Genomic DNA, 113,640 nt, shown 5'->3' with positions numbered 1-113,640 from the left:
GACTTCAGGAGATCGCACGCAGTTCAGGAGTATCTGCTTCGAACCATCCTGAATGGCGTGCGATTTCCTGAATCGGAGGGGCTGGCGGATGTCTCAGGGTGCGCGGATGCCCCGGGGTGCGCGGATGCCCCGGGGTGCGCGGATGCCCCGGGGTGCGCGGATGCCTCGGGGCGACCCCGCTCGTGGGTGGGTCAGAGCGCGCTGCGCAGCCACTGCTCGACACCGCTCACGTGGACGACCGTGAGCGCGTGCGCGAGGTCGGCGTCGCCCGCGGCGATCGCGTCGAGGATCTGGTGGTGTTCGGCGAGCGTGCGGTCGACGGCGACCTCTTGCGTGATGCCGCGCCAGATGCGCGCGCGCACGGTGTGGCTCGAGAGCGAATCGATGAGGCTCGCGAGGTACGCGTTGCCGGTCGATTCGGCGATGCCGCGGTGGAACTCGAGGTCGTGGGCGACGAGGCTCTCGACATCGGCGGCGCGGTCGACGCTCTCGACGACCTCGCGGAGATGTTCGAGGTCGTCGGGGCCGGCGTGACGGGCTGCGAGGGCGGAGGCGTGCGCCTCGAGGACGCGTCGCACGGCGAGGATCTCGAGCACGGATTGGTCGTCGTGCAGATCGACGACGAACGACATCGCCTCGAGGAGGAGTCTCGGTTCGAGGCTTGTGACATAGGTGCCGTCGCCGCGGCGCACGTCGAGCACGCGGATGACCTCGAGCGCCTTGACGGCTTCGCGGAGCGACGAACGCGAGAGGCCGAGTCGTTCGCTCAGCTCTTTCTCGGGCGGGAGTCGATCGCCGGGCGCGAGGGCGCCCTGGATGATCATCTCTTTGATCTTGAGGATCGCCTCGTCGGTGACGGCCATGGGTGCATCGTACTCCCGATCGGCCGAGACATCAGATGTCTTCCACAGGGGAACCCGGCGGATTCTCGGTCGTCTTCTCGGGCGCTCCGTCGGCGGCGGCGCGCCACAGGTGCATGGACGCATAGCTGCGCCACGGCGCCCATGCGGCACCCTCGCGCTCGAGCGCTCGAGCATCGGACGGAAGCCCGAGCGCTTCGGCGCCGTTGCGGAGCGCGAGATCGCTCACGAGCAGCACATCGGGCGCCCGTGTGATGCGCATTGCGAGGTAGCCGGCCGTCCACGGTCCGATGCCCGGGACGGCGAGCAGGTCGGTCTGGAGCTCGCGACGCTCGCGCTCGGGGGCGACCACGAGGGCGCCCGACACGAGACGTTCTGCGACGTCGACGATCGTGCGGATGCGGGCAGCAGGGCCGCGAAGCACGCGAGCACCGTCGGCGGCGATCGCGGCGGCGGTCGGGAAGAGGAGCGATGGCGACGGCGGAGAGGCGGATGCCCCGGAACCGGTCGAATCGACGGCACCCGTCTCGGCAGCCGCCGCGAACTCGACCCGCTCGCCGAGCTCGGCGGCGAGCCGCGTGAGCGCCGTGCGCGCCGAGGCGACCGAGATCTGCTGCCCGATGAGCGCCCGGAACACGAGTTCGTGCGCGTCGAGTGCGCCCGGCATGCGCATCCCGCGCACGGCCGCCACCGAAGGGGCGAGTCGCGGGTCGGACGCGAGCGCCTCGTCGATCGCGACGGCATCGGCGTCGAGGTCGAACAGGCGCCGTACGCGGGCGACGAGCGGCGGCAGGTCGGCGAGTGACGCGAGCCGTGCTTCGATGTCGATCGCGGCGTCGCCCGGGATGTGCTCGAACGAGACGAGGCCGGCACCGGAGGGGAGGCGCAGCGTGCGGGTGTACCGCTCGACGCCCGCCTCGGCGACCTCGACTCCGTCGAGCGCACGCGCAGCGAGCCAGGCGAACACCCCCGCCGCGTCGAACGGCTCCCGCGCGGGGAGGCGGAGCCGTACGACGCCAGGGTGGCCGGCGCCCGCGCCGATCTCGGCGGTCGAGCCGTCGCCGGGTCGCCGTTCGCCGGGGTCGCCGAATTCGACGACGACGCCCGCAGGCCCGCGCAGCGAGGCATCCGGAATGCTGCGCTCCGACTCCGAACCCGAACCCGCCCCCGCTCGCCCGCCGCGCACGCGCGCCGCCGCGCGCACCTCGAGCGGGCTCCGCTCGTAGACCGCGCGGATGGTGTCGTTGAACTGCCGCACGCTGCCGAACCCCGACGCGAACGCGACGTCGGACGCGGGGAGGTCGGTGGATGTCAGCAGGCTGCGCGCGACCTGCGCGCGGTGCGCGCGCGCGAGCGCGAGCGGGCCGGCGCCGAGTTCGGCGGTGAGCACGCGCGTGAGGTGGCGGGGCGTGTAGCCGAGGCGGGCGGCGAGCCCCGGCACTCCCTCGCGCTCGACGACGCCGTCGCCGATGAGCCGCATGGCGCGCGCGGCGAGGTCGTCGCGGAGATCCCACTCGGGGGAGCCGGGAACGGCGTCGGGCAGGCACCGCTTGCACGCGCGGAGCCCCGCCTCGTGGGCGGCGGCGGCAGTGAGGTAGAACGAGACGTTCTCGGGCTTCGGCGACACCGCGGGGCAGCTCGGGCGGCAGTAGATGCCCGTCGAGTGCACGCCCGTGATGAACTGCCCGTCGAACCGCGCGTCGCGCGCCTGCATGGCGCGATACCGCTCGGCGAACACGTGGTCGGCGAGCGGGCCCGGCCCCGAGGCATCCGTCTTCATGCCTCCACCCTCGCACGGGCCGCCGACATCCGATGGCGGAAATCGGACATCACTCGGCGAACTAGGCTGGACGCATGCCCTACGACGTGCTCGGCCGGCTCCGCGAGGAGCTCGGCGACCAGCTGACGACCGACCCCGCGGCCCTCGACGCGACGCGCGACGACCGCTCCGGCCTCCGCAGCCCCGCGACTCCGCTCGCGCTCGTGCGCGCGCGCTCGGTCGAGGCCGTGCAGGCGACCCTCCGCATCGCGACCGCGACGGGCACCCCCGTCGTGCCGCGCGGCGCGGGCACGGGGCTCGCGGGCGGCGCCGTCGCGAGCGAGGGCGCGATCGTCCTGGATGTCTCGGGCATGCGCCGCATCCTCGAGATCGACGAGGCGAACGAACTGGCCGTCGTCGAGCCCGGTGTGATCAACGCCGACCTCGACGATGCGCTCGCCCCGCTCGGACTCTGGTACTCGCCCGACCCCGCGAGCCGCGCGATCTCCTCGATCGGCGGCAACATCGCGACGAACGCCGGCGGCCTCCTGTGCGCGAAGTACGGCGTCACCCGCGAGGCCGTGCTGGGGCTCGCGGTCGTCCTCGCCGACGGGCGGCTCGTCCGCACCGGCCATCGCACCGTCAAGGGCGTCACGGGCTACGACCTCACAGCGCTCCTCACGGGCAGCGAGGGCACGCTCGGCGTCATCGTCGAGGCGACCGTGCGCGTCCGCCCGCGCCGCACCGGCGACCCCGTGACCGTCGCTGCCGCCTTCCCCGACGTCGAGGCCGCGGCCGTCGCGTGCGCGGGCGTCACGGCGGCACGCATCCGGCCGGCGCTCCTCGAGCTCGTCGACCCGCTCGGTCTCGCGCGCGTCGCCGAGTTCCTCGGCGCCGACGCGCTCACGGGCACGCCCCTCGAGACCGTCGCCCCGGGCGAGACCTTCCTCATCGCGCAGGCCGACGGGAGCGATGCCGTCGCCGAGGGCCTCGCGATCGCCGAAGTGTTCGCGTCGGCGGGCGGCCGGGTCACGACGTCGACGGATGCCGCGACGGGGGAGCGCCTCCTCGAGATCCGCCGGGCGATGCATCCGGCCCTCGCGTCGCGCGGTCAGGTGCTCATCGAAGACGTCGCGGTGCCGCGTTCGCGGCTTCCCGAGATGTTCCGGGCGATCGAAGAGATCGGTCGCAGGCGCGGCGTCGAGATCCCGACCCTCGCGCACGCGGGCGACGGCAACCTGCACCCGAACTTCGTGTTCGAGGGCGACGAGGTGCCCGCCGAGGTGTGGGCCGCGGCCGACGACCTCTTCCGGGCCGCGGTCGCGCTCGGCGGCACGCTCACGGGCGAGCACGGGGTCGGCATCCTCAAGCGCCGCTGGCTCCGAGACGAGCTCGGCGACGATCAGTTCGAGCTGCAGCGGGCGATCAAGGCCGTCTTCGATCCCGCCGGCATCTTGAACCCCGGGGTCATGTTCGAGCAGCTGTCCACACCAGCCGCTGAGAACGCCCAGGCGGCGTCCGCTCCCCGCTAGGCTCACGCGCGTGACCTACCTGAGCGCGCCCCCGCAGAACCCCTACCCGGCTCTCCGGCCGGTCCCGCTGCCGCCCGCCAAGCCGCGCAGCGGCGGGGCGATCGGGGCGATCGTCGGCATCTGCATCGCGGGCGTCGTCGGTCTCGTCGTCATCGCGTACCTCGTGTTCGTCCTCGGCGCGCCGAGCACGCTCGTCGCGACGGTGCTCGCGCTCATCCCGCTCACGCTCGTGCTGCTGGCGGTGCGATGGGTCGACCGCTGGGAGCCCGAGCCGCGCTGGGCGCTCTGGTTCGCGTTCCTGTGGGGCGCCGCCGTGTCGATCGCGATCGCGCTGCTCGTCGACCTCGGCGTGCAGATCGCGGCCGCGGTCCTCCACCCCGAGAGCGGCACCGACGAGGTCATCCAGGCCGTCGTGCAGGCCCCCATCGTCGAAGAGTTCGCGAAGGGCGTCGGCGTCCTCCTCATCTATGCGTTCGCCCGATCGCACTTCGACGGCCCCGTCGACGGTCTGGTCTACGCGGCGACCGTCGCAGCCGGCTTCGCGTTCACCGAGAACGCACAGTACTTCGGCATCGCGCTCCTCGAGGGCGGTGCCGAACATCTCGGCATGGTCTTCGTCATGCGCGGCATCTTCTCGCCGTTCGCCCACGTCATCTTCACGGCATGCACGGGCATCGCCCTCGGGCTCGGCGCGCGGCGCGGCGCCGGCGCGAGCATCATCCTGTGGTTCTTCGCGGGCCTCGTGCCGGCGATCCTCCTGCATGCCCTGTGGAACGGGTCGCTCGCGTTCGGCGACACCGCGATCCTGCTGTACTTCGTCGTGCAGGTGCCCATCTTCGCCGGCGTCATCGGTCTCACCGTCTACTTCCGACGGCAGGAGGCGAAGCTCACGCGTGCGCGGCTCGGCGAGTACGCGGCGGCCGGGTGGCTCACGCCCGGCGAGGTCGACGCGCTCGCGACGTCCGCGGGCAGGCGCCAGGCGATCAGGTGGGCGCGCTCGACGCATCCGCCGCGCGTCGCCGAGGTCAAGGCGCTCATCGCGGATGCCACGACGCTCGCCTTCAACCGGCAGATGATCGTCGCCCGCCGCGGCGACGTACGGCGCGTGCAAGACGAGCGCGAACTGCTCGACCGCGTCTCGCGGCGGCGGGCGGCACTGCTCACGCGGGTCTGAGCGCAACGTCGCGACGAGAGATGAGCGGCCCCGGCATGAAGAAACTCGTCGCCCCGGGGTGTGGCAGTGCCGACAGCCCTCCGGGGGCGACGAGTCTCTTCAGGCCTCCAGGGTGCATCGTGTTCGCGGTCAGCGCAAGACCCCCGCGGACATCCGTCCGCGATTGCGGCGACCCCGAGCCATCCGTTTGGATGGACTCATGACCGACACGAACAGCAAGCCCGAGATCGACGCGCCTGAAGGTCCCGCGCCCGAAGACCTCGTCATCGAAGACCTCGTCATCGGCGACGGGGCCGAGGCCACGCCCGGCTCCACGGTCGACGTGCACTACCTCGGCGTCGAGTACGACTCCGGCGAAGAGTTCGACTCGTCCTGGAGCCGCGGGCAGTCCATCAACTTCCCGCTGCAGGCGCTCATCGCCGGCTGGCAGGAGGGTATCCCCGGCATGAAGGTCGGCGGGCGCCGCAAGCTCACCGTCCCGCCGCACAAGGCCTACGGGCCTGCGGGCGGCGGCCACCGTCTGAGCGGCCAGACGCTCATCTTCGTCATCGACCTGCTCGGCGTGAGCTGACCCGATCGAGACGATCCGACGTGCGAACGTCGAACGGGCCGCCGGATTGATCCGGCGGCCCGTTCGACGTTCCGGGTCAGAGACCGGTGAGCGGAAGCGCCATCTCGAGGCGGCGCCCCTCGTCGGCGATGACCGCCTTCGACGGACCGTCGGTCGCCAGGATGAGGCGCGAGTTCACGGGCACCCGCGGGTCGCGGTAGCGGGCGCAGCGCGCGCGGACGTCGGCGGCGATCGCCGCGAGGCGGTCGAATGCGTCGGCGAGGCCCGTCGCGCGGAACGCACCCCTTCGGTAGAAGAGGATCCAGTCCTCGACGATCTCGACGTCGATGCCCGCAGCCTCGTCGATCAGGCGCGCCATGACGTCGGGGGTCAGCACATAGCGTGCGTCGGTGTCGTAGCCGATCGGCGCATAGAGGCGGAAGTGCTTGCGGAAGTCTCCCTCGAGGGTCAGCCGCTGATCTTTCAGCGGAACGGAAGGCAGATTGGACCGGAAGAACCCGTTGCCGGCCCTCGCGTCGAGCACGAGGTGGGGCAGCGGGGCGTCGAGACGGAACGCGGCGAACGCCCACGTCGCGGTCGGTACGAAGTCGTCGGGGTCGGCAGCGGGAGTCGAGAACAGCTCGCTCGCGCGCTGCGCAAGGTACGAGGGCGAGTCGTCCGACGACGGAGCATCGGCGGGCGCCCGTACCGTGTAGGCGTAGGTGCCCGCGTAGGCTTCGCGCTCGCTCGCGGGGAGCGGCACGAGCTCGAAACGACCGCGATCGCCTGCGCCGAGCACGATTCCGGGGAGTCGGAGGCGCTCCGCCCGGACGGTGCCCCGATTCGGCGGGCGGCGCGTCGGCTCGGGTGCGGTGCTGGTGACGGGTTCGACCGGCGAAGGGAGTTCGGGCACGGCCGAAAGTCTCTCACGCGGTAGCATCGACCCACTCGCGCCATCCCCAGCCGAGGCTCCCTGCAGCCGCACCCGACGACGAAAGGCCACGACGACGTGACCGACCGCCCTGCTCGCCAGATCCTTCCCGCGTTCGTGCCGTTCCTGGCGGCGAGCGCCGTCCACCTCGTGCTCCTCCACACCGGGCCCGGGTGGGCGATCACGGCGACGAAGGCGCTCCTCATGCCGGCACTCGCGGGCGCGGTGCTGGTCGCGACGCGGCGTCCGGGCGAGAAGGAGGAGTCCGGCGCGACGGATGTCTCGGGCTCGACACGCACGGATGCCCCGGCCGATGCGCGACGGGCGCATGCGCTCGACGGCATGGACGTCTCGGCCGACGATCGCGACCCGGATGCCGCAGGCGGTGAGGTCGAGGCATCCGCAGCCCTGCAGGGCAGTCGTGGGGCGCGACCGCCGCGACCGCAGCGACTTCCTCGACTTCCTCGACTTCCTCGACGGATGCTCGGCCTGCTCATCGCGGCCCTCGCTGCGTCGTGGGTCGGCGACGTGCTCCTGAGCTTCCCGGGTTGGTTCATTCCGGGCCTTCTCGCATTCCTTCTCGCGCATGTCTTCTACGTCGTGCTGTTCTGGCGCTGGTCGCGCGGCGAGCCGCTCGCGCGCCGTGTGCCCTTACGGGCGCTCGGTTACGCGGCCTGGTACGTCGGATTCGTCGTGCTCCTCGCCCCGCACCTCGGATCGCTCCTGCCGCCCGTCGCCGTCTACGGGTTCGTGCTCGGCCTCATGGCGGTGCTCGCAGCGGGCCGCGGACGGCTCGTCGCGGTCGGCGGCGCGCTCTTCGTCGTCTCCGACTCGGTGCTCGCGCTCGGGCGGTTCCTGCCCGACTACGGGTTCGCGCTCCACGACCTCACCGTCATGTCGACCTACCTCGCGGCCCAGGGGCTCATCGCGGCCGGCGTCGTGGTCGCGCTGCGCGAGCGGCCCGAACGGCCAGACGCGCACGAAAGGTCAGAGCGGCACGACCGGTCCCGCCCGCACGCAAGTGAGTCCTCCGCCGCCGAAGGGATTTGACGAATCCGGGCGGGGGAGACTACGGTCGCCGCATGGTTATCCGCTGGTATGCGTATGAGGTCGGCTCTGGAGGGGCCGCCTTCGCGCGCTGACGCCAGCACCCTTCCAGAGCCAACCGGGCAGACCAAGATGGTCTGCCTTTCGTCTTTCTCAGACGGCGGTCGGCCACCAGGGGTCTTCCGCCGGGAAACGGAACCCCATCATGACCACGACCCGCAACCAGCGCGTGACCGCGTTCACGACGCTGCCGTCGCCCGCCTCGCTCCGCGAGGAGTTCCCGCTCAGCGAGGCGAACGAAGACCTCGTGACGCGCTCGCGCGCCGAGGTCGAGCACATCCTGAGCGGCGAGGACGACCGCCTTCTCGTCGTCGTCGGCCCGTGCTCGGTGCACGACCCCGAGGCCGCCCTCGACTACGCCCGTCGCCTGGCGCCCGTCGCGCGGGAACTCGCCGACGACCTTCTCGTCGTCATGCGCGTGTACTTCGAGAAGCCGCGCTCGAACGGCGGCTGGAAAGGGCTCATCAACGACCCGGGCCTCGACGGCACGCACGACGTCGTCCGCGGCCTCCGCACCGCACGGCGCCTCCTCACCGACGTCCTCGACCTCGGCCTGCCGATCGCGTGCGAGTTCCTCGAGCCCGTGAGCCCGCAGTACATCGCGGACGCCGTGTCGTGGGGCGCGATCGGCGCCCGCACGACCGAGAGCCAGGTGCACCGTCAGCTCGCGTCGGGGCTCTCGATGCCGATCGGCTTCAAGAACGGCCCCGACGGCGACCTGCAGAGCGCCGTCGACGGCTGCATCGTCGCCCGCCGCGGCCAGGTGTTCTTCGGCGCCGACGACGAAGGGCAGGCCGCGGTCGTCGCGACGACGGGAAACCCCGCCGCCCACATCGTGCTCCGCGGCGGGCGCGGCGGCCCCAACTACGCCCCCGAGCACATCGCGGGAGCGTCGGCGAAGGCCGCGACGGCCGGCGTCGTCTCGCGCATCGTCGTCGACGCCAGCCACGCCAACAGCGACAAGGACCACGTACGTCAGGCGATCGTCGCCCACGAGATCGCAGAGGAGCTCCCCGCGACGCCCGCACTCGCCGGGGTCATGCTCGAGAGCTTCCTCGTGCCCGGCCGCCAGGACCTCACCGACGAGACGCGTTCCTCGCTCGTCTACGGTCAGTCCGTGACCGACGCGTGCCTCGGCTGGGGCGAGACCGACCGCGTGCTGCGCGAGCTCGCCGAGGCATCCGGGGCCCGCCGCGCGGGCGTGCGCGAACTCGCGGATGCGGCGGCGGCGCGCTGACCCGACACCGTTGCAGCTGCGGATGTCTCAGGGCAGACGCCCTGCGCCCGGCGCACCCCGGCCGGGCGCGGGGCGCCGTGGCGTCGAGCCTCCGGGCGAGCGACCCGGCGACGGCTCGGCGGTCTCGCGCACACGGTCGACGAGTTCGCGCCACGGGCCCGTGAGTTCGCCTTCGGGCACGGTCGCCTCGCGCTGGGGAGCACCGCGCCGCGGCCGGGCTCGCAGCGGATGCGGTAGACGAACCGGTCGGCGCCGGGGGAGGGCCTCGGCGGTCGACTCCACGGCACGCGCTCGATGAGCAGCAGCCAGTCGTCGGCGTCGGGCTGTTCGTCGACGTCGACCTGCCAGGTCAGCCGCAGGCCCGCGAGGCCCCCGCTTCGGGAGACGATGACCTCCATGCGGCCGATGCTACCCCTGCCGGCTCACCGCTCGGCAGGGTCGGCGACCGTGGGGTCGGGCTCGACGCCCACGGCCTCCCATCCTTCGACGATCGCGGATGCCTCGGCAGAACCCTGCCCGAACCGCTCGCGCGCCGCGCGGACCGTCTCGCCCGCGAACGCGGCGAAGTCGGCATCGACGTCGAGACGCCCCGACGTGAGCGCGTCGTACCAGACGCGCCCGACGTGCTCCCACGCGAACCCGCCGAGGCGGGTCGCGGCGAGCGCGAACGCGCGGTTGGGGATGCCCGAGTTGAGGTGCACGCCGCCGTTGTCGTCGCGCGTGCGGATGTAGTCGCGCATGTGGGCGGGCTGCGGGTCGCGGCCGAGCACGTCGTCGTCGTAGGCCGTGCCGGGCTCGAGCATCGACCGGAGCGCCCGACCTTGGACCTCGGGCGTGAAGACGCCTTCGCCGATGAGCCACGTCGCGGCACCGCTGTCTTGGCCGCGCGCGTACTGCTCGACGAGGGCGCCGAACACGTCGGAGACATGCTCGTTGAGGGCGCCCGACTGCCCCTGGTAGCGGAGACCGGCCGAACGCTCGGTGACGCCGTGCGCGAGTTCGTGGCCGATGACGCTCAGCGAGTCGGTGAACCCCGTGAAGACCTCGCCGTCGCCGTCGCCGAAGACCATGCGCTCGCCGTCCCAGAAGGCGTTGTCGTAGCGGTCGCCGTAATGCACGGTCGCTTCGAGCGGCATGCCCGCGCCGTCGATCGAGTCGCGGCCGAAGACGCGGTCGAAGAGCCGGTGGGTGTCGCCGAGGCCGTCGTACGCCTCGTCGACGGCGTCGTCGCCCGAGGCCGGCTGGCCTTCGCGCCGGACGAGCCGGCCCGGGAGCCGTTCTTCGCCCTGGGCGTCGGAGATGCGGCGGTCGGGCTGCGAGGGCGCGTCGGGCAGGATCGACGGCAGCCGGTCGGACGGGGACCGGTCGGCGCGATCGGATGTCTCGGACTCGCGCGCGAACGGCGGCAGCTCGCCGCTCTCGCGCCACTCGCGCACGGGCGCGTCGCGGATGAGCGAGCGGCGGGCGGCGTCGGCCGCGACGGGGTAGCGGTCGTCGGCGGCTTCGGCGATGCGCGCGAGCAGGTAGGGCGGGACGATCGCGTGCCGGTTCGGGGTCATGGGTCGATCGTGCCAGCACCCGGCGACACCGAGGCATCCGACGTGCCGTGCATCCGACGTGCCGAGCCGACGACTTGCCGCCCGCCGCCGGCCGTTGCGATGCTGGTCGCGTGTCCGCCGTCGCCGCCGTGCCGCCCGGGCGTCCGCTCGCGCCGCCGCCCGCCGTGCGCACCCACCCGGTCGCGCTCGTGCCTGCCGTGCTCGTGTGCGGCGCTGCCGTGCTGCTGTTCGGCTTCATGCTGCCGCTCGCGGGCTACGCGATGCTCGTCGGGGGCCTCGCGGCTGCGTGGTGGTGCGACCGCTCGGGCCGCACCGAGCGGCTACTCGCCGATCTCGCGCTCGTCGCGGTCGGGCAGGCGATCATCTCGACGATGCCGCTCGCGGCCGACATCTCCTACCCCGCGATGGCGCGGTTCGCGATCGTGCTGGGGTCGGCCGTCGCCGTGCCGTACCTCGTGTCGAGGTTCGTGTACCGCGACCGGGTCATCCGGTTCCCCTGGCGGACCGGCAAGCGCTGGAACCGCACGCAGTGGCTCTACCTCGTCTTCGTGACGCTCGCGGGCTGGCTCATCCTGCCGTTCTACTTCATCTCGTCGGGCGTCTATCTGAACTGGCCGACCGTGACCGAGCCGAGCGAGATCCTGCGGCTCTTCGCAGGCGTCAACGCCGTCGGCACATGGGACGAGCTGTTCTTCGTGTGCACGGTGTTCGCGCTCCTCCGGCGCCACTTCCCGGTCTGGCAGGCGAACCTCCTGCAGGCGGTCGTCTTCGTGTCGTTCCTGTGGGAGTTGGGCTACCAGTCGTGGGGGCCGCTGCTCACAATCCCGTTCGCGCTCGTCCAGGGGTGGACGTTCACGCTCACGAAGTCGCTCACGTACGTGCTCGTCGTGCATCTGCTCTTCGACGCGGTCGTCTTCAGCGTCATCGTCTACGCGCACAACGGCTGGCCGGCGATCTTCCTCCTGTCGCCATAGCGCGCGGATTGTAGGAATCCTCATGTGAATGCACCGAAAGTGTGCTGCAAATGAGGTCAGACCACAGACTTTCCGACAGAAACCGAGAGAGACTCTAATTTGGACAGCACGGAAGGCCGAAGGGCCTACGAAGCCGTTCGACCTCCGTCTTGACCGCCATTCCGGCGGGCGGGGGGACCCCACAAGGAGAACGACGGCACCATGAGCACCACCCACCAGGCCACGCGCACCACCACCGACCACGACGACGCGGACCGCACGCCCCAGGCGTGGCACTGCTTCGAGCCGGGGCCCTGGCAGGACGGCATCGACGTCCGCGACTTCATCCAGCGCAACTACACGCCGTACCTCGGCGACGGCTCGTTCCTCGAAGGCGCGACCGAGCGCACCACCCGCATGTGGGAGAAGCTCACGGCGATGTTCCCCGCCGAGCGCGAGCGCGGCGTCTACGACATCGACCCTGCGACGCCCGCAGGCATCACGGCCCACGAGCCCGGCTACATCGACCGCGAGAACGAACTCATCGTCGGCCTCCAGACCGACGCCCCGCTCAAGCGCGCCATCATGCCGAACGGCGGCTGGCGCATGGTCGAGGGCGCCCTCGAGACGTACGGCTACCCCGTCGACGAGACCCTCAAGACCTTCTACACCGAGCACCGGAAGACCCACAACCAGGGCGTGTTCGACGCCTACCCGCCCGCGGTGCGCGCGGCGCGCTCGTCCCACGTCATCACGGGCCTCCCCGACGCGTACGGCCGCGGCCGCATCATCGGCGACTACCGGCGCGTCGCCCTCTACGGCGTCGACGCGCTCATCGCGCAGAAGAAGCTCGACAAACTGACCTTCGACACCCAGCCCTTCAGCGAGGACGTCGTCCGCAACCGCGAAGAGCACGCCGAGCAGCTCCGCGCCCTCCAGGAGCTCGCGAAGATGGCGGCCTCGTACGGCTACGACATCCGTCGACCCGCCGAGACCGCGCGCGAAGCCGTGCAATGGCTCTACTTCGGCTACCTCGCCGCGGTGAAGGAGCAGAACGGCGCCGCGATGTCGCTCGGCCGCACGACGACCTTCCTCGACGTGTACATCGAGCGCGACCTGTTCGCCGGCATCCTCACCGAGCGCGAGGCGCAGGAGATCATGGACGACTTCGTCGTGAAGCTGCGCATCGTGCGATTCCTCCGCACCCCCGAGTACGACGAGCTGTTCTCGGGCGACCCGACGTGGGTCACCGAGACGATCGGCGGCATGGGCGAAGACGGGCGCACGCTCGTCACGCGGAACTCGTTCCGGATGCTCCAGACCCTCCGCAACCTCGGCCCGGCCCCCGAGCCGAACCTCACCGTCCTCTGGAGCGATCGCCTCCCGCAGGGGTTCAAGGACTTCTGCGCCGAGCTGTCGATCGAGACGAGCGCCGTGCAGTACGAGTCCGACGAGCACATCCGAAGCTCGTGGGGCGACGACGCCGCGATCGCGTGCTGCGTGTCGCCCATGGCCGTGGGCAAGCAGATGCAGTTCTTCGGCGCGAGGGTGAACCTCGCCAAGACGCTGCTCTACGCGATCAACGGCGGACGCGACGAGATGAGCGGCAAGCAGGTCTCGCCGGCGTTCCCGTCCGTCGAGGCGGGCCGTCCGCTCGACTTCGACGACGTGCGCGCACGGTTCGACCGCACGATGGACTGGCTCGCCGCGACCTATGTCGAGGCGCTCAACGTCATCCACTACATGCACGACAAGTACTCGTACGAGCGTCTCGAGATGGCCCTTCACGACAAGGAGGTGCTGCGCACCATGGCGTGCGGCATCGCGGGCCTCTCGGTCGCGGCCGACTCGCTGTCGGCGATCAAGCACGCGACCGTGATGCCGGTGTTCGACGAGCGCGGCGTCGTCGTCGACTACGAGATCGACGGCGAGTACCCCGCCTTCGGCAACGACGACGACCGGGTCGACGACCTCGCGGTCGAGCTCGTCGAGGCGTTCATGGCGAAGATCCGCACCCACAAGACCTACCGCGACGCGGTGCCGACGCAGTCGGTGCTGACGATCACGTCGAACGTCGTGTACGGCAAGAAGACGGGCTCGACGCCCGACGGCCGCCGCGGCGGCGAGCCGTTCTCGCCGGGCGCGAACCCCATGAACGGCCGCGACACGCACGGGATGCTCGCCTCGGCGCTGTCGGTCGCGAAGCTCCCGTACCGCGACGCGCAGGACGGCATCTCGCTCACCAACACGGTCGTGCCGGCCGGTCTCGGCCGCACGCTCGACGAGCAGACCGCGAACCTCGCCGGGCTCCTCGACGCGTACTTCGGCGAAGACGGCTACCACATGAACGTCAATGTGCTGAACCGCGAGACCCTCGAGGACGCCATGGCGCACCCCGAGAACTACCCGCAGCTCACGATCCGCGTCTCGGGCTACGCCGTCAACTTCGTGCGCCTCACGCGCGAGCAGCAGCTCGACGTGCTCGCCCGCACGTTCCACCAGGGCTGACCGAGGCATCCGTCATGACCATCGCGCAACTGCCCTCGACGGGCGCGCGACCGGATGTCTCGGAGCCGGCCCCGTTCGCCGCGCCGCGCCCGGCCGCCGACCCGCTGCGTGAGGCCCGCCTCGCGGGCCTCCGCTCGGGCGAGCTCGGCTCGGTGCACTCGTGGGAGCTCGTGACCGCGGTCGACGGCCCCGGCACGCGCATGACGCTCTTCCTCGCGGGGTGCCCCCTGCGGTGCGTCTACTGCCACAACCCCGACACGTGGTTCGCGCGCGACGGCCGCATCACGACCGTCGACGAGATCGCGAAGAAGCTCGACCGGTACCGCCGCGTGTTCGACGCGACGGGCGGCGGCCTCACGATCTCGGGCGGCGAGGCGCTCATGCAGCCCGCGTTCGTCGCGCGCCTCCTCGAGGAGTGCCGGGCGCGGGACATCCACACGACGCTCGACACGTCGGGATTCCTCGGAACCGCAGCGACCGACGAGATGCTCGATGCGACCGACCTCGTGCTCCTCGACGTCAAGTCGGGCCTGCCCGACACCTACCGCGCCGTCACGGGCGCCGAGCTCCAGCCGACGATCGACTTCGGCGACCGGCTGTCGGCGCGCGGCACGAAGATGTGGGTGAGGTTCGTGCTGGTGCCCGGCGTCACCGACGCGTTCGACAACGTCGAGGCCGTCGCCGACATCGTCGCCCGCTGGTCGACGGTCGAGCGCGTCGAGGTGCTGCCCTTCCACCAGATGGGCGCCTCCAAGTGGGAGCAGCTCGGGCGCGAGTACACGCTCGAAGACGTCCGCGCGCCCGACGACGCGCTCGTCGAGCGCGTGCGCGGGCAGTTCCGCGCGCGGGGGTTCGAGGTCTACTGAGGCCCGGCGCGGCGGGCGGATGTCTCGTCAGCCTCGCGTCTCGACGGATGCCCCGTGCTCGGCGAGCCAGTCGAGCAGCACCGTCACGTGGTTGACGCGCTCGTCGCGCGCGCCGTACACGAGCGTCACGCGGTCGTGCTCGCGCCCGAGCGAGACGAGGGCCTCGGCTGCGGGGTTGCCGTCGAGTTCGGCCCGATACGCCGCGGCGAAGCCGTCGAACCCGTCGTCGGTCGCCATCCGGTCGCGGTGCCACTCGGTGCGGAGCGCCGCCGAGGGCGCGACGTCCTTGTTCCACACGTCGAGCTCGGCGCGCTGTTTCGAGACGCCGCGCGGCCACAACCGGTCGACGAGGACGCGGTATCCGTCCGACGATTCGGCGGGATCGTAGACGCGCTTGAGGGTGAACGACACGGCTTCAAGTGTGGCGTGTGCTCGCCGGCGCCGCACGGTTCACAAGGGTGCCCGGCCGGACTGCCGAGCTCCGGCGGTCGAGCGGGCGGCGAAGACGATCGCGGCGGCGCTGCCGAGCCATCCGAAGACTCCGAGTGCGAACGCCGCGACGACCTGCGGCGACACCGCTCCCCGGTACAGCCACGTGATGACGACCGCGATCCCGACGACGAGGTATGCGCCGATCGCCCATTTGGTGGCCCCGGTCAGGGCCCCCGCGACCGTGCCCTGCGGGCTGGGCGTGCCGTCGGGCGCTTCTCTGCTCGTCGCGGCGAAGCCGAGCACCGACGCCGTCCGAGTCGCGAGCAGCGTTGTGATCGCGCCGGCCGCCGAGGTGAGACCGCTGCTGACGGCGACCTGGTCTTCACCCGTGGCCGGTTCGGTCAGCAGGGTCTGGAGAATCACGAACGCCCAGATCACGACGAACGCCGCGATGATCGCGAACGCGATGAACGCGAACACGCTCTCGCGCGGGTCACGTCGATCCGTCACTTCGACCCCCTCCCGCCTTCGAAGACGATCCCGGCGGCACCGACGAACCAGCCCACGATCGAGAGGGCGAACGTGGTGACGATGTCGGGACTGTCTTCCGTCCAGTCGAGGACGAGCCAGACGACGAGCACGGCGAGGCCCACCAGGACGTAGAACACGATCGCCACGATCACGCGCCAGTTGAGGTTGTGAGCGACCTCGGTGAGACTCACCGTCGGCGACGACGGCGAGACCAGTGCGGCGAGTTCGTGCTCGGCCTGATGCGCCTGATCGGCCGCCCGCTGTTGCCGCGCGGCCGCGTCGGTTCCCGTGGGAGCCGCTTGGCCGTCCACGCTCCGGACTTCCGCCATCGCCTGATCGTGTCGGGTCACGATCGCGCGCACCTGCTCCATCGCCGCTGCACCGTCGACGAGGTCGGGATCGGACTGGTCGTTCTTCACGTCGGCGATCTTCGAGCCGATCGCAGCCGAGGTGATGCTCGCGAGCAACGTGCTCACGGCGCCCGCGGCGACGACGAATTCGCCCGTGATCTCTTGTCGGTTCGCGGCGAGGATCAGGATCCAGATCCAGATCGCCACGAAGAGCCCGACGGTGACGATGGCGATGAATCCGAGCACACTGTCTCGTTCGTCGTTCACGTCGGCTGTTGCTCCACGCTGCGCGGCGGCCACGTTGCCTCCTCCTCAACCGAAAAACTGAGGGATGCTCGGAATATATCGCGCGCGTGGAATCGGAGGATTTCCCCCATTCGGGGGTCGCGCGCCGGGTCGAGGTTCCTCGCTCAGGCGTTGGATCAGGCGTTTGATCAGGCCGCGAGCGCAGCCGCCCGTTCTGCGACGATCTGCCGCACCGCCTGCCTGCCTGCGCGGTTCGCTCCCACCGTCGACTGGCTCGGCCCGTACCCGATCAGGAACAGCCGCGGATCGTCGGTCGAGCGGGTGTCGGCGACGCGGAAGCCGCCCGCGGGCGTGCGGAGCTTGAGCGGCGCGAGATGGTCGAGCGCGGGCCGGAACCCCGTCGCCCACAGGATGACGTCGGCGGGCTCGAACGAGCCGTCGGGCATCCGCAGCCCGGTCTCCTCGGCACGGGCGAACATCGGATGCCGCACGAGCACGCCGCGCGCCTCGGCGGCCCGCGCCCACGGCGTCCAGTGCATGCCCGTCACACGGATCACGCTTCCGGGCGGGAGCCCCTCGCGCACGCGCGCCTCGACGCCCGCGATCGCGGCGGTCCTCGCGGGGATGTCGAAGTCCTCCTCGACCCACACGGGCTCGCTCCGAGTCATCCACAGCGTGTCGGCGACGTGCGAGATCTCGTCGAGGAGCTGCACCGCCGAGACCCCCGCGCCCACGATGGCGACGCGCTTTCCGCGGAACTCCTCTGCCGACACGTACTCGGCGGTATGCAACTGGCGGCCCGCGAACCGGTCGAGACCGGGGTAGTAGGGGCGGAAGGGGCGCGTCCACGTGCCGGTCGCGTTGATGACGTACCGCGCCGCCCAGGTGCGCGGGCCCGACGGCGCCTCGGTCTCGACGAGCAGCCGCCCGTTCGGGTCGTCGTCCTCGCGGCGCACCGCGCGCACGCGCACCGGTCGTTGCACGTCAAGCGCGAAGCGCTCCTCGTACTCGGCGAAATACGGCGGCAGGATGTCTCGGCTCGACGCCTGCGGATCGGCGGGCGGCACGGGGAAGCCCGGCAGTTCGTGGATGTTGTTGACCGTGCCCATCTTGAGCGACTCCCAGCGGTGCTGCCACGCGCCGCCCGGGGCGTCGTTCGCGTCGAGCACGACGAAGGTGCCCGCTGCCGCGACCACCGCGCTCGCCGCAGGCGTGGCGCCCGAGGCATCCGGTGCCTGCGAAGCATCCGCCTCGCTCACCGGCACGAACCCTGACCGACGCAAGTGATACGCGGCCGACAAGCCGGCCTGGCCGGCGCCGATCACCGCCACATCCACCGGGGTCGCACTCACACCCCTCGGAACACTCCTGACGGGGCGCCTATTCCGGCGCCCGGCCGCAGCTCAGCGCGCGTCGACCTCGAAGCCGAACTGCACGCGGAACTCGACCTCGTTGTTGCCGAAGTCGATCGAGTGCGCCCAGCGATACCGCCCGCCGAATCGCTGGACCCGGGTCAGGATGTCGCCGACCGTCATGGTGAACTCGTGGTCGGCGGTGTCGTTCGGCGAGAGGGAGTCGTGCTCGCTCGTGTGCACGGTGAAACGCACTACCGTCGCCGGATCCGCACCGAGATCGAGCGACTTCACCTCGTCGGAGCGGAACGTCTTCGACCACCCCGGGCGAACCTCCAAGGCGCTCTGGAAGAAGCCGGCGCTCCAATCCGCCACCTTCCACGTCGGTCCGCCGCCGACCTGTACCGCGAGCCGGAGCTCGACGACCTCGGCACGGTCCTCGGAGCGGTTGTCCTTCCATTCGTTCGGTCCGCTCGCGGACTCGTCCGAGAAGAGGCACGTGAAGGTCGTCGTTGCGATTCGCATCTTCGCGGACCTCTTCACGCGCTGCGTCGTCTTCTCGACATCGTCGGGGGAGTACCAGACCGTCTCGCTCGCGACGGAGCCGTTCTCCATCGCGAAGCCCTCCGAGAGCGCGAGCGTCCCGTCGGTCCCGAGGATGAGACGCTCGATGCGTGCAGACGTCGATCCGTCGATCCGCTTCGCGGTGAAGAGCCGCTCCTCGAGCTCGCCGCCCGTGTGTGGGAACCCACTTCGGATCGCGAACTCCTGAGGGGTCACGCTGAGGAAGAGACGCTTGCCGGGAACCTGGCGACCCCACAGCACCTCGCGCGTGCGGCGGTTGCGGAGCGCGATCTCATCGCCCGCAGCCGTCACGACGATCTCCCCAGACGGCTCGATCCAGGTCTCCTCGTGCACGTCGACCGGCGTGAAGAGGTGGGCCGCCACCGGTGCGCTCGCGTCGAAGAACTCGCCCCATTCGACGAGTCCTGACGCAACGGTCGACTTCATGAGGGACTCCGAGCGATTGAACACGTCGTCTCGTCGACGGGTGAACTTCGGCGGGACGCCGAACGCCGACTTGTCGGAGGTCTCGTTCGTGTCGGGCTTCTCGGCATCGGTGTAGGTGTAGATCACCCCTTTCAGTGCGCCCTTCTTGTGCTGCAGGGCGAAGGACGTGAACGACTCGTCGACGTCGGTGATCGTGATCTGCGACATCCGCCACGCCACACTGGCGGCGGGCATGTGCTTGGCGTAGAGCCCGTAGGTGCGGACGGTCGCCTGGTAGTCGTCGCGGTAAGCGGACGTGTTCGCGTCGCTGCGCCGCTCGGCCCACAGCACCTTCAGCCGCAGCAGCGCGAGATGGGCGTTCGCGATCGGCATGAAGAACGGGAGCGTGTAGTAGGCGAGCGCCGGATCATCGGGCATGAAGTAGGTGTCGATGTTCTCGCGCACATGCGTCTCACGGCTCACGAGTTCGGCGATGTAGCTCGACGAGCCCTCGTCGTGCAGGAGGGCGAGCTTCGCGACGCTCGCCTTGAGCGCGTCGAGCTTGACCTTCAGGAGGTCACGGCGCTCGTCGACCTTCGCGGTCCAGATCTCGTGCGCGACCTGGCCGCGGATCAGCTCCCAGACGGGTGGCTGCTCGTCTTCGACCTCCCCGAACGCGGTGCCGAGGAGCTTCTCGAGCACGAAGGACAACGGGGTCCCGACGACGGGCACCTCGCCGACGGCGATCGTGGCGATCTCGCCGATCACGTGGCCGACCGAGATCAGGTTCTGCGTGTCTTCGTCGGTCACGGTCGGGGCTCCTTCGTCGCGGTCGGCAGCGGATCGCACGCCGAACGAGCACGGCACGATCCGCGCCACCCTATCGGTGACGCGATCGTCGGCGCGGTTCCCAGAACTGGGGGAGGCGCCCGGCGCCCGAATCGAAGTACGCGCCCTGCTCTGCTAGACTCTTGAGGTTGCCGTGAAACGGCCGCGCATTAAGAGAGCCCAGGCATTCGGCCCCGGGCAGCGCGCAACGAGAAGAAAGGGGATCCCTCTATGGCACTGGATGCAGACACCAAGAAGGCGATCATCGAAGAGTACGCGACCCACCCCGGTGACACCGGATCCCCCGAGGTCCAGATCGCGATCCTCACGAAGCGCATCAAGGACCTCACCGAGCACCTGAAGGAGCACAAGCACGACCACCACTCGCGTCGTGGCCTCCTCCTCCTCGTCGGTCAGCGTCGTCGTCTGCTCGGCTACCTCGCCGACGTCGACATCGCGCGCTACCGCTCGCTCATCGAGCGTCTCGGGCTGCGCCGCTAAGCGTCGTATCCGACGCGGCTCTCGAAGACACCGCGAACTTCTTGCGAAGGCCCCCGCCTCCAGAGGCGGGGGCCTTCGTCATGTCCGGATGTCTCGGAGTGGATGTCTCGGGGCGGCCGTACCCGCTCCCGTCGCCCCTTCACCGTGTCGGAGCTTTCGCGCGGCGCGCGGGGCTACTGCGGCGCGCCGCGCAGAATCTCCTACGCCGTGATCGCGGGCGGTGGAGAAGGAGCGGTGGTGAAGGAGAGTGTGGTGCGGGCGGGGTGGGCGGGTGGCCCTCCCGCGCGCGTCAGTCCGCCGCGCGCGCCCGGTAGGCGCGCACAGCCATGCGGTTGCCGCACCGCGTCGAGCAGAACCGCTTCGACCCGTTCTTCGAGAGGTCGACGAAGACGCCCGCGCAGTCGTCGGCTTCGCACGCGCGCAGGCGGTCGACCCGGTCGGCGCGCACGACGTCGACGAGGGCCATGGCGCCCTCGACGAGGATGCGCTCGGCGAGCGGGGCGTCGAAGCCGACGGCGTGGATGTGCCAGTCGAGGCCGTCGTGCCGCACGAGGCGCGGCACGGCTTGCGACTCTTCGAGGATCGCGTTGGCCTCGGCGGCGGTGCCGTCGCGGTCGAGGGCCCAGACGGCGCGGAGGCGGTCGCGCGCAGCGCGGACCTCGGCGAGTTCGGCGGCGTCGCCGTCGCGTCGGCCCGAGTACCCCCACGTGTCGAGGAGGCGCACGAGATCGGCTTGCGTGGCGAGTTCGTCGGCCCCCGATTCGGATGCCTCGGGCACGGTGTCGGCGAGGGCGACGACGAACCCCAGCGCCGACTCGGTGTCATGGGTGAAAAGCATTTGACTCCTGACATCCGCGAGGTCTAATGTCACGAGCATAACCGCGTACGCCCATGACCGGGCCGTGGCCGTCCACAGAAGGAGCGCGATGTCGCGAGGGGTGCTCGGAATCGTCCTCGGCCTCGCCGCGGGCCTCGCGTTCGGCGTCGGCGGCGTGTTCGTGAAGCCGCTCCTCGAAGCGGGCTGGTCGCCCGGCGCGGCCGTGCTCGCGCGCATCGTCGTCGGGGCGACGGCGCTCATCGTGCCCGGCCTCATCGCCCTCAAGTGGGATCTCCGGCCGCTCTGGCGCGCGAAGTGGACGGTACTCCTCTACGGTCTCGTCGCCGTCGCGGGCGTGCAGTTCGCGTTCTACGCCTCGCTCGAGCGCATCCCCGTCTCGACGGCGCTCCTGATCGAATACCTCGCACCCATCGCGCTCGTGCTCTTCGCGTGGATTCGCAGCCGCCGTCGCCCGCAGCTCATCGTCATCGCGGGATCGGCGCTCGCGCTCCTCGGCCTCGTGCTCGTCATCGGGCCGGGCGGCGGCGACCTCGACCCGCTCGGGCTCCTCTTCGCGTGGATCGCGATGCTCGGGGTGTGCGTGTACTACGCGATCGGCGAGCGGGCGGCAGAGCTCCTGCCTCCCGTCGCGCTCATCGCCGCGGGATTCGTCGTCGGCGCCGTCGCGCTCGCCCTCGCGGGCCTCGTCGGCGTGCTGCCGATGGAGGCGCGATTCGGGGGAGTGGACTTCCTCGGCGCGTCCGTGCCGTGGTTCGTGCCGCTCGTCGTCGTGGGCCTCGTCTCGACGGCGTTCGCGTATCTTGCGGGCCTCGCCGCGATCGGCATCCTCGGTGGAAAGCTCGCCGCGTTCCTCGGACTCTCCGAGGTCGTCTTCGCGGGCATCGCCGGGTGGGTGCTCCTCGGAGAGGCGCTCGGGCCGCTGCAGATCCTCGGCGGGCTGTTGATCCTCGGCGGCATCGTGTGCGTGAAGCTCGAGCGCGAGACATCCGTCGCCGAAGGCCACGACCCCGCCGTCGAGTTCGGCGCCGAGCCCGTGCCGGCCGTCGCCGCCCAGCCTTCGGGCGGCCCGGCCCGCTAGCGTTGGGAGCATGCCCGCCCCGCGTCGCAAGCCCCTCCTCGTCTGGGAGCCGCTCCCGTACCTCGTGATCGTCGTCCTGCTGCTCTGCACGGGATTCGTGCGCCCGAGTTCGCCGCCGTGGCTGCAGTGGCCGCTGTTCGTGCTCATCGGCGCGACGATCGTGTGGATCCTGTTCGGCATCTCGCGCGAGCGCCGCCGGTCGAATCCCGACCAGTGGGGTGCGCTCTTCACACTCGAAGGGCTCGAGGTCATCGACGCCGACCCCGTCGATCGCAGCGTGCGCACGGTCGTGCCCGTCGCCGACACCAACCGGCACCAGGCCGCGATCGAGATCGCGCGCGTGCACGGCGGGGCCGAGCTCCACGCCGTGCTCGTGCCGCGCGCAAGCCGGTGGATGTCTCGCCGCTACCGTATGGGCGTGCAACTCGTCGCCGAAGGAGACCGGCCGCGGCACGCGGGATACCTGCGCGACGACGCCGAAGCGCGCTGGGTCGACCTCCTCGACGGCCTGCGCCTGCACGGCTCGTTCGTGCGCGTGCCCGCGTTCGTCACGGGCGCGGCGCGGCCGTTCGGCGTCGAGCTCGACCTCAGCGGGCTCGAGCGGCTCGAGGATGCGAACAGCGCGGGCGCGGAGGCATCCGGAGACGCCTCGAACTGAGCCGAGCGCGTCGTTCGCGCGCGATCAGGCGCTCTGCTCGGAGACCTCGTCGTCTGCCGCGTCGTCCGCCTCTTGCGCGGCGAGCTGCGCGCGTACCTCGTCCATGTCGAGCGCGCGCACCTGTGAGATGAGGTCGTCGAGCACGGGCCGGGGGAGCGCGCCGGCCTGCGCGAAGACGCCCACGCCGTCTTTGAAGGCCATGATCGTCGGAATCGAGCGGATGTTCATCGCCGCCGCGAGCTGCTGCTGCGCCTCGGTGTCGACCTTCGCGAAGACGAGGTCTGGGTTCGCCTCGGCCGCCGCCTGGTAGTTGGGGGCGAACTGCAGACAGGGCCCGCACCACGCGGCCCAGAAATCCACGAAGACGGTGCCGCCCTCGAGGATGGTCTTCTCGAAGGTCTCCAGGGTCAGGTCGACGGTAGGCATTCCGCCAGACTACGCGTGGTTTCCGTGGCGGCGCCCGGTGTTCGCTGTGAGCCGCGGTCGACGCGGCTATCGTGAGATCGTGGGCGACCCCGAGGCAGGAGGCGGCGTGGACCGGTCGAACGAGCGAGCGGATGCCTCGGTGCCGGGCGTCTTCGCACCCCCGCCCGCCGATTGGCGCGAGCGCGCCGACGAGCTCGACGCGGCCCTCCCCGACTTCGATTGGCGGGCGCTGCCGCCGGGCGCGGAGCGCATCCGGTTCGATGCGCCGAGCGGGCCGCTCGCGGGCCTCGTGATGGGGCCGGTCGACGGAGAGCGGGTCGTGCTCGTGCCGGGCGCGACTGGTTCGAAGGAGGACTTCGTGCTCATGCTGCCGCTCCTCGCGGGCGCCGGCTATCGGGTGGAGTCGTTCGATCTCGCGGGGCAGTACGAGTCGTTCGAGGCAGGCCCCCGGCGACTCGATCCGCCGCGCGCGCGGTACGACGCATCCCTCTTCCTCGACGACCTCGTCTTCGTGCTCGAGTCGGGGCGAACGCCCGCGCACGTCCTCGGCTACAGCTTCGCGGGCACGCTCGCGCAGCAGGCGCTCGTCGCCCGGCCCGACCTCTTCGCGAGCCTCGCGCTGCTCTCGAGCCCGCCCGAGCCCGGCCAGGCGTTCCGCGGGGTCAAGCGCATCGGGCCGCTGTCGCAGTTCACGACGCCGCATCAGGGCGCGGGTCTCATGCTGTGGGGCATCCGGAACAACCTCAACAAAGTGCCGCCCGGCAGGCTCGCATTCGTGCGCGAACGGTTCGCCCTCACGCGCCGCGAGAGCGTCGACGACATCATCGCGTGCATGATGGCGACGCCCGACCTGCGAACCGAGGTCGAGGCGTCGCCCGTGCCGAAGCTCGTCGCCGTGGGGGCGCACGACCTCTGGCCGACCGAACTGCACGCGCGCTCGGCCGACGAGCTCGGCGCGCGGCTCGCCGTGTACGAGACCGGCCACAGTCCGTGCGAGGAGTCGCCGCACGCGCTCTCGCGCGACCTGCTCGCGCTGTACGCGGAGGCGTGAGCGGCGCCCACTGCGGCCCCGTCTCGCTCACTCGCTCGGCAGCAGGGCCCCGAGCCGCGCCTCGTCGACGACGAGCCTGATCTGCTCGACGACGAGGGCGGGGTCGTAGAGGTGGATGTCGTGGCCGCTGTCCGTCTCGGTGAGGTGCGGCGCGTCGAGCGCGTCGGCGAGCAGCGCGGATGCCTCGAGCCAGTCGTCGAACGTCACGGTCGGCACCGCCGCGACGTCTGGCGGCAAGAGGTCGGTGCGCCACGGCTTGTCGGCGGTGAGCACCACGGCGGGCACGTCGGGCAGCGGCGGTGCGGCGTCGATGCGCGCGAAGGCGTCGAGCACTTCGACGCCTTCGCGGAGTTGCGGCGAGGTCGTCGCGTTCGAGGCGTCCCAGTTCGCGAGCGCCGTCGCGTCGGCCACGTCGGCGATGAGGGGCGAGGCGGCGTCGTCCAGGACGAGGCCCGCGACGTCGTCGGGGTGGGTGCGGGCGTACAGCAGGGCGATGAGCCCGCCGTACGAATGCGGCACGAGCACGTACGGGCCTGGCTCGTCGAGGGCGGCGAGGAGCGCCGCGAGGTCGTCGACGTCGTCGTCGACGGTGTGCGGCTGCGGGCGCGGGGTCGTGGCGTCGCTTCCCGAGCGGATGTCGGGGCGGTCGTACGCGCACACGCGCGCGAAGCGCGCGACCTGCGGGAACACTGCGTCCTCGCTCGGGCCGAGCTCGCCGAGCCCCCAGGGCAGGTCGTCTCCGGACGAGTCGTGCGCCGGGTCGTCGGGGGCGAGCACGTCGTGCCAGTCCTCTGCGCCGTTGCCCTTGCCCGAGATGAGCACGACGGTCGGCGATCCTTCGCCCGCGCACGTCGCGAAGACGCTGCGGCCGTCGCCGAGGGCGACGAGCCCGTCGACGTCGGGTCGCGGCGTCGGGGTCGCGGTGAGCGCGGGGTCGGATGTCGCGAGCGGACCGGATGCCTCGCGCTGCGCGCCGCCCGACCCGGCACAGGCCGTCACGGCGACGGCACCGGCCCAGGCGAGCCCCGTGCACAGGAGGAGTGCGTTCCGGCGGGACATCCGGGGCCTCCTCGACTCGCTCCGATCCGACGTTCCGACGGTCAGACGGTCAGCGGCGAGTCGCCGTCGAGCTCGCCGTCGGCGCGAGCGCCGGCGCCCGCCGCAGCGGCGCCGGTGTCATCGCGCGCGGGCGCGAACGGCCGCCCGAGTCGTCGGTCGTCCATGCGGTCGAGCGGCGACCACGCGCGCCACTCGACGCCGAGCGTGTGGAACGCCATGCGCAGGCGCGTTCCGATCGCGGCCCAGCTCTCGAACGGCCGCGCCGAGACGCCCACGACGAGCCGCCGATCGTAGACGACGGTCATGCCGGGCTGGAGCCGCCAGGCGAGGTCGAAGTCGTCGTGCACGTCGGCGCGGTCGCGGAGCACGATGCCGCGGAGCTCCCGCCACGCGCTCGCGCGGAGCGCGTAGTTCGAGCCGAAGATCGGCGGGTGTCCGAGCATGAGGCCGATCGCGGTGAAGTAGCCGCCGATGTAGAGGTAGCGGGCGATCCAGCGCGTGACGGCGTTGCCGCCGTAGAAGCGGCCGGGGCCGGTCACGACCGTCGGGCGGTCCGCTTCGCCCATTCGCGACTCGAGCCGTGCGAGCCAGTCTGCGGGCGGCACCGAGTCGGCGTCGAGGCGCGCGAGCAGGTCGCCCGCTGCGGTGTCGAAGCCGGCGGAGGTCGCGGGCCAGATGCCGCGCATCGGCTCGGCGATCACCCGGGCGCCCGCGGCGAGCGCGACGGCGAGGGAGTCGTCGGTCGAGCCGTTGTCGACGACGAGGATCTCGTCGGCGGGCCGGGTCTGGGCGGCGAGGGCCGCGAGGCAGGCGCGCAGCATCTCCGCGTCGTCCAGACACGGGATGACGACCGAGATGCTGCCCATCACCCGGAGTCTAAACCCGTCGCGACACTGCGCCGGGCGCGGCGGCGCGGTTCGGAACGGGGTGGGCGGGCGCTTCGGGACGGATGGCACTCTGTGGGAATCCCCGCCCGATGAGAACGGTTCTCACGGGCGACCGACTCATTCCGAGGAAAGGAATCCCACGTGACATCCATCGCCCTCATCGGCCCCGGCCGACACGGCCTCGCGATCGCGAACCTCTTCGCCTCCCACGGCGTCGACGTCGTCCTGTACCACTACAAGCCCGAGAAGGCGCGTGCGGCCGCCGCCGTCGTGCGCGCGCACGCCGCGGACGGCGCCGAGGTGACCGTCGCCGACACGCTCGCCGACGCCGTGGCCGGGCAGGAGTTCGTCGTGCTCGCGACCCTGTGGAACGACGACCAGCGTGCCGTCGTCGGCGAACTCGGCGATGCGCTCGTCGGCAAGATCGTGCTCGACATCTCGAACCCCTTCGACCGCACGCCGCAGGGATTCGTGCTCGTCACGCCGCACGACGGCAGCACGGGCCGCTTCCTCGCGAAGCTCCTGCCCGCGGGCGCCGGGCACGTGAAGGTGTTCTCGTCGATCCCGAACCCCGCGATCTCCGGGGCGGCCGACCAGACGCCGCCGAGCGTGCTGCCCTTCCTCGCCGACTCGCAGGCGACGGCCGAGCGGGTGCGGCCGCTCCTCGAGCAGGTCGGGTGGCGGCCGTGGCTCGTGGGCGACATCTCCGACTCGCGCGAGCTCGAGGTCGGCGGACGCTTCCACGTCATGTCGGGGCGTCGCGGCCGCGCGGTGCTGACACCCGACGAGATGACCCGATACGCCGGCCCGGAGGGCCGACTCGCGGTGTGAGCCCCGAGGCATCCGGCCGCTCTGCTCCCGTGCGCTGACGCGCGCGGGCTCCCTGCCCCGTCCAGACCCGATCCGCCACTCGACCGCCCCCGGCCCGCGACTGCGCGCCGGGGGTGCGGCCGTCCCCGGGGTCGCGGATACTCGTCGGGAATACTTCTGAGGAGGCATCCGTTACGATGTATGCAAACGCATGAAAGAGCAGCTCAGGAGGCCGCCGTGCAGTTCGGAATCTTCACCGTCAGCGACATCACCACCGACCCCACGACCGGACGCACCCCGTCCGAGGCCGAGCGGATCCAGGCGACCGTCACGATCGCCAAGCACGCCGAGGAGGTCGGACTCGACGTCTTCGCCCTCGGCGAGCACCACAACCCGCCGTTCTGGTCGTCCTCGCCCACCACGACCCTCGCGTACATCGCGGGGCAGACGAGCACCCTGCAGCTCTCGACCGCGACGACCCTCATCACGACGAACGACCCCGTGAAGATCGCCGAAGACTACGCGATGCTCCAGCACGTGTCGGGCGGTCGTGCCGACCTCATGATCGGGCGCGGCAACACGGGCCCGGTCTACCCGTGGTTCGGCAAGGACATCCGCCAGGGCCTGCCGATCGCCGTCGAGGCGTACGAGCTGCTCCACCGCCTCTGGCGTGAGGACGTCGTGGACTGGGAGGGCAAGTTCCGCACTCCGCTCCAGGGCTTCACCGCGACGCCCCGCCCGCTCGACGGCGTGCCGCCGTTCGTGTGGCACGGCTCGATCCGCACGCCCGAGATCGCCGAGCAGGCCGCGTACTACGGCGACGGCTTCTTCGCGAACCACATCTTCTGGCCCGCGTCGCACACCCAGCGCATGATCGCCCTCTACCGCCAGCGCTTCGAGCACCACGGGCACGGCACCGCCGACCAGGCGATCGTCGGTCTCGGCGGCCAGGTGTTCATGCGCAAGAACTCCCAGGACGCGGTGCGCGACTTCCGCCCGTACTTCGACAACGCGCCCGTCTACGGCCACGGCCCGAGCATGGAGGACTTCACGTCCCAGACCCCGCTCACGGTCGGCAGCCCGCAGGAGGTCATCGACAAGACCCTCGGGTTCCGCGACTACGTCGGCGACTACCAGCGCCAGATGTTCCTCATGGACCACGCGGGCCTGCCGCTCAAGACCGTCCTCGAGCAGCTCGACCTGCTCGGCGAGGAGGTCGTGCCGGTGCTGCGGCGCGAGTTCGCGAAGAACCGCCCCGCGAACGTTCCGGATGCTCCCACCCACGCCTCGCTCGTCAAGGCGGCCTACGGCGACGGCGAGCCCCGCCAGGCGATCCCCGCCGCGAACCGCGGCGACAACCTCACCGCGGGCTCGCCCTACCAGGACGCGCACGCGACCGTCCGCACCGTCTCGACCGGCTCGGCCTTCGGCCCCGCCGCCACCCGGAAGGAAGCAGTCCGATGACGACCAAGCGTCTCGTCGCGATCTCGGCGGGGCTCAGCACCCCGTCGTCGACCCGCCAGCTCGCCGACCGGCTCCTCGCCGACGGCGTCGCGCTCCTCCGCGAGCAGGGCCACGACGTCGAGGTGGAGGTGTTCGAGCTGCGCGATCTCGCGCACGACATCACGAACCACCTCCTCCTCGGCTTCGCCCCGCCCAAGCTCGAGGCCGCGCTCGACTCGGTCGCGAAGGCCGACGGCCTCATCGCCGTCACGCCCATCTTCACGACGAGCTACGCAGGACTCTTCAAGTCGTTCATCGACGTCATCGACCCGCAGGCCCTCACCGACCTGCCGGTGCTCATCGGCGCGACGGGCGGCACCCCGCGGCACTCGCTCGCGATCGACTACGCGATCCGCCCGCTCTTCACCTACCTCCACGCCATCCCCGTCACGACGGGCGTGTTCGCGGCGACGAGCGACTGGGGCGGATCGGGCGACGGCGTGCGCTCGCTGCCCGAGCGGATCTTCCGCGGCGCGAAGGAGTTCGCCGAGCTCGTCGACCGCACCGACCGCTCCGACCTTGTGAACGACCCGTTCAACCTCGACCGGCCGATGGGCCACCTCATCGGCGGACTCGCGGGGGAGTGAGCACCGCGGAGTAGAGCGGCGGATGCCTCGGGGTCGGCCCCGAGGCATCCGCCGCTCTCTTCGGAAACGCGCAACGGTGGGTTCCGCCGATGCAGGTGGCGAGTACGTCACCTACATCGGCGGAACCCACCGTTGCGGTGCTCGATCGAGCGCGGGGGCGGCGACCCGTCACACCCGGCGGCGCCGGGAGTCGATGACCGCGACGAGCCGGTCGACGAGGAGCCCCAGCACGATCGCGACGGGCACCGACACGGCGACCGCGACGAGGGGCTGGTCGGCGAACGCCTGCCCGACGGTCGCGCCGACCGTCGTGTTGAAGGCCGCCCACAGCACTCCTGCGCCGATCGAGAGCGGCAGATAGCGCGCGAGCGGCACGCGGCCCGCACCCGCCGCGAGATTCACGGCGATGCGCGCGAACGGCACGTACCGGGCCGTGAACACGAGCACGGCCGTGCGCCGGTGCACCGTCGCGCGCGCCCGCTGGATCGCCGCGCCCGCGCGTCCCTCCCGCTGCCAGCGCCACCGGTCGAGGCCGATCCGACGGCCGATGAGGTAGCAGAGCGCGTCGCCCGTGATCGCGCCCGCCGCGGCAGCGGCGAGGGTGGCCCAGAGCGGCGGATGGCCCGTGGCCGCCCACAGCGCCCCGAGCGCCACGACCGCGGTCTCCCCGGGGAGCACGACGAGGAACGCGTCTCCCACGACGAGTGCGAAGAGCGCCGGCACGAGCCACGGCGAGGCCGCGAGCGCCGTCGCCGTCTGATCGTCCACGCCGTCATCTGTAGCCGGGGGAGATGAACGGCAGGCGACGAGCGGCCGTCCCGCCGCGACACCCGACCGGCCGCCGACCGGTTCGGGAACGGATGTCGAACCCTCGGTGAACCCTCGCCGAAACGGGCCGAATCGAGACATCCGGCCCTTCGCGACCCCTCACCCTGGAGACGTGAAGGTCGCACTGTTCGCAGAGTCCTTTCTCCCGCACATGAACGGAGTCACGCACTCCCTGCTGCGGGTGCTCGAGCATCTCGAGCGCCGCGGCGACGAGGCGCTCGTGATCGCCCCCAAGGCGGGTCACGTCGACCACGGCCTGCACGGCGCATCCGCGCGGTACCTCCGCTCGGTGCCGATGCCCGGCTACCCCGAGGTCCGCATGACGTTCGCGTCGGCCGCGCGCCTCACCTCGCTCATGCGCGACTTCGCACCCGACGTGGTGCACCTCGCGTCGCCGTTCATCCTCGGTTGGCAGGGCGTCGTCGCCGCCGAGGCGCTCGGCGTGCCGTCGGTCGCGATCTATCAGACGGATGTCCCGGCCTACGCCGACCGCTACGGCGTGCGCGGGGCCGCGCCCATGCTCGAGCGGCACCTCGCGCGTCTGCACACGCGGGCGACGCTCACGCTCGCACCCTCGACGTCGGCGATCGAGCGCCTCGAGTCGCTCGGCGTCTCGGGCGTGCAGCGCTGGGCGCGCGGCGTCGACACCGTGCAGTTCCGGCCCGACCGCCGCAGCGACCGGCGACGCCGCGAACTCGCGCCCGGCGGCGAGGCGATCGTCGGGTACGTGGGCCGGCTCGCGCCGGAGAAGCAGGTCGCCGACCTCGCCGCGATCGCGGATCTTCCGGGCGTGCGGCTCGTCGTCGTCGGCGACGGCCCCGACCGCGCCGACCTCGAGCGGGTGCTGCCGGGCGCGGTCTTCACGGGGTTCCTCGGCGGCACCGCGCTCGCCGAGACGATGGCCGCGTTCGACGTGTTCGTGCACCCCGGCGAGAGTGAGACCTTCTGCCAGACCGTGCAGGAGGCCCTCGCGAGCGGCGTGCCGGTCGTCGCCACCGGACGAGGCGGCCCGCTCGATCTCGTCGAATCGAGCCGGACGGGCTGGCTCTACCGCCCGGGCGACCTCGGCGACCTGCGCGACCGCGTCGCCGACCTCGTGGGCGACGACGCCAAGCGGCACGCGTTCGCGCGCGCGGCGCGCGCCTCGGTCGAAGGCCGCGGATGGGATCGGCTCGGCGACGAGCTCGTCGCGCACTACGAGCACGTGATCGCACTGAAGCAGCGCTCGCCTGCCGTCACCCCGCTCGCCGAGCGACTTCGTGCAGACGCGTCGCGCGAGACATCCGCACCCCGTCCCGCCTGGCGGCGCTACGTCGCCGTCGGGGACTCGATCACCGAGGGGCTGTGCGACGACTCCCGGATGGCCGACGGCGACTACCGCGGCTGGGCCGACCGCCTCGCGATGCTCCTCGCGCACGGCAGCGCGTCAGGTCAGGGCATCCGCTATGCGAACCTCGCCGTGCGCAGCCGCCGCATCGACGACGTCGTCGACGACCAATTGCCGACCGCCGTCGCCCTGGGTGCCGACCTCGTGAGCGTCCTCGCCGGCGGCAACGACCTCGTCAAGCGCGGCGCGGACCCCGTCGCCCTCGCGCACCGGCTCGCGCGTGCGGTCGGCGTACTCCGCTCGGCGGACATCGACGTGCTCGTCGTGTCGGCGTTCATGCCGCAGGCGCCCCGGCTCGCGTGGCTGCGCGCCCGGTTCGAGACGTTCAACGCCGAGCTCGCGCCCCTCGTGCGCGCGCACGGCGCGAGATGGCTGGATGTCTCGGACGACGCATCGCTCACGGGTGCGCGGCACTGGGCCGAGGACCGCGTGCACTTGAATTCCGCCGGGCACCGACTCCTCGCCTATGCGGCCGCACGGGAACTCGGCGTGCCGGGCGCGCTCGAACTCGGCGTCCTCGACGGGCTCCTCCACGAGGACGTCGACGACGACCGCGAGACCCGCCTCGCGACGGGGCGTGGATCACCCGCCACGCCGTGCCGTGGATCGCGCGGCGCCTCCGCGGCCGCACCGCGGGCGACGGCCGCGTCGCCAAGCACGCGGCGCTCGTGACCATCGCCCCCGGCGGGCTGACCGGGATCAATCGTCGAGCACGAACGTGACCTCGAGCGTCACCTGCCAGTGCGAGATCTCGCCGTCGGTGATGTCGAGGGTCTGCTCCTTGACCCACGCGCCGCTCACGTTGCGGAGAGTCTCGTGGGCTCGGGCGATGCCGAGCTTGATGGCGTCGTCGAAGCTCTCCTCCGACCGGGCGGTGATGGTGGTGATGCGTGCGACGGTCATGTCGTTCCCCCTTGGACGAGCTGGATCGGAGCCGGATGTCCCCGGCACCATGCAACGCCCACCACGCGCCCTGGCGCAAGCCCCGCGAGAAACCGCCCGCTAGGCCGTGAAAGATGCGGCTGATAGGCTCTTCTCGGATACCCCTGTGGGTTCCGCCCGCCCGGGCAGTCGCTCGGTCGGGTTTGTACGGAGCAGGCCGGCAGGAGCTGGTCTCCTGTGGTGGATCACCGACCAGCGAGTTCGGTGGACTTCTACTGGTGGCCAGCGTGAACACGTCGACCGAGGCGCGTTCGTCCTGCCTGCTCCTGCTCCGATGTATGCAGTCGTGCCCAGACGGGGTGCGACGTTAAACAAAGGAGAGAGACCTCTTGGAAGGTCCTGAAATCACGTTCGCCGAAACCGTCATCGACAACGGTCGGTTCGGCACCCGCACCATCCGCTTCGAAACCGGCCGCCTCGCGCAGCAGGCGCAGGGCTCGGCCGTCGCCTACCTCGACGACGAGACGATGCTCCTCTCGGCGACGAGCGTCTCGAAGCAGCCGAAGGATCAGTTCGACTTCTTCCCGCTGACCATCGACGTCGAAGAGCGCATGTACGCCGCCGGGCGCATCCCCGGCTCGTTCTTCCGCCGCGAGGGCCGCCCCTCGACCGACGCCATCCTCACGTGCCGTCTCATCGACCGCCCCCTGCGCCCCTCGTTCGTCGAGGGCCTGCGCAACGAGGTCCAGGTCGTCGTGACGGTCCTCGCGATCGAGCCCGACGAGCTCTACGACGTGCTCGCCATCAACGCCGCGTCGCTCTCGACCCAGCTCTCGGGCCTGCCCTTCTCGGGCCCCGTCGCCGGCGTGCGCGTCGCGCTCATCGACGGCCAGTGGGTCGCGTTCCCGAAGTACTCGCAGCTCTCGGAGGCCGTGTTCAGCATGGTCGTCGCGGGTCGCGTCGTCACCGAGGAAGACGGCTCGCAGGATGTCGCGATCATGATGATCGAGGCCGAGGCCACCGACCACGCGTGGGACCTCATCCAGGCCGGCGCGGTCAAGCCGAACGAAGAGGTCATCGCGCAGGGCATCGAGGCGTCGAAGCCCTTCATCACGCAGCTCGTCGCCGCTCAGCAGCAGGTCGCCGCCACCGCGGCGAAGCCGACCGCCGAGTACCCGACGTTCCCGCCGTACCAGCAGTCGACGTACGACGTCGTCGCGGGCCTCGCCTACGACGAGCTCAAGAGCGTCTACCAGATCGCCGGCAAGGTCGAGCGCCAGGACGCCGACGACGCGCTCAAGTCGCGCGTCAAGGCCGCCGTCGCCGCCAAGGTCGAGGCGGGCGAGCTGCCCGAGTCGGCGGTCGGCGAGGTCTCGGCCGCGTACAAGTCGGTCACGAAGCTCGTCGTCCGTTCGCGCGTCCTCGAAGAGGGCGTCCGCATCGACGGCCGCGGCCTCCGCGACATCCGTCCGCTCGACGCCGAGGTGCAGGTCGTGCCCCGCGTCCACGGCTCGGCCATCTTCCAGCGCGGCGAGACGCAGATCCTCGGCATCACGACGCTCAACATGCTCAAGATGGAGCAGCAGATCGACTCGCTCTCGCCCGAGACGAAGAAACGCTACATGCACAACTACAACTTCCCGCCGTACTCGACGGGTGAGACGGGTCGTGTGGGTTCGCCGAAGCGTCGCGAGATCGGCCACGGCGCGCTCGCCGAGCGTGCGCTCGTGCCCGTGCTGCCCACGCGCGAGGAGTTCCCGTACGCCATCCGCCAGGTCTCCGAGGCGCTCGGCTCGAACGGCTCGACCTCGATGGGCTCGGTCTGCGCGTCGACGCTGTCGCTCCTGAACGCGGGTGTGCCGCTGCGCGCTCCCGTCGCGGGCATCGCGATGGGCCTCATCTCCGACACCGTGAACGGCGAGACCCGCTACGCGGCGCTCACCGACATCCTCGGCGCCGAAGACGCGCTCGGCGACATGGACTTCAAGGTCGCCGGCACGTCGGAGTTCGTCACGGCGATCCAGCTCGACACGAAGCTCGACGGCATCCCCGCCTCGGTGCTCGCGGGCGCGCTGACCCAGGCGAAGGAGGCTCGCACGACGATCCTCCAGGTCCTGAACGCCGCGATCGACGGCCCCGACGAGATGGCCCCGACCGCGCCTCGCGTGATCTCGGTGCAGATCCCCGTCGACAAGATCGGCGAGCTGATCGGCCCGAAGGGCAAGACGATCAACGCGATCCAGGACGAGACCGGCGCCGACATCTCGATCGAAGAAGACGGCACCGTGTACATCGGCGCCGTCGACGGCCCGTCGGCCGAGGCCGCTCGTGCCCAGGTCAACGCGATCGCGAACCCGACGAACCCCGAGGTCGGCGAGCAGTTCCTCGGCACGGTCGTGAAGATCGCGACGTTCGGCGCGTTCGTCTCGCTGCTTCCCGGCAAGGACGGCCTGCTGCACATCTCCGAGGTGCGCAAGCTCGCCGGCGGCAAGCGCGTCGAGAACGTCGAAGACGTGCTCGGCGTCGGCCAGAAGCTCCTCGTCGAGATCACGAAGATCGACGACCGCGGCAAGCTCTCGCTCGCGCCGGTCCTCCAGGAAGAGGCCGACACGAACGGTCGCGAGACCGCGCCGGTGCACGCCGAGGAGCCCGCAGAGGGCGCCGAGGTCTGATCTGATCTGATCGCCTTCCGCTCGGCGCGCTGCGCCTGAGCAGGCCGGATGCCCCGCCCGATTCCATTCGGGCGGGGCATCCGTCGTCTGCGCTCCACGCCCCGCACGAAGATTCCCCTCGAACGAGGGCCAGCCACATGGAAGCAAAGGATGGTCGCCGCACCGGGCCGCGAGTACTCTGCGCGCTATGTTGAAGAATCCTCAGGGCATGAGAGGGTTCGCGTCTCGTCTGAGCGCCCTCGCACTGATCTCCACCGCGCTCGTCGCGGGCCTCGCCGTCGCCCCTGCAGCTGCTGCTTCCAACACCGTCGCCGTCGACTCGGCCTCGACCGCCAGAACCGCGCTGTTCAGCCAGCGCCCCTACGTCGCCCTCGGGGATTCGTTCACCGCGGGCCAGGGCGCGCCGCCCTACAAGGACGACACGTGCAAGCAGAGCCGCTCGCTCGGGTATCCCACGATCGCGGCAGCGCTGAGCCTCTACAAGCTCACCGAGAACCGGGCGTGCTCGGGCGCGAACGTGGCGGCGACCGCAGCCCAGCTCGCTGGACTCAACCCGAACACGCAGCTCGTGACCCTCACCGTCGGCGGCATCGACGCGGGATCCAACGCGCTGCTCGCGGCATGCGCGGCGAACCCCGACCCGACCGTCGATCCGTGCAAGTCGGCGATCCTGGCGAGTCAGGCGGCGCTCGCCGCGCTCGGTCCGCAGCTCGTCGGGCTGTACTCGACGATCGCCTCGACGCTCCCGAACGCGAAGATCGCCGTGCTCAACTATCCGTTGCTCTTCAAGCCCGGCATCGCGCCGGTCGGCGACCTCGTCAACTCGGGCACGACGCAGCTCAACGCCGTCATCGCGGGAGCCGTCGCGGCGACCGGGAACCCGAAGATCCAGCTCGTCGACGTCACCGACGAGTTCAAGGGGCACGGCATCGGCTCGCTCATCCCGTACATCGCGTTCAATCCGAAGAACCTGCTCGCCGATCAGAACTTCCACCCGAACGCGCTCGGCAACTCGCTCGGCTACGGCATCGCGCTCGCGAAAGACAGGGTCTTCGCCCGCTGATCCGCAGTTCCGCGAACACCGCGGATGCCTCGCCCGAATCGCTCGGGCGGGGCATCCGCTCTCATTCGAACTCAGCCGCGCGTGTCGCCGGCCTTCGCGACGATGCCGCGCATGATGCTCCAGTACCCGACCGGGGCGACGCGCGAGACGATGTCGCTGAGGCGCGCGTCGCGGCCGATGAAGACGCGCGGGCGGCGCCGTTCGATGCCGGCGACGATGATCGCCGCAGCTTGCTCGGGCGTCGTGCGGTAGAGCGCCGACTGGGCGTCGGCGGCGCGCTTGGCGACGCTCGCGTCGACGGCAGCGGCGACGCGAGCGTGGTGGATGATGCCCGTCTTCACGCCGCCGGGGTAGATCGCCGAGACCGTCACGCCCGTGCGCTCCAGTTCGTGGCGGAGCGAGTCGGTGAACCCGCGCACGGCGAACTTCGACGTGACGTACGGCACGCGGCCCGCGGGCGCCGTGAGGCCGTAGAGGCTCGAGACGTTCGCGATGTGCGCTTCGGGTGCGGCGAGGAGGTCGGGCAGGAACGCCTTCACCGTCGCGACCGTGCCCCACAGGTTGACCTCGACGACGGAGCGGAACTCCTCGAGCGTCACCTGGGCGAACGAGCCGAGCATCGAGACGCCCGCGCAGTTGAGGAGCACCGACGGCGTCGCTCCGTCGTGCGCTGCGGCGACCGCGGCAGGCAGGGCGGCCACCGCGTCGAGGTCGGCGAGGTCGAGCGGATGGGTGCTGACGGATGCCCCGCGCCCGCGCAGCTCGGCGGCGAGCGTCTCGAGGGCGCCGGCGTCGCGGTCGACGAGTGCGAGGGCGCAGCCGCGGGAGGCGAGGAGTTCGGCACTCGCGCGGCCCATGCCGCTGCCTGCACCGGTGACGACGGCGAGTCGTCGGTCGAGTTCGAGTCGGGGGCGCCGGCGCATGAGGCTCCTTCGCGTCGGGTGGCGGGCAGTCCACCTTCGCATCCGCAGTCCGAGTGAGCAAACCGGACCGCAGCGCACCGACGTGTCAGGCGGAGCCGAGGAGCGGTTTCAGCCGGTAGGGGATGAGTTCGCCCATCGCGAGCGAGGTCTCGGTGCGTTCGACGCCGTCGATCGCGAGGATCTCGCCGTCGATGCGGAACAGGTCGTGCGCGTCGCGGCAGACGACCCGCACGAGCAGGTCGACCTGCCCTGAGAGGCCGTGCGCCTGGATCACCTCGGGGATCTCGGCGATCGCGTCGACGACGGCCGCGAGCACCGTCTGGCGGACGTGCACGCTCACGAACGCCTCGAGCGGGAAGCCGAGCGGGCCCGGATCGATGCTGCGTTCGAAAGACAGGAAGGCGCCGGATGCCTCGAGCCGCCCGAGTCGGGCCTGCACGGTGTTCCGGCTCAGCCCGAGGCGCTCGGCGAGGGCGACCACGGTCGCTCGCGGGTCGTCGCCGAGCGCGGCGAGGAGGGCTCGATCGACGCGGTCGTACTGGCTCATATCGCGCAATCTAGCAGCGGCACGGGGCATCCGTCTTGGCGACATGCTCTGTGCATCGCTCAATGCTTGAGCGCACTGACCGGTCGCCGTACGCTCACCTCAACCGGCGACGAGGCCGGCTGCGGGAGGGCCCACAAGGCGGACCCGCCGACGAGGAGGTCCACGATGACCCTGTCAGCACCCATCGCGTACTCGAGACCCGAACCCGAACGAGGCGACGGTTCGGGCGATCCCGCGCATTCGACGCCGCCGGACGCGCCGATGCTGACGCTCGTCGACGAGCACGGCGCACGCCTCCACGACCCCGACCTCGATCCGTGGGTGGCCGATATCGGCCCCGACGAGCTCGCCGACCTCTACCGCGACCTCGTGGTCGTGCGGCGCATCGACGCCGAGGCGACGGCCCTGCAGCGGCAGGGCGAACTGGCGCTCTGGCCGCCGCTCGCAGGCCAGGAGGCTGCGCAGATCGGCTCGGCACGGGCCCTCGCCGCGTCCGACTTCGCCTTCTCGAGCTACCGCGAGCACGCCGTCGCGTGGGTGCGCGGCGTCGAGCCTGCCGACCTCCTCGCCGTGTGGCGCGGCTCGGCGCCGAGCGGCTGGAACCCGTACGAGCACGGCATGGCCGTGCCGCAGATCATCATCGGCGCGCAGACGCTCCACGCGACGGGCTACGCGATGGGCCTCGCGTGGGACGGCGCCGACGCGGCCTCGATCGCGTACTTCGGCGACGGCGCCACGAGCGAGGGCGACGTCAACGAGGCGCTCGTGTTCGCCGCGAGCTTCGACGCACCCGTCGTCTTCTTCTGCCAGAACAACCAGTGGGCGATCTCCGAACCGGTCGGCCTCCAGTCGAAGCGGCCGCTCGCGCGCCGCGCCGACGGGTTCGGGATGCCGGGAGTGCGCGTCGACGGCAACGACGTGCTCGCCGTGCTCGCCGTGACACGGCAGGCGCTCGACCGCGCGCGTCGCGGCGGCGGCCCGACGTTCATCGAAGCCGTCACCTACCGTATGGGTCCGCACACGACGGCCGACGACCCCACCAGATACCGGGGCGACGACGAGCTCGCCGCGTGGCGACGCCGCGACCCGCTCGCGCGCGTGCGGGCGCTGCTCGAGACATCCGGAATGGACGTCGCATCCCTCGATCGTGACGTGCAGGCCGCCGCCGACCGCGCCGCCGCCGACCTCCGGCACGCGATCACGACGCTCGCCGACCCCGCGCCCATGACGGTCTTCGACCACGTCTACGCCGAACCCAACAGCCATCTCGAGCGGCAGAAGGCGAGGTATGCGCGGTACCTCGCGATGTTCGAGGACGGTGCCCGATGACGACGCTCACGTTCGGCAAAGCGATCAACGAGGGGCTTCGGCGCGCGCTCGCCGATGAGGACCGCGTCGTGCTCATGGGCGAGGACATCGGCACGCTCGGCGGCGTGTTCCGCGTGACCGACGGGCTCAAGGACGAGTTCGGCGCGAAGCGCGTCGTCGACACGCCGCTCTCGGAGGCGGGGATCGTCGGCACGGCCGTCGGCCTCGCGTACCGCGGCTACCGCCCGGTCGTCGAGATCCAGTTCGACGGGTTCGTGTACCCCGCGTTCGACCAGCTCGTCGCGCAGGTCGCGAAACTGCACTACCGCTCGCGCGGCACGGTGAAGATGCCGCTTGTGATCCGCATCCCGTTCGGCGGCGGCATCGGCGCGGCCGAACACCATTCCGAGTCGCCCGAGGCGTACTTCGCCCACACGGCGGGGCTTCGCGTGGTCGCGTGCTCGAACCCGCAAGACGCATACGTCATGATCCGTCAGGCGATCGCGAGCGACGACCCCGTCGTGTTCTTCGAGCCCAAGCGGCGGTACCACCAGAAGAGCGAGGTCGACCTCGACGCGAGTCTCGCCGACCAGCCGCCGCTCGGCGTTGCGACGGTCGTCGTGCCCGGCACCGACGTCACCCTCGTGACGTACGGCGGGCTCGTGCAGACCGCACGCGATGCCGCGGTGGCGGCGGCCGAAGAGGGGGTGTCGATCGAGGTGATCGACCTGCGCTCGCTCGCGCCCGTCGACTACTCGACGATCGAGGCGTCGGTCAGGCGCACGGGCCGCCTCGTCGTCGCGCACGAGGCAGGGGAGCAGCTCGGCCTCGGTGCGGAGCTTGCGGCGAGCCTCACCGAGCGGTGCTTCGAGTACCTCGAGGCCGCGCCCGTGCGCGTCACCGGCCACGACATCCCGTATCCGCCGGCGAAGCTCGAGCGGTACCACCTGCCCGATCTCGACCGCATCCTCGACGGCGTCGACCGCGCGCTCGGGCGGCCGAACTCGCTGTCGGGCGACTCGCTGAGCGGAGTCGAGGCATGACGATGATCCGCGAGTTCGCGCTCCCCGATCTCGGCGAGGGCCTCACCGAGAGCGAGGTCGTCGCGTGGCGCGTCGCCGTCGGCGACCGTGTCGAGCTCAACCAGATCGTCGCCGACGTCGAGACGGCCAAGGCCGTCGTCGAGTTGCCGTCGCCGTTCGCAGGCGTCGTCACGGCGCTCCACGCCGAGCCCGGGGAAACGGTCGAGGTCGGCGCGGCGTTGTTCTCGTGCGACACGGGCGAGGGGGCGGATGTCCCAGAGCCCACCCTCGTCGGCTACGGCGCCGCCGCCGAGGCGGGGCCGCGCAGGCGGCCGCGCCACGTGCCCGCCGCTCTCGCTCCCGCCCTCTCCGCTGGTCGAGTAGCGAGCGAAGCGAGCGTCTCGAGACTCGCCGACCGCCCACGCTCCACCCCGCCTGTCCGCAAGCTCGCCCACGACCTCGGCGTCGATCTCGCAGCGCTCACCGGCACGGGCGAGCACGGGCTCATCACGCGCGCCGACGTCGAAGGGGCCGCTGCGGCAGTCGGCCGGGCCGAGGCATCCGGCCTTTCGACAGGCTCAGGGACCCGTCCTGCGGAAACCCGCATCCCGATCACGGGCGTCCGCAAGGCGACCGCGCAGGCGATGGTGCGGAGCGCGTTCACGGCGCCGACCGTGACCGAGTTCCTGACGGTCGACGTCACGGCCGCGATGGACCTCGTGCGAGGCATCCGCGACGACCGCGCCCTCGCGGCGCACCGGGTGACGCCGCTCGCGCTCGTCGCGAAGGCCGTGTGCATCGCCGTCGGCCGCACGCCCGAGGTCAACGCTCGATGGGACGAGGACGCGCAGGAGATCGTACGGTTCGACGGCGTCAACCTCGGGATCGCGGCGGCGACCGAGCGGGGCCTCCTCGTGCCGAACGTCAAGCGCGCCGACCGGCTCACCCTGCTCGCGCTCGCCGACGCGATCGGCGCCCTCGCCGAGACCGCGCGTGCGGGCCGCACGGCGCCCGCCGATCTCACGGGCGGCACGATCACGATCACCAATATCGGCGTCTTCGGCATCGACGCGGGCACGCCCATCCTGAACCCGGGCGAAGCGGCGATCCTCGCGATGGGGGCGGTGCGGAAGCAGCCGTGGGAGTACCGCGGCGAGATCGCGCTCCGCGAGCTCATGACCCTTTCGCTCTCGTTCGACCACCGCCTCGTCGACGGCGAGCAGGGGTCGCGGTTCCTCGCCGACGTCGGCGCGATCTTGCGGGATCCGGGCCGGGCCCTCACCATGATGTGAGAGGCGGTCGGAAGGCGGGGGCCCGATGGAGAACGACCGAGTGCTGCTGGGGTTCGGTGAGATCGACGCGCAGATCGCCGACACGGCGTTCCGGCGCGACGGGTCGCGGCTCGTCGCCGAGTACGAGACGGGCGACTTCTCGGGCGCGGTGCGCCTGCTCGACCGGGTGGCCGAGGCAGCCGAGGAGTTCAACCACCACCCCGATGTGCGGCTCGCGTGGGGGCGGATCGTGTTCGAGTTGCGCTCGCACGACGTCGGGGGAGTGACTGCGCGGGACATCCGCCTCGCCCATCGGATCGAGCGGCTCGCGGCGGGCTGAGTCGGCGCCTCAGGCGGTGAGGCCCGCCCACGCCATGGCTTCGAGCACGCGCCGCACGTCGGCGGTCGCGGGAGGGCGGGAACCGTCGCGCGCGCTGTGCGGCGTCGAGTTCACGAGTCCGAAGGCTGCGTGGGCGCGGATTCGCGCCTCGCTCGCGGAGCGGTCGGGCGCGAGCGCTTGGAGCGCGTCGACCCAGAGTTCGACGTACTCGCGCTGGAGTCGGCGCACTTCGTGGGCGTCGGCGGCGGGCAGGCTCTGCAGGTCGCGATCCTGGACGCGGATGACGTCGGGGTTCGCGATCGCGAAATCGACGTGGAAGGCGATGAGCGAGCGCAGGGCGGATGCCGCGTCCGCGGCCTCTTCGACGGTCTCGCGCCCGCCGCGGAGGAGCCCGTCGCTCGCGCCCAGGAGGAGGGCGGCGAGCACGGCCGCCTTGCCGGCGAAGTGCCGGTAGACGGCGGGGCCCGACACGCCCGCCGCTGCGCCGAGGTCTTCGAGGGTCACGCCCGCGTACCCGCGGTCGGCGAAGAGCCGGGCTGCTGCGGCGAGCAGCGCGTCGCGGCGGTCGGCCTTCGCGCGGCCGCGGTCGGTGAGCGTTTCGGTCATCGCGCCCTCCCGTCGCATGTGCGGCCCCGCCGCGGTCGCGGTCGCCGCCGCGGTTTCGGTGAGTGAACGCTAACCGACGGATGCCTCGGGCTCAAGCCGCGGCGGCGCGCACGCGCCGCACGAGTTCGGCGGTGCCGCCGTTCCAGACCGGGCCGTGGCCGGGGAGCACCCACGTGGCGTCGAGGGCGCCGAGCCGGTCGAGGGAGGCGAGGGCGGCTGCGGGGTCGTCGGTGAACGGCGCCGGTGCGGGGCCTTCGGCACCCGTCAGCACGTGCCGGGTCGTGAGGCCGTCACCGACCATGACGGCGTCGACCGACGGGAACCACACGGCGATCGATCCGGGGGAGTGCCCGGGGAGCCCGACGATGTGCGGCGAGCCGGGCAGGTCGAGCACGTCGCCGTCCTCGACGGGGAGGAGCTCTTTCACGTGGGCGCTCGTGAAGCCGCCGTGGGTCATGGCGTACGAGAGGAACCGCAGCGTCGGGCCGAGCTTCTTCGGCCCGAGCGGGTTCGACGGTGCCTTCTCGGCGCCGCTCGCGCGGGCGATGTCGGCCGGGTGGGCGTACACGGGCACGCCGAAGTCGCGGCGGAGCCGCTCGGCGTAGCCGAGGTGGTCGCCGTCGCCGTGGGTGAGGACGACCCCGCGGATGTCTCGCGGGGTCTTGCCGATCGCGTCGAGCTCTGCGAGGAGGTCGCGCCACTGCCCGGGGATGCCGGCGTCGACGAGTGTGAGGCCGTCTGGGGTGACGACGAGGAAGGCGGCGACGAGGTCGTTGCCGATGCGGTGGAGTCCGGGAGCGAGTTGCATGAAGGCTACGATAGTTAGCTATGATGGCTACTGTCAATAGCCATGAGGAGGATTCCCATGCCCGCACCCGAACGCACCACGCTTCCGACGATCGTCGCCGCGGCCTCCGGCATCCTCGACCGCGACGGCCTCGACGGCCTCACGATGCAGGCCGTCGCGACGGCCGTCGGCGTGCGGGCGCCCTCGCTCTACAAGCGCGTACGCAGTCGCGACGAACTCATCAGGCTCGTCGCCGAGTCGGTCGCCGCCGACCTCGGTGCGGCACTCGACCGTGCCGAGGCCGACTCGTCCGATCCGAGGGCCGCCGTCGTCGCGCTCGCCGAGGCGGCCCGGGCCTTCGCGCATGAGCGGCCGCGCGCGTACAAGCTCCTCTTCGCGTCGTTGCCCGATGCGGCACGCCCCGGTCGGGCCGCGCTCGACGAGTCGGCCCGTGCGGTGCTCGCGGTCGCAGGCGGGCTCGCCGGGGAGGCGCACGCACTCGAGGCGGCCCGCACGTTGACGGCCTGGCTCAACGGATTCGTGCTCATGGAGCTCTCGGGCGACTTCCGGCTCGGGGGCGACCTCGACGCGGCCTTCGAGTTCGGCGCCGAGCGGCTTGCGCGCGCGCTCGAACGCTGAGCCGGAGCGCGCCGGGCCGCATCTCCGTGCGCCGGAGTCGCCTTACTGCGCGCGCCTCTTGTCGTTTCAGTGAATGGTCGCTAACCTGAATTCCAGTGAATATCCATTCACTGAATGCCCCGACGAGAGGCGGCGACCGGCGCATGCCGACGCTCGAGAGCACGATCGATCCCGCGAGCGACGCCGCGCGCACGAACGCAGACGCCCACGCCGTGCTCGTCGCCGAACTCCGGGCGAAGCTCGCACTCGCGGCACTGGGCGGCCCCGAGGCATCCAGAGACCGTCACGTCGCACGCGGCAAACTGCTGCCGCGCGACCGCGTCGACCGCCTGCTCGACGAAGGCAGCCCCTTCCTCGAACTCTCGCCGCTCGCCGCCGACGGACTGTACGACGGCGACTCGCCGGGCGCCGGCATCATCACGGGCGTCGGGCTCGTGCACGGCCGGCCCGTCATGGTCATCTGCAACGACGCGACCGTCAAGGGCGGCACCTACTACCCGATGACCGTCAAGAAGCACCTCCGCGCGCAAGAGGTCGCCGCCGAGCACCGGCTGCCGTGCATCGCGCTCGTCGACTCGGGCGGCGCGTTCCTGCCGAAGCAGGACGAGGTGTTCCCCGACCGCGACCACTTCGGGCGCATCTTCTTCAACCAGGCGAATCTCTCGGCGCGCGGCGTGCCGCAGCTCGCGGCCGTGCTCGGCTCGTGCACGGCGGGCGGCGCGTACGTGCCCGCGATGAGCGACGAGACGGTCATCGTGCGCGATCAGGGCACCATCTTCCTCGGCGGCCCGCCGCTCGTGAAGGCCGCCATCGGCGAGGTCGTGACGGCCGAGGAGCTCGGCGGCGGCGACCTCCACGCGCGCGTCTCGGGCGTCGTCGACCATCTCGCCGCCGACGACGAGCATGCCCTCGAGATCGTGCGCGACATGGTCGCGACCCTCCCCGCGCCCGCGCCGCGCGCGTGGGCGGTCCGCGAGCCGCGCGACCCCGCCGTCGATCCTTCGACGCTCACGTCGGTCGTCCCGGTCGATGTGCAGCAGCCGTACGACGTGCACGAGGTCATCGCCCGGCTCGTCGACGGCAGCGAATTCGCCGAGTTCAAGCCCGAGTACGGCGACACGCTCGTGACGGGCTTCGCCCACCTCGACGGGCATCCTGTCGGCATCGTCGCGAACAACGGCGTGCTCTTCTCGGAGTCGGCGCTGAAAGGCGCGCACTTCATCGAACTGTGCGACCAGCGAGGCGTCCCGCTCGTCTTCCTGCAGAACATCTCGGGCTTCATGGTCGGCCGCGACGCCGAAGCCGGCGGAATCGCGAAGCACGGCGCCAAGATGGTGACGGCCGTCGCGACGACGCGCGTGCCGAAGCTCACGGTCGTCATCGGCGGCTCGTTCGGCGCCGGCAACTACTCGATGTGCGGGCGGGCGTACTCGCCGCGGTTCCTCTGGATGTGGCCCAACGCGCGCATCTCGGTCATGGGCGGCGAACAGGCCGCGTCGGTGCTCTCGACCGTCAAGCGCGATCAGCTCGCGGTGCGAGGAGAGCAATGGTCGGATGCCTCGGAGCAGGCCTTCAAGGCCCCGATCCGCGAGCAGTACGAGTCCCAGGGCAGCCCGTACCACTCGACCGCGAGGCTCTGGGACGACGGCGTCATCGACCCCGCCGACACCCGCACGGTGCTCGCCTTCGCCCTCGAGCTCGCGAGCCGCACGCCCCTTCCCGACCCGGCCTTCGGCCTCTTCCGGATGTGACGCGATGACGCAGCCTCCCTTCGACCGCGTGCTCGTCGCCAATCGCGGCGAGATCGCCGTGCGCGTCATCCGCACGCTCCGCCGTCTCGGCATCCGCGCGATCGCCGTGTACTCCGACGCAGATGCTGACGCGCCGCACATCCGACTCGCCGACGAGGCGATCCGCCTCGGGCCCGCGCCGGCCTCCGAGAGCTACCTCGACCCCGAGAAGCTCGTCGCCGCAGCCCTCGCGACCGGCGCCCAGGCCGTGCATCCGGGCTACGGATTCCTGTCGGAGCATGTCGGATTCGCTCGCGCGTGCGCCGACGCCGGGATGGTGTTCATCGGCCCGGGCGAGACTGCGCTCGAGGTCATGGGCGACAAGATCCGCGCGAAGCGGCACGTCGCGGCGTCGGGCGTGCCCGTCGTCCCGGGTGTCGACGACGCGGACCCGGCGCCGCCGGGCGGGCGGCTCTCCGACGACGCGCTCGTCGAGGCATCCCGGGCCGTCGGCTTCCCCGCGATCGTGAAGCCGTCGGCGGGCGGCGGAGGCAAGGGCATGCAGCTCGCACATGACGCAGCCGAGCTCGCCGCCGCAATCCCCGCCGCCCGCCGCATCGCGCGCGCCGCGTTCGGCGACGACTCGCTCCTCGTCGAACGGTTCATCGAGCGCCCGCGCCACATCGAGGTGCAGATCCTCGCCGACGCGCACGGACACGTCGTGCATCTCGGCGAGCGCGAGTGCTCCCTGCAACGCCGCCATCAGAAGGTCGTCGAGGAGGCGCCGTCGCCGTTCGTCGACGCCGACACGCGCGAGCGGCTCGGGCAGGCGGCGTGCGCGGCCGCCGCGAGCGTCGGCTACGTCGGCGCGGGGACGGTCGAGTTCCTCGTGTCGGATGCCTCGCCCGGCGAGTTCTTCTTCATCGAGATGAACACCCGGCTCCAGGTGGAGCACCCCGTGACCGAGCTCGTGACGGGCCTCGACCTCGTCGAGCAGCAGGTGCGGGTCGCAGCGGGGGAGCCGCTCGCGTTCGGCCAGGCCGACGTCGCGCTCCGCGGCCACGCGGTCGAGGCGCGCGTCTACGCCGAGAGTCCCGAGCGCGGGTTCCTGCCGTCGACGGGCGACGTGCTCGCGTGGCGTGCGCCGACCGGCGACGGAGTGCGCGTCGACGCGGGCATCGCGACCGGATCGACCGTGACCGCCCACTACGACCCAATGCTCGCGAAGGTGATCGCGTGGGGTTCCGATCGGGCGGAGGCGCTCGACCGCCTAGACGCGGCACTTGCCGACACCGTCGTGCTCGGCGTCGAGACGAACCTCGCCTTCCTCCGTCGTCTCCTCGCCCTTCCCGAGGTGCGCGAAGGCGCGCTGACGACCGAACTCATCGACGCGCTTCCCGACGAGCCGCTCGGGCCGGCGTCGCCCGCATTGCGTGCGGCGGCAGCGGGCGCGCTCGCCGCGGCAGCGGGCCGGGCCGAAGGCGAAGCGGGGTCCCGCGAGGGCGCCGCGCACGCGTGGCAGCGCGAAACCGGCTGGCGCCCCGGCGCGCATCGCGCCCCGCGCGTGCGGCTCGAACCGGTCGCGGGCGTTGCGCCCGGCCCTGTGCTCGTCGAACTTCCGATCGGCGCGCGCAACGAGGCATCCGCCGGCACTGAAGCATCCGCCCGCTCCGAGACATCCATCGCACCCGACGGCACGGTCTGGGCCCACACGAACGGCCGCACCGCCGCCTTCCGTCCCGTCGACCGTCGCACTGCCCTCGACGCGCGCCTCGCGCGCGAGCGCGGGGGCGGCGGCACCGGCAGCGCCGACCCCGTTCTCCGGGCGCCCATGCCGGGCACCGTGACAGCCGTGTTCGTGGCCGACGGCGACCCGGTCGAAACGGGCGACGCGATCCTCGCGATCGAGGCCATGAAGATGGAGCACCGTATGACCGCGACCGTGACAGGTGCCGCTTTCGTCTCCGTCGCCGTCGGCGACCAGGTCGCGCGTGACCAGGCCGTCGCGCGCATCGAAGCCGGGGCCGCCGCACCCGAAGACCCCCACGAAGGGACCGACCGAACGGCCGCCGCCGACCCGGCGCAGGCCGCCCGAGAGACGAGGAGCATTCCCCGATGAACTACGAGCTGAACGACGAAGAGCAGGCCCTGTACGACCGCGTGAAGGACTTCGCCGACCAGGTCGTCGCGCCCGCCGCCTACGAGTACGACACGAAGCGCCGACTGCCGCTCGAGATCATCGCGCAGATGGGCGACCTCGGGCTCTTCGGCCTGCCGTTCCCGCAGGACGTCGGCGGGCAGGGCAAGAGCTACTTCCAGCTGTGCCTCGCGGTCGAGGCGCTCGGCCGTGTCGACCAGTCGATCGGCGTCACCCTCGAGGCGGGCGTCGGCCTCGGCGTCATGCCGATCTACCGCAACGGCACGGCCGCGCAGCGCGAGGAGTTCCTGCCCGACCTCATCGCAGGGCGCGCGCTCGCCGGATTCGGGCTCACCGAGGCATCCGCCGGTTCCGACGCCGGTGCGACGAAGACGCATGCCGTCCTCGACGGCGACGAATGGGTGGTCAACGGCTCGAAGCAGTTCATCACGAACTCGGGCACTCCCATCACGAAGCTCGTGACGATCGTCGCCGTCACGGGCGAAGAGCAGCGGGCCGACGGCTCGGTCAAGAAGGAGCTCTCGGCGATCATCGTGCCCAACGGCACGCCGGGATTCGAGATCGGCCCCGACTACGACAAGGTCGGCTGGCACACCTCCGACACGCACCCGCTGAGCTTTACCGAGGTGCGTGTGCCCGCAGCGAACCTGCTCGGCGAGCGCGGTCGCGGCTACGCGAACTTCCTGCAGTCGCTCGACGAGGGGCGCATCGCGTTCGCGGCGCTCGCGACGGGTGCGGCGCAGGGATGTCTCGAAGAGGCCATCCGCTATGCGAACGAGCGGGTCGTGTTCGGGGCCAACATCGGGGCGAACCAGCACATCGCGTTCAAGATCGCGAAGATGCAGGCGCGCGTGCACCAGGCGCGGCTCGCATGGCACGACGCAGCGCGCAAGATGGATGCCGGCAAGCCCTTCAAATTGGAGGCGTCGATCGCGAAGATGGTCTCGGGGGAGGCGGCGATGGACAACGCGCGCGACGCGACGCAGATCTTCGGCGGCTATGGGTTCATGAACGAGAGCCCCGTCGCCCGCCACTACCGCGACTCGAAGATCCTCGAGATCGGCGAGGGTACGACCGAGGTGCAGCTCATGATCATCACGCGCGAGCTCGGGCTCGCGGCGTAGGGGGCGACGATGGCGGATGTCTCGGAGCCGGCGCCGCGCGAGGTCGTGCAGCGGGGGCTCTGGTTCGAGGAGTTCGAGTCGGGCGTGCGGTACCTGCACCGGCCCGGCCGCACGGTCACCGAGGCCGACAACGTGCTCTTCACGACCCTCACGATGAACCCGCAGCCGCTGCACCTCGATGCCATATGGTCGGCCGCCCAGCCGTTCGGGCGCATCCTCGTGAACTCGATGTTCACGCTGTCGACGCTCGTCGGGCAATCGGTCGCGCAGCTGACGCTCGGCACGCTCGTCGCGAACCTGGGGTTCGGGGCGGTCGCGTTCCCGCACCCCGTGTTCGTCGGCGACACGCTCTACGGCGAGTCCGAGCTCGTCTCGAAGCGGCTGTCGTCGTCGCGGCCGGGCCAGGGCGTCGTCGAGCTCGCGCACACGGCGAAGAACCAAGACGGCGTGGTCGTCGCGACGGCGACGCGCACGATGCTCGTGTGGACGCGCGAAGCAGGCTCGCGCGAAGCAGGCTCGCGCGAAGCGGGGGAGCGAAGCGGATGACCCGGCCCGCGTTCCGGTTCGGCCCCGCGCTGCTCTTCTGCCCCGCCGACCGGCCCGACCGCTACGAGAAGGCGCTCGCGCGGGCCGACGCCGTCATCATCGACCTCGAAGACGCCGTCGCCGACGACCTCAAAGACGCCGCCCGGGCGGCGCTCGTCGCGACGCCCCTCGATCCCGAGCGCGTCATCGTGCGGCTGAACCCCGCGGCATCCGGGCACCTCCGCGCCGACCTCGACGCGCTCTCCCTGACGGACTACCGCACCGTCATGCTTGCGAAGTGCGAAGGCACCGCCGACCTCGTCGGCCTCGACGCGCTCGAGGTCGTCCCGCTGTGCGAGACCGCCCGAGGCATCCTCGCCGCCGAAGCCCTCGCCGACCTGCCGAACGTCTCCGCGCTCATGTGGGGCGCCGAAGATCTCGTCGCCTCGACCGGCGGATCGTCGAGCCGGCACGACGACGGACGCTACCGCGACCTCGCGGTGCACGCGCGGGCGCATGTGCTGCTCGCGGCATCCGCCTACGGCGCCGCCGCGATCGACACCGTGCACCTCGACCTCGCCGACCTCGACGGGCTCCGCGGCGAGGCCGAGGATGCCGCGGCACTCGGCTTCGCCGCGACCGCGTGCGTGCACCCCGACCAAGTGGAGATCGTGCGATCGGCATACGAGCCTTCCGTCGAAGAGCTCGCCTGGGCGCACGACGTGCTCGCCGAGGCATCCGGAACCGACGGCGTCTTCGCCTTCCGCGGCCGAATGGTCGACGGACCGGTGCTCCGCCAGGCCCAAGCGATCATCCGCAGGGCGCCAACGATTCGGTAACGGTTCACGCGTCCGTTCCATGTGCGGCATACCCCTCCACGTACCCTCGAAACATCCTGGGGAGGAGGATCGGAGTGACGGGGCGACACACCGTGACCCGAACCCGCGACGATGAGGTCGCGGCGACGGCGAACGGCATCGACGAGGCGGGGGGCCTCGTCCACGACAGCGAAGCGAAGGCAGCGCCTCTGGGCGCGCGCATGCGACTCGAAGACACCAACGCGTTCTCGGGCCCCATCGCGGTGCCGCGGCACGCGACCATCGGCGAGACCGGCATCGAGGCCATCCCGCTCGCGCTCGGCGCGAGCGTGTTCGGCTGGACGCTGGGGCCCGCCGCGGCCGACGCCGTGCTCGACCGGTTCGCATCGCTCGGCGGCACGATCATCGACACCGCCGACAGCTACTCGTCGGGCCGCAGCGAGATGATCATCGGGAGCTGGATGCGCTCGCGCCGCACGCGCGATCGCATGACGATCGCAACGAAGGTCGGGCGGCACCCCGACCGGTTCGGACTCGCGCCCGAGACCATACGCGCCGCCGTCGACGACTCGCTCGAACGGCTCGGCACCGACCGGATCGATCTGCTCTACCTGCACGGCGAAGACCCGTCGGTGCCGCTCGCAGAGAGCCTCGGGGCCGTCGGCGCCCTCATGCAGGCGGGGAAGGTCGGTGCCCTCGGGGCATCCGACTTCAGCCCCGACCGGCTCATCGAGGCGCGGGTGCTCGCAGCGAACGGGCTGCCGCGCATTCAGGCGCTCACGACGAAGTACAGCCTCATGGAGCGCACGCCGTTCGAGGGCGCGCCCGAACTCGTCGCGCACGCGCAGGGGCTCGCCGTGCTGCCGTACTTCGCGCTCGCGAACGGTTTCCTCGGCGGGCAGGTGCGCAGGCGCAGCGAGGTCCGGCACGACGCGCGCGGCGCGCGGCTCGCGAAGCACCTCGGCCGTCGGGGCCACCGGGTGCTCGCGGCGATCGACGAGGTCGCGTTCGCACACGACGTGCAACCCGCCGCCGTCGCGATCGCGTGGCTCCTCGCGCGGCCGACGGTCGTCGCGCCCGTCGTGGGGGTGAGCGTGGCCGAGCAGGTCGAATCGCTCCTCGCGGCGGCGGCGATCGAACTGCACCGATCGGAGCTCGTCGAACTCGACCGCGCGTCGGCGTAGGCCTGCGACTGCGGGGCATCGGGCACGACTTAAGGATCCCCCAGCCGCGTGTCGCACGGGTGACGTAGGGTGGACGGGATGAACGCCGCCGTCGACCTTCCGCTCGATTCCACCGAGCTTTCCTTCGAGGCCGCAGGCGACGCACTCGTCCGACGCAGCCTCCTGCCGTCCGGGGTTCGCGTGCTCACCGAGCGCGTGCCGGGCAGTCGCAGCGCAACGATCGGGTTTTGGGTCGCCGTCGGCTCGCGTGACGAGCACCCGGCCGGCGCGGGACATCCCGCGACCTACGGCTCGACCCACTTCCTCGAGCACCTCCTCTTCAAGGGCACGAAGCAACGCTCGGCCCTCGACATCGCCGTCTCCTTCGACGCCGTCGGCGGCGAGCACAACGCCCTCACGGCGAAGGAGTACACCTGCTACTACGCCAAGGTGCAAGACAAAGACCTGCCCATGGCGGTCGAGGTGCTGGCCGACATGTTCACCTCGTCGCTCCTCGACCCCGTCGAGTTCGAGAACGAGCGCGGGGTCATCCTCGAGGAGCTCTCGATGGCGGGCGACGATCCGGCGGATGTCGCGAACGAGCGTTTCTTCGAGGCGGTGCTCGGCGACCACCCCCTCGGCCGCCCGATCGGCGGCAGCCCCGACACCATCCGCGCCGCGACGCGTGAGGCCGTGTGGGAGCACTACCGGGCCACCTACCGCCCGCAAGACCTCGTCGTGACGGCGGCCGGCGCCGTCGACCACGACGTGCTCGTCGACGGACTCGAACGCGCGCTCCGCGCCGCGGGCTGGCAGCTCGACCTCTCGGCCTCGCCCGAAGCGCGCCGCTCGACCGCCGACGCGCCGCTTGCGGGCACCCGCGCCCTCACGATCGTCGAGCGGCCGCTCGAACAGGTGAATCTCCTCCTCGGCGTCCCCGGCCTCGTCGCGACCGACGAACGACGCCCCGTGCAGAGCGTGCTCAACGCGATCTTCGGGTCGGGCATGTCGTCGCGCCTCTTCCAAGAGATCCGCGAGCGCCGCGGCCTCGCGTACTCGGTCTACTCCTTCGCACCCGGCTACTCCGACGCCGGCCTGTTCGGCATGTACGCGGGCTGCGCGCCCGCGAAGGCCGGCACCGTCGCCGCCCTCATGCGCGCAGAACTCGAACGCGTCGCCGAGCACGGGGTCACCCCGATCGAACTCGAACGTGCGGTCGGCCAGCTCGGCGGAGCATCCGCCCTCGCCCTCGAAGACAGCGACACGCGCATGTCGCGACTCGGGCGCGCCGAACTCACCCTCGGCGAATTCCAAGACCTCGATGAGGCGTTGCGCCGCATCTCGCTCGTCACCGTCGACGACGTTCAGACGCTCGCAGCCGACCTCGTCGCACGGCCGTTCTCGTTGTCCGCCGTGGGCGCGATCGACGAAGCGGCCTTCCACGGAACGGTCGACCCCTCGACCGTTCCCACTGCGGTCGAGACGACCGCGACGACAACGACGGGCGCCGCCTGACGCCGCCCGAACCGGCAACCGCAGGGAACGAACCACGTGGCACATCATCTCTACCTCGTCCGTCATGGCGAGCAGCTCGACGCCGAGCACGGCCTCGACGACGGACCCCTCTCACCCCGAGGCCGCAGACAGGCCGCCGCGATCGCCGAGCGGCTCGGCGGCATCCCGTTCGACGCCGCCTGGCATTCGCCGCTCCAGCGCGCGACCGAGACCGCGCAGATCATCGCCGAGAAGATGCCCGCGCTCACGCCCGAGCCCTCGGCCCTCCTCTTCGACTGCATCCCGTCGGGCCCCGCGCCCGAGACCCCGTCGGCCTACGACCCGTTCTTCGGGTCGGTCACCGAGGCCGAGATCGAAGCCGGCAGCGCGCAGATGGCCGACGCGACGGCGGAGTTCCTCCGCGGCTCGAGCCGCGAAGACCGGCACGAACTCCTCATCACCCACAACTTCGTCATCGGATGGTTCGTGCGCGAAGTGCTCGGCGCCCCCGACTGGCGCTGGGTGTCGATCAACCAGGCCAACTGCGGCCTCACCGTCCTCACCCAGAAGCCCGGCCGCCCATGGAGCCTCGTCGTGCACAACGACCTCGCCCACCTGCCGCCCGAACTCCGCACGGGCCTGCCCGACCCGCTCGGGTTCTGAGCTTCCCGAGCGCGACTACCCGACGGCCTTGCCGTACCAGTTCGTCGCGTTCGGGTTGTCGTTGTACGGCTCGATCGACACGTACCCGTTCGACCGGTAGAGCTTGCCCGCGGCTTCGAGGCTCGCGTTCGTGTCGAGCACGAGCTGTTCGGTGCCGAACACGGTCGCGCGCCGCTCGAGCTCTTGCAGGAGCCGCTTGCCTTCGCCGCCTCCTCGCACCTCGGGGCGGAGCCACAGGTGCTTGATCTCGTACCGCGTGCTACCGTCGGCGGCTTTCGAGATACGCCGGACGCCGCCGCAGCCGACGGGGGCGCCGCTTTCGTCCTCGACCACGAGGAACACCCCTGCCGGTGGCGTGAACGCTTCGACGGTCGGGAAGGTCGGCCGGTACTCGCCCTGCTCGGGCGGGAATCCCGCAGCGCGCTCGGCGAAGTACTCGGTGAGGAGGGCGTGCGCCTCGGGGGCGTCGACCGAGGACTCGCGGGAGCGCAGCATCTCCCAAGCGTACGGCGGCGGGCGTGAGACATCCGATTGCGGCCGTGCCGGCCTCGTCGCCGCCGCTCTCCCGCCCGCCATTCCCCACGAAGTCGCGCAAGTGGTCGTGATCGGGCGCGTTTGCCGATCATTTGCGCGACTTCGCCGCGCTGGGGGAGGCGGAGGAGGGAGGGGCGAGGGGGCAGCGGCCCCGCTTGGTAGGCTCGACGGCGTGACGATTCGGGTCGCCGTGGCCGGGGCCACGGGCAAGATGGGTAAGCTCGCACTCCGACTCATCGAGGAGGCGCCCGATCTCGAACTGCACGCGGCCCTCGGTCGTGAGACACCCCTCAGTGCGATCGACGGGGCGGATGTCGCGTTCGACGTCACCCATCCCGCGGCGAGCGCCGACATCGTGCGCCACTCGCTCTCGATCGGCGTTCCGATCGTCGTCGGCACGTCGGGGTGGTCGGCCCCGCGCATCTCCGAGATCGAGGCGTTCCGCCGCGAACTGGGCGAGGGCGCGCCTGCCGTGCTGTTCGTGCCGAACTTCTCGATCGGCAGCGTGCTCGGCACGGCGTTCGCGGCGCTCGCCGCCAAGTTCTTCGACTCGATCGAGATCGTCGAGGCCCACCACGCGGGCAAGGTCGACTCGCCGTCGGGCACGGCTGTCCGCACGGCCGAACTCATGACCGCGGCGCGCGGCGAACGCGGGCCGGTCGCGGCCCCGCACGCCGACCAGCGTGCCCGAGGGCAGCTCGTCGGAGGCATCCCCATCCACAGTCTGCGACTCTCGGGCGTCGTCGCCGAGCAGCGTGTCGTCCTCGGCGGCGACGGCGAGACGCTCACGATCGCGCATTCGACCGTCTCGCCGAGCTCGTACGAGGCCGGCATCCTGCTCGCGCTGCGTCGCGCACCCGAGGCGGAGGGCGTCACGGTCGGCCTCGACGCGCTCCTCGACCTCGGCATCTCGAGCGACCGATGAGCGGGTCGGCATCGAAGTCGGGGGCCATCAGTGGCCGCACCGCGGCGATCATCATGGGGGTGCTCCTCGCCCTCTACCTCGGGCTCGTGGGCTGGCGCGCCGTGCAGTTCATCCTGACCGGCGAACCGATCGCGATCGCGATCGGCGTCGCGCTCATCGTGCTGCCGATCATCGGCGCGTGGGCGCTGTGGCGCGAACTCGACTTCGGCGTCCGCTCGCAGCGCCTCGTCGAGCGGCTCTCCGACGAGGGCGGCGCCGACCTCGGGCTACCGGTCTCCGAGAGCGGGCGCGTCGACCGTGCGGCGGCGACGGCCGAGTTCGAGCGGTTCAAGGCCGCCGCAGAATCCGAACCCGGCTCGTGGCGCGCCTGGCTCCGGTTGGGGCTCGTCTACGATGCCGCGGGCGACCGCAGGCGCGCACGCGGAGCCATCCGGACCGCTATCGAACTCGAGCGCCGCGCGAGCTGAGCATCGCGTCGATCGCCTGCTCGACGGTCGCATGCTCGAATCGGAATCCGTCGTCGAGGAGCCGCTGCGGGCGCACCTTCTGGCTTGCGAGGAGCAGCTCTTCGGCCATCACGCCGAGACCGGTCTTGAGCGCCACCTCTGGCACCGCGATGCCGTAGGGACGGCGCATGCGTTCGGCGAGCGCCGAGAGCACACGGTCGGCCGTCGCCGGGGTCGGTCCCACGATGTTGACCGCACCCGACAGCTCCGACGTCAGCAGATGCTCGATCGCGCGCGTCTCGTCGTCGAGCGAGATCCACGGCCAATGTTGCCCGCCCGTGCCGAGACGCCCCGACGCGCCGAACTTGGTGAGGCGTTCGATGCGACGCATCGCGCCGCCCGCGCCGACGACGATGCCGCTGCGCAACGTCACCGTGCGGGTTTCAGCGGGGGCGAGACGCGCCTGCGCCTCCCACCTCGAGACGACGCTCGCGAGGTAGCCGTCGCCGGCGGGCGACCCCTCGGTGAGCAGTTCGGCGGGCCGGTCGCCGTAATAGCCGACCGCCGACGCGCTGAGGAACACTCCGGGAGGCGTGCGCGCCTTGCGCATCGCATCGGCGAGGGTGCGGGTCGCGCTCACGCGCGAGTCGAGGATCTCGGCGCGGTAGCGCTTCGTCCACGGGATACGGGCGAGCGATGCCCCCGAGAGGTTCACGACGGCGTCGACGCGGTCCATGACGGTGAACTCGATGATGCCCGAGGCGGGCGACCAGGATGCCTCGTCGTCGGCCTCTGCGCGACGGCGGACGAGCCGCACGACCTCATGGCCCGACTCGCGCAGGCGCGCGACGAGGGCGGTGCCGATGAAGCCGGACGCCCCGGCGACGAGCACCCGCACCGTTACGCGAGTTCGGCTTCGATCGTGATCGGGATGCCCGCGAGGGCCTTCGAGATCGGGCAGTTCTCTTTCGCGTCGGCCGCGAACTTCTCGAACTCGGCCTCGGTGAGGCCGGGCACGCGCGCGCTCACGAGCAGGTGGCTGCCGAGCACGCCCTTGCCGGCCTCGAAGGTCACGGCCGCGGTCGTCTGGATGCTCTCGGGGACGTGGCCGGCAGCACTGAGCCCGTTCGAGAGCGCCATCGAGAAGCACGACGAGTGGGCCGCCGCGAGGAGCTCTTCGGGCGTGGTCGTCGCGGCGAGCCCCTCGGAGCGCGCCTTCCAGTTCACGGGGAACTGCCCGAGTTTCGACGAGTCGAGGGCGACGTTGCCGGAGCCCTCGAAGAGGCTCCCGGTCCAGACAGTGGTCGATTCGCTCGTGTGGGCCATTGGTCCTCCTCGGTGAAAGCCTGAGATTTCAGACTAGCCGCGTACCGAGGCCGGCGTCAGGCCCAGGCAGAGGAATCGGGACGCGTTCAAGCGGTCTGACGGATGACGCGCGCGCGCACGAGCAGCAGGTAGAGCTGGCATCCGAGGCACAGGCCGAAGGCGGCGTTGAGGAACGCCGCGACGAAGGCGAACGCAGCGGCGATCGGCACCGCGATCGCGACGCCGAACGCGCCGAGGATGACGCCGACGATCGTGACGATGAAGCCCACGAGTTGTGCGAACGTCGGCGGGCGCGGGTCTTCGAGTTCGGTCGGCGGCGCGAGACGCGGGCGCACGAAGGTGCGGAAGATCCAGCTGTACGGCGAGCGGGCGACGCCCGCGGCGGCCGACCACAGGAAGAGCACGGCGATCACGGTGAGGAGGATCCAGGCCGCGAGCGCGGCACCCGCGAAGCCGAGCACCACGTCGACGAGGAGCAGAACGGCGGTGATGCCGGCCGCGAAGCGCGGGCCGCGGGGATCGATGCCGCGAGGGGCGTCAGATGAGGACATGGTCGCTCCCGGTGAGTCGGTCGAGGAGGGCGGTGAGTTCGGCTTGACGGGGGACGCCGCCGATCCTCGCGATACTCGTGCCTGATCTATCGAGGACGAGCGTCGTGGGGGTCTGGAGGACGCTGAAGCGGTCGGCGAGCTTCGCGTCGTGCGTGAGGTCGATCTCGACGTGACGGACGCCGTCGTACCGGCCGGCCAATTCGCCGAGGCTTCGGGCGGTGCCCGGGCAGCGGCTGCAGTACTCGGTCGAGAACTGCACGAGCGTCGCCTCGCCGAGGGCGCGGGGATCGAGGCCGAGGTCGAGCGCGTCGCGCCCCGAGGCATCCGCCCGGCTCGTCGCCGGAGCCGTCACGGTGACGTGACCCTGCCGTGCGCGGAACCAGAACCCGGCGCCCGTCGCGACCGCGACGAGCGCGGCGGCGGCAGCGGCGGCGAAGATCCAGTTCACAGGGGAAACGGTAGGACGATCGGATGCCTCGCGCGCGAGTGTGACGGGACGTGACGAACGAGGCCAGGGGGAGACATCCGCCCTCAGCGATCCTCGCCCGCGATGTCGGGGGCGCCCGTTAGCATCGATGACGTGAGCCAGACGATCGCGACACCGTACGAAGACCTCCTTCGCGACACCCTCGCGAACGGCGTGCACAAAGACGACCGCACGGGCACGGGCACGACGAGCGTCTTCGGCCGGCAATTGCGGTTCGACCTCTCGCAGGGGTTCCCGCTCGTCACGACCAAGCGCGTGCACTTCAAGTCGGTCGCCTACGAACTCTTGTGGTTCCTCCGCGGCGAGTCGAACGTGTCGTGGCTGCGAGAGCACGGGGTGTCGATCTGGGACGAATGGGCCGATGAGGCGGGCGAACTCGGTCCCGTCTACGGCGTCCAGTGGCGGTCGTGGCCCACCGCCTCGGGCGAGACGATCGACCAGATCGCCGACGTCGTCGAGCAGATCAAGACGAACCCCGACTCGCGCCGCCTCATCGTGTCGGCGTGGAACCCGGCCGACATCCCCGACATGGCGCTCGCGCCGTGCCACGCGCTCTTCCAGTTCTACGTCGCAGACGGCAAGCTCAGCTGCCAGCTCTACCAGCGCAGCGCCGACCTCTTCCTCGGCGTGCCGTTCAACATCGCCTCGTACGCGCTCCTCACCCTCATGGTCGCCCAACAGACCGGCCTCGAGCCCGGCGACTTCGTCTGGACGGGCGGCGACTGCCACATCTACGACAACCACCGCGAGCAGGTCGAGGAGCAGCTCTCGCGCGAGCCGTTCGCGCCGCCGACGCTGTCCCTCGCACGCACGCCCGCCTCGATCTTCGACTACGAGTACGACGACTTCGTCGTGCACGACTACGAGCACCACCCCGCGATCCGCGCGGCCGTCGCGGTGTGATCGGACTCATCTGGGCCCAGGCGCAGGGCGGCGTCATCGGCGCGGGCGGCGTCATGCCGTGGCACCTGCCCGAAGACCTCGCCCACTTCAAGCGCGTCACCCTCGGCTCGCCCGTCGTCATGGGGCGGCGCACGTGGGAGTCGATCCCCGAGCGCTTCCGGCCGCTGCGCGGGCGGCGGAACATCGTCGTCACCCGACAGGAGTCATGGGCCGGCTCGGCTGAGGCCGCGGGCGCGGAGCGCGCCGGATCGGTCGAGGAAGCGCTCGCGCTCGCGCAGGCGGGCGAGCACGGAGCATCCGAGTCGCTCGAGACATCCGTCTGGATCATGGGCGGCGGCGACCTCTACCGACAGACCCTCGCCCTCGCCGACCGGCTCGAGGTCACCGAACTCGACCTCGCCGTCGACGGCGACACCCACGCGCCTGACATCGACGGCACCTGGCGGCTCGTCGCGGCCGACCCGGCCGACGGGTGGCACACGTCGGCGGGAGGCATCCGCCACCGCTTTCTCAGCTACGCGCGCTGAGCGCGCTCGCGTCCCGCTCGCAGAGTCCGCACACCGCGTAGGAGAATTCGGGCGCCACACCGGTGGCATCCGGCCTGCACCAGAAGATTTCCTACGTGGTGCAGTCGGCGCAGGACCGGTCCTCCACAGATCATTCGTTCGAGTCCATCACCACGGATGTCTCGAGGCCGGAACTCTCGGCACGCATCCGGCCGCAGGCTCGCTCCATGCACCATCCGCCACACCTCGTCCACCGCGCGTGCGCCGATCTCGGCGGTGTTGCGACCGCGCGCGAACTCGACGCCTACGGAGTAGGGAGGCGCGACCTGCGGCGAGCGCTCGATGCGGGTACCGTCATCCGACTCCGGATCGGCGTCTACGCAGTGCCGGAGACGCCGCGGTCGGTCGCCGAGGCGATTCGACATGGCGGTGTCGTCGGATGCATCGACGTCGCCGAGTTGCACGGTCTGTGGATGCTTCGCCCCGACGACGGCCGCGCCCACGTGTCGATGCCGCCGAACGGGCGCAGTCGCCCACATGAGGGATGCGTGTGCATCCTGCACTGGAGTGCGCGTCCGAACGCGAGCGCACAGGTGTCGATCGAGATCGCGCTCGCGCAGATCCTCGGATGTCTCGGAGCGGAGAAGTTCTTCGTGTGCCTCGAGTCCGCCCTGCGAAAGCGATTGCTCGATCGGCGCGCCCTGACCCGCTTGAGGGCCGCGATCCCCGCTCCGCATCGGGCCCTCGTCGATGACGCGAGGTGGAACGCCGACAGCGGCCTCGAGTCGCTCCTGCGATTCCGCTTGCGCGCACTCGGCATCGCACTCCGTTCGCAGGTCGAGATCCCCGGCGTCGGAAGAGTCGACTTCGTGCTCGGCGACCGGCTCATCCTCGAGGTCGACGGTCGCGAGAACCACGACGGGCCTTCGAACCGGCACAAGGACCTCGTCCGCGACGCTGCGGCGGCCGCCCTCGGGTTTCGGACGCTGCGGTTCGACTATGCCCTCGTCGTACACGACTGGCAGCTCGTCGAGTCTGCGATCCTCGCATGCGTCGAATCGGGCGCTCACCTGAGCCCACGGCGCTGAGCGCCGATGCCCGGCTGCGAGCAGGCGCAAAAGGCCGCGCCGACGTGTGTGTGCACGGCATAGGAGATTTCCAACGGCGCGCCTTGGCCGGCCAGCGCGTCGGTCGAGATCTCCTACGCCGTGAGCGGGTGCGGGTGCGGGTGCGGGTGCGGGTGCGGGTGCGGGTGCGGGTGCGGGTGCGGGTGCGGGTGCGTGAGTGGGTGCGGGTGCGGAGGCGGGCGGAACGGCCCGGGCCCACACCCCGCACGCGCACCACCCTCGAACCGATAGCCTGGAGGGCGTGACTCAAGAGAACCCCTTCGGACAAGTGCTCGTCGCGCTCGTCACGCCCATGACGGCGGACGGCGAGGTCGATTGGCCCGGGGTCGAGAAGCACATCGACGACGTGGTCTCGGCGGGAGCCGACGGCATCGTCGTCACGGGCACCACGGGGGAGACGTCGACCCTCACCGACCCCGAGAAGCTGCGGCTCGTCGAGATCGGCAAGGACGTCGCAGCGGGCCGGGCGAAGATCATCACGGGCGGCGGCTCGAACGAGACCGCGCACGCGATCGAGCTCTACAAGGCGAGCGAGAAGGCCGGCGCCGACGGCATCATGATCGTCACGCCGTACTACAACAAGCCGACGCAGGCGGGCATCCTCACGCACTTCCGGCTCGTCGCGGACGCGACCGACCTGCCCGTCATCCTCTACGACATCCCGGGCCGCACGGGCGTGCCGATCAAGTACGAGACGATCCTGCGGCTCGCCAAGCACCCGAACATCCTCGCCATCAAAGACGCCAAGGGCGACTTCAGCGAGGTCAGCCGGGTGCTGAACCAGACCGACCTCATGTACTTCTCGGGCGACGACTCGAACGTGCTCCCGCACCTCTCGATCGGCGCCGTCGGCCTCATCGGCGTGACGGCGAACATCGCGCCGGCGCCGTACCGCACGATCGTCGACGCCGTGAACGCGGGCGACCTGAAGACGGCGACGGCCGAGCACCGCAGGCTCGAGCCGCTCGTCCGCGCGACGATGACGCACGTGCCGGGCACGGTCGCGGCGAAGTACATCCTCCACGGACTCGGCCGCATCGGCAGCCCGCGAGTGCGCCTGCCGCTCGTCGGCCCCGAAGAGTGGGAGGCCGCGCTCATCGAAGACGAGCTCGACCTCGTCCAGGGCGTCCAGGGCGTCGACTTCCACAACTTCCGCCCCGACCGCAACGCCGCCGCGGGCGGCGCGCTGCCGAAGGTGGCGGGCACCACGCGCTGACGCGCACGCGCGAGTCGCCCACGGGCGGCGCGCGCCACGAGACATCCGCGATCACCGTGATCGCACCAATTGCACATCGATTCAACGAGGGGGGCCAATGCCCGACATCGTCCATGATCCCGCGCCGCTTGCGGCGGGGACGCTTCGCATCATCCCGATCGGCGGCCTGGGGGAGGTCGGCCGCAACATGACGAGCTTCGAGCTCGACGGCAAGATCCTCATCGTCGACTGCGGCGTCCTCTTCCCTGAAGAGCACCAGCCGGGCGTCGACCTGATCCTGCCCGATTTCGGGTTCTTGAAGTCCCGCCTCGACGATGTCGTGGGCGTCGTGCTCACGCACGGCCACGAAGACCACATCGGCGCCGTGCCCTACCTCTTGAAGCTCCGCGGGGACATCCCACTCATCGGCTCGACGCTCACGCTCGCGCTCGTCGAGGCGAAGCTCAAGGAGCACCGCATCCAGCCGTACAGCCTCACGGTCGCCGAGGGCCAGAAGGAGCAGCTCGGCCCGTTCGACCTCGAGTTCGTCGCGGTCAACCACTCGATCCCCGACGCGCTCGCGGTCGCGATCAAGACGCGTGCGGGCACGGTGCTCGCGACGGGCGACTTCAAGATGGACCAGCTGCCGCTCGACGGTCGCCTCACCGACCTGCGCGAGTTCGCGCGGCTCGGCGAGGAGGGCGTCGACGTGTTCATGGTCGATTCGACGAACGCGGATGTCCCGGGCTTCACGCCGCTCGAGCGCGACATCGGGCCGGTGCTCGACCAGGTGATCTCGCGCGCGAAGAAGAAGGTCGTCGTCGCGAGCTTCTCGAGCCACGTGCACCGCGTGCAGCAGGTGCTCGACGCTGCCCACGCGAACGGACGACGGGTCGCGCTCCTCGGCCGCAGCATGGTGCGCAACATGACGATCGCCGAAGACCTGGGGTACCTCCGAGTGCCCGAGGGGGTGCTCGTCGACTACAAGAAGGCGGGCGACATCCCCGACGACCGCATCGTCTACATGTCGACGGGGTCGCAGGGCGAGCCCATGGCGGTGCTCAGCCGCATGGCGAACCGCGACCACCAGATCGAGGTCGGCGAGGGCGACACGGTCATCCTCGCGTCGAGCCTCATCCCGGGCAACGAGAACGCCGTGTACCGCGTGATCGACGGGCTGACGAAGCTCGGCGCGAACGTCGTGCACAAGGGCAACGCGAAGGTGCACGTCTCTGGTCACGCGGCCGCGGGCGAGCTGCTCTACTGCTACAACATCCTGAAGCCGAACAACGTGCTCCCGATCCACGGCGAGTACCGCCATCTCGTCGCGAACGCGAAGCTCGCGCGCGACACGGGCATCCACGAGGAGCACACGTTCATCGGCGAGAACGGCACGGTCTTCGATCTGAAAGACGGATACCTCCACGTCGCGGGTCAGCTCGACCTCGGCTTCGTCTACGTCGACGGGTCGACGGTCGGCGAGATCACCGACGCCGACCTCAAAGACCGCCGGATACTCGCGGAAGAGGGGTTCATCTCGGTCATCGTCGTCGTCGACGCGAACACGGGGCACGTCATCTCGGGCCCCGAGATCCACGCACGCGGCTTCGCCGAAGACGACGCCGTGTTCGACGACGTCAAGCCGAAGATCATCGCGGCGCTCGCCGACGCCGCCCGCGAGGGCGTGCGCGATCAGCACGCGCTGCAGCAGCTCATCCGCCGCACGCTCGGCACGTGGGTGAACCGGCGGCTGCGCCGGCGGCCGATGCTCGTGCCCCTCGTCATCGAGGCGTAGCGAAGAAGATCATGACGGATGCCCCGGGGTCGACCCCGGGCGTCCGTCGTCTCCGGGGCATCCCGGATTCATCCCGAGGACCATTCCCTCCGCATCCCCGCGCGCATAGGGTGACTCCGACGCCCGACCCCACCTCGACCGGGCGACCCGACGAAGGAGTGCCGTGGGCGTCTGGCGCAAGTGGATCTTCCCGATCATCCGCATCCTGCTCGTGGCGGTCATCGCCGCGGCGCTCGGCAAGCTCGCGTTCTTCCCCGATGTCGCGGGGCCCGAGGCCGACGCGCTCGTGCCGACGGGCACGGTGACCGAGCCCGAGGTGCCCGTGACGAAGGGCACGATCGCGAATGAGGTGATCCTCGCGGGAACGGTCAACGCCGATGCGTCGGTGCCGGTCAAGGCGACGGGCACTGGCACGGTCGACGAGGTGTTCTTCGCGGTCGGCGCGACGGTCGGCGCGGGCGACAAGCTCTTCGACATCAAGGTGCCGAACGAGGTCGAGCCGGTCGAGTCCGTCGGGCCTGACGGGGTGCCCGTCGTGACGGTGCCGAAGCAGACGTTCCGGTACGAGAAGGTGCTCGCGCCGGCGGCGGGCGTGCTGAGCGCGCTCGACGTGATCCCGGGGCAGCCGGTCTCGACGGGGGAGGTCGCGGGGCAGGTCGCTCCTCCGAGCTTCAACGTGTCGGCGACCCTCAGCCCGGGGCAGCAGTATCGGCTCACGAGCGCGCCCACGGAGGCGCTCGTGACGATCTCGGGCGGGCCGGCGCCGTTCACATGCGGTGGGCTCACGATCACGACGCCGCTCTCGGGCGCCGGGGCGGGCGGGGAGCGCCCGGCGCCCCGACTGGTGTCGGCGATGCGGGAGCGGGCGGCGGCACGACGGTGCACTGCAACGTGCCGGGCGACGTACGCGTGTTCGCGGGACTCGCGGCACAGGTGAAGATCTCGGCGGGCAGCGCCGACGGCGTGCTCGTGGTTCCGATCACGGCGGTCGAGGGCGGTGCCGAGAGCGGCGTCGTCTGGAAGGTCGTGAACGGCGAGCGCACTGAGCAGCCCGTGAAGCTCGGCCTGACCGACGGTACGAACGTCGAGGTGCTCGAGGGGCTCGCCGAGGGCGACAGCATCCTGCAGTTCGTGCCGGGCGCGCCGGGGTCGGTCGCGCAGGAGGGGTGCGTGTCGATGGGCGACGGCAGCATGGTGTGCGGGACGCTCGCGCGATGAGGCTCGTCGAAGCCAGGGGAGTCGGCCGCCGGGTCGAACTGCCCGACGGCGCACCGCTCACGATCCTCTCGGGCGTCGATCTCGACGTCGACGAGGGCGACCGGGTGTCGATCGTCGGCCGTTCGGGGTCGGGCAAGTCGACCCTGCTGAATCTGCTCGGACTTCTCGACGTGCCGACCGAGGGCACGCTCTCGTGCCTCGGGCACGATGTCCGCAGGCTCGGGTCGGGCGGGCGCGATCGCCTCCGGGGGAGCGAGATCGGGTTCGTGTTCCAGCAGTTCAACCTGCTGCCCGGGCGCACGGCGCTGCAGAACGTGCAGGCGCCGCTCCTCTACTCGGGCGGGCGCGAGTTCTGGCGGCGTGAGCGCATCGCGGCCGAGATGCTCGAACGCGTCGGGCTCGGCGCGCGCCTCGCGGCCAAGCCTGAGCGGCTCTCGGGCGGCGAGCAGCAGCGCGTTGCGATCGCCCGCGCGCTCGTGCGGAAGCCCCGGCTCATCCTCGCCGACGAGCCCACGGGCGCGCTCGACCTCGAGACCGGCGCCGAGGTCATGTCGCTCATCGAGTCGGTCGCCGACGAGACGGGTGCGGCGCTCGTCACGATCACGCACGACCTTGCGATCGCGGCGCGGTCGAACCGGCACTTCCGGTTGGTCGCGGGACGTCTGGAAGAGACGGATGACTCGGCCGAGACATCCGGGGTCGCGCGCGCCGCGCGCTCGACGGCCGACGATTCGCTCGAAGCCGACGACCTCGAAACCGAGGCCGTCGCATGATCGGGTGGCTCGCCCGAACGGGCACGGGAATGGTGTCGACGGTCGTCGAGGCGCTCGAAGAACTCCGCATCCACAAGGGTCGCGTGCTCCTCTCGCTCATCGGCGTCGCGGTCGCCGTGTGCGCGCTCGCGACGGTCGTCGCGGCGGGCGCGATCGCCGAGCAGGCCGGACGCGAACTGCAGGAGCGCGGGGGAGGACGCCCCGCGACCGTGCAGTACAGTCTCAACTCGCCGACGGGGATGCTCGACCCGGCCGTCGCGGGCGCGGCCTGGGAGACCGCGCTCGCGCGCCACGAGATCTCGTACGCGACGCGCAACGGCTGGGGCACGATCACCGTGCAGTTCGCCGACGGCGCCGTGCCCGTGAACCTGCAGGTCGTCGACCCCGACTACGGCGTCATCCACCGCGTCGAAGTCGAGGAAGGTGCGTGGTTCACCGACCGCGACGCCGACCGGCTCGCGCCCGCCCTCGTCGTCAACGAAGCCTTCTGGGACCGCCTCGGCAGGCCCGCGCTCTCGACGCATCCGACCGTGCAGGTCATCGGCGCGCATCCCGTGACTGGCGTGATCACGGGGGTCACGCCGAAGCAGAGCGAGTGGGACACCCAGCCGTCGGCGTTCCTGCTCGCCGACGCCTACTTCGCGCTGCAGCCCGAGAACCCCGATCCGATGATGGGCGCCTTCGCGCCGATGTACGAGGTGTGGATCCCGCAGGAGAGCGCCGGCGAACTCCTCGAGTCATTCAGGCAGACGCTCATCACGGAGCTCGGCGAGGGCGCGACGGTCGACGGCTGGCGCACCGACTACGCGCAGATGGACGGCGACCCGTACCTGCCGATCAAGCTCGTGATCGGGGGCGTCGCGGTCGTGATCCTCCTGCTCGGCGCGCTCGGGCTCCTCACGGTCGCGCTCGTGACCGTGAGGGCGCGCATCCGTGAGATCGGCATCCGCCGCTCGTTCGGGGCGTCGGCGGGCCGGGTGTTCTTCTCGGTGCTCATGGAGACCGTCGTCGGCACGTTCGTCGCGGGCGTCGTCGGGGTGGGCGTCTCGATCGCGCTCATCCGGAGTCCGCTCATGGGCATGGTCATGGGCGGCGTCGAGGTGCAAGACCTCCCGGGCTTCCCCATGGAAGCGGCGGTCGTCGGCATTGTCGCGGCCGTCGCGGTCGGCGCGCTCGCGGGGCTCCTGCCCGCGCTCGCCGCGGTGCGCGTCAAGGTCATCGACGCGATCCGGTTCTGATCGAACCCCTGGTAACACGGCTGAAACAGCGACCGCGTAGCATCCCGCCATGGCGGCCTTCACGATCCGCCCGGCCACTTCGAGCGACGGGGTCTTCCTCGCCGACATGGTGGTCGAGGCGGCGAACTGGCGGGACGGGATCAACCGGCCCCGGCCGACGGTGCTCGCCGACCCGGTCTACAAGAATTACATCTCGGGGTGGCAGCGGCCATCCGATTCGGGCGTCGTCGCGGTCGACGAAGACGCACGGCCGATCGGCGCGGCCTGGTATCGCCTGTTCCCGCAGAACGTGCAGGCCCACGGGTTCGTCGCGACGGGGGTGCCCGAGCTCATCATCGGCGTGCGGCCGCTCTGGCGGGCACAGGGCGTCGGGCGAGCACTCATGGAAGAGCTCATGGATGCCGCGCGGCGGGCCGGATTCGCACGGCTCGCCCTGAGCGTCGAGCACGGGAACTACGCGACCGCGCTCTACCGCTCGGAGGGGTTCTCGGTCGTCGAGTCGCGCGTCGGGCGCGACACGATGGTGCGGCGACTCGTCTGACACCTGCGAAACCGCGTGCGCACCGTGTTCGCTGACACTCGCGGGCGCCTCCCGGCCCGTGTCGGCCCCCGGCCGTAACGTTCTTCCTATGGCAACGGGCACCAGATCGAACAAGCGTGCCCCCGGCACGAGTGCCCGGGGCGCATCGGCGACCGCGCCGACGAAGAAGCTGCCGGCCACGCGCGCGGCGAAGCCAGCGGCGTCGAGCGCTGCGAGCGACAAACCTCCCGTCGTCGTGCGCGCGTGGATGGGTCTCGCCCACCTCACGGGCGGCGCCGCACGCGCGCTCGGGCCAGAGACCCTGCAGAAGGAGGAGCGCCGCGACGGCCTCCCGTTCTTCCTCGTGCTGCTCGCGATCGCGGGCGCGGTCGTCGAGTGGTTCTACATCAACGAGCCCGTCGCGCAGCAGTTCGACGCGTGGACGTTCGGGCTCCTCTTCGGGCGTCTCGCGTTCGCGCTGCCCGTGATCATGCTGCTCTTCGCGGTCTGGCTCTTCCGCCACCCGAGCTCGGTGCACGACAACACGCGTATCGGCATCGGGCTCGCGCTCCTGCTCGTGACGGTCTCGGCGCTCTGCCATCTCTTCGGCGGGCAGCCGGCCCCGAGCGAGGGCATGCCCGTGCTGGCGCGCGCGGGCGGCGTGCTCGGGTGGATGCTCGCCCAGCCGCTCGTGTTCCTCATCACCCCGTGGGGCGCGGGCGTCGTGCTCGTGCTGCTCGCGGTGCTGTCGCTCCTCATCATGACGAAGACCCCGCCGAACCGCATCGGCCGGCGCTTCCGTGAGCTGTACGAGTGGCTGTTCGGCGCGATCGACGACGGTGAAAGGGCGGATGCCTCCGAGCCCGCGCCGAAGGCCAAGCGAGCCCGCGAGCGTGCGAAGCAGGTCGAGCTCGACGGCATCGACGCACTCGGGGCCGACGGGGAGGGCGATGCGCCGGTCGGGCTCCTGCCCTGGTGGAGGCGCAACTCGTCGAACCGTGAGGAAGACCCCGACTACACGCCTGCCGGCGAGAAGGGTCTCACCGACGTGTTCGGGCCGGGCTCGGCCGACGGCAGCTTCGAGTCGGCGCTCGAGGGCGTCGTCGACCACACGGTCGTCGAGCGGCCGGCAGACCCCTACGGCACCGAGGTCCTCGACGACCTCGCGCGCGCCGAGTCGGCGCTGCAGGGCTTCGGCGGCGGGTACCCGCACGGGTCGACCGGGCTTCGGGGCGACGATCCCGGGGCGACCGGGGTGCTCGCGGGGCTCGAGAGCTCTGGGGCCGAGGGGTCGGTCAGCGGCGCGGGTGCAGGTGCCGGTGCCGCGGGCGGCGCAGCCGCCGCTGCAGGCGCCCTCGCAACCGCGGCGTCAGGTGAGGCATCCGACGCCTTCGCTCCCGACGCGGCACCCGAACCCGACCGCCCGTACCACCTGCCGTCGGCGTCGACGCTCGCCGCGGGCGCGCCCGCGAAGTCGCGTTCGGCCGCGAACGACGAAGTCGTCCGTCAGATCACGGGTGTGCTCGAGCAGTTCGGCGTCGACGCGAGGGTCACGGGCTTCTCGCGCGGCCCGACGGTCACGCAGTACGAGATCGAGCTCGGGCCGGGCGTCAAGGTCGAGCGCGTCACTGCGCTCTCGAAGAACCTGTCGTACGCCGTGGCATCCAATGAAGTGCGCATCCTCTCGCCGATCCCCGGCAAGAGCGCCATCGGCGTCGAGATCCCGAACGCCGACCGCGAGATCGTGACCCTCGGCGACGTGCTGCGCTCGGGCGCGGCCATGGGCGCCAAGCATCCCATGACGATCGGCGTCGGCAAAGACGTCGGCGGCGGGTACGTCGTCGCGAACCTCGCGAAGATGCCGCACCTCCTCGTCGCGGGCTCGACGGGCTCGGGCAAGTCGAGCTTCGTGAACTCGATGATCACGAGCCTCCTCATGCGCGCCAAGCCGTCGGAAGTGCGCATGGTCCTCATCGACCCCAAGCGCGTCGAGCTCGCTCCGTACGGGGGAGTCCCGCATCTCATCACGCCCATCATCACGAACCCCAAGAAGGCGGCCGAGGCGCTGCAGTGGGTCGTGAAGGAGATGGACATGCGCTACGACGACCTCGCGTCGTTCGGCTTCCGCCACATCGACGACTTCAACAAGGCCGTCGTGAACAACGAGATCGTCCTGCCCGCGGGTTCCGAACGCAAGCTCAAGCCGTACCCGTATCTCCTCGTCGTCGTCGACGAGCTCGCCGACCTCATGATGGTCGCGCCGCGCGACGTCGAGGACTCGATCGTGCGCATCACGCAGCTCGCGCGCGCATCGGGCATCCATCTCGTGCTCGCGACGCAGCGCCCCTCGGTCGACGTCGTCACGGGCCTCATCAAGGCCAACGTGCCGTCGCGCCTCGCGTTCGCGGTGACGAGCGTCACCGATTCGCGCGTCATCCTCGACCAGCCCGGTGCCGACAAACTCATCGGCCAGGGCGACGGGCTCTTCCTCCCGATGGGCGCCTCCAAGCCCATCCGCGTGCAGGGCGCGTGGGTCGCCGAGAGCGAGATCGAGCGTGTCGTCACACACGTCACGCGGCAGGCTCGGCCGGAATACCGGGCGGATGTCGCGGCCGCCGTCGAGCGGAAAGAGATCGATTCCGACATCGGCGACGACCTCGAACTGCTGCTCGCCGCCGCAGAGCTCGTCGTGTCGAGTCAGTTCGGGTCGACGTCGATGCTGCAGCGGAAGCTCCGCGTCGGCTTCGCGAAGGCCGGCCGCCTCATGGACCTCCTGGAGTCGCGCGAGATCGTCGGCCCCTCCGAGGGTTCGAAGGCGCGCGACGTGCTCGTGACGGTCGAGCAGTTGCCGGGCGTGCTCGCGCGGCTCCGCGGCGAGGAGCCCGCGGGGCCGCCCTCGGCCGCACCTTCGGTGCCTGTGGCGCCCGCGCCTGTGCCGCAGCCGACCGCGCTGCAGCCCACACCCGCCGACGACGGCTGGGGCGTCGACGACCGCTACGCCGACGACCCCGTCGGCCGAATCCCCGAGGGTCTCGAAGAGGTCGAAGGTGACGACGACGAAGACGCCTGGGGACTCACCGGGCGCGACTGAATCGACTCCGGTGCGCGGCCGGGCGCGCCGCTAGGCTGTCGGCATGACCTCACCCGCGGCGACTCCGGCGCGCTCGTCGAACTGGAATCTGCCGAACGCGATCACGATCGTGCGGATCATCCTCGCACCGGTGTTCTTCTGGCTGCTGTTCGCCGACGACGGGCGCGGTGGCGTGCTGCGGTGGGTCGCGACCGCCCTCTTCGTCATCGCGATCTCGACCGACTGGGTCGACGGGCACCTGGCCCGCAGCCGCGGGCAGATCACCGACCTCGGCAAGATCCTCGACCCGATCGCCGACAAGCTCCTCACGAGCGGGGCGCTCGTGTGCCTCTCGATCCTCGGCGAGGTGCCGTGGTGGGTGACGGGCCTCATCGTCCTGCGCGAGGTCGGCATCACGATCTGGCGCTTCGTCGAACTGGGTCGCGGCAACGTCGTGCCGGCGTCGTCGGGCGGCAAGCTCAAGACGGTCGTGCAATCGGTCGCGATCTCGTTCGCGCTCGCGCCGCTGCCGGTGCTCCTCGGCGAGTGGATGGCGTGGGTGAACGCCGTGCTCATCGCCCTCGCGCTCCTCCTCACGGTGTGGTCGGGGCTTCTGTACGTTCGCGACGCGGTGCGGCTCGCGCGCGAGCGGCACGCCTGAGAGACATCCGGATGTCTCGCGCCGACGCCGACGCCGCGGCCGACCTGCACGTGCTCGCGGCCGCGCTCGTCGGTCGGCTCGCCGAGCGCAGGCTCACGCTGGCAGTGGCCGAGTCGCTCACAGGCGGACTCGTCGCCGCGACGATCGTCGGCGTGCCCGGGGCATCCGAGGTCCTGAACGGCGGCATCGTCGCGTACGCGACGCCGCTGAAGCGCGACCTGCTGGGGGTCGACGCGGCGCTCCTCGCGGAGCGAGGCGCCGTCGACGCCGAGGTCGCGCGGCAGATGGCCGACGGCGTGCGGCGCGCGTGCGCGGTCGACGGGCGGCCCGCCGACGTCGGTCTCGCGACGACGGGAGTGGCCGGCCCCGACCCGCAGGACGGCCATGCGCCGGGCACCGTGCACGTCGCGGTGCGCGTCGGCGAGGCATCCGAAGCCGTCGAACTCTCGCTCGTCGGAGGTCGCGCCGAGATCCGAGAAGCCGCCGTGCGCGCTGTGATCTCCCTGTGTCTCCGGGTCGTCGACTGAGGCGAGCACGTGCCGAGCGCGCGGCATCGCGTCACGCGCGACGCGCTTCGGAACGCCGACACGTCGCTCGAAGTCGGGCGGAATACGTTTTGTGAACACGCTGTTACAGCACTCGGGTTCACACGGAAACCCCAGTGTGATTGGCTTAGTGTCGAGGCACCGGGGAGAGGGGATACACTGTCCCCCCGGCCAGAGAGATGAAGGAGGTTCCGATGGTTCTTGTCCGACAAGAGATCGGCGATGTGTTGCGGGACTTCCGACTTCAGAAGGGCCGCACCCTTCGTCAGGTGGCGAGCAAGGCGAGTGTCGCCCTCGGCTACCTGAGCGAAGTGGAGCGCGGTCAGAAGGAGGCCTCGAGCGAGATCCTCGCTTCGGTGGCCGACGCCCTCGATACGCCCATCTCGGTGATCATGCATGAGGTCGGCGACCGCATCGCCGTTCTCGAGGGCCTCGCGCCCGTCGTGCCCGACAGCCTGCCCGACGACCTCGTGGCGGAGTTCGAGCCCGACATGATGGTCCGCTGACGCACGACGTCACCGCATACAAACTGTCGCATCGGCCGGTCTTCGGACCGGCCGATGCCATGTCCGGAAGGTTCGCGTGAAGCTCAGCGAGTTCCAGCTCGCCGTCGATGACGAGTTCGGCGCGGGGTACGCGAGCGTGCTGCTGCAAGATCTCGTGCTCGAGGCAGTCGGCGGGCGCACGGCCCGCGAGGCGCTCGCGGCGGGCGTCCCGCCGCGCGAGGTGTGGCTCGCGCTCTGCGAGGCGACGGATGTCCCGCCCGCCCGCCGGCACGGCGTCGGGCAGCGCGAGCCGCGCTGACCGGACGCGGGGGTGCTGCGCGCTGTCGCGTGTGCGAATCCCGCGCGACACGCGGGCGCGTCGCGTCGAAGATCTGTTCGAGAACGGCGTAGGCTCCTCCACAGCGGAGGTTTCGAACATCCCCTCCACATTCCAAGGCCCCGGCCGAGTGGATGTCGGTGGTCGACCATACGGTCGGATGCGTCGGAACACCCGCGAACGCCTTGTCGCGAGACGTGCCGGCCCATGACCAACGAGGTTGCGGCCGACGTGGAACGACAGTCGATAGGCAGCAGCACTCAACCAACGAAGGAGCCACCGATGCCCTCTCCCGCAGACCGCGAGAAAGCCCTCGAAACCGCACTCGCCCAGATCGACCGCCAGTTCGGCAAGGGCTCGGTGATGCGCCTCGGCAGTGAAGAGCGCGCGCCCGTCGAGATCATCCCCACCGGGTCGATCGCCCTCGACGTCGCCCTCGGCGTCGGCGGCCTCCCGCGAGGCCGCATCGTCGAGATCTACGGCCCAGAGTCCTCGGGCAAGACCACGTTGACGCTCCACGCGATCGCCAACGTGCAGCGCGCCGGCGGCATCGCCGCGTTCATCGACGCCGAGCACGCACTCGACCCCGACTACGCGAAGAAGCTCGGCGTCGACATCGACTCGCTGCTCGTGTCGCAGCCCGACACCGGTGAGCAGGCGCTCGAGATCGCCGACATGCTCGTGCGATCGGGATCGATCGACCTCGTCGTCATCGACTCCGTCGCAGCCCTTGTGCCGCGCGCCGAGATCGAGGGCGAGATGGGCGACTCGCACGTCGGCCTCCAGGCCCGCCTCATGTCGCAGGCCCTCCGCAAGCTCACGGGCGGGCTCAACCAGACCAAGACGACGGCGATCTTCATCAACCAGCTCCGCGAGAAGATCGGCGTGTTCTTCGGTTCGCCCGAGACGACCGCGGGCGGCAAGGCGCTCAAGTTCTACGCGTCGGTGCGCCTCGACATCCGTCGCATCGAGACCCTGAAAGACGGCACCGAGGCCGTGGGCAACCGCACGCGCGTGAAGGTCGTGAAGAACAAGATGGCGCCGCCGTTCAAGCAGGCGGAGTTCGACATCCTGTTCGGCGTCGGCATCTCGCGCGAGGGTTCGCTCATCGACTACGGCGTCGACCAGGGCATCGTCAAGAAGTCGGGCGCCTGGTACACCTACGACGGCGACCAGCTCGGCCAGGGCAAAGAGAACGCCCGCAACTTCCTCATCAACAACCCCGACATCGCCGCCGACATCGAGCAGAAGATCCTCGTGAAGCTCGGCATCGGCGCCGCCGGGGCGGCGGGGGCCGCAGCACTGGGCGCGTCGAACGTCGAGTCGCTCGACGCGAAGCGCAAGGGCGCCTGACGGGCGCGAGCGGTACACGAACACACCGGAGCCGGGGGAGAGGCGCACGATGAGCGATTCCGACGCACGCGGGCGCCTCGCCCCCGTCTCGTACCTGCCGTGGGCGGTGCCGGGAGTCGACCCCGCCCGCGATATGCAGGCGAAGCTCAACTCGCAGGTCGTCGAGGCCGAGCGCGCGCGCGAGTCGATGGAACGGTTGATGCAGCAGTCGGGCGGGCGTTCGCCGTTCCGTGACGACCTGCCGCGATCCGCAGCAGGCGACGAACACGGCCGTGCCGTCGTGCGCGGCGGCCTGAGGTCGATCGACGGCGGGGCTCGGCGAGACGATGCGGCGAGCGAGGCCGGAGGCCGGTCCGCCCGAGCCGGAGGCAAGAGTTGGAGCGAGCTGGTCGACGCGGCTGCCGAGACCGAGACCGGCGCCGAGCGCGACGCCCGAATCGATCGGCTCGTCGTCTCGCGGCTTCGCCGGTCGTCGCTGTCGGTCGCCGAGGTGCGCGACGTGCTCGTCGAGCACGGGCTCGACGACGATGAGGTCGAAGAGTGGATCGAGCGCTACGAGCGGCTCGGCTATCTCGACGACGCGAAGCTCGCCGAGCACCTCGTGCACGTCCAGGTCACCCGCCGCGGGCGCGGCAGCGGAGCGATCCTCTCCGAGCTCACCCGCCGCGGCGTCGACGCCGGTGTCGCGCGTGCCGCGATCGACGCGCTCGACGGCGATGCCGAGCGCGACCAGGCGTTCGCGATCGCCGAGCGTCGGGCGCGGCAGCTGTCGGGTCTCGACCGAGCGACCGCCGAGCGGCGGCTCTCCGCGTTCCTGCAGCGCCGGGGGTACCCGCGCGGGCTCGTGCGCGAGATCGTGTCCGAGGTACTGTCCGGGGATCGCTCGTAGACTGGTGCGATCATGAGCACCATTCGAGAGGCCTCGCCCCGAGAGGCCGCCGCACTCGCGCCCGCCATCGATGACCTCGCCGTCGTCTCGAGTCCTCAGAGCACGCCCCGAACGTACGAGGTGCGCACGTTCGGGTGTCAGATGAACGTCCACGACTCCGAGCGGTTGTCTGGGTCGCTCGAGGCCGCCGGGTACGTGCCGGCGAACGGCGCCGAGCCCGACGTCGTCGTCATCAACACGTGCGCCGTCCGCGAGAACGCCGACAACAAGCTCTACGGCAACCTCGGCCACCTCGCGGGCGTCAAGCGCCGCCACGAGGGCATGCAGATCGCCGTCGGCGGCTGCCTCGCCCAGAAGGACAAGAACGTCATCCTCGAGAAGGCGCCGTGGGTCGACGTCGTCTTCGGCACGCACAACATGGGGTCGCTGCCGAGCCTGCTCGAGCGCGCTCGTCACAACGAAGAGGCGCAGCTCGAGATCCTCGACGCGCTCGAGGTGTTCCCGTCGACGCTCCCGACCAAGCGCGACTCGACGTACAGCGGGTGGGTTTCGATCTCGGTCGGCTGCAACAACACCTGCACGTTCTGCATCGTGCCCTCGCTCCGCGGCAAAGAGAAGGACCGCCGCCCGGGCGAGATCCTCGCCGAGATCCAGGCGCTCGTCGACGACGGCGCCGTCGAGGTCACCCTCCTCGGCCAGAATGTGAACTCCTACGGCGTCGAATTCGGCGACCGCCAGGCGTTCGGCAAGCTTCTGCGGGCCGCGGGCCAGATCGAGGGCCTCGAGCGCATCCGCTTCACGAGCCCGCACCCCGCGGCCTTCACCGACGACGTCATCGACGCCATGGCAGAGACCCCCGCGGTCATGCCGCAGCTCCACATGCCGTTGCAGTCGGGCTCCGACCGGGTGCTGAAGGCCATGCGCCGCTCGTACCGCTCCGAGAAGTTCCTCGGCATCCTCGACCGCGTACGGGCGAAGATCCCGAACGCGGCGATCTCGACCGACATCATCGTCGGGTTCCCGGGCGAGACCGAGGAGGACTTCCAAGACACGCTCCGCGTCGTCGAGGCCGCGCGCTTCGCGTCGGCGTTCACGTTCCAGTACTCGATCCGTCCGGGTACGCCCGCGGCGACGATGCCCGACCAGCTTCCCAAAGAGGTCGTGCAGGAGCGCTACGAACGGCTCATCGCCCTGCAGGAGCGCATCTCCTGGGAGGAGAACCAGAAGCTCGTCGGCCGTGCCGTCGAGGTGCTCGTCGCGACTGGCGAGGGCAAGAAGGACTCCGAGACCCATCGACTCTCGGGTCGGGCCGAAGACAGCCGGCTCGTGCACTTCGAGGTGCCCGCTGGGTCCGAACTCCCGCGCCCCGGCGACGTCGTGTCCGTGACGATCACGCAGGCGGCTCCGTTCCACCTCATCGCCGACAGCGCCGACGGTGCGCCTCTCCGGGTCCGTCGCACGCGTGCCGGCGACGCGTGGGACCGCAACCAGGCCGAGAGCTGCGGCGTGCCCGCGGCGCCCCGAGAGGGGACGTCGAGCGTGGGCGGTCGTGTTTCGCTGGGGCTGCCGTCGATCCGGGTGTCGCGCGAACCGCTCATCGCTCCCGGTGTCGGCACGATGCCGATCTACGACCCGACCGACTCGCAGCGCTGACGTGACGTCGTCGCTCATCGCGATCGTCGGCGCGACGGGTACCGGCAAGTCCGAGTTCGCGCTCGACCTCGCCGAGTCGATCTCGAGCGGCGGGCGCGCCGTCGAGATCGTCAACGCCGACGCCATGCAGCTGTACCGCGGCATGGACATCGGCACGGCCAAGCTCTCGGAGTCGGAACGTCGGGGCATTCCGCATCGGATGCTCGATGTGCTCGACGTGACCGACGAGGCGTCGGCCGCTCGGTACCAGGCCGAGGCGCGAGCCGAGATCGAGCGCATTCAGGGCGCCGGGGGAGTCGCACTCCTCGTCGGCGGCTCGGGGCTGTACGTCTCGAGCGTCATCCACGACTTCCGCTTCCCGGGCACCGACGCGGGCATCCGTGCGCGCCTCGAACGCGAGCTCGACGAGCTCGGCCCGGGGCTGCTCCACGCGCGCTTGCGCAAGATCGACGCGCAGACGGCTGCGAGCGTCGACTCCGCCAACGGTCGGCGGATCGTGCGCGCTCTGGAGGTCATCGAGCTCACGGGTGAGCCGAAAGCGGCACGCCTTCCCGACGAGCCCGTACCGTGGCATCCGCATCGCATCGTGCATCTGCGCAGCGACCGCGCGACGCTCGTCGAACGCCTCGACCGGCGCGTCGAGCGCATGTGGACCGACGGGCTCGTCGACGAGGTCGCGGGGCTCGTCCCACTCGGCCTCGAGCAGGGCGTGACGGCGCGGAAGGCGATCGGGTACGCGCAAGCGCTCGCAGAGCTGCAGGGCCGGATGTCCCGCGCCGATGCCGTCGCGGAGACGCAGCAGCTCACCCGCGTGTATGCCAGACGGCAGGTGAGCTGGTTCAAGCGTTACCCCGACCAGGTCGTCGTCGACGCGACGGATGCGTCGGAGCGGGCGTCGGCGCTCGGCAGGGAGGCCGCGCTCGCGGCCGTAGACTGACCGGCATGCCGTTCGATCTGAGGTTCACCAAGGGGCAGGGCACTGGCAACGACTTCGTGCTCTTCAGCGACCCCGAGGGGGAGTCGCCGCTCACGCCCGCCCAGATCGCGGCGGTGTGCGACCGCCGGTTCGGCGTCGGGGGTGACGGCGTCATCCGCGCGGTGCGATCGGCGAATCTCGAGGCGGGCGCTGCGGCCCTGGCCGAAGATCCCGCGGCCGTGTGGTTCATGGACTACTGGAACGCCGACGGCACGGTCTCCGAGATGTGCGGCAACGGCATCCGCGTGTTTGTGACGTATCTGCTCGACCAGGGCCTTGCCGAACTGCCCGCGGGCGGGTGGCTCTCGATCGGCACGCGCGCGGGGGTCCGCCGTGTGCGCCGTGCACCGAACGGCTTCGAGGCCGACCTCGGCGTGTGGAAGCTCGCCGGAGGCGAGCCGCTCGTTCGCGCGAAAGAACTGCCGGTCGCGCGGCCCGGGCTCGGGATCGACGTCGGCAACCCCCATGTCGTCGTGGCGCTCGCCGACGAGGGCGAACTCGCAGGCCTCGACCTGTCGTACGTGCCCGTGCTCGAACCGGTCCCTGAGGCGGGCGCGAACGTCGAGTTCGTCGTGCCCGCCGAGCCGCTCGTCGAAGACGGCGTCGGACGCATCCGCATGCGCGTCCACGAGCGAGGCTCGGGCGAGACGCTCTCGTGCGGCACCGGTGCCGTGGCGTCGGCGCTCGCCGTGCGGTACTGGGCAGGGGTCGGCGCGCCCGACGACTGGCGTGTGCAGGTGCCCGGTGGGGTCGTCGGCGTTCGCATGGTCGACGAGGCCGACGGCGAGCACGCCTACCTCTCGGGCCCGGCCGAGCTCGTGTTCGACGGCGTGCTCAGCCTCGCCTGAGCGACTGAGCGGGTCAGGCGCTCAGTCGCGCGTGACCTCGAGCACGCGGAAGCCCTTCGACGAATCGGCGCGCGACACCTCGAACCCGTCGGCGAACTCCTCGGCGAGCCAGCGCTGCAAGGAGTCGGCGCCGAGGTGCTTCTGCACGACGAGCCAGGCCGTGCCGCCCGGCGCCAGTCGAGGGATCCACGTGCGGAGGAGCGTGTGCAGCACCTCCTTGCCGACCCGGATGGGCGGGTTCGACCAGATGGTCTGGAACTCGATGTCGGCCGGGATGTCTTCGGCGAGCACGGCTTTGACGCCGGGGAGCCCGAGCTTCTTCGCGTTGCGTCGCACGAGGTCGAGGGCGCGCTCGTTGACGTCGAGGGCCCACACCGAGGCATCCGGAGCCTTCATCGCCATTGTGAGCGCGACAGGACCCCAACCGGCGCCGAGATCGAGCAGATCGCCCGTCGCGGGCGGCTCGTCGACCGTTTCGAGGAGCACGCGCGTGCCGTCGTCGAGGTGCTCGGGGCTGAACACCGCTCGCGCCGTGACGACCTCGACCTCGCGGCCCGCGAGTCGCACGCGGATCTCGCGGAGACCCTCGGGTGCCGCGGGGCTCGACGAGAAGTAGTGCTCTTGGGTCATACCGGGAACCTATCCCAGGAAACCGAAGTAATCTTGATCGGATGAACGACGCCGAACTCGAGCCCACCGACGAAGCCGTCGAGCGCGTGCTCCGCGCCGGGGACACGCGTGCCGGCGTGACCCGTTTCGGCGCGTCCGACGCGACCTCCATCATGCAGAGCGAGTCGGATGCCTCGGTGTGGCCCTCGACCGACGGCGAACAGTTCGACCGTGAGGAGCGCGCGGCGCTCCGCCGCGTCAGCGGGCTGTCGACCGAGCTCGAAGACGTCACCGAGGTCGAGTACCGCCAGTTGCGGCTCGAGAACGTCGTGCTCATCGGCGTGTACTCGCAGGGCTCCCTCGACGACGCCGAGAACTCGTTGCGCGAACTGTCGGCCCTCGCCGAGACCGCGGGCGCGCGCGTGCTCGACGGAGTGCTCCAGCGTCGTCCGCACCCCGACCCCTCGACGTACCTCGGCCGCGGCAAGGTCGCCGAGCTCGCAGCGATCGTCGCTGCGCTCGGAGCCGACACGGTCGTCGCCGACACCGAACTCGCGCCGAGCCAGCGACGTGCTCTCGAAGACCAGGTGAAGGTCAAGGTCATCGACCGGACGGCCGTCATCCTCGACATCTTCAGCCAGCACGCCAAGAGTCGCGAGGGCAAGGCGCAGGTCGAGCTCGCGCAGCTCGAGTATCTCCTTCCGCGCCTGCGCGGCTGGGGCGAGTCGATGTCGCGCCAGGCCGGCGGTCAGGTCGGCGGCGCCGGTGCCGGCATGGGGTCGCGTGGTCCCGGTGAGACGAAGATCGAGCTCGACCGTCGTCGCATCCACAACCAGATGGCGAAGCTCCGCAAGCAGATCGCGGGCATGAAGCCCGCGCGCGAGGCCAAGCGCGCCAACCGCCGCCGCAATGCGGTGCCGTCGGTCGCGATCGCCGGGTACACGAACGCCGGCAAGTCGAGCCTGCTCAATCGCATCACGGGCGCGGGTGTGCTCGTCGAGAACGCGCTCTTCGCGACGCTCGACGCGACCGTTCGCCGCAACACGACGCCCGACGGGCGCGTCTACACGATCGCCGACACCGTCGGGTTCGTGCGGAACCTCCCGCACCAGCTCGTCGAGGCGTTCCGCTCGACGCTCGAAGAGGTCGGCGAGTCCGATCTCATCGTCCACGTCGTCGACGCCGCGCACCCAGACCCGGCCGGTCAGATCGCGACGGTTCGCGACGTCATCGGCGAAGTCGGTGCACGCGACATCCCTGAGCTCGTCGTCTTCAACAAGGCCGACCTCGTGACGCCCGAAGAGCGCCTCGTGCTGCAGGGGCTCGAGCCCGGCGCGCTGTTCGCTTCGGCGCGCACCGGTGAAGGCGTCGAGGCGATCCTCGACGCGATCGCGGCCAAGCTGCCCGATCCCGCGGTCGAGATCGACCTCCTCGTGCCCTACGACCGCGGCGACGTCGTCTCGACGCTGCACGAAACCGGACGGGTGCTCTCGGTCGACTACGTCGAGGACGGCACGCGCATCCGCGCGCTTGCCTCGCCCGAGCAGGCGGCGCAGCTCGCGGTGTTCGCCGCCGACGTCGCGCAGGCCTGAGTCGAGAGACATCCGTCACCGGTCGTCACAATGCATGACGACCGGGCTCCGAGGGCGTAGTCTCCCTCTATCGAGAGCGGCGCATTCGCGCGCCGCCTGAGCGACAGCCGAGCCCGGCATCCGCCCACGAGACCGACCTGCCGTGACGAACAGGCCCCCGCCCGGTCACGGCCCTTCAGTCACGAGGAGCGCCAGTGGTGAACGGACCCGACGACGGCAACGGATGTCGCCCGCCGATCTCGTTCGAGCTCTACCCGCCGCGAACGGACGCCGCGGCGATCGCGCTCGGCCGCACGATCGACCGTCTCGCCGAAGTCGATCCGGCGTTCATCTCGGTGACGTTCGGGGCGGGAGGATCGACGCGCGACCGTTCGCTCACCGTGCTCCGGTACATCCTCGAACAGACGTCCGTCGAGCCGATGGCCCACCTCACGTGCGTCGGCTCGTCGCACGAGCAGGCGAATCAACTCGTCCGCCGGTTCCTCGATGCGGGCATCCGGAGCTTCCTCGCTCTCCGCGGCGACCCGCCCGTGGGCGCCGACCCCGATGCAGGGCTCGGCGATCTCGGCAGCGCCGCAGAGCTCGTGCAGCTCATCCACCGTGTGCAGGAGGAGCGCGAGCCGTTCGGCCAGGTCGGCATCCCGGGGCTGCCAGGCATGAGCAGCATCCGCGAGCGGCCCCGGCCCGAGCGGGTCGCCGTCGCGGCGTTTCCGGCGGGGCATCCGCGCTCGCGATCCCCCGACAAGACATCGACGCGCTGCTCGCGAAAGAGATCGCCGGAGCGAACCTCGCCATCACGCAGCTCTTCTGGCACGCCGACGACTACTTCGGTTTCGTCGAGCGGGCCCGCGCCGCCGGTGTGACGATCCCCATCCTGCCGGGCGTCATGCCGGTCACGACGCCCGCACGGCTCGCGCGCGTCACCGAGCTCACGGGCGTCGAGCTGCCCGCGAAGCTCGCGATGGATCTCGAGATCGAGCCCGACGAGGCCGGGCAGGCCGAGATCGGCGTGCAGTACGCGGCCGATCTCGTGCGCGAGGTCCTCGACGGCGGGGCACCCGGCATCCACCTCTACACCTTCAACCGCCACGAAGTCGTGCTCGACGTGCTCGGCCGCATCGGCCTCCACGACCTCGCGCGCACCTCACTCTCCACACACGATGGGAACCGTACGAACCGATGAGCACCTCAGCATTCCCCGCCGGCACGATCCTCGGCTACCCCCGCATCGGCCGCCGCCGCGAACTCAAGCGCGCCGTCGAGGCGTTCTGGGCCGGCACGGTCGATGCGGCCACGCTCGAGGCGACGGCCGCCGAACTGCGCGCCGCGACGCGCGAGCGCCTGGCAGCCCTCGGGCTCGGGCGCACCGACTCGGCGATCCCCGAGAGCTTCTCGTACTACGACCAGGTGCTCGACGCAGCGGTCGCCGTGGGTGCCGTGCCCGCCCGCTTCGCGCGACTCGTCGGTGCGGACGGCACTGTCGACCTCGCGGGGTACTTCACGATCGCCCGCGGAGAGGGCGACGACGCGCCGCTCGAGATGACGAAGTGGTTCGACTCGAACTACCACTACCTCGTCCCCGAGATCGGCCCCGACACGTCGTTCGCCGCCCACGGCGAACGGCTCGTCGCGCAGTTCACCGAGGCGAAGGCGCAGGGATTCGTGACGCGTCCGGTGCTCGTCGGGCCCGTGACCTTCCTCGCGCTCGCGAAGGCCGCAGATGGCTCGCTCGACGGTTTCCGCCCGCTCGACCGCCTCGCCGACCTCGTGCCCGTGTACGCGGCACTGCTCGCCGAACTCGCCGCGGCAGGCGCCGAGTGGGTGCAGCTCAACGAGCCCGCCCTCGTGAGCGAGAGCCTCGACGACGATCGTGCCCGAGTGATCGAGTCGGCCGCGATCGCGTACGACGCCCTCGGCGCAGCCGACGCCCGCCCCGCGATCTTCGTCGCGGCACCCTACGGCGGGCTCGACGAGGCGCTGCCGGTGCTCGCGGCGACGCCCGTCGAAGCGATCGGCCTCGACCTCGTGAAGGGCTCGCTGCCCGCCGCGCTCGACCCGGCGACCGAGGAGTCGCTCGCCGCGAAGACCCTCGTCGCGGGCGTCGTCGACGGCCACAACATCTGGCGCGGCGACCTCGCGGCGGCGTTCGCGAGGGCGGAGGCCGTGCAGAACCTGTCGGGCAGCGTCGCGGTCTCGTCGTCGACGTCGCTCTTCCACGTGCCGCACGACGTTGCCGATGAACAGAAGCTCGACCCGCGTCTCGCGAGCTGGCTCGCCTTCGCCGACCAGAAGGTCGAGCAGATCGCGACGCTCGCACGCGGGCTCCGCGAGGGGCGTGCCGCCGTCGAAACCGAGCTCGCCGAGGCATCCGCAGCCCTCGCCGACCGGGCCAGTGCGCCGGGCGTGCGCGTGCCCGCCGTGCGCGAGCGCCTCGCGGTGCTCACCGACGCCGACTTCTCCCGCGGTGCGTACGACGAAAGGGTCGAAGCGCAGGCCTCGCTCGGCCTGCCAGAACTGCCGACCACGACGATCGGCTCGTTCCCGCAGACCGGCGACATCCGCCGGGCTCGCGCGCGCCTCGGGAAGGGCGAACTGACCGCGGCCGAGTACACGGCCGCGATGCGCGACGAGATCGGGCGCGTCATCCGCCTGCAGGAAGACCTCGGCCTCGACGTCCTCGTGCACGGCGAGCCCGAACGCAACGACATGGTGCAGTACTTCGCCGAGCTCCTCGACGGCTTCGCCGTCACCGAGCACGGCTGGGTGCAGTCCTACGGCTCGCGCTGCACACGTCCGTCGATCCTCTGGGGGGATGTCTCGCGGCCCGAGCCGATGACCGTCGAGTGGTCGGCGTACGCCCAGTCGCTCACCTCGCAGCACGTCAAGGGCATGCTCACCGGCCCGGTGACGATTCTCGCGTGGTCGTTCGTCCGCGACGACCAGCCGCTCGGCGACACCGCGCGCCAGGTCGCGCTCGCGTTGCGCGACGAGATCGCCGACCTCGAGGCATCCGGCATTCGCATCATCCAGGTCGACGAGCCCGCCCTCCGTGAACTGCTGCCCCTGAAGCTCGCCGAGCAGCCCGCCTACCTCGACTGGTCGGTCGGCTCGTTCCGCCTCGCGACCGGTGGTGCGGCGCCTGCGACGCAGGTGCACACGCACCTCTGCTACTCGGAGTTCGGCGTCGTCATCGACGCGATCCGCGACCTCGACGCCGACGTCACCTCGATCGAGGCCGCCCGAAGCCGCATGGAGGTCGTCGACGACGTGCAGCGGAGCGGCTTCGACCACGGCATCGGCCCGGGCGTCTACGACATCCACTCGCCGCGCGTGCCGAGCGTCGACGAGGTGCGTTCGCTCCTCGAGCGCGCGGTCGGCGCGATTCCGGCGCAAAGACTGTGGGTGAACCCCGACTGCGGGCTCAAGACCCGCGGCTACGAAGAGACCGTCGCCTCGCTCGAGCACATCATCGAGGCGACCAAGGCGGTGCGTGCGGAGATCTCCGTCACTGCCTGACCCGGGCTCGCCTCTCCTCCGCAGGCGACGCGGCGGGGTGCCGCGCCGATCGTGCGTCACCCCGTCGCCCCGGCGAGCCGGTCGTCCTCTTCTCGGGCCCGTCGGCGGTCGTCGTGGGCGACTCGCGGCGCGTTCGCGGCAACCGCACAGCCTCCGCGGCTACCTTCGTCGGCATGCAGCTCGCCGTCACCGAATCCGGCAGCGGTCCCCGGACCGCGATCCTCATCCACGGCATCATGTCGGACTCGCGCGCGTGGCACCGCGTCACCGCCGAACTCGAGACCCACGGCTTCCGCGTGCTCGCGGTCGATCTCGCGGGCCACGGGCGCAGCCCGCGCGCGAAGCGGTACTCGCCCGCAGCCTGGGCGGACGACGTCGTCGAGACGCTCGCACCCCTCCTCGACGGGCCGCCCGACGTCGTCATGGGCCACTCGCTCGGCGGGCTCGTCGCGAGCCTCGTGGGCGACCGGCTCGCGCCGCGCGCCGCGATCTACGTCGACCCCGCGTTCTCGTTCCCGCGGGGCATCCGTGGCGCGGTCTTCAAGGTGGCGTTCGCCATCGCACCCCGCCCGCGCCGCTACGCGCTCGTCAAGATGAACCCCAAGTGGAACCCCGAGGACGTCGAGATCGAACTCGCGACCCTCCGCGACTGGGACAAGCGCACGATCCTCGGCTTCGCCGACTCGCGCCCGCTCATGCCGCCGGCACGTCTCGTCGCGCCGAGTCTCGTCATCCTCGCCGAGAAGAGCCTCCTCATCACCGAGAAGGTCGCGGCGAAGCTCCGCACGCAGGGTATGTCGGTCTCGACCGTCGCGGGCACCGGGCACACCGTCTTCCGCGACGACCACCACGGGTTCATGGCGACCGTCACCGAGTGGCTCGCGGGGCTGCCCGCGCTCCCGGCGGCGGCCGCTCCGGTCGCGGCGGTCGCGCGCGACGCGGCAAGGTAGGCACGCGCGCTCGAACGACGCGCGGTGAGGGGCATCCGGATGTCTCGAGCCGCCCGGATGTCTCGAGCGCGCGCCGCGCGTGGAGGTGCTGGGGTCTCGACCGGCGTCAGACCGCCCGGAGCACCGCGACGATCTTGCCGAGGACCTCGGCCGCGTCGCCGAGGATCGGCTCGAACGCCGAGTTGCGGGGCAGCAGCCACGTGTGGCCGTCTCGCTGGCGGAAGACCTTGACCGTCGCCTCGCCGTCGAGCATGGCCGCGACGATCTCGCCGTTCTCGGCCGTCTTCTGCGCACGCACGACGACCCAGTCGCCGTCGCAGATCGCAGCGTCGATCATCGAATCGCCGACGACCTTGAGCATGAAGAGCTCGCCCTTGCCGACGAGCTGGCGGGGGAGGGGGAAGACCTCGTCGATCTGCTGCTCGGCCGTGATCGGCACGCCCGCGGCGATGCGGCCGACGAGCGGCACCATGGCGGCGTCGCCGACCGGGGCGGACTCGCCAGACGACCCGCTCCGCGATTCGATGCCCGGAAGCTCGATGAGCACCTCGAGTGCGCGGGGCCGGTTGGGGTCGCGGCGGAGATAGCCCGCGAGCTCGAGCTGGTTGAGCTGGTGGGTCACGCTCGACAGGGACGAAAGCCCGACGGCGTCGCCGATCTCGCGCATGCTCGGCGGGTAGCCGCGGCTTGCGACCGAGCGCTGGACGACCTCGAGGATCGCCGTCTGCTTCGCGCTCAGGCTCTTGCGCCGGCGGCTCGGCTCGGCGGGCGGTGTGCGTTGCGTGTCGGTGCTCACGGTTGGCCCCTCGTTGCGGCCGCGTTCTCGGTGCACGGGCCGGATGTCGGTGGTCGATGGTCGACTGTTTTCGGACATTCGAAACTGTATCCGGCGAGTCGGTGCGCGACAAACATCTGTTCGAGCGTGTCGCCGGTTCTCCGGGGATTCTGAGATGGGGTGAGGGTCTTGCGGACTTCGACATTCGAAGATACATTCGGAACAGAGATTCGCCTCCGGTGCTCCCGGCCGAGCGCCGGAGGCGGCTCGACCACCAGTTCAGATGCGGGTCCGCGTGAAGGAGGAACCATGGGCGAGGCGATCGCATTCGACGGATTCGCGGGTTTGGCGCCGCGCACGCTTCCGGTCGTAGCGTCGGTGCCACGCACACGTCTTCGGCTCACTCGGCGTGGCCGAATCGTCTTCACGTCGCTCGCGGCGCTCCCGCTCGTCATCTGGGCGATGGTCGCGGTCCTCGGGTCGGGTGCCGCTGCGGCCGGCTCGGCGACGGCAGGCGTCGGCACGACGGCCTTCGAGGTCGTGACGGTCGGCGCAGGAGATACCCTGTGGGAGCTCGCTGAGCGCATCGCCCCGACTGAAGACCCTCGCGAGACCATCGCGCAGATCGTCCGTCTCAACGGCCTCGACGACGCCGTCGTCCAACCCGGCCAGCAGCTCTCGATCCCGGTCGCACCCTGACGGGTCGGCGGCGTGATCTCCGTCTGACGCCCAGCCTGCCGCCGATACCATTGATCAGGTGACGACTCTCGACGACCTTCCGATCCGTGACGACCTCCGCGGCAAGACGCCCTACGGCGCCCCGCAGAAGTCGGTGCCCGTGGCCCTCAACGTCAACGAGAACACGCATCCCATCCCCGAGAGCGTCGCCCACGACATCGTCGCCCGCGTCGCCGCTGCGATCATCGGCCTGAATCGGTACCCCGATCGCGAGTTCACCGAACTCCGCACGGCGCTCGCCGCGTACCTCGGGCACGACCTCGACCCGTCTCAGATCTGGGCCGCGAACGGCTCCAACGAAGTGCTCCAGCACGTCCTGCAGGCCTACGGCGGCCCCGGCCGCACGGTGCTCGGCTTCGCGCCCACCTACTCGATGTACAGCCTGCTCGCGGCGGGCACCGGCACCGAGTGGATCGCCGCGCCACGCGACGCCGAGTTCGAACTGAGCCCCGAGACGGCCGTCGCCGCGATCGAGGCGCACGACCCCGACCTCGTCTTCCTGTGCGCGCCCAACAACCCGACGGGCACCCCGCTCTCGCTCGACACGATTCGCGCGGTCGTCGGGGCGGCGCGCGGCGTCGTCGTGGTCGACGAGGCGTACTTCGAGTTCGCCGACCCCGGCACGCCGAGCGCGCTCACCCTCCTGCCAGGTCGGCCGCGGCTGCTCGTCTCCCGGACGATGAGCAAGGCGTTCGCGTTCGCGGGCGCCCGCGTCGGCTACCTCGCAGGCGACCCTGCCGCGATCGACGCGCTCCGTCTCGTCCGACTGCCGTACCACCTGTCGGCACTCACGCAGGCGGCGGCACTCGGCGCGCTCGCTCACTCCGACGAGATGCTCGCGACCGTCGACGCGATCCGCGGCCAGCGGGAGCGCATCTTCGACGAGCTCGGCCGCCTCGGGTTCCACCCGTACCGCAGCGGCGCGAACTTCGTCCTTTTCGACGGCGTCGACGACCCGCACGCCGTGTTCGAGGCGCTCCTCGAGCGGGGCATCCTGATCCGCGAGATCGGGCTCGCGGGTGCGCTGCGCGTCACGGCGGGCACCGAGACCGAGACGACGGCGTTCCTCGAAGCGATCGCCGCCTACGCGCCGGCATCCGCCCCGACAATAGGATCGACGCATGACGACCGCACACCGCACCGCCCGCGTTCAGCGCGAGACGAGCGAGTCGAGCATCGACCTGTCGATCGACCTCGACGGCACGGGCACGAGCGACATCGAGACGGGCGTGCCCTTCTACGACCACCTGTTGACGGCGTTCGCGAAGCACTCGCTCACCGACCTCACGGTGCGCGCCAAGGGCGACATCCACATCGACGTGCACCACACGGTCGAAGACATCGGCATCTCGCTCGGCACGGCGATCAAGCAGGCGCTCGGCGACAAGCGCGGCATCTCGCGGTACGGCGATGCGCTCGTCCCGCTCGACGAGGCGCTCGCGCAGGCCGTCGTCGACATCTCGGGGCGTCCGTTCCTCGTGCACACGGGCGAGCCCGCGGGCTTCGAGTACCACCTCATCGGCGGGCACTTCACGGGCTCGATGGTGCGGCACGTGTTCGAGGCGATCGCGTTCAACGCCGCACTCACCGTGCACGTGACCGTGCTCGGCGGGCGCGACCCGCACCACATCGCCGAGGCGGAGTTCAAGGCGTTCGCGCGGGCGTTCCGGCAGGCGAAGGCGTTCGACCCGCTCGTCGTGGGCGTTCCGTCGACGAAGGGCGCCCTGTGAGCCGCATGCGTCGCGTCGTGGTGCTCGACTACGGCTCGGGCAACATCCACTCGGCGGCCAAGGCGCTCGAGCGCGCGGGCGCCGAGGTCGAGGTGACGGCCGACCGCGCGGCGGCGATGGAGGCCGACGGGCTCGTCGTGCCGGGTGTCGGTGCGTTCAAGGCCGTCATGGACCAACTGCGTGCGGTGCGCGGCGACGAACTCGTCGACCGCAGGCTCGCGGGCGGGCGCAAGGTGCTCGGCATCTGCGTCGGCATGCAGGTCATGTTCGAACACGGGGTCGAGCGCGGCGTCGACACCGAAGGGCTCGGCGAGTGGCCGGGCACGGTCACCGAGCTCCCGGCCGAGGTGCTGCCCCACATGGGCTGGAACACGGTCGAAGCCGGCGAGGGCAGCGTGCTCTTCGACGGCATCGAAGACGAGCGGTTCTACTTCGTGCACTCGTTCGCCGCGCAAGAGTGGCTGCTCGACGTCATCCCGCCCTTCCCGCAGCCCGCGCTCACGTGGGCCGAGCACGGCGGCCGCTTCCTCGCGGCCGTCGAGAACGGGCCGTTGTCGGCGACGCAGTTCCATCCCGAGAAGAGCGGCGATGCAGGCATCCGGTTGCTCTCGAACTGGATCCGCTCGCTCGACTGAGCGCGCCGGATGTCGCGCCGACCGTCACGCGTTCAGCGTGCGTGCCGGAGGACAGTAGGATGCTGTGACTGTGCCGGTGTGACGCGTGATTCCGCGCCCGGCGTTCCGATTCGAGGACAGTGATGAGTGAGTTCAACAACACCCCCAAGCTTGTGCTGCTTCCGGCCGTCGATGTGGCGGGCGGCAAGGCGGTCCGCCTGACGCAGGGCGAGGCGGGGACCGAGACCAACTACGGCGACCCGGTCGATGCGGCCGCCGACTGGGCCGACCAGGGCGCGGAGTGGATCCACCTCGTCGACCTCGACGCGGCGTTCGGCCGCGGGTCCAACGGGGCCCTGCTGAAGAAGGTCATCCGTCAGGTGCGCGGAGTCAACGTCGAGCTTTCGGGCGGCATCCGCGACGACGCGTCGCTCGAGCACGCGCTCGAGATCGGTGCGAAGCGCATCAACCTCGGCACGGCCGCGCTCGAGAACCCCGAGTGGGCGGCGTCGGTCATCGCGCAGTACGGCGAGGCGATCGCGGTCGGCCTCGACGTGCGCGGCGAGACGCTCGCAGCCCGCGGCTGGACGCAGGACGGCGGCAATCTCTGGCAGGTCATGGACCGCCTCGAGGAGGCCGGCGCGGCGCGCTACGTCGTGACGGACGTCACGAAGGACGGCACCCTCCAGGGTCCGAACATCGACCTGCTGCGCAAGCTCACCGAGCGCACGCGGCGCCCGGTCGTGGCGTCGGGCGGCGTCTCGAGCCTCGACGACATCGCGGCGCTCCGCGAACTCGTGCCGCTCGGCGTCGAGGGCGCGATCGTCGGCAAGGCGCTGTACGCGGGCGCGTTCACGCTGCCCGAGGCGTTGGATGTCGCGGGGCACTGAACCCGCTTCCGAGCGAGCGGATGCCTCCGACGGGGGCGTTCCTCGCAAGGGTGCCCGAAACCTCGGCTCGACGGGCGGGCGGGCGCCCGCGGGGGGCACCGACTCGGCCGGCAGGCCGTGGGCCGGTCGGGCGTTCGAGGAGAACACGCACTCGGACGACGACGGTGCCGCACCGCCGCTCCTCGAGGCCGCGGTGCGCCGATTCCGGTCGGGTGACGGCGGTCAGGCCGACGTCGTGCAGGCGTTCGGGTCGTCCCGGCTCCTGATCCCCCTCCTCGCCGAGCTCGGCTCGGGTGAGGCGGGAGGCACGGAGGTCGGCGCGCACGGCCACGTGATCGACAAGAGCCAGGAGCTCTCGATCGTGACGGTCGCGGGTCCCGACGGACGGCGTGTGCTGCCCGTGTTCGCGTCGGTTGCGGCGATGAAGGCGTGGAATCCGACGGCGCGCCCGGTTCCGGCCGACGGCGTGCGCGTCGCGCTCGCGGCGGTCGACGACGGCACCGACCTCGTCGTGCTCGACGCGGGTTCGGCGGGGGAGTTCGTGCTGCGCCGTCCGGCGGTGTGGGCGGTCGCCCAGCAGATGCCGTGGCGTCCGTCGTTCGAGTCCGAAGAAGTGGCGCAGGCGTTCGCTCACTCGATCGAGTCGGAGCTCGCCGTGCTCGCCGTCGACCTCGACGCGGGCGACCCCGACGCGCGACTTGCGGGCCCCGAGCTCATCGTGCGGCTGACGCTCGCGTCGGGTCTTACGCGCGAGGAGCTGGACGCGACGACGGCGCGGCTCGCGCGTCGCTGGGCCGCCGACGACCTCATCGCGACGGCGGTCGACTCGCTCGCCGTGCGGCTGACGTCGGGCTGAGGCATCCGGCGAGCCTGCGAGGCATCCGCCATCCCCATTGCCGCCCGCGCGCCGCGGGCGCAAGATTGGCGTGTCAGGGGGGAGCGCGACATGCCCGACGACGAGTACAGCGGCGTGCTCACGACGGCCGAGCACCATGCCCGGGAGTGGTTGAACTCGGTGGCCGAGCGGCCCATCGAGCCCGAGGCGACGCCCGACGAGATCAAGGACGCGCTCGGTCGGGCGTTTCCCGACGAAGGCGCCGACCCGGTTGCCGTCGTCGAGTTGCTCGCGACGGCGATCGAGCCGGGACTCATCGCGATGCCCTCGCCCAGGTTCTACGGGTTCGTCATCGGCGGCACGCACCCGGCGGGGCTCGGCGCCGACTGGCTCGTCTCGGCGTGGGATCAGAACACGGGGTCGCGCGCGCCGACGCCGGGGACGGCCGCCGTCGAGGAACTCGCCGCAAGCTGGTTGCTCGATCTGTTCGGGCTGCCCGCGGAGAGCGGTGTCGGATTCGTCACGGGCGCCACGATGGCGAACTTCGCGTGCCTCGTCGCGGCACGCGGCGAGGTCCTGCGTCGGGCCGGGTGGGATGTCGAGCGCGACGGCCTGCAGGGCGCCCCGCGCGTGCGCTTCTTCGCGGGCGACGCGGTGCACAGTTCGATGGTCGCGGCGGGGCGGATGGCAGGGCTCGGGATGCCTCGCACGGTCGGCGCCGACGGTGAGGGGCGCATCGACGTCGACGGGCTCGCGGCGGCGCTCGCTGAGGGCGACGGCGGCGAAGAAGACGGGTTGGTGGAGGCCGGGCCCGCGATCGTCGCCCTCCAGGCGGGCGACGTGCATTCAGGCGCGTTCGACGACTTCGCGGCGGCGATCGAGGTCGCGCACGCGGCCGGAGCATGGGTGCACATCGACGGCGCGTTCGGGCTGTGGGCGGGCGCGAGCCCGTCGTTGCGGCACCTCGTCGCGGGGTTCGAACGCGCCGACTCGTGGGCGACCGACGCGCACAAGACGCTCAACACGCCGTACGACTGCGGCATCGCGATCGTCGCCGACGAGTCCGCGATGGTACGGGCGCTCGGCGCGCACGCGTCCTATCTGCCGGTGCCGGGCGCGATCTCCGAACCGTACGATCGCACGCCCGAGTTGTCGCGGCGGGCGCGCGGGGTGCCCGTGTGGGCGACGCTCCGCGCGCTCGGACGGCACGGCGTCGCGGACCTCGTGGACGGGCTCGCGGCGGCGGCGCGCGGCCTCGCCGACGGGTTCACGCGGATTCCCGGGCTCGAGGTGTTGAACGAGGTCGTGTTCACCCAGGTGTGCGTCGCGGCCGAGGACGACGCGACGACGGCGGCGCTCGTCGAGGGGCTGCGTCACGACGGCGTCGTGTGGGCGTCGCCCTCGCGGTGGAACGGCCGAGGGATCGTCCGGTTCTCGGTGAGCAATCGGGGCACGGATGCCACGGCCGTCGCCCGCACGGTCGACACCGTGGAGCGCGTGCTCGGCGAGGTGCGCGCGGGCCGCTGAGCGTCGCTTGGGGCGTTCAGGATGTCTCGGACGAGACATCCGTTTCGCGACGCTCTGCCGCGCTGTCGGCGGGGCGGGGCAGGATGGGAATGTGCATCCGGCTCTCGAGGCGTTCAGCGACGCGACCCGCACGTGGTTCGCCGAGGCGTTCAGCGCGCCCACGGCCGTGCAGCAGGGTGCGTGGGCGGCGATCGGCCGCGGGTCGCATGCGCTCGTGGTCGCGCCGACGGGGTCGGGGAAGACGCTCTCGGCGTTCCTCTCGGCGATCGACCGGCTGCACACCGAAGGCGCCGCGCAGACCGACCCGCGCCCGCCAGGTACGCGCGTCGTCTACCTCTCGCCGCTCAAGGCGCTCGGCGTCGATGTCGAGCGCAACCTGCGGGCGCCGCTCACGGGCATCGCGCGCGTCGCCGAACGGCTGGGCGAGGCACCGCCCACGGTGACGGTCGGCGTGCGGTCGGGCGACACGCAGTCGGCCGAACGCCGGTCGCTGCTCCGCACCCCGCCCGACATCCTCATCACGACGCCCGAGTCGCTCTTCCTCATGCTCACCTCGCAGGCGCGTGAGACTCTCCGCACGGTCGAGACCGTCATCGTCGACGAGATCCACGCCGTTGCCGGCACGAAGCGCGGGGCCCACCTCGCGCTCTCGCTCGAGCGGCTCGACGCCCTTCTCGAGAAGCCCGCGCAGCGCATCGGCCTGTCGGCCACCGTGCGGCCCGTCGAAGAGGTCGCGCGATTCCTCTGCCAGAGCGCGCCCGTCGAGATCGTCGCGCCCCCGTCCGAGAAGAAGTTCGACCTGCGCGTCGTCGTGCCCGTCGAGGACATGGCGCAGTTGCCCGCGAACGACGAGGCGACCGGGTCGATCTGGCCGCACGTCGAAGAGGCGATCCTCGGCGAAGTGCTCGCGCACCGGTCGTCGATCGTGTTCGCGAACTCGCGACGGCTCGCCGAGCGCCTCACCGCGCGACTCAACGAACTCGCCCTCGAAGAGACCGAACGCGAAGAGCTGCTGGTCTCGGCGCGTGCGAGCGGGCCGCCGGCGCAGCTCATGGCGCAATCTGGCAGCACGAGCGGCGCTCCGCCCGTCATCGCGCGCGCGCACCACGGTTCGGTGAGCAAGGAGCAGCGGGCCGAGATCGAAGACGACCTGAAGTCGGGTCGGCTCCGGTGCGTCGTCGCCACATCGAGCCTCGAACTCGGCATCGACATGGGCGCCGTCGACCTCGTCGTGCAGGTCGAGTCGCCGCCGTCGGTCGCAAGCGGCCTGCAGCGGCTCGGGCGGGCGGGTCACCAGGTCGGCGAGGTGTCGCGCGGAGTGATGTTCCCGAAGCACCGCGCCGACCTCGTGCACACGGCCGTCGCCGCCGAGCGCATGCTCGCCGGACGGATCGAGACGCTGCGCGTCCCCGCGAACCCCCTCGACATCCTCGCCCAGCAGACCATCGCGGCCGCCGCCCTCGAACCCCTCGACGTCGAGGGCTGGTTCGACACGGTGCGAAAGAGCGCGCCGTTCGCGACGCTGCCGAGGTCGGCGTACGAGGCGACGCTCGACCTCCTGGCCGGCCGGTACCCGTCCGACCGGTTCGGCGAACTGCGTCCGCGCGTTGTGTGGGACCGCGAGGCGGGCGTCATCACGGGAAGGCCCGGCGCGCAGCGCCTCGCGGTCACGAGCGGCGGCACCATCCCCGACCGCGGCATGTTCGGGGTCTTCCTCGTCGGCGGCGACGAGGCGGCCGGCCGGCGGGTCGGCGAGCTCGACGAGGAGATGGTCTACGAGTCGCGCGTGGGCGACGTCTTCGCGCTCGGTGCGACGAGCTGGCGCATCCAAGAGATCACGTTCGACCGCGTCAACGTCGTGCCGGCGTTCGGGCAACCCGGCCGCGTGCCGTTCTGGAAGGGCGACGGGCTCGGCCGCCCGGTCGAACTCGGGCGGGCGCTCGGCGCGTTCCAGCGAGAGATGGCGGGCTCAGAGGCATCCGTCGCCGCCGCGCGCGCGAACGCAGCCGGGTTGGATGCCTCGGCCGCGACCAATCTCGTCGCGTTCCTCGCCGATCAGGCGAAGGCGACGGGCGTCGTGCCGAGCGACCGCACGCTCGTCGTCGAGCGGACGCGCGACGAGCTCGGGGACTGGCGCATCATCCTGCACTCGCCGTTCGGTATGCCCGTGCACGCGCCGTGGGCGCTCGCGGTGGCCGCGCGCGTGCGCGAACGGCACGGGGTCGACGGCGCCGCGGTCGCGGCCGACGACGGCATCATCGTGCGCATCCCCGACACGGGTATCGACCCGCCGGGAGCCGACCTGTTCCTCTTCGAGTCGGGGGAGCTCGATCAGCTCGTGACCGACGAGGTCGGCGGATCCGCGCTCTTCGCGAGCCGGTTCCGCGAGTGCGCCGCGCGCGCCCTGTTGCTGCCGCACTACCAGCCGGGGCGGCGCTCGCCGCTCTGGCAGCAACGGCAGAAGTCCGCGCAACTGCTCGAGGTCGCAAGCGCCTTCCCGACGTTCCCGATCATCCTCGAGACGATCCGCGAGGTGCTGCAAGACGTCTACGACGTGCCGGGGCTCCTGAGCATCGCGGCCGATCTCGCGGCCAGGCGCGTCCGGCTCGTCGAGGTGACGACCGACGCGCCGAGCCCGTTCGCGTCGGCGCTCCTCTTCGGCTACGTCGGCGCGTTCATGTACGAGGGCGACTCCCCGCTCGCCGAGCGGCGAGCGGCCGCGCTCGCGATCGACCAGTCGCTCCTCGGTGAACTGCTCGGGCGCGTCGAACTGCGCGAGCTCCTCGATCCGGGCGTCATCGAGCAGACCGAGCGCGAACTGCAGCGCCTCGCCGACGACCGCAAGGCACGCGGCGCCGAGGGCGTCGCCGACCTCGTGCGCATGCTCGGGCCGCTCATGACCGACGAGATCGCGCTCCGCGTCGACAATGAGACCGACCCGTTCGCAGCGGCGAACGAACTCATCGCGGCGCGCCGCGCGGTGCGCGTGTCGTTCGCCGGACGCGAGCACCTCGCCGCAGTCGAAGACGTCGGCCGGCTCCGCGACGCGCTCGGCGTGCCCGTGCCGCCCGGCGTCGCCGCGTCGTTCGCCGAGCACGTGGGCGACCCGCTCGGCGACCTCGTCAGCCGGTATGCACGCACGCACGGGCCGTTCGCGGTCGAGGAGGTCGCCGAACGGTTCGGCATCGGCGTGGCCGTCGCGCGCGTGGCGCTCCGGCGGCTCGCCGACGACCGGCGGGTCGTCGAGGGGAGTTCCGACCCCACGGCACGTCGACCGAGTGGTGCGATGCCGAAGTCCTGCGGCGGCTCCGCAGGCGTTCGCTCGCAGCGCTGCGGCACGAGATCGAACCCGTGCCGCAGCGCGCGCTCGCGCGGTTCCTGCCGGCGTGGCAGCACGTCGGCACGGGGTCGCTGCGCGGCGTCGACGGCGTCGCCTCCGTCATCGAACAGCTCGAGGGCGCGCGTCTGCCCGCGTCGGCGTGGGAGTCGCTCGTGCTGCCCGCGCGCGTCGCCGACTACAGCCCGGCGATGCTCGACGAGCTCATGACAGCCGGCGAGGTCGTCTGGGCCGGGTCGGGCTCGCTCGCCGGCGACGACGGGTGGATCACGCTGCACCTCGCCGATACCGCGCCGCTCACGCTCCAGCCGCAGCCCGATGCCGAACTCGACCGGGTGCAACGCGAAGTGCTCGTCGCGCTCTCATCGGGCGGCGCGTTCTTCTTCCGCCAACTCGCCGACGCCGTCGGCGCCTTCGGCGAGCTCGACGCGCCCGTCGACGACACGGCGCTCGCCGAGGCGCTGTGGGGGCTCGCGTGGGCGGGCCTCGTGACGAACGACACCTTCGCGCCCGTGCGTGCGCTCGTCGGCGCGGGCCGCAGTGCCCACAAGTCGACCAGACCGACCCCGCGGACTCGGTCGTTCCGCGGTCGCAGTATGCCGCGCGCCATCGTGCCGAGTCGCACCGGACCGCCGTCGGTCGCCGGTCGTTGGTCGATCCTTCCCGTCGCCGAAGAGCAGGCCACGAGGCGTGCCCACGCGCTCGGTGAGACGCTGCTCGACCGCTACGGCGTCGTCACTCGCGGCACGGCCGTCGCCGAGGGCGTCATCGGCGGATTCGCCCTCGTCTACAAGACGCTCTCCGGTTTCGAGGAGTCGGGGCGCGCTCGCCGCGGCTACTTCGTGGAGCGACTGGGCGCCGCGCAGTTCGCTGCCCCGGGTGCGGTCGATCGCCTCCGCAGCCACGCCGACCTCGATGTGAGAGACGCGGATGCCCCCGTCGCGGTTGCGCTCGCTGCGACCGATCCCGCGAACGCGTACGGCGCCGCGCTCCCGTGGCCCGACCCGCCCGGCGAGAGCTCGCACCGCGCGGCTCGCAAGGCCGGCGCGATCGTCGTTGTCGCCGACGGCGACCTCGTCGCCTACGTCGAGCGCGGCGGCAAGACCGTGCTCGTCTACACCGACGACGAGGCGGGGCTCGCGGTCGCGGCCACGGCCGTCGCCGGCCTCGTGACCGCGGGCAGGGTGCGGCGCCTCGCGGTCGAGACCGTGAACGGCGCGTTCGTGCTCGGCACGCCGTTCGGGCAGGCGCTGCGGGCGGCCGGCTTCGGCGAGACGCCCAAGGGACTGCGGCTCGATGCGCGGCGATAGGTCGAACGGCCGGATGTCTCGGGGCAGACTTCTCGGACGAGGCAGGCCGCATGCCCGAGGGTGACACCGTCTTCCAGGCCGCCCGCCGCCTGCACGCGGCCCTCGCGGGGGCGGAACTCACGCGCACCGACTTCCGGGTGCCGCGGTACGCGACCGCCGACCTCTCGGGCGAACGGGTCGACGAGGTCGTCGCGCGCGGCAAACACCTGCTCGTGCGGACACCGGCGTGGAGCATCCACTCGCATCTCAAGATGGAAGGAGAGTGGCGCGTCTTCGCACCGGGCGAGCGGTGGACGAAGCCGGGGCATCTCGCACGCGTCGTGCTTGAGACATCCGCCGCCGTCGTCGTGGGGTTCGAACTCGGCACCGTCGAGCTGCTCCCGCGCGCCGATGAGGCCGCCGCGCTCGCGTACCTCGGACCCGACCTCCTCGGCGAGGAGTGGGGCGCGAGCCCGGAGGCCGCGGCGCACTCCGCGGCCGAAGCCGTCGCCCGCCTCGCCGCGACCCCGCCCGACATTCCGGTCGCCGTCGCACTCCTCGACCAGCGGAACCTCGCGGGCCTCGGCAACGTGTACGTCAACGAACTGTGCTTCCTCCGGGGCATCCGCCCCGACCGTCCGATCGGCGACGTGCCCGACCTGCCGGCCGTCGTCGACCTCGGCCGGCGCCTCCTCGTCGCGAACCGCGACCGCGTCGCACGCGTGACGACGGGCGTCGACCGCCGCGGACAACGCCTGTGGGTCTACGGAAGGGCAGGGGAGCCGTGCCGACGCTGCGGCACGCGCATCGAGCGCGGCGAGATCGGGCGGGCGGTCGCCGACTCGGTCACCGACCCGCAGGAGCGCGTCGCGTTCTGGTGCCCGAACTGCCAGCGGTGACCGGCAGGGCAAGCGCCGCGCCCGACCACACGCGCCGAGCGGGCGGGGCCGTCAGCTGACGGGCCCGGTCCACTTCTCGCCGGGGCCCTTGCCGATCTCGTCGGGGATGACCGACGCCTCGCGGAACGCGAGCTGGAGCGAGCGGAGGCCATCGCGAAGCGGGCGGGCGTGCATGTCGCTGATCTCGGGGGCGCCCGCCGTGATGAGGCCGGCGAGTGCGTTGATGAGCTTGCGCGCGTCGTCGAGGTCGAGCTGCGACTCGGGGTCGTCGGCGAGGCCGAGCTTGACCGCCGCGGCGCTCATGAGGTGCACCGCGGCGGTCGTGATGACCTCGACGGCGGGGACCTCGGCGATGTCGCGGGTCGCGTCGGAAACGGCTTCGGAAACGTCGTGGTGAAGGTGCTCGTCGGAGATGCGCTCGTCGGGGCCGGACACGGCTGAAGTGTTACTCACGGAATTCCTCTGCTAGACTTCTTTGGGCTCCGGGGCATGTCCCGGTACGAAAGTGGAGAATCTCCCACCCGCGCATACCGCTTCATCAAGGTTACCGGGTCGTTGCACTCCGCCTGTTCCTCCGGGTCCAGGTAGCTAGGGTGCCGCACAGCCGCACGGATTGTTCGAATTCCGGGCGGGTGCGCGTGGATTTCCGCTCTCGTCTGTCGGGCGGCATCCGTCTCCCGATCGAGCTTGAGAGATCGTTCGAGTAGAGGAGACACGCATCAGCGATCCGCGTACCAATGACCGTATCCGCGTTCCCGAGGTCCGCCTCGTGGGCCCCGGCGGAGAGCAGGTCGGCGTCGTGAAGATCGAGGTGGCCCTGCGGCTGGCGCAGGAGGCCGACCTCGATCTCGTCGAGGTCGCTCCGAACTCGCGTCCCCCGGTCGTCAAGATCATGGACTACGGCAAGTACAAGTACGAGGCTGCGCAGAAGGCCAAGGAGGCCCGGCGCAACCAGGCGAACACGATCCTCAAAGAGGTCCGGTTCCGCCTCAAGATCGACAAGCACGACTACGAGACCAAGATGAAGCGCGCCATCGGCTTCTTGAAGACCGGTGACAAGGTCAAGGCGATGATCCTCTTCCGGGGCCGCGAGCAGTCGCGTCCCGAGATGGGCGTCCGCCTCCTCCAGCGCTTCGCGGAAGACGTGGCTGAGTTCGGCACGGTCGAGCACAACCCCACGATCGACGGCCGCAACATGGTCATGGTCATCGCTCCTCTGAAGAACAAGTCCGAGGCCAAGGCCGAGGCGAACGCACAGCGCGCTGCTGCGAAGGCACGACCCGGTGCGGCCGAAGAGGCCGAGCCCGTCGAGTCCGACGCCCAGTAGCCCCAAGACCACCGGGTTCCGACCCGGCACCCCCGTCCGCCGCGCAACGCGCGGTGGCAGAACCAAGGAGAGACACGAGATGCCGAAGCAGAAGACCCACTCCGGGGCCAAGAAGCGCTTCAAGATCACCGGCACCGGCAAGCTGAAGAAGCAGCAGGCCGGCATGCGCCACAACCTCGAGGGCAAGTCCTCGGTGCGCACCCGCCGCCTCAACCAGGACAAGGTCCTCTCGGCGCCCGACGCCAAGGTCATCAACAAGCTGCTCGGCCGCTGAGCCGCACGACCCCGTAAGGAAGTAACACGAAATGGCTAGAGTCAAGCGGGCAGTCAACGCCCACAAGAAGCGTCGGGTCATCCTCGAGCGTGCCGAGGGCTACCGCGGTCAGCGGTCGCGCCTCTACCGCAAGGCGAAGGAGCAGGTCACCCACTCGCTCGTCTACTCGTACAACGACCGTCGCAAGAAGAAGGGCGACTTCCGTCGTCTCTGGATCCAGCGGATCAACGCGGCGTCGCGTCAGCACGGCCTGACCTACAACCGCCTCATCCAGGGCCTCGCCCTCGCGGGCATCGAGGTCGACCGTCGCATCCTCGCGGAGCTCGCGGTCAACGAGCCGGCGACGTTCGCGTCGATCGTCGAGTCGGCGAAGAAGGCCCTCCCGGCCGACGTCAACGCTCCGAAGAACGCGGCGTAAGCCCCGCTCCGGTTTCCGAAGGCCCCGTCCCTCGTTCGAGAGGGACGGGGCCTTTCGCGTGTCCGGATGTCTCGAGCGGGCGGTTCTCTAGACTGGACGCATGCTCGAGAACCCCCGTTCCCCGCGCGTGCGCGCCGTGGCGAAGCTCGCGAAGAAGCCTGCGCGCGTCGAGAGCGGCCTGTTCCTGCTCGAGGGGCCGCAGGCCGTATCCGAGGCGCTCGAGTTCCGGCCCGAGCTCGTGACCGAGCTGTTCGCGACGCCGACGGCGCTCGACCGGTATCCGGGCATCGAGGAGGCGGCGGTCGTCGCGGGCGTCGAGGTCGAGTACGTCACCGAAGAGGTGCTCGAGTCGATGGCCGACACGGTCACGCCGCAGGGGTTCGTGGCCGTGTGCCGGCAGTTCCCGACGGCGGTGAAAGACGTGTTCGCCGCGAAGCCGAGGCTCGTCGCGATCCTCGAGGAGGTGCGCGATCCGGGCAACCTCGGCACGATCGTGCGTGCGGCCGACGCGGCCGGCGCCGACGCCGTCGTGTTGACCGGTTGCGCCGTCGACCTCTACAACCCGAAGGTCGTGCGCAGTTCGACGGGGTCGATCTTCCACCTTCCGGTCGCGGTCGGCGCGGAACTCGAAGACGTGCTGACCCGCGCACGCGCGGCGGGGCTCACGGTACTCGCGGCCGACGTCAAGGGTGAAGACCTGCTCTCGATCCGCACCGAGGGCGTGCTCGCCCGGCCGACGGCGTGGCTGTTCGGCAATGAGGCCCACGGGCTTCCCGACGCGCAGCTCGCGCTCGCCGATCGCGCCGTGACGGTTCCGATCTACGGGCACGCCGAGTCGATGAACCTCGCGACGGCGGCCTCGGTCTGCCTCTACGAGAGCGCGTTCGCGCACCGCAGCTGAGCTTCACTCGTTCGTTTCGAACGAGTCACGAATCGGTAACCGCGTGGGCGAGGCCCTGGCGTGTGCGCCGTCGGCATCCCTAGTTTGGGGGATATGGAGCCCACGCCAGCGAGTCCGCCGACCTCGAACATCTCGGTCCGCCGGGGGAGCCGCTCGTGGTGGTCGACCACGTCGACAAGCACTACGGGCAGTTCCACGCGTTGAAGGACGTGTCGCTCACCGTCAGCCGGGGCGAGGTCGTCGTCGTCATCGGGCCGTCGGGGTCGGGCAAATCGACCCTGTGCCGCACGATCAACCGCCTCGAGACGTTCACGTCGGGGTCGATCCGCATCGACGGCGACGAACTGCCTCAAGAGGGCAAGGCGCTCGCAGCGCTCCGCGCAGATGTCGGCATGGTATTCCAGTCGTTCAACCTTTTCGCGCATCTCACGGTGCTCGACAACGTCACGCTCGGACCGATCAGGGTCCGCAAGCAGTCGAAGGCCGACGCCGAGGCCGCCGCCAAGGTGCTGCTCGATCGCGTCGGCGTCGGCCAGCAGGCGTCGAAGCTGCCCGCCCAGTTGTCGGGGGGCCAGCAGCAGCGCGTCGCGATCGCGCGTGCGCTCGCGATGAATCCCAAGGTCATGCTCTTCGACGAGCCGACGAGCGCCCTCGATCCCGAGATGATCAACGAGGTGCTCGACGTCATGGTGCGCCTCGCGCAAGACGGCATGACGATGATCGTCGTCACGCACGAGATGGGTTTCGCCCGCAAGGCGGCCGATCGCGTCGTCTTCATGGCCGACGGCCAGATCGTGGAAGAGGCGACGCCCGACGAGTTCTTCACGAACCCGCAGAGCGCTCGCGCGAGAGACTTCCTCTCCAAGCTCATCACGCACTGACGCAGCCCGAAACGAACCGACGCAACCCGACTCGAAACCCCGGAAGACGACACGAAACCAGGAGGAATCATGCGAACCACACGAATCGCCGGCGCCATCGCCGGTCTGGCCGTCGCGGCCCTCGCGCTCACCGCGTGCAACAGCGGCTCTCCCGCCGATCCTGGCGGCGACGCCGGAGCGGGCGAAGAGGAAACGGGCGCCCTGTGGGAGGTCGCGACCGACGTCGCCCTCGAGGGCAGCCCGACGTTCGACAACATGACCGAACGCGGCAAGGTCATCATCGGCGTGAAGAACGACCAGCCGGGCCTCGGCTACGAAGACGCCGCGACCGGTGAGCGCAGCGGCTTCGACATCGGCATCGCGCAGTGGATCGCCGCGTCGCTCGGGTTCGGCGAAGACCAGATCGAATACCAGACGATCCCGTCGGCCAACCGCGAGCAGGCGATCGTGAACGGCGACATCGACTACTACGTCGGCACGTACTCGATCACCGACAAGCGCAAGGAGCAGATCGACTTCGCGGGTCCGTACTTCATCACTGGCCAGGGCCTGCTCGTCGCCGCCGACAACACCGACATCAACGGCCCCGACGACCTCGCGGGCAAGATCGTGTGCTCGGTGACGGGCTCGACTCCGCTGCAGCGCATTCGCGACGAGTTCAGCCCGGGCGACACGGTCGAGTACGACACGTACTCGCAGTGCGTCGAGCAGCTGAAGGCCGGCTCGGTCGACGCGATCACGACCGACGAGGCGATCCTCGCGGGGTACGTCGCGCAAGACCCCGACGCACTGAAGATCGCGGGCGAGCCGTTCAGCGAGGAGCGCTACGGCGTCGGCCTCGCGAAGGGCGACACCGTCCTGCAGCAGCACATCAACGACCTGTTCACGAACGGCGGCGACGTGTGGCAGGCGCTCTTCGACCTGAACCTCGCTCCGGCGGGCATTCAGGGCACGCAGCCCGCGGTCGACTGATCCGCCTGTCCCAGGGGAGCGGCGTGCCCGCTCCCCTGGGACCGATCTTCCCTCCGGGTGCGAACCCGGGTCATCCACGACACCGCTGAGGAGCACACGTGGGCGTCATCACCGACTACCTCCCGCTGTGGGGCGAGACCCTGCTCGGCACGATCGTGCTCTTCTTCGGTGGCGGCGCGCTCGCCCTCGTGCTCGGCACGCTCGTGGGCGCCATGCGCGTCTCGCCCGTGCCGATCGCGCGCGGCATCGGCATCCTCTACGTCAACACGATTCGCAACACCCCCCTCACGCTCGTGTTCTTCGCCTTCGCGTTCGCGCTGCCGCCGCTGCTCGGGCTTCGTCTGACGAGCGGGGTGTCTCTCACGCTCGCGATCTCGGCGCTCGGCATCTACACGGCGACGTATGTGGCCGAGACGATCCGTTCGGGCATCAACACGGTCCCGGTGGGCCAGGCCGAGGCGGCGCGTGCGCTCGGGCTCACGTTCGGCCAGGTGATGACCCTCGTCGTGCTTCCGCAGGCGTTCCGCTCGGTCATCCCGCCCATGATGAGCGTCTTCATCGCCCTGCTCAAGAACACGACGGTTGCGGCGGGATTCTCGGTCGTGAACCTCGGCTCGATCCGCGCGAACATGAGCGAAGACGGCGAGAACCAGTTCATCGTGCTGCTGTGGGTCATGGCGATCTTCGTCGCGCTCGTCCTGCTCTTGTCGTGGGCGCAGCGAGCGCTCGAGAACCGGTGGAAGGTGGCCCGATGAGCAGCGTGCTCTACGACGTGCCCGGGCCTCGCGCGATCGCCCGGAACCGCATCCTGGGCGTCGTGACGATCGTCGTCGTGGCGGCGATCGCGGGATTCTTCGTGTGGAGGCTGTGGGAGACCGGCCAGTTCTCGGCCGAGAAGTGGTACGCGTTCACGTTCACGAACGTGTGGCTGCAGGTCGGCGCGGCTCTCCTCCGCACGCTGCAGGCGTTCGCGGTCGCGGCGGTCGGCGCGCTCGCGCTCGGGTTCATCCTCGCGATCGGGCGAATGTCGGTGCACGCATGGGTGCGGGTTCCCGTCGGGGCGGTCGTCGAGCTGCTCCGGGCGGTGCCCGTGCTCATCTTCATGTTCCTGCTCTACTACGGTCTGCCCGTGCTCGGCGTCAAGATGGAGCCGTACTGGGCGGTCGTCATCGCGCTCATCGCCTACAACGGATCGGTGCTCGCCGAGGTGTTCCGCGCGGGCGTCGAGGCGCTGCCGCGCGGGCAGAGCGAGGCGGGGTACGCGATCGGCCTCCGCAAGTCCGGCGTCATGCGGCTCATCCTGCTGCCGCAGGCGATCCGGGCGATGCTGCCGGTCATCATCGCGCAACTCGTCGTGACCCTCAAAGACACGGCGCTCGGCTACATCATCACGTACCAAGAACTCCTGTTCTACGCGCGCTACATCGGTTCGCAGTCGACGTACGGGTCGCCCATCGTGCCCGCGACGATCGTCGTCGGCATCATCTACATCGCGCTCTGTCTGCTGCTCTCGCTCGTCGCCGTCCGGGTCGAGAAGCGCCTTCGACGCTCGGCCAAGATCGCGACGGCAGCGCCGGAGGCGCTCGACCAGGAGATGACGGCGACGCGGGTGATCGCCGTCCAGTCCGGACTCGACGGCGCGGCCGGCCACGACGGGCGCTGAACCCGACGGCGACGCCGAGGCATCCGCCCGCCGGTAGACTCGTACCTCGTGTCCGAGCCCACAGAAATCACCGAGTCCGCGGTCGACGCGGCCGTCGATGCGGCACTCGCCGCGATCGCGGCGGCAGACGACTCCGCCGCGCTCAAGCAGGTCCGTACCGAGCACACGGGCGAGAAGTCGCCGCTCGCGCAGCTGAACGCGCTCCTGCGCGATGTGCCGAACGATCAGAAGGCCGCTCTCGGCAAGCTCGTCGGGCAGGCGCGCGGGCGCGTGAACCAGGCGTTCACGGCGCGCGAGGCCGAGATCACGGCCGCCGAGGCCGAGGCGCAGCTCGCGGCCGAGGCGGTGGACGTCACGGCGTTGCCCTCTCGCGTCCAGGCGGGCGCGAGGCATCCGCTGTCGCTTCTGCAAGACCGGGTGAGCGAGGTCTTCACGGGCATGGGCTGGGAGATCGCCGAAGGCCCCGAGGTCGAAAGCGAGTGGTTCAACTTCGACGCGTTGAACTTCGACGCCGACCACCCCGCGCGCGCCATGCAAGACACCTTCTTCATCGATCCGCCCGAATCGCACCTCGTGCTGCGGACGCACACGAGCCCCGTGCAGGTGCGCTCGATGCTCGACCGCGAGGTGCCGATCTACGTGCTCGCGCCGGGCCGCGTGTACCGCACCGACGAGTTCGACGCGACGCACCTGCCCGTCTTCATGCAGTTCGAGGGGCTCGCGGTCGACAAGGGCCTCACGATGGCGCACCTGAAGGGCACGCTCGACCACTTCGTGAAGTCGATCTTCGGCGACGAGGCGCAGGTGCGTCTGCGTCCGAGCTTCTTCCCGTTCACCGAGCCGAGCGCCGAGCTCGACTTCTGGCACCCGACCTTCAAGGGCGGCGCGCGCTGGATCGAGTGGGGCGGCTGCGGCATGGTGCACCCGAACGTGCTGCGTTCGGCGGGCATCGACCCCGACGTGTACACGGGCTTCGCGTTCGGCATGGGCGTCGAGCGCGGCCTCATGCTGCGCGACGGCGTGCAAGACATGCGCGACATGGCCGAGGGCGATGTCCGCTTCTCCCAGCAGTTCGGAATGGTGGTCTGATCATGCGCGTGCCTCTTTCCTGGCTCGCCGAGTACGTCGAGCTCAAGCCGGGCACGACGCCCGAAGACGTCCACGCCGCCCTCGTGAAGGTCGGGCTCGAAGAAGAGGGCGTGCACGCCTTCGAGGTGTCCGGGCCCATCGTCGTGGGCGAGGTCCTCGAGTTCGTCGAGGAGCCGCAGTCCAACGGCAAGACGATCCGCTGGTGCCAGGTGCGCGTCGCGCCCGAGGGCGAGGTCGCGGCCGACGGCGGCGAGGCCGTGCACGGCATCGTGTGCGGTGCGCGCAACTTCTTCGTGGGCGACAAGGTCGTCGTGACGCTGCCGGGTGCCACGCTGCCGGGTCCGTTCCCGATCGCGGCGCGCAAGACCTATGGGCACGTCTCCGACGGCATGATCGCCTCGACGAAGGAGCTCGGCCTCGGCGACGACCACGACGGCATCCTGCGGCTCTCGACGCTCGGTGTCGACGCGCCCGTCGGCACCGACGCGATCGCGCTCCTCGGCCTGAACGACGCGGCCGTCGAGATCAACGTCACGCCCGACCGCGGCTACGCGTTCTCGATCCGCGGCGTCGCGCGCGAGTACGCGCACGCCACGGGCGCGGTCTTCCGCGACCCGGTCGGGGCGGTCGCCGCGCGCGCGGTCGAGACGACGGATGCCTCGGGCTCGGCCGCTGCCGACGGCACGGCGTTCCCCGTGGCGATCGCCGACGAGTCGCCCATCCGCGGCAAGGTCGGCGCATCCGTGTTCGCGACGCGCATCGTGCGCGGCGTCGACGCGACCCGTCCGACGCCCCCGTGGATGATCGCGCGGCTGAAGCTCGCGGGCATCCGCTCGCTGTCGCTCCTCGTCGACATCACGAACTACGTCATGCTCGAACTCGGCCAGCCGATCCACGGCTACGACCTCGACCTCCTGCGGGGCGGCATCGTCGTGCGCCGGGCCCGCGCCGGCGAGACCCTCGAGACCCTCGACGGCAAGGTGCGGAAGCTCGACGCCGAAGACCTCCTCATCACCGACGACCGCGGCGCGATCGGCCTCGCGGGCGTGATGGGCGGCGCCGAGACCGAGATCTCGGACGCCACCGCCAACGTCTTGATCGAGGCGGCGAACTTCGACCCGGTGTCGATCGCGCGCACGGCGCGTCGGCACAAGCTGCCGAGCGAGGCGTCCAAGCGCTTCGAGCGCGGCGTCGACCCCGAGATCGCGGCGGCGGCCGCGGCGCGGGTCGCTCAGCTCATGGCCGACCTCGCGGGCGGCTCGGTCGACGCGGTCGCACCCGTCGTGGGCGGCGCGCCCGCGCGCGAGGCGATCATTCTTCCCGACGCCTTCGTGTCGCGCCTCATCGGCGTCGACTACACGGCCGCCGAGGTGCACGATGCGCTCGCCGAGATCGGCGCCGTCGTGACGCCCGTCGACCGCGCGCTCGAGGTCGTGCCGCCGAGCTGGCGCCCCGACCTCACGGGCCGCGAAGAGCTCGCCGAAGAGGTCGCCCGACTCGTCGGCTACGACCGCATCCCGGCCGTGCTGCCCGTCGCGCCGCCCGGTCGCGGCCTCACGCGTTCGCAGCGCCTGCGCAAGCAGGTCGCCGACGTGCTGGCGGGCTCGGGCTCGACCGAGGTGCTCGCGTTCCCGTTCACGGCCGACGCCGACAACCAGCGCTTCGGCAGCGTCGACGGCTCGCCGGTCGCGCAGGTGAAGGTCGCGAACGCGCTCGATGCGACGCGTCCCTACCTGCGCCGGTCGCTGCTTCCGGGTCTCGTCGAGGTTGCACGCCGCAACCTTTCGCGCGGACTCGTCGACCTCGACGTGTTCGAACTCGGGCTCGTCTTCCTGCCGTCCGAAGACGGCACGCTCGGCTCGGCCGACCTGCCCGCGGGCGGGGCGCTGCCGTCCGACGCCGAGCTCGCCGCGCTCCGCGCGGGCATCCCCGTGCAGCCGCGGCACGCCGCCGTGCTCCTCACGGGCTCGCTGCTGCAGAAGGCGCCGGGCCGTCCGGCGGTCGCCGTGGGCCTCGCCGACGCGCTCGACCGCGTGCGCCGCATCGCGCTCGCGACGGGCGTCGAGATCGAGATCGCGCAGGGCCGTCATGCTGCGCTCCACCCGGGTCGCACGGCCGAGCTCCGCGTCGCGGGCGAGCGCGTCGGCTTCGCGGGCGAGCTGCACCCGGCGCTCGCCGCCGAGCTCGACCTGCCGCGTGTGGTCGCGGTCGCCGAGCTCGACCTCGACGCCGTCATCGCCGCGGGCGACCGTCCCGTCGAGGCGACGCCCATCGGCACGTTCCCGGCCGCGACGCAAGACCTGTCGCTCGTCGTGGCGCGCGACGTGCCCGCGGGCGAGGTCGCGGCGGCCGTGCGCGAAGGCGCGGGCGAGCTGCTCGAGCACCTCGAGCTCGTCGACGACTACCGCGGCCAGGGTGTCGCCGCCGACGCGAAGAGCCTCACGTTCGCGTTGCGTTTCCGCGCCCCCGACCGCACGCTGACTGCGGCCGAGGCGAGCGAGGCGAAGCTCGCGGGCTCGGCGCTCGCAGGCGCGCGCTTCGGGGCAGCCATCCGCGACTGAGCGACCCGGTTCGAACGCCGGCTTCGAGGCATCCGGATGCCTCGGGGTCGGCGTTCGCCGTCTCGACCGGTGTCTCCGGAAGCGCCCCGGCGGTACCCTGAGGCATGGCCGAAGCGAAGACGCAGCCGACCGGGTCATCCGTCGCCGAGTTCCTCGACCGCGTCGAGCCCGCAGGCCGACGCGAAGACGGATGGGAGCTCCGAGACCTGTTCGACCGCGTGACCGGCACCGACGCCGTCATGTGGGGGCCGTCGATCATCGGCTACGGGCTCGTGCACACGCGCACGGCAGCAGGCCGCGAGGGGAGTGGCCGGTCGTCGCGTTCTCGCCGCGCAAGGCGTCGATCTCGCTCTACGGCCTGCATGAGCCACACCTCCGCGAGCACGGCGTCGACGAGCTGGTCGCCCAGCTCGGCAAGGTCAAGATCGGCGTCGGATGCCTCTGGGTCGGCCGCCTCTCGACGATCGACCTCGACGTCCTCGCGTCCCTCGTCGACCGCGCGTGGGTGCACACGCGCGGCGCCGTGTGACCCTGAGGCATCCGCTCGGTTTGCACTCGGCAGCCTCCCGCGGATATGGTGCCTGACATGTCCACCGTCCTGGTCGCCCCATCCCGCGCAGCTCGCGCGGCGGTGCTGCGCGTCCGACGTCGTGGCGAGCGCCGAATCTCGGCGACCCCCGCGTCGGCCTGAGCCGACCCTGTGCGGGCGTCGCCGGAGTCGAGACCCTCGTTCGCACAGTCCTAAGGTGGATCCATGACCTACTCCGTCGCCGTTTCCGGCGCATCCGGCTATGCCGGTGGAGAAATCCTTCGGCTCCTCGCCGATCACCCCGATTTCGAAGTCCGCACCGTCACGGCGCACTCGAGCGCCGGCCAGCCGCTCGTCGCAGCGCAGCCGCACCTGCGCAGCTACACGCATCTGACGCTCAAAGAGACCTCGGCCGAGACGCTCGCGGGGCACGACGTCGTCTTCCTGGCGCTGCCGCACGGCGCGTCAGGGGCCGTGGCCGCCGAGCTTTCCGAGGACACGCTCGTGATCGACTGCGGTGCCGACCACCGACTCGAGTCGCCTGTCGACTGGGCGGCGTTCTACGGCGGCGAGCATCACGGGTCGTGGGCCTACGGGGTGCCCGAACTGCCGCGGCTCCAGGGCACGCAGCGCGACCGGCTCGCGAAGTCGCGGCGCATCGCGGCACCGGGCTGCAACGCCTCGACCGTCGCGCTGTCGCTCGCCCCGGGCATCCGGGCAGGCGTCATCGACGAGCACGACCTCGTGTCCGTGCTCGCGGTCGGCCCGTCGGGGGCCGGCAAGAGCTTGAAGCCCCACCTCCTCGCGTCCGAGATCCTCGGCTCGGCGAACCCGTATGCCGTCGGCGGCACGCACCGGCACATCCCCGAGATCCAGCAGGCGCTGCGGTGGGCGGGCGCATCGGAGCCGACGATCTCGTTCACGCCCGTGCTCGTGCCGATGGCGCGGGGCATCCTCGCGACCTCGTCGGCGAAGCTCGTGCCGGGCACGACGGCGGCGCAAGTGCGCGCCGCGTGGGAGGACGCGTACGCGGGGGAGCGGTTCGTGCAGTTGCTTCCCGAGGGCGAGTTCCCGAAGACTTCGGATGTCACGGGCGCGAACACCGCGCTCATCGGCCTCGCCGTCGACGAGGCTGCGGGTCGTGTCGTCGTGATCGCCGCCGTCGACAATCTCGTGAAGGGCACCGCGGGTGCCGCCATCCAATCCGCCAACATCGCGCTCGGTCTCGCCGAGTCGACCGGCCTTCCCGTGAACGGAGTCGCCCCGTGACCGTCACCGCCGCGCAAGGCTTCGAAGCGGCGGGCATCGCCGCGGGCATCAAGCGCACCGGCGCGCTCGACCTCGCGGTCGTCGTGAACCGCGGACCGTCGCAGGCGGGCGCCGCCGTCTTCACGTCGAACCGGGCGAAGGCCAATCCGATCATCTGGTCGCAGCAGGTCGTCGTCGACGGCGTCGTCTCGGCGATCGTGCTCAACTCGGGCGGGGCGAACTGCTTCACCGGCCCCGAGGGGTTCCAGGTGACGCACCGCACGGCCGAGGCGGCGGCGTCGGCGCTCGGCGTGTCGGCGGGCGACGTGCTCGTGTGTTCGACGGGGTTGATCGGCGACCAGCTCGACGGCGAGGTCCTCGAAGAGGGCGTGCTGTCGGCGGCGAACCGGCTCGGCTCCGACGAGCAAGCGGGCGCCGATGCGGCCCGGGCCATCATGACGACCGACTCGAAGCCCAAAACCGTCGTGGTCGACGGCGGCGGCTGGACGGTGGGCGGCATGGCGAAGGGCGCGGGCATGCTCGCTCCCGGCCTCGCCACGATGCTCGTCGTGCTGACGACCGACGCGGCGGCAGAGGCATCCGACCTCGACACGGCGCTCCGCGCCGCGACGCGCGTGACGTTCGACCGGCTCGACTCCGACGGCTGCATGTCGACGAACGACCAGGTGACGCTCCTCGCGAGCGGCGCCTCGGGCGTCACGCCCACGCTCGAAGAGCTCACGGCGGCGGTGACGGCCGCGTGCGATTCGCTCGCCTCGCAACTGCAGGCCGACGCCGAGGGCGCGAGCCACGACATCACGATCGAGGTCGTGGGCGCCGTGACCGAAGACGACGCCGTCGAGGTCGGCCGCTCGGTCGCCCGTAACAACCTCTTCAAGGCCGCGATCTTCGGCAACGACCCCAACTGGGGCCGGGTGCTCGCCGCGATCGGTACGACGCAGGCACCGTTCGATCCCTACCTCGTCGACGTGTCGATGAACGGCGTGCAGGTCTGCCACGCGGGTCGCCCCGACCGGCCGCGCGACGAGGTCGACCTCACGCCGCGTGCCACACACGTGCTCATCGAACTGCACGCGGGCGAGGCATCCGCCGCCATTCGCACGAACGATCTCACGCACGACTACGTGCACGAGAACAGCGCCTACTCGAGCTGAGCCGACGATGACCGAGACCGAAGCACTCGAGGCAGCCGAGAAGGCGCGCACGCTCATCGAGGCCCTGCCGTGGTTGAAACGCTTCCACGGCGAGACCATCGTCGTGAAGTTCGGCGGCAACGCCATGGTGAGCCCCGAACTCCAACAGGCGTTCGCCGAAGACATGGTGTACCTCCGCTACGCGGGCATCAAGCCCGTCGTCGTCCACGGCGGCGGCCCGCAGATCTCCTCCATGCTCGACCGGCTGGGCATCGCGAGCGAGTTCCGCGGCGGCTACCGGGTCACGACGCCCGAAGCGATGGACGTCGTCAGGATGGTGCTCACGGGCCAGGTGAACCGTGAGCTCGTGAGCCTCATCAACCGGCACGGACCGCTCGCGAGCGGCGTGTCGGGTGAAGACGCCGGGCTTTTCACGGGCCGGCGCCGGGGGCGATCGTCGACGGCGAAGAGGTCGACCTGGGTCTCGTCGGCGACGTCGTCAGGGTCGACCCGGCGGCCGTGCAGGCGCTCCTCGACGCCGGGCGCATCCCCGTCGTCTCCTCGATCGCGCCCGACGGCGACCGCCCGGGGCAGTCGCTCAACGTCAACGCCGACTCCGCGGCGGCAGCGCTCGCGATCGCACTCGGCGCCGCGAAACTCGTCATCCTGACGGATGTCGCAGGCCTCTACCGCGACTGGCCGAACCGCGACTCGCTCGTCTCGGTCATCGAAGTGCCCGAACTCGAAGCGCTCCTGCCGAGCCTGGAGTCGGGCATGATCCCCAAGATGACCGCGTGCCTCGAGGCGGTCGACGGCGGGGTGCCGAAGGCGGCCATCATCGACGGCCGTGAGCCGCACTCGATCCTGCTCGAGGTGTTCACGAAGCAGGGATCGGGCACCGAAGTGGTGCCCGCAGGAACGGAGGACGACGCATGAGCGGCGGCACTTGGCAGTCACGGTTCGACGAGCGCATCATGCGTTCGATCGGGATGCCGCTGCGCAAGCTCGAACGCGGCGACGGCGCGCGGGTGTGGGACGACGAGGGCAACGAGTACCTCGACTTCCTCGCGGGCATCGCCGTCAACGCGCTCGGCCACGCGCACCCCGTGTTCGTCGAGGCTGTGACGGCGCAGGCGTCGAAGATCGCGCACGTCTCCAACTACTTCGCGACCGAGCCCGCGATCGAACTCGCCGAGCGCGTGACGCGGCTCGCGGGGACGACCGACGGCGGCCGTGCCTGGTTCGGCAACTCGGGCGCCGAGGCGAACGAGGCCGCGCTCAAGCTCGCACGCCTGAACAACTCGGGCGGGGCGCGCACTCGCGTCCTCGCGCTCGTCGACGCGTTCCACGGCCGCACGACCGGAGCGCTCGCGCTCACCGGCAAGCCGCACATGCGGCAGCCGTTCGAGCCCCTCATCGGCGGCATCGAGCACATCCCCGCGACGCTCGAGGCGCTCGAGGCATCCATCGACGACTCGGTCGCCGCCCTCTTCGTCGAACCGATCCAGGGCGAAGCCGGCGTCGTCGAATTGCCCGACGGGTTCCTCGAGAAGGCCCGCGAGTTGACGACCCGACACGGCGCGCTCCTCATCGTCGACGAGATCCAGACGGGCGCCGGCCGCACGGGTGCATGGTTCGCGTTCCAGCACGCGGGCATCACGCCCGACGCGATCACGATCGCGAAGGGCATCGGCGGCGGATTCCCGATCGGCGGACTCGTGACCTTCGGCGCGACGAGCGACCTCTACCAGAAGGGCCAGCACGGCTCGACGTTCGGCGGCAACCCGCTCGCGACGGCCGTCGCGAACGCGGTGCTCGGCGAGATCGAGCGGGCCGGACTCGTCGAGCGCGCGGCCGTCAACGGTGTCGCGCTCCGTGAGCGCATCGAGGCCATCGGTTCGCCGCTCGTCACCGGCGTCCGCGGTCGCGGACTGCTGCTCGGCGTCGCGCTCGCCGAGCCCGTCGCCGTGCAGGTCATGCACGCGGCGCTCGACGCCGGCCTCATCGTCAACGCCGCGAACGACTCGACGATCCGCCTCGCGCCGCCCCTCATCATCGGCGATGCCGAGCTCGACGAGTTCGCCGACCGGTTCGGGCGTGCGCTCGAGACCGTCCTCGCCGAGACATCCGTCGCGTCCCTCTCCTGACGTCACCGACTTCCACTGCGAACCGCACCCGTGAAAGGCAGTATCGCCTCATGACCCGCCATTTCCTCCGCGACGACGACCTGTCGCCCGCCGAACAGGCCGAGATCCTCGACCTCGCGATTCGGCTGAAGGCCGACCGCTACGCCGAACGCCCGCTCGCGGGCCCCGGCACCGTCGCCGTCATCTTCGACAAGACCTCGACCCGCACGCGCGTCTCCTTCTCGGTCGGCATCGCCGACCTCGGGGGCGTGCCGCTCGTCATCTCGTCGACCGAGAGCCAGTTGGGTGCGAAAGAGTCGATCGCCGACACCGCGCGCGTCCTCGAGCGCCAGGTCGAGGCGATCGTGTGGCGCACCTTCTCGCAGGCCGGTCTCGAAGAGATGGCGGATGGCACGACCGTCCCCGTCGTCAACGCACTCTCCGACGACTTCCATCCGTGCCAGCTCCTCGCCGACCTCTTGACGGTGCGCGAGCACTTCGGCGAGACCGCGGGCCGCACGCTCGCCTACGTGGGCGACGGCGCCAACAACATGGCCCATTCCTACCTGCTCGCGGGCGTCACCGCAGGCATGCACGTCCGTATCGGATCGCCCGCCGATTACGCTCCGCGCGCCGACATCGTCGAGGACGCGCGCCGGATCGCAGCTGAGACGGGCGGATCGGTCGTCGTCACGGTCGACCCGCGCGAAGCGGTCTCGGGCGCCGACGTCGTCGTCACCGACACCTGGGTGTCGATGGGCCAGGAGGCCGAGAAGGCCGAACGCCTCGCCGTCTTCGGCGACTACGGCGTGACCGACGCGCTCTTCGGCGAAGCGTCCGCCGACGCCGTATTCCTCCACTGCCTGCCCGCCTACCGCGGTTACGAGGTCGAGGCGTCCGTCATCGACGGACCGCACTCGCTCGTGTGGGACGAAGCCGAGAACCGCCTGCACGCGCAGAAGGCGCTCCTCGTCTGGCTCCTCGCGAAGAACGCGAACGCCGCCGCCCACTCCGAGGAGAACGCACGATGACGACCGAGTCGACCGAACCGCACGGCACCAACGAAGGCTCGCTCTGGGGCGCCCGCTTCGCGAGCGGCCCGTCACCAGAGCTGCAGCGACTCTCGAAGTCGACGCACTTCGACTGGCAGCTCGCCCGCTACGACCTCGCCGGGTCGCGCGCCCACGCCCGCGCGCTCGCCGCAGCGGGCTACCTCGAGGCATCCGAACTCGACGCCATGCTCGCGGGCCTCGACGCCCTCGAAGCCCGCATCGAGTCGGGCGACCTCGTCGCGACCGACACCGACGAAGACGTCCACGGCGCCCTCGAGGCGGCGCTCATCGCCGAGGTCGGCCCCGAGATCGGCGGCAAGCTCCGCGCCGGCCGCAGCCGCAACGACCAGATCGCAACCCTCGTGCGCCTCTACCTGAAGGACCACGCCGCGACCATCGGACGCGACCTCGTGCACCTCGTCGACGCGCTCGCCGCGCAAGCCGACGCGCACCGCACCGCCATCATGCCGGGTCGCACGCACCTCCAGCACGCGCAGCCCGTGCTCCTCGCACACCACCTCCTCGCGCACGCGTGGGCGCTCTCGCGCGACCTCGAACGGCTTGTCGACTGGACGAAGCGCGCGGATGTCTCGCCGTACGGCGGCGGCGCGCTCGCCGGGTCGACGCTCGGCCTCGACGCCGCATCCGTGGCCCACGACCTCGGCCTCGC

107 protein-coding genes and 5 pseudogenes (1 of these 112 only partly in view) are annotated in these 113,640 nt (G+C 71.1%); 83 read left to right on the top strand and 29 right to left on the bottom strand.

Annotation, left to right across the window (positions count from 1 at the left end; translation table 11 throughout):
* Positions 1-191: 191 nt before the first annotated feature.
* Together ET445_RS14635 and ET445_RS14630 are read right to left on the bottom strand one after the other, a co-directional pair.
* A complete protein-coding gene (locus tag ET445_RS14635) occupies positions 192-863 on the bottom strand; it encodes a FadR/GntR family transcriptional regulator (protein WP_129191927.1) in 672 nt (223 codons plus the stop codon).
* Between the two features lie 31 nt (positions 864-894).
* A complete protein-coding gene (locus tag ET445_RS14630) occupies positions 895-2,640 on the bottom strand; it encodes a DNA-3-methyladenine glycosylase 2 family protein (RefSeq protein WP_129191926.1) in 1,746 nt (581 codons plus the stop codon).
* A 74-nt stretch (positions 2,641-2,714) separates the two neighbouring features.
* Here ET445_RS14630 and ET445_RS14625 point away from each other — a divergent pair, with 74 nt between their 5' ends.
* The 3 genes from ET445_RS14625 (at position 2,715) to ET445_RS14615 (ending at position 5,896) form a co-directional block, all read left to right on the top strand.
* The gene (locus ET445_RS14625) at positions 2,715-4,151 is read left to right on the top strand and encodes an FAD-binding oxidoreductase (protein ID WP_129191925.1); all 1,437 of its coding nucleotides are present in this window, start codon (positions 2,715-2,717) and stop codon (positions 4,149-4,151) included.
* A gap of 10 nt (positions 4,152-4,161) precedes the next feature.
* Positions 4,162-5,325, top strand: a complete 1,164-nt coding sequence (locus ET445_RS14620) for a PrsW family intramembrane metalloprotease (protein ID WP_129191924.1) — start codon at positions 4,162-4,164, stop codon at positions 5,323-5,325.
* A gap of 199 nt (positions 5,326-5,524) precedes the next feature.
* Positions 5,525-5,896 (top strand): FKBP-type peptidyl-prolyl cis-trans isomerase, encoded by a 372-nt coding sequence (locus tag ET445_RS14615; protein ID WP_129191923.1) that lies wholly within the window; start codon positions 5,525-5,527, stop codon positions 5,894-5,896.
* Positions 5,897-5,972: 76 nt separating this feature from the next.
* Here the strand turns inward: ET445_RS14615 and ET445_RS14610 are convergent, their stop codons facing one another.
* Complete coding sequence (locus ET445_RS14610; protein ID WP_129191922.1) at positions 5,973-6,788, bottom strand: hypothetical protein; 816 nt, start codon at positions 6,786-6,788, stop codon at positions 5,973-5,975.
* A gap of 96 nt (positions 6,789-6,884) precedes the next feature.
* Here ET445_RS14610 and ET445_RS14605 point away from each other — a divergent pair, with 96 nt between their 5' ends.
* Both ET445_RS14605 and ET445_RS14600 read left to right on the top strand, forming a co-directional pair.
* On the top strand, positions 6,885-7,856 hold the full coding sequence (locus ET445_RS14605) for a lysoplasmalogenase (RefSeq protein ID WP_129191921.1): 972 nt from the start codon (positions 6,885-6,887) through the stop codon (positions 7,854-7,856).
* 202 nt (positions 7,857-8,058) lie between these two features.
* Positions 8,059-9,150 carry a 3-deoxy-7-phosphoheptulonate synthase gene (locus tag ET445_RS14600; RefSeq protein WP_129191920.1) on the top strand — a complete coding sequence of 364 codons (1,092 nt, stop codon included), beginning with the start codon at positions 8,059-8,061 and terminating at the stop codon, positions 9,148-9,150.
* Between the two features lie 27 nt (positions 9,151-9,177).
* Here ET445_RS14600 and ET445_RS17640 read toward each other — a convergent pair whose 3' ends face one another.
* The 3 genes and pseudogenes from ET445_RS17640 to ET445_RS14590 all read right to left on the bottom strand — a co-directional run bounded on the left by ET445_RS17640 (position 9,178) and on the right by ET445_RS14590 (position 10,709).
* Positions 9,178-9,330, bottom strand: coding sequence for a hypothetical protein (locus tag ET445_RS17640; RefSeq protein WP_208008427.1), 153 nt, complete (start codon positions 9,328-9,330; stop codon positions 9,178-9,180).
* A gap of 89 nt (positions 9,331-9,419) precedes the next feature.
* Positions 9,420-9,548: pseudogene (locus tag ET445_RS18505) on the bottom strand (protealysin inhibitor emfourin); the annotation flags it as partial.
* 24 nt (positions 9,549-9,572) lie between these two features.
* Positions 9,573-10,709: a M4 family metallopeptidase gene (locus ET445_RS14590; RefSeq protein ID WP_129191919.1), complete on the bottom strand. Its 1,137-nt coding sequence runs from the start codon at positions 10,707-10,709 to the stop codon at positions 9,573-9,575.
* A gap of 110 nt (positions 10,710-10,819) precedes the next feature.
* Between ET445_RS14590 and ET445_RS14585 the strand changes: the two genes are divergently transcribed.
* From ET445_RS14585 to pflA, 3 genes are all read left to right on the top strand, one after another.
* Complete coding sequence (locus ET445_RS14585) at positions 10,820-11,683, top strand: CPBP family intramembrane glutamic endopeptidase (RefSeq protein ID WP_424922854.1); 864 nt, start codon at positions 10,820-10,822, stop codon at positions 11,681-11,683.
* A 201-nt stretch (positions 11,684-11,884) separates the two neighbouring features.
* Positions 11,885-14,170, top strand: a complete 2,286-nt coding sequence (gene pflB, locus ET445_RS14580) for a formate C-acetyltransferase (protein WP_129191918.1) — start codon at positions 11,885-11,887, stop codon at positions 14,168-14,170.
* Positions 14,171-14,184: 14 nt separating this feature from the next.
* Positions 14,185-15,036 carry a pyruvate formate-lyase-activating protein gene (pflA, locus tag ET445_RS14575; protein WP_129191917.1) on the top strand — a complete coding sequence of 284 codons (852 nt, stop codon included), beginning with the start codon at positions 14,185-14,187 and terminating at the stop codon, positions 15,034-15,036.
* Positions 15,037-15,063: 27 nt separating this feature from the next.
* Here the strand turns inward: pflA and ET445_RS14570 are convergent, their stop codons facing one another.
* The 5 genes from ET445_RS14570 to ET445_RS14550 form a co-directional block, all read right to left on the bottom strand.
* The gene (locus tag ET445_RS14570) at positions 15,064-15,447 is read right to left on the bottom strand and encodes a DUF488 domain-containing protein (protein WP_129191916.1); all 384 of its coding nucleotides are present in this window, start codon (positions 15,445-15,447) and stop codon (positions 15,064-15,066) included.
* Positions 15,448-15,486: 39 nt separating this feature from the next.
* Complete coding sequence (locus ET445_RS14565) at positions 15,487-15,978, bottom strand: hypothetical protein (RefSeq protein ID WP_129191915.1); 492 nt, start codon at positions 15,976-15,978, stop codon at positions 15,487-15,489.
* Entirely contained in the window at positions 15,975-16,649 is a 675-nt protein-coding gene (locus tag ET445_RS14560; RefSeq protein WP_129191914.1) for a hypothetical protein, read from the bottom strand. Before ET445_RS14560 ends, ET445_RS14565 begins: the two co-directional genes overlap by 4 nt.
* Before the next feature lie 134 nt (positions 16,650-16,783).
* Positions 16,784-17,926, bottom strand: a complete 1,143-nt coding sequence (locus ET445_RS14555; protein ID WP_424922889.1) for an FAD-dependent oxidoreductase — start codon at positions 17,924-17,926, stop codon at positions 16,784-16,786.
* 72 nt (positions 17,927-17,998) lie between these two features.
* Entirely contained in the window at positions 17,999-19,747 is a 1,749-nt protein-coding gene (locus ET445_RS14550) for a hypothetical protein (protein ID WP_129191912.1), read from the bottom strand.
* 249 nt (positions 19,748-19,996) lie between these two features.
* Between ET445_RS14550 and rpsO the strand changes: the two genes are divergently transcribed.
* Positions 19,997-20,266: a 30S ribosomal protein S15 gene (gene rpsO, locus ET445_RS14545; protein ID WP_129191911.1), complete on the top strand. Its 270-nt coding sequence runs from the start codon at positions 19,997-19,999 to the stop codon at positions 20,264-20,266.
* Positions 20,267-20,555: 289 nt separating this feature from the next.
* Here the strand turns inward: rpsO and ET445_RS14540 are convergent, their stop codons facing one another.
* The gene (locus tag ET445_RS14540) at positions 20,556-21,104 is read right to left on the bottom strand and encodes a CGNR zinc finger domain-containing protein (RefSeq protein ID WP_129191910.1); all 549 of its coding nucleotides are present in this window, start codon (positions 21,102-21,104) and stop codon (positions 20,556-20,558) included.
* Between the two features lie 88 nt (positions 21,105-21,192).
* On the opposite strand from ET445_RS14540, the gene ET445_RS14535 reads away from it, so the two are divergent.
* Together ET445_RS14535 and ET445_RS14530 are read left to right on the top strand one after the other, a co-directional pair.
* Complete coding sequence (locus ET445_RS14535; RefSeq protein WP_129191909.1) at positions 21,193-22,182, top strand: EamA family transporter; 990 nt, start codon at positions 21,193-21,195, stop codon at positions 22,180-22,182.
* A 10-nt stretch (positions 22,183-22,192) separates the two neighbouring features.
* A complete protein-coding gene (locus tag ET445_RS14530) occupies positions 22,193-22,840 on the top strand; it encodes a hypothetical protein (protein WP_129191908.1) in 648 nt (215 codons plus the stop codon).
* Positions 22,841-22,864: 24 nt separating this feature from the next.
* Here the strand turns inward: ET445_RS14530 and ET445_RS14525 are convergent, their stop codons facing one another.
* A complete protein-coding gene (locus tag ET445_RS14525; protein ID WP_129191907.1) occupies positions 22,865-23,266 on the bottom strand; it encodes a thioredoxin family protein in 402 nt (133 codons plus the stop codon).
* 79 nt (positions 23,267-23,345) lie between these two features.
* Between ET445_RS14525 and ET445_RS14520 the strand changes: the two genes are divergently transcribed.
* On the top strand, positions 23,346-24,317 hold the full coding sequence (locus ET445_RS14520) for an alpha/beta fold hydrolase (RefSeq protein ID WP_341769715.1): 972 nt from the start codon (positions 23,346-23,348) through the stop codon (positions 24,315-24,317).
* A gap of 27 nt (positions 24,318-24,344) precedes the next feature.
* Here the strand turns inward: ET445_RS14520 and ET445_RS14515 are convergent, their stop codons facing one another.
* Complete coding sequence (locus tag ET445_RS14515) at positions 24,345-25,376, bottom strand: alpha/beta fold hydrolase (RefSeq protein WP_129191905.1); 1,032 nt, start codon at positions 25,374-25,376, stop codon at positions 24,345-24,347.
* A gap of 41 nt (positions 25,377-25,417) precedes the next feature.
* The gene (locus ET445_RS14510) at positions 25,418-26,242 is read right to left on the bottom strand and encodes a glycosyltransferase family 2 protein (RefSeq protein ID WP_129191904.1); all 825 of its coding nucleotides are present in this window, start codon (positions 26,240-26,242) and stop codon (positions 25,418-25,420) included.
* 162 nt (positions 26,243-26,404) lie between these two features.
* Here ET445_RS14510 and ET445_RS14505 point away from each other — a divergent pair, with 162 nt between their 5' ends.
* The 3 genes from ET445_RS14505 (at position 26,405) to ET445_RS14495 (ending at position 29,163) form a co-directional block, all read left to right on the top strand.
* On the top strand, positions 26,405-27,094 hold the full coding sequence (locus ET445_RS14505; RefSeq protein WP_129191903.1) for an NADPH-dependent F420 reductase: 690 nt from the start codon (positions 26,405-26,407) through the stop codon (positions 27,092-27,094).
* Positions 27,095-27,274: 180 nt separating this feature from the next.
* Positions 27,275-28,537, top strand: coding sequence for an LLM class flavin-dependent oxidoreductase (locus ET445_RS14500; protein WP_129191902.1), 1,263 nt, complete (start codon positions 27,275-27,277; stop codon positions 28,535-28,537).
* Complete coding sequence (locus ET445_RS14495; protein WP_129191901.1) at positions 28,534-29,163, top strand: FMN reductase; 630 nt, start codon at positions 28,534-28,536, stop codon at positions 29,161-29,163. Before ET445_RS14500 ends, ET445_RS14495 begins: the two co-directional genes overlap by 4 nt.
* A gap of 168 nt (positions 29,164-29,331) precedes the next feature.
* Here ET445_RS14495 and ET445_RS14490 read toward each other — a convergent pair whose 3' ends face one another.
* A complete protein-coding gene (locus tag ET445_RS14490) occupies positions 29,332-29,931 on the bottom strand; it encodes a DedA family protein (RefSeq protein ID WP_243695219.1) in 600 nt (199 codons plus the stop codon).
* A gap of 172 nt (positions 29,932-30,103) precedes the next feature.
* Here ET445_RS14490 and ET445_RS18310 point away from each other — a divergent pair, with 172 nt between their 5' ends.
* Entirely contained in the window at positions 30,104-32,050 is a 1,947-nt protein-coding gene (locus tag ET445_RS18310) for a glycosyltransferase (RefSeq protein ID WP_208008425.1), read from the top strand.
* 27 nt (positions 32,051-32,077) lie between these two features.
* On the opposite strand, the gene ET445_RS14480 is transcribed toward ET445_RS18310, so the two are convergent.
* Positions 32,078-32,281, bottom strand: a complete 204-nt coding sequence (locus ET445_RS14480) for a dodecin family protein (protein ID WP_129191899.1) — start codon at positions 32,279-32,281, stop codon at positions 32,078-32,080.
* 368 nt (positions 32,282-32,649) lie between these two features.
* Here ET445_RS14480 and ET445_RS14475 point away from each other — a divergent pair, with 368 nt between their 5' ends.
* Together ET445_RS14475 and ET445_RS14470 are read left to right on the top strand one after the other, a co-directional pair.
* Complete coding sequence (locus ET445_RS14475; protein WP_129191898.1) at positions 32,650-34,932, top strand: polyribonucleotide nucleotidyltransferase; 2,283 nt, start codon at positions 32,650-32,652, stop codon at positions 34,930-34,932.
* A 187-nt stretch (positions 34,933-35,119) separates the two neighbouring features.
* On the top strand, positions 35,120-35,995 hold the full coding sequence (locus ET445_RS14470; RefSeq protein WP_129191897.1) for an SGNH/GDSL hydrolase family protein: 876 nt from the start codon (positions 35,120-35,122) through the stop codon (positions 35,993-35,995).
* Positions 35,996-36,066: 71 nt separating this feature from the next.
* On the opposite strand, the gene ET445_RS14465 is transcribed toward ET445_RS14470, so the two are convergent.
* Both ET445_RS14465 and ET445_RS14460 read right to left on the bottom strand, forming a co-directional pair.
* A complete protein-coding gene (locus ET445_RS14465) occupies positions 36,067-36,918 on the bottom strand; it encodes an SDR family NAD(P)-dependent oxidoreductase (RefSeq protein ID WP_129191896.1) in 852 nt (283 codons plus the stop codon).
* An 85-nt stretch (positions 36,919-37,003) separates the two neighbouring features.
* Positions 37,004-37,465, bottom strand: coding sequence for an Lrp/AsnC family transcriptional regulator (locus ET445_RS14460; protein ID WP_129191895.1), 462 nt, complete (start codon positions 37,463-37,465; stop codon positions 37,004-37,006).
* Between the two features lie 165 nt (positions 37,466-37,630).
* Here ET445_RS14460 and pdhA point away from each other — a divergent pair, with 165 nt between their 5' ends.
* The 4 genes from pdhA to ET445_RS14440 are packed head-to-tail and all read left to right on the top strand — an operon-like array spanning position 37,631 to position 41,406.
* Entirely contained in the window at positions 37,631-38,794 is a 1,164-nt protein-coding gene (gene pdhA, locus ET445_RS14455) for a pyruvate dehydrogenase (acetyl-transferring) E1 component subunit alpha (protein WP_129191894.1), read from the top strand.
* The gene (locus tag ET445_RS14450; protein WP_129191893.1) at positions 38,791-39,816 is read left to right on the top strand and encodes an alpha-ketoacid dehydrogenase subunit beta; all 1,026 of its coding nucleotides are present in this window, start codon (positions 38,791-38,793) and stop codon (positions 39,814-39,816) included. The genes pdhA and ET445_RS14450 overlap by 4 nt, the downstream gene beginning before the upstream one ends.
* A gap of 2 nt (positions 39,817-39,818) precedes the next feature.
* On the top strand, positions 39,819-41,087 hold the full coding sequence (locus ET445_RS14445) for a dihydrolipoamide acetyltransferase family protein (protein ID WP_129192587.1): 1,269 nt from the start codon (positions 39,819-39,821) through the stop codon (positions 41,085-41,087).
* 25 nt (positions 41,088-41,112) lie between these two features.
* On the top strand, positions 41,113-41,406 hold the full coding sequence (locus ET445_RS14440) for a 4a-hydroxytetrahydrobiopterin dehydratase (RefSeq protein ID WP_129191892.1): 294 nt from the start codon (positions 41,113-41,115) through the stop codon (positions 41,404-41,406).
* Between the two features lie 9 nt (positions 41,407-41,415).
* Here ET445_RS14440 and ET445_RS14435 read toward each other — a convergent pair whose 3' ends face one another.
* Positions 41,416-42,012, bottom strand: coding sequence for an SACE_7040 family transcriptional regulator (locus tag ET445_RS14435; RefSeq protein ID WP_129191891.1), 597 nt, complete (start codon positions 42,010-42,012; stop codon positions 41,416-41,418).
* A gap of 91 nt (positions 42,013-42,103) precedes the next feature.
* Positions 42,104-42,820: an MBL fold metallo-hydrolase gene (locus ET445_RS14430; protein WP_129191890.1), complete on the bottom strand. Its 717-nt coding sequence runs from the start codon at positions 42,818-42,820 to the stop codon at positions 42,104-42,106.
* A 57-nt stretch (positions 42,821-42,877) separates the two neighbouring features.
* Between ET445_RS14430 and ET445_RS14425 the strand changes: the two genes are divergently transcribed.
* From ET445_RS14425 to ET445_RS14385, 9 genes are all read left to right on the top strand, one after another.
* Positions 42,878-43,438 carry a TetR/AcrR family transcriptional regulator gene (locus ET445_RS14425; RefSeq protein ID WP_129191889.1) on the top strand — a complete coding sequence of 187 codons (561 nt, stop codon included), beginning with the start codon at positions 42,878-42,880 and terminating at the stop codon, positions 43,436-43,438.
* A gap of 143 nt (positions 43,439-43,581) precedes the next feature.
* Complete coding sequence (locus ET445_RS14420) at positions 43,582-45,189, top strand: carboxyl transferase domain-containing protein (protein ID WP_129191888.1); 1,608 nt, start codon at positions 43,582-43,584, stop codon at positions 45,187-45,189.
* Positions 45,190-45,193: 4 nt separating this feature from the next.
* Positions 45,194-47,287 (top strand): acetyl/propionyl/methylcrotonyl-CoA carboxylase subunit alpha, encoded by a 2,094-nt coding sequence (locus ET445_RS14415; protein ID WP_129191887.1) that lies wholly within the window; start codon positions 45,194-45,196, stop codon positions 47,285-47,287.
* Positions 47,284-48,450 carry an acyl-CoA dehydrogenase family protein gene (locus ET445_RS14410; protein ID WP_129191886.1) on the top strand — a complete coding sequence of 389 codons (1,167 nt, stop codon included), beginning with the start codon at positions 47,284-47,286 and terminating at the stop codon, positions 48,448-48,450. Before ET445_RS14415 ends, ET445_RS14410 begins: the two co-directional genes overlap by 4 nt.
* 9 nt (positions 48,451-48,459) lie before the next feature.
* Positions 48,460-48,996, top strand: a complete 537-nt coding sequence (locus ET445_RS14405; RefSeq protein WP_129191885.1) for a MaoC family dehydratase — start codon at positions 48,460-48,462, stop codon at positions 48,994-48,996.
* Positions 48,993-49,814 (top strand): HpcH/HpaI aldolase/citrate lyase family protein, encoded by an 822-nt coding sequence (locus ET445_RS14400; RefSeq protein WP_129191884.1) that lies wholly within the window; start codon positions 48,993-48,995, stop codon positions 49,812-49,814. The genes ET445_RS14405 and ET445_RS14400 overlap by 4 nt, the downstream gene beginning before the upstream one ends.
* Before the next feature lie 92 nt (positions 49,815-49,906).
* On the top strand, positions 49,907-50,977 hold the full coding sequence (locus ET445_RS14395) for an aldo/keto reductase (protein ID WP_243695218.1): 1,071 nt from the start codon (positions 49,907-49,909) through the stop codon (positions 50,975-50,977).
* 78 nt (positions 50,978-51,055) lie between these two features.
* Positions 51,056-52,471, top strand: coding sequence for a M16 family metallopeptidase (locus tag ET445_RS14390; RefSeq protein ID WP_129191883.1), 1,416 nt, complete (start codon positions 51,056-51,058; stop codon positions 52,469-52,471).
* Between the two features lie 36 nt (positions 52,472-52,507).
* A complete protein-coding gene (locus ET445_RS14385) occupies positions 52,508-53,113 on the top strand; it encodes a histidine phosphatase family protein (protein WP_129191882.1) in 606 nt (201 codons plus the stop codon).
* A 15-nt stretch (positions 53,114-53,128) separates the two neighbouring features.
* Here the strand turns inward: ET445_RS14385 and ET445_RS14380 are convergent, their stop codons facing one another.
* Positions 53,129-53,608 (bottom strand): GNAT family N-acetyltransferase, encoded by a 480-nt coding sequence (locus tag ET445_RS14380; protein WP_129191881.1) that lies wholly within the window; start codon positions 53,606-53,608, stop codon positions 53,129-53,131.
* A 211-nt stretch (positions 53,609-53,819) separates the two neighbouring features.
* Between ET445_RS14380 and dapB the strand changes: the two genes are divergently transcribed.
* Together dapB and ET445_RS14370 are read left to right on the top strand one after the other, a co-directional pair.
* Positions 53,820-54,572: a 4-hydroxy-tetrahydrodipicolinate reductase gene (gene dapB, locus ET445_RS14375; RefSeq protein WP_129191880.1), complete on the top strand. Its 753-nt coding sequence runs from the start codon at positions 53,820-53,822 to the stop codon at positions 54,570-54,572.
* On the top strand, positions 54,569-55,039 hold the full coding sequence (locus ET445_RS14370; RefSeq protein ID WP_129191879.1) for a tetratricopeptide repeat protein: 471 nt from the start codon (positions 54,569-54,571) through the stop codon (positions 55,037-55,039). The genes dapB and ET445_RS14370 overlap by 4 nt, the downstream gene beginning before the upstream one ends.
* Here the strand turns inward: ET445_RS14370 and ET445_RS14365 are convergent.
* The 4 genes from ET445_RS14365 to ET445_RS14350 all read right to left on the bottom strand — a co-directional run bounded on the left by ET445_RS14365 (position 55,011) and on the right by ET445_RS14350 (position 57,343).
* Positions 55,011-55,910: a TIGR01777 family oxidoreductase gene (locus ET445_RS14365; protein ID WP_341769714.1), complete on the bottom strand. Its 900-nt coding sequence runs from the start codon at positions 55,908-55,910 to the stop codon at positions 55,011-55,013. The two genes, ET445_RS14370 and ET445_RS14365, sit on opposite strands and share 29 nt — an antisense overlap.
* 8 nt (positions 55,911-55,918) lie before the next feature.
* Positions 55,919-56,344, bottom strand: a complete 426-nt coding sequence (locus ET445_RS14360; protein ID WP_129191877.1) for an OsmC family peroxiredoxin — start codon at positions 56,342-56,344, stop codon at positions 55,919-55,921.
* Positions 56,345-56,430: 86 nt separating this feature from the next.
* A complete protein-coding gene (locus ET445_RS14355) occupies positions 56,431-56,895 on the bottom strand; it encodes a DUF4395 domain-containing protein (protein ID WP_129191876.1) in 465 nt (154 codons plus the stop codon).
* Positions 56,882-57,343 carry a TlpA family protein disulfide reductase gene (locus tag ET445_RS14350; protein WP_129191875.1) on the bottom strand — a complete coding sequence of 154 codons (462 nt, stop codon included), beginning with the start codon at positions 57,341-57,343 and terminating at the stop codon, positions 56,882-56,884. Before ET445_RS14350 ends, ET445_RS14355 begins: the two co-directional genes overlap by 14 nt.
* 102 nt (positions 57,344-57,445) lie before the next feature.
* On the opposite strand from ET445_RS14350, the gene ET445_RS14345 reads away from it, so the two are divergent.
* The 20 genes from ET445_RS14345 to dapF all read left to right on the top strand — a co-directional run bounded on the left by ET445_RS14345 (position 57,446) and on the right by dapF (position 77,474).
* Complete coding sequence (locus ET445_RS14345; RefSeq protein ID WP_129191874.1) at positions 57,446-58,285, top strand: thymidylate synthase; 840 nt, start codon at positions 57,446-57,448, stop codon at positions 58,283-58,285.
* Positions 58,282-58,812 (top strand): dihydrofolate reductase, encoded by a 531-nt coding sequence (locus tag ET445_RS14340; protein WP_129191873.1) that lies wholly within the window; start codon positions 58,282-58,284, stop codon positions 58,810-58,812. Before ET445_RS14345 ends, ET445_RS14340 begins: the two co-directional genes overlap by 4 nt.
* 206 nt (positions 58,813-59,018) lie before the next feature.
* Positions 59,019-59,879, top strand: a complete 861-nt coding sequence (locus tag ET445_RS14335; RefSeq protein ID WP_129191872.1) for a type IV toxin-antitoxin system AbiEi family antitoxin domain-containing protein — start codon at positions 59,019-59,021, stop codon at positions 59,877-59,879.
* Positions 59,880-60,159: 280 nt separating this feature from the next.
* Positions 60,160-61,134, top strand: a complete 975-nt coding sequence (gene dapA / locus ET445_RS14330) for a 4-hydroxy-tetrahydrodipicolinate synthase (protein WP_129191871.1) — start codon at positions 60,160-60,162, stop codon at positions 61,132-61,134.
* Between the two features lie 97 nt (positions 61,135-61,231).
* Entirely contained in the window at positions 61,232-62,908 is a 1,677-nt protein-coding gene (locus tag ET445_RS14325) for a ribonuclease J (protein WP_129191870.1), read from the top strand.
* A 163-nt stretch (positions 62,909-63,071) separates the two neighbouring features.
* On the top strand, positions 63,072-63,845 hold the full coding sequence (locus tag ET445_RS14320) for an efflux RND transporter periplasmic adaptor subunit (protein WP_129191869.1): 774 nt from the start codon (positions 63,072-63,074) through the stop codon (positions 63,843-63,845).
* Positions 63,800-64,126 (top strand): permuted SH3 domain-containing protein, encoded by a 327-nt coding sequence (locus ET445_RS14315; RefSeq protein ID WP_129191868.1) that lies wholly within the window; start codon positions 63,800-63,802, stop codon positions 64,124-64,126. Before ET445_RS14320 ends, ET445_RS14315 begins: the two co-directional genes overlap by 46 nt.
* Complete coding sequence (locus tag ET445_RS14310) at positions 64,123-64,899, top strand: ABC transporter ATP-binding protein (RefSeq protein ID WP_129191867.1); 777 nt, start codon at positions 64,123-64,125, stop codon at positions 64,897-64,899. Before ET445_RS14315 ends, ET445_RS14310 begins: the two co-directional genes overlap by 4 nt.
* On the top strand, positions 64,896-66,137 hold the full coding sequence (locus tag ET445_RS14305) for an ABC transporter permease (RefSeq protein ID WP_129191866.1): 1,242 nt from the start codon (positions 64,896-64,898) through the stop codon (positions 66,135-66,137). The genes ET445_RS14310 and ET445_RS14305 overlap by 4 nt, the downstream gene beginning before the upstream one ends.
* A gap of 49 nt (positions 66,138-66,186) precedes the next feature.
* Positions 66,187-66,678 carry a GNAT family N-acetyltransferase gene (locus ET445_RS14300; protein WP_129191865.1) on the top strand — a complete coding sequence of 164 codons (492 nt, stop codon included), beginning with the start codon at positions 66,187-66,189 and terminating at the stop codon, positions 66,676-66,678.
* Between the two features lie 88 nt (positions 66,679-66,766).
* A complete protein-coding gene (locus ET445_RS14295; protein ID WP_129191864.1) occupies positions 66,767-69,748 on the top strand; it encodes an FtsK/SpoIIIE family DNA translocase in 2,982 nt (993 codons plus the stop codon).
* A 43-nt stretch (positions 69,749-69,791) separates the two neighbouring features.
* Positions 69,792-70,388: a CDP-diacylglycerol--glycerol-3-phosphate 3-phosphatidyltransferase gene (gene pgsA / locus ET445_RS14290; RefSeq protein WP_129191863.1), complete on the top strand. Its 597-nt coding sequence runs from the start codon at positions 69,792-69,794 to the stop codon at positions 70,386-70,388.
* An 11-nt stretch (positions 70,389-70,399) separates the two neighbouring features.
* Positions 70,400-70,915, top strand: coding sequence for a CinA family protein (locus tag ET445_RS14285; protein ID WP_129191862.1), 516 nt, complete (start codon positions 70,400-70,402; stop codon positions 70,913-70,915).
* 212 nt (positions 70,916-71,127) lie between these two features.
* The gene (locus ET445_RS14280; RefSeq protein WP_129191861.1) at positions 71,128-71,439 is read left to right on the top strand and encodes a helix-turn-helix domain-containing protein; all 312 of its coding nucleotides are present in this window, start codon (positions 71,128-71,130) and stop codon (positions 71,437-71,439) included.
* 76 nt (positions 71,440-71,515) lie between these two features.
* Entirely contained in the window at positions 71,516-71,737 is a 222-nt protein-coding gene (locus ET445_RS14275) for a DUF3046 domain-containing protein (RefSeq protein WP_129191860.1), read from the top strand.
* 300 nt (positions 71,738-72,037) lie between these two features.
* The gene (gene recA / locus ET445_RS14270; RefSeq protein ID WP_129191859.1) at positions 72,038-73,108 is read left to right on the top strand and encodes a recombinase RecA; all 1,071 of its coding nucleotides are present in this window, start codon (positions 72,038-72,040) and stop codon (positions 73,106-73,108) included.
* Between the two features lie 49 nt (positions 73,109-73,157).
* Positions 73,158-73,997, top strand: coding sequence for a regulatory protein RecX (locus ET445_RS14265; RefSeq protein ID WP_129191858.1), 840 nt, complete (start codon positions 73,158-73,160; stop codon positions 73,995-73,997).
* A gap of 141 nt (positions 73,998-74,138) precedes the next feature.
* Positions 74,139-75,650 carry a tRNA (N6-isopentenyl adenosine(37)-C2)-methylthiotransferase MiaB gene (miaB, locus tag ET445_RS14260; protein WP_243695418.1) on the top strand — a complete coding sequence of 504 codons (1,512 nt, stop codon included), beginning with the start codon at positions 74,139-74,141 and terminating at the stop codon, positions 75,648-75,650.
* A 1-nt stretch (position 75,651) separates the two neighbouring features.
* Entirely contained in the window at positions 75,652-76,587 is a 936-nt protein-coding gene (gene miaA / locus ET445_RS14255; protein ID WP_129191856.1) for a tRNA (adenosine(37)-N6)-dimethylallyltransferase MiaA, read from the top strand.
* A gap of 5 nt (positions 76,588-76,592) precedes the next feature.
* The gene (gene dapF / locus ET445_RS14250; RefSeq protein WP_129191855.1) at positions 76,593-77,474 is read left to right on the top strand and encodes a diaminopimelate epimerase; all 882 of its coding nucleotides are present in this window, start codon (positions 76,593-76,595) and stop codon (positions 77,472-77,474) included.
* 21 nt (positions 77,475-77,495) lie between these two features.
* On the opposite strand, the gene ET445_RS14245 is transcribed toward dapF, so the two are convergent.
* Positions 77,496-78,104, bottom strand: a complete 609-nt coding sequence (locus ET445_RS14245) for a class I SAM-dependent methyltransferase (RefSeq protein ID WP_129191854.1) — start codon at positions 78,102-78,104, stop codon at positions 77,496-77,498.
* Between the two features lie 41 nt (positions 78,105-78,145).
* On the opposite strand from ET445_RS14245, the gene hflX reads away from it, so the two are divergent.
* From hflX to ET445_RS14225, 4 genes and pseudogenes are all read left to right on the top strand, one after another.
* Positions 78,146-79,675 carry a GTPase HflX gene (gene hflX / locus ET445_RS14240; protein WP_129191853.1) on the top strand — a complete coding sequence of 510 codons (1,530 nt, stop codon included), beginning with the start codon at positions 78,146-78,148 and terminating at the stop codon, positions 79,673-79,675.
* 194 nt (positions 79,676-79,869) lie between these two features.
* Positions 79,870-80,858: pseudogene (locus ET445_RS14235) on the top strand (methylenetetrahydrofolate reductase).
* Positions 80,855-83,191 carry a 5-methyltetrahydropteroyltriglutamate--homocysteine S-methyltransferase gene (gene metE / locus ET445_RS14230; RefSeq protein WP_129191852.1) on the top strand — a complete coding sequence of 779 codons (2,337 nt, stop codon included), beginning with the start codon at positions 80,855-80,857 and terminating at the stop codon, positions 83,189-83,191. The pseudogene ET445_RS14235 and the gene metE overlap by 4 nt, the downstream one beginning before the upstream one ends.
* A gap of 173 nt (positions 83,192-83,364) precedes the next feature.
* Complete coding sequence (locus tag ET445_RS14225) at positions 83,365-84,141, top strand: alpha/beta fold hydrolase (RefSeq protein ID WP_129191851.1); 777 nt, start codon at positions 83,365-83,367, stop codon at positions 84,139-84,141.
* Positions 84,142-84,247: 106 nt separating this feature from the next.
* On the opposite strand, the gene lexA is transcribed toward ET445_RS14225, so the two are convergent.
* The gene (gene lexA / locus ET445_RS14220) at positions 84,248-84,937 is read right to left on the bottom strand and encodes a transcriptional repressor LexA (RefSeq protein WP_243695216.1); all 690 of its coding nucleotides are present in this window, start codon (positions 84,935-84,937) and stop codon (positions 84,248-84,250) included.
* A gap of 288 nt (positions 84,938-85,225) precedes the next feature.
* Here lexA and ET445_RS14215 point away from each other — a divergent pair, with 288 nt between their 5' ends.
* From ET445_RS14215 to ET445_RS14175, 9 genes and pseudogenes are all read left to right on the top strand, one after another.
* Positions 85,226-85,615 carry a LysM peptidoglycan-binding domain-containing protein gene (locus tag ET445_RS14215; RefSeq protein ID WP_129191849.1) on the top strand — a complete coding sequence of 130 codons (390 nt, stop codon included), beginning with the start codon at positions 85,226-85,228 and terminating at the stop codon, positions 85,613-85,615.
* A 58-nt stretch (positions 85,616-85,673) separates the two neighbouring features.
* Positions 85,674-86,753 (top strand): annotated as a pseudogene (locus ET445_RS14210) (histidinol-phosphate transaminase); the annotation flags it as partial.
* 22 nt (positions 86,754-86,775) lie between these two features.
* Entirely contained in the window at positions 86,776-87,384 is a 609-nt protein-coding gene (hisB, locus tag ET445_RS14205; protein WP_129192585.1) for an imidazoleglycerol-phosphate dehydratase HisB, read from the top strand.
* Positions 87,385-87,389: 5 nt separating this feature from the next.
* On the top strand, positions 87,390-88,019 hold the full coding sequence (gene hisH, locus ET445_RS14200; protein WP_129192584.1) for an imidazole glycerol phosphate synthase subunit HisH: 630 nt from the start codon (positions 87,390-87,392) through the stop codon (positions 88,017-88,019).
* A 122-nt stretch (positions 88,020-88,141) separates the two neighbouring features.
* Positions 88,142-88,888, top strand: a complete 747-nt coding sequence (gene priA / locus ET445_RS14195) for a bifunctional 1-(5-phosphoribosyl)-5-((5-phosphoribosylamino)methylideneamino)imidazole-4-carboxamide isomerase/phosphoribosylanthranilate isomerase PriA (protein ID WP_129191848.1) — start codon at positions 88,142-88,144, stop codon at positions 88,886-88,888.
* On the top strand, positions 88,872-89,744 hold the full coding sequence (locus tag ET445_RS14190) for an SseB family protein (RefSeq protein WP_129191847.1): 873 nt from the start codon (positions 88,872-88,874) through the stop codon (positions 89,742-89,744). The genes priA and ET445_RS14190 overlap by 17 nt, the downstream gene beginning before the upstream one ends.
* A 90-nt stretch (positions 89,745-89,834) precedes the next feature.
* Positions 89,835-91,250, top strand: coding sequence for a pyridoxal phosphate-dependent decarboxylase family protein (locus ET445_RS14185; protein WP_129191846.1), 1,416 nt, complete (start codon positions 89,835-89,837; stop codon positions 91,248-91,250).
* 91 nt (positions 91,251-91,341) lie between these two features.
* A pseudogene (locus tag ET445_RS14180) lies at positions 91,342-95,897 on the top strand (ATP-dependent helicase).
* Between the two features lie 50 nt (positions 95,898-95,947).
* Positions 95,948-96,775, top strand: coding sequence for a DNA-formamidopyrimidine glycosylase family protein (locus tag ET445_RS14175; protein WP_129191845.1), 828 nt, complete (start codon positions 95,948-95,950; stop codon positions 96,773-96,775).
* A 51-nt stretch (positions 96,776-96,826) separates the two neighbouring features.
* Here ET445_RS14175 and ET445_RS14170 read toward each other — a convergent pair whose 3' ends face one another.
* Positions 96,827-97,189, bottom strand: coding sequence for a DUF1844 domain-containing protein (locus ET445_RS14170; RefSeq protein WP_129192583.1), 363 nt, complete (start codon positions 97,187-97,189; stop codon positions 96,827-96,829).
* A 304-nt stretch (positions 97,190-97,493) separates the two neighbouring features.
* Here ET445_RS14170 and infC point away from each other — a divergent pair, with 304 nt between their 5' ends.
* The 17 genes and pseudogenes from infC to argH all read left to right on the top strand — a co-directional run.
* Positions 97,494-98,102 carry a translation initiation factor IF-3 gene (infC, locus tag ET445_RS14165; protein ID WP_129191844.1) on the top strand — a complete coding sequence of 203 codons (609 nt, stop codon included), beginning with the start codon at positions 97,494-97,496 and terminating at the stop codon, positions 98,100-98,102.
* A gap of 79 nt (positions 98,103-98,181) precedes the next feature.
* Positions 98,182-98,376: a 50S ribosomal protein L35 gene (gene rpmI / locus ET445_RS14160; protein WP_121476620.1), complete on the top strand. Its 195-nt coding sequence runs from the start codon at positions 98,182-98,184 to the stop codon at positions 98,374-98,376.
* Positions 98,377-98,407: 31 nt separating this feature from the next.
* Entirely contained in the window at positions 98,408-98,794 is a 387-nt protein-coding gene (gene rplT, locus ET445_RS14155; protein WP_129191843.1) for a 50S ribosomal protein L20, read from the top strand.
* Between the two features lie 100 nt (positions 98,795-98,894).
* Positions 98,895-99,695, top strand: a complete 801-nt coding sequence (locus tag ET445_RS14150) for a TrmH family RNA methyltransferase (RefSeq protein ID WP_129191842.1) — start codon at positions 98,895-98,897, stop codon at positions 99,693-99,695.
* Positions 99,696-99,850: 155 nt separating this feature from the next.
* Positions 99,851-100,576 (top strand): amino acid ABC transporter ATP-binding protein, encoded by a 726-nt coding sequence (locus tag ET445_RS14145; protein WP_424922853.1) that lies wholly within the window; start codon positions 99,851-99,853, stop codon positions 100,574-100,576.
* A gap of 69 nt (positions 100,577-100,645) precedes the next feature.
* Positions 100,646-101,548: a glutamate ABC transporter substrate-binding protein gene (locus ET445_RS14140; RefSeq protein ID WP_129191841.1), complete on the top strand. Its 903-nt coding sequence runs from the start codon at positions 100,646-100,648 to the stop codon at positions 101,546-101,548.
* A gap of 98 nt (positions 101,549-101,646) precedes the next feature.
* Positions 101,647-102,303: an amino acid ABC transporter permease gene (locus ET445_RS14135; RefSeq protein WP_129191840.1), complete on the top strand. Its 657-nt coding sequence runs from the start codon at positions 101,647-101,649 to the stop codon at positions 102,301-102,303.
* The gene (locus ET445_RS14130; protein WP_129191839.1) at positions 102,300-103,211 is read left to right on the top strand and encodes an amino acid ABC transporter permease; all 912 of its coding nucleotides are present in this window, start codon (positions 102,300-102,302) and stop codon (positions 103,209-103,211) included. The genes ET445_RS14135 and ET445_RS14130 overlap by 4 nt, the downstream gene beginning before the upstream one ends.
* Before the next feature lie 48 nt (positions 103,212-103,259).
* On the top strand, positions 103,260-104,300 hold the full coding sequence (gene pheS, locus ET445_RS14125; protein ID WP_129191838.1) for a phenylalanine--tRNA ligase subunit alpha: 1,041 nt from the start codon (positions 103,260-103,262) through the stop codon (positions 104,298-104,300).
* A 2-nt stretch (positions 104,301-104,302) separates the two neighbouring features.
* On the top strand, positions 104,303-106,861 hold the full coding sequence (pheT, locus tag ET445_RS14120; protein WP_129191837.1) for a phenylalanine--tRNA ligase subunit beta: 2,559 nt from the start codon (positions 104,303-104,305) through the stop codon (positions 106,859-106,861).
* Positions 106,862-107,102: 241 nt separating this feature from the next.
* Positions 107,103-107,390, top strand: coding sequence for a hypothetical protein (locus ET445_RS14115; protein ID WP_341769713.1), 288 nt, complete (start codon positions 107,103-107,105; stop codon positions 107,388-107,390).
* A 225-nt stretch (positions 107,391-107,615) separates the two neighbouring features.
* Positions 107,616-108,659, top strand: coding sequence for an N-acetyl-gamma-glutamyl-phosphate reductase (gene argC / locus ET445_RS14110; RefSeq protein WP_129191836.1), 1,044 nt, complete (start codon positions 107,616-107,618; stop codon positions 108,657-108,659).
* Entirely contained in the window at positions 108,656-109,813 is a 1,158-nt protein-coding gene (gene argJ, locus ET445_RS14105) for a bifunctional glutamate N-acetyltransferase/amino-acid acetyltransferase ArgJ (protein ID WP_129191835.1), read from the top strand. The genes argC and argJ overlap by 4 nt, the downstream gene beginning before the upstream one ends.
* 7 nt (positions 109,814-109,820) lie before the next feature.
* Positions 109,821-110,728, top strand: a pseudogene (argB, locus tag ET445_RS14100) (acetylglutamate kinase).
* Positions 110,725-111,939, top strand: a complete 1,215-nt coding sequence (locus tag ET445_RS14095) for an acetylornithine transaminase (protein ID WP_129191834.1) — start codon at positions 110,725-110,727, stop codon at positions 111,937-111,939. The pseudogene argB and the gene ET445_RS14095 overlap by 4 nt, the downstream one beginning before the upstream one ends.
* 50 nt (positions 111,940-111,989) lie before the next feature.
* Positions 111,990-112,949, top strand: coding sequence for an ornithine carbamoyltransferase (gene argF, locus ET445_RS14090; RefSeq protein WP_129191833.1), 960 nt, complete (start codon positions 111,990-111,992; stop codon positions 112,947-112,949).
* On the top strand, positions 112,946-113,640 hold the beginning of the coding sequence (argH, locus tag ET445_RS14085; RefSeq protein ID WP_129191832.1) for an argininosuccinate lyase. Its footprint extends 748 nt past the window's final position; only the first 695 of its 1,443 coding nucleotides appear in the window; its start codon is at positions 112,946-112,948; the stop codon falls past the right edge of the window. The genes argF and argH overlap by 4 nt, the downstream gene beginning before the upstream one ends.

The organism is Agromyces protaetiae (assembly GCF_004135405.1).
In the GTDB taxonomy this organism is placed as follows: Bacteria; Actinomycetota; Actinomycetes; order Actinomycetales; family Microbacteriaceae; genus Agromyces; species Agromyces protaetiae.
Note: the sequence above shows the minus strand (reverse complement) of the source record. Positions and strands in the feature narration are given on the sequence as shown.

What these genes read in the sequence shown, in the direction of transcription:
- pflB (WP_129191918.1), top strand. Translation starts at nt 11,885, where the DNA reads ATGAGCACCACCCACCAGGCCACGCGCACCACCACCGACCACGACGAC.
- ET445_RS14420 (WP_129191888.1), top strand. Translation starts at nt 43,582, where the DNA reads ATGCCGACGCTCGAGAGCACGATCGATCCCGCGAGCGACGCCGCGCGC.
- ET445_RS14280 (WP_129191861.1), top strand. Translation starts at nt 71,128, where the DNA reads ATGGTTCTTGTCCGACAAGAGATCGGCGATGTGTTGCGGGACTTCCGA.
- ET445_RS14345 (WP_129191874.1), top strand. Translation starts at nt 57,446, where the DNA reads ATGTCGGGGGCGCCCGTTAGCATCGATGACGTGAGCCAGACGATCGCG.
- recA (WP_129191859.1), top strand. Translation starts at nt 72,038, where the DNA reads ATGCCCTCTCCCGCAGACCGCGAGAAAGCCCTCGAAACCGCACTCGCC.
- rpsO (WP_129191911.1), top strand. Translation starts at nt 19,997, where the DNA reads ATGGCACTGGATGCAGACACCAAGAAGGCGATCATCGAAGAGTACGCG.
- ET445_RS14410 (WP_129191886.1), top strand. Translation starts at nt 47,284, where the DNA reads ATGAACTACGAGCTGAACGACGAAGAGCAGGCCCTGTACGACCGCGTG.
- ET445_RS14445 (WP_129192587.1), top strand. Translation starts at nt 39,819, where the DNA reads ATGATCCGCGAGTTCGCGCTCCCCGATCTCGGCGAGGGCCTCACCGAG.
- ET445_RS14215 (WP_129191849.1), top strand. Translation starts at nt 85,226, where the DNA reads ATGGGCGAGGCGATCGCATTCGACGGATTCGCGGGTTTGGCGCCGCGC.
- ET445_RS14295 (WP_129191864.1), top strand. Translation starts at nt 66,767, where the DNA reads ATGGCAACGGGCACCAGATCGAACAAGCGTGCCCCCGGCACGAGTGCC.
- ET445_RS14175 (WP_129191845.1), top strand. Translation starts at nt 95,948, where the DNA reads ATGCCCGAGGGTGACACCGTCTTCCAGGCCGCCCGCCGCCTGCACGCG.
- ET445_RS14185 (WP_129191846.1), top strand. Translation starts at nt 89,835, where the DNA reads ATGCCCGACGACGAGTACAGCGGCGTGCTCACGACGGCCGAGCACCAT.
- ET445_RS14465 (WP_129191896.1), bottom strand. Translation starts at nt 36,918, where the DNA reads ATGCGCCGGCGCCCCCGACTCGAACTCGACCGACGACTCGCCGTCGTC.
- ET445_RS14590 (WP_129191919.1), bottom strand. Translation starts at nt 10,709, where the DNA reads ATGACCCCGAACCGGCACGCGATCGTCCCGCCCTACCTGCTCGCGCGC.
- hisH (WP_129192584.1), top strand. Translation starts at nt 87,390, where the DNA reads ATGCGTCGCGTCGTGGTGCTCGACTACGGCTCGGGCAACATCCACTCG.
- ET445_RS14355 (WP_129191876.1), bottom strand. Translation starts at nt 56,895, where the DNA reads ATGTCCTCATCTGACGCCCCTCGCGGCATCGATCCCCGCGGCCCGCGC.
- pheT (WP_129191837.1), top strand. Translation starts at nt 104,303, where the DNA reads ATGCGCGTGCCTCTTTCCTGGCTCGCCGAGTACGTCGAGCTCAAGCCG.
- ET445_RS14225 (WP_129191851.1), top strand. Translation starts at nt 83,365, where the DNA reads ATGCAGCTCGCCGTCACCGAATCCGGCAGCGGTCCCCGGACCGCGATC.
- ET445_RS14415 (WP_129191887.1), top strand. Translation starts at nt 45,194, where the DNA reads ATGACGCAGCCTCCCTTCGACCGCGTGCTCGTCGCCAATCGCGGCGAG.
- ET445_RS14435 (WP_129191891.1), bottom strand. Translation starts at nt 42,012, where the DNA reads ATGACCGAAACGCTCACCGACCGCGGCCGCGCGAAGGCCGACCGCCGC.
- argC (WP_129191836.1), top strand. Translation starts at nt 107,616, where the DNA reads ATGACCTACTCCGTCGCCGTTTCCGGCGCATCCGGCTATGCCGGTGGA.
- ET445_RS14310 (WP_129191867.1), top strand. Translation starts at nt 64,123, where the DNA reads ATGAGGCTCGTCGAAGCCAGGGGAGTCGGCCGCCGGGTCGAACTGCCC.
- ET445_RS14510 (WP_129191904.1), bottom strand. Translation starts at nt 26,242, where the DNA reads ATGGGCAGCATCTCGGTCGTCATCCCGTGTCTGGACGACGCGGAGATG.
- ET445_RS14095 (WP_129191834.1), top strand. Translation starts at nt 110,725, where the DNA reads ATGAGCGGCGGCACTTGGCAGTCACGGTTCGACGAGCGCATCATGCGT.
- pflA (WP_129191917.1), top strand. Translation starts at nt 14,185, where the DNA reads ATGACCATCGCGCAACTGCCCTCGACGGGCGCGCGACCGGATGTCTCG.
- ET445_RS14390 (WP_129191883.1), top strand. Translation starts at nt 51,056, where the DNA reads ATGAACGCCGCCGTCGACCTTCCGCTCGATTCCACCGAGCTTTCCTTC.
- hflX (WP_129191853.1), top strand. Translation starts at nt 78,146, where the DNA reads ATGAACGACGCCGAACTCGAGCCCACCGACGAAGCCGTCGAGCGCGTG.
- ET445_RS14500 (WP_129191902.1), top strand. Translation starts at nt 27,275, where the DNA reads ATGCAAACGCATGAAAGAGCAGCTCAGGAGGCCGCCGTGCAGTTCGGA.
- priA (WP_129191848.1), top strand. Translation starts at nt 88,142, where the DNA reads ATGAGTGAGTTCAACAACACCCCCAAGCTTGTGCTGCTTCCGGCCGTC.
- metE (WP_129191852.1), top strand. Translation starts at nt 80,855, where the DNA reads ATGAGCACCTCAGCATTCCCCGCCGGCACGATCCTCGGCTACCCCCGC.
- ET445_RS14540 (WP_129191910.1), bottom strand. Translation starts at nt 21,104, where the DNA reads ATGCTTTTCACCCATGACACCGAGTCGGCGCTGGGGTTCGTCGTCGCC.
- ET445_RS14245 (WP_129191854.1), bottom strand. Translation starts at nt 78,104, where the DNA reads ATGACCCAAGAGCACTACTTCTCGTCGAGCCCCGCGGCACCCGAGGGT.
- ET445_RS14335 (WP_129191872.1), top strand. Translation starts at nt 59,019, where the DNA reads ATGCACCATCCGCCACACCTCGTCCACCGCGCGTGCGCCGATCTCGGC.
- ET445_RS14625 (WP_129191925.1), top strand. Translation starts at nt 2,715, where the DNA reads ATGCCCTACGACGTGCTCGGCCGGCTCCGCGAGGAGCTCGGCGACCAG.
- ET445_RS14470 (WP_129191897.1), top strand. Translation starts at nt 35,120, where the DNA reads ATGTTGAAGAATCCTCAGGGCATGAGAGGGTTCGCGTCTCGTCTGAGC.
- ET445_RS14380 (WP_129191881.1), bottom strand. Translation starts at nt 53,608, where the DNA reads ATGCTGCGCTCCCGCGAGTCCTCGGTCGACGCCCCCGAGGCGCACGCC.
- ET445_RS14370 (WP_129191879.1), top strand. Translation starts at nt 54,569, where the DNA reads ATGAGCGGGTCGGCATCGAAGTCGGGGGCCATCAGTGGCCGCACCGCG.
- dapF (WP_129191855.1), top strand. Translation starts at nt 76,593, where the DNA reads ATGCCGTTCGATCTGAGGTTCACCAAGGGGCAGGGCACTGGCAACGAC.
- ET445_RS14285 (WP_129191862.1), top strand. Translation starts at nt 70,400, where the DNA reads ATGTCTCGCGCCGACGCCGACGCCGCGGCCGACCTGCACGTGCTCGCG.
- ET445_RS14405 (WP_129191885.1), top strand. Translation starts at nt 48,460, where the DNA reads ATGGCGGATGTCTCGGAGCCGGCGCCGCGCGAGGTCGTGCAGCGGGGG.
- ET445_RS14150 (WP_129191842.1), top strand. Translation starts at nt 98,895, where the DNA reads ATGCTCGAGAACCCCCGTTCCCCGCGCGTGCGCGCCGTGGCGAAGCTC.
- ET445_RS14460 (WP_129191895.1), bottom strand. Translation starts at nt 37,465, where the DNA reads ATGAGCCAGTACGACCGCGTCGATCGAGCCCTCCTCGCCGCGCTCGGC.
- miaB (WP_243695418.1), top strand. Translation starts at nt 74,139, where the DNA reads ATGAACGTCCACGACTCCGAGCGGTTGTCTGGGTCGCTCGAGGCCGCC.
- ET445_RS14450 (WP_129191893.1), top strand. Translation starts at nt 38,791, where the DNA reads ATGACGACGCTCACGTTCGGCAAAGCGATCAACGAGGGGCTTCGGCGC.
- ET445_RS14425 (WP_129191889.1), top strand. Translation starts at nt 42,878, where the DNA reads ATGCCCGCACCCGAACGCACCACGCTTCCGACGATCGTCGCCGCGGCC.
- ET445_RS14525 (WP_129191907.1), bottom strand. Translation starts at nt 23,266, where the DNA reads ATGCCTACCGTCGACCTGACCCTGGAGACCTTCGAGAAGACCATCCTC.
- ET445_RS14360 (WP_129191877.1), bottom strand. Translation starts at nt 56,344, where the DNA reads ATGGCCCACACGAGCGAATCGACCACTGTCTGGACCGGGAGCCTCTTC.
- ET445_RS14515 (WP_129191905.1), bottom strand. Translation starts at nt 25,376, where the DNA reads ATGTCCCGCCGGAACGCACTCCTCCTGTGCACGGGGCTCGCCTGGGCC.
- ET445_RS14300 (WP_129191865.1), top strand. Translation starts at nt 66,187, where the DNA reads ATGGCGGCCTTCACGATCCGCCCGGCCACTTCGAGCGACGGGGTCTTC.
- ET445_RS14495 (WP_129191901.1), top strand. Translation starts at nt 28,534, where the DNA reads ATGACGACCAAGCGTCTCGTCGCGATCTCGGCGGGGCTCAGCACCCCG.
- pdhA (WP_129191894.1), top strand. Translation starts at nt 37,631, where the DNA reads ATGACCCTGTCAGCACCCATCGCGTACTCGAGACCCGAACCCGAACGA.
- ET445_RS14630 (WP_129191926.1), bottom strand. Translation starts at nt 2,640, where the DNA reads ATGAAGACGGATGCCTCGGGGCCGGGCCCGCTCGCCGACCACGTGTTC.
- ET445_RS14530 (WP_129191908.1), top strand. Translation starts at nt 22,193, where the DNA reads ATGCCCGCCCCGCGTCGCAAGCCCCTCCTCGTCTGGGAGCCGCTCCCG.
- ET445_RS14440 (WP_129191892.1), top strand. Translation starts at nt 41,113, where the DNA reads ATGGAGAACGACCGAGTGCTGCTGGGGTTCGGTGAGATCGACGCGCAG.
- ET445_RS14535 (WP_129191909.1), top strand. Translation starts at nt 21,193, where the DNA reads ATGTCGCGAGGGGTGCTCGGAATCGTCCTCGGCCTCGCCGCGGGCCTC.
- ET445_RS14130 (WP_129191839.1), top strand. Translation starts at nt 102,300, where the DNA reads ATGAGCAGCGTGCTCTACGACGTGCCCGGGCCTCGCGCGATCGCCCGG.
- ET445_RS14140 (WP_129191841.1), top strand. Translation starts at nt 100,646, where the DNA reads ATGCGAACCACACGAATCGCCGGCGCCATCGCCGGTCTGGCCGTCGCG.
- ET445_RS14305 (WP_129191866.1), top strand. Translation starts at nt 64,896, where the DNA reads ATGATCGGGTGGCTCGCCCGAACGGGCACGGGAATGGTGTCGACGGTC.
- argF (WP_129191833.1), top strand. Translation starts at nt 111,990, where the DNA reads ATGACCCGCCATTTCCTCCGCGACGACGACCTGTCGCCCGCCGAACAG.
- ET445_RS14430 (WP_129191890.1), bottom strand. Translation starts at nt 42,820, where the DNA reads ATGCAACTCGCTCCCGGACTCCACCGCATCGGCAACGACCTCGTCGCC.
- ET445_RS14265 (WP_129191858.1), top strand. Translation starts at nt 73,158, where the DNA reads ATGAGCGATTCCGACGCACGCGGGCGCCTCGCCCCCGTCTCGTACCTG.
- ET445_RS14635 (WP_129191927.1), bottom strand. Translation starts at nt 863, where the DNA reads ATGGCCGTCACCGACGAGGCGATCCTCAAGATCAAAGAGATGATCATC.
- ET445_RS14400 (WP_129191884.1), top strand. Translation starts at nt 48,993, where the DNA reads ATGACCCGGCCCGCGTTCCGGTTCGGCCCCGCGCTGCTCTTCTGCCCC.
- ET445_RS14190 (WP_129191847.1), top strand. Translation starts at nt 88,872, where the DNA reads ATGTCGCGGGGCACTGAACCCGCTTCCGAGCGAGCGGATGCCTCCGAC.
- ET445_RS14480 (WP_129191899.1), bottom strand. Translation starts at nt 32,281, where the DNA reads ATGACCGTCGCACGCATCACCACCATCACCGCCCGGTCGGAGGAGAGC.
- rpmI (WP_121476620.1), top strand. Translation starts at nt 98,182, where the DNA reads ATGCCGAAGCAGAAGACCCACTCCGGGGCCAAGAAGCGCTTCAAGATC.
- ET445_RS14600 (WP_129191920.1), top strand. Translation starts at nt 8,059, where the DNA reads ATGACCACGACCCGCAACCAGCGCGTGACCGCGTTCACGACGCTGCCG.
- rplT (WP_129191843.1), top strand. Translation starts at nt 98,408, where the DNA reads ATGGCTAGAGTCAAGCGGGCAGTCAACGCCCACAAGAAGCGTCGGGTC.
- pgsA (WP_129191863.1), top strand. Translation starts at nt 69,792, where the DNA reads ATGACCTCACCCGCGGCGACTCCGGCGCGCTCGTCGAACTGGAATCTG.
- hisB (WP_129192585.1), top strand. Translation starts at nt 86,776, where the DNA reads ATGACGACCGCACACCGCACCGCCCGCGTTCAGCGCGAGACGAGCGAG.
- ET445_RS14615 (WP_129191923.1), top strand. Translation starts at nt 5,525, where the DNA reads ATGACCGACACGAACAGCAAGCCCGAGATCGACGCGCCTGAAGGTCCC.
- ET445_RS14325 (WP_129191870.1), top strand. Translation starts at nt 61,232, where the DNA reads ATGCCCGACATCGTCCATGATCCCGCGCCGCTTGCGGCGGGGACGCTT.